Here is an 82,005-nt window from a genome sequence, read left to right on the forward strand (position 1 = left end):
AAACGGTTCGCCATGCGGTTGCCGAGATTCTGTCACAGGGTGAGGTCCACGATCCCGATCTCGAAGGCCACATCATTACCGTGCCCGAGGTGCGTATGTCGCCGGACCTGAAGCTCGCGACGATCTACGTGATGCCGCTCGGCGGCCGCGACACCGACACGGTGATCTCTGCGCTCGATCGCAACAAGAAGTTCCTTCGCGGCGAGATCGCGCACCGCGTCAACCTGAAATTTGCACCCGACATTCGCTTCCGCGTCGACGAGCGGTTCGACGAGGCGGAGCGCATCGAGAAACTACTGCGAACACCTGCGGTGCAGCGAGACCTTGCACCCGATTCGGACGACGAGGAATGACTGTGATGACGACCAACAGCGTTATCGACGCGAAGGATGCCGACGCGCGCGACGCTGAGCGGGATGCTTTTGCCGGGCCGCGCAGCGACGATGCGCGCCGCACCAACAACGACCCGCGCCAGAAGCAGGGCAGGCAGAATCAGCAGCCGCGCCGCGACAAGCGCGACGTCCATGGCTGGGTGGTGCTCGACAAGCCGATCGGCATGACCTCGACGCAGGCGGTTGCCGTGCTCAAGCGCCTGTTCCAGGCCAAGCGCGCCGGCCATGCCGGCACCCTCGATCCGCTCGCCTCCGGCGGCCTGCCGATCGCGCTCGGCGAGGCCACCAAGACGGTGCCGTTCGTGATGGACGGCCGCAAGCGCTACCGTTTCACGGTGTGCTGGGGCGAGGAGCGCGATACCGACGATACCGAAGGCCGGCCGGTCCGGACCAGCGAGAACCGGCCGACCGCCGATTCGATCCGCGAGTTGCTGCCGCGCTTCACCGGGGTAATCGAGCAGATCCCGCCGCAATATTCGGCGATCAAGGTGCAGGGCGAGCGGGCCTATGATCTGGCGCGCGACGGCGAGACCGTGGAACTGAAGCCCCGTCCGGTCGAGATTCACGAATTAACCCTTGTGGAACATGGAGATAACGGACAATCCGTGTTCGAGGCCGAGTGCGGCAAGGGAACCTATGTCAGGGCCCTGGCCCGCGATATGGGCCGGATTCTGGGCTGTTTCGGCCATATCTGCGCCCTGCGGCGGACCCTGGTCGGTCCGTTTACCGAGGCGGACATGATTCCGCTGGAACAGTTGGAGGCTTTATGCAATAGAGCCGCGTCTGGCGAGGGCAGCCTCGCCGACGCGCTTTTGCCCGTTGAGACCGCGCTGGACGACATCCCGGCACTGGCCGTCACACGGGCTGATGCGGCAAGGCTCCATAGGGGCCAGGCCGTTTTATTGCGCGGACGGGATGCGCCCAATACCAGCGGCACAGTCTATGTCACGGTGGCAGGCCGGCTTCTCGCGCTTGCTGAAATTGGCAATGGCGAACTCATCCCCAAGCGCGTGTTCAACCTGAACGGACTGACTGCCGGTCCGGCTCGCAACAACGAAAGTAACTGACGATGTCGATTACCGCCGAACGCAAAGCGGAAGTCATCAAGACGAATGCCAACAAGGCCGGCGACACCGGCTCGCCCGAGGTTCAGGTCGCGATCCTGTCGGAACGCATCAATAACCTCACTGAGCACTTCAAGAGCCATGTGAAGGACAACCATTCACGCCGCGGCCTCCTGAAGCTCGTGTCGACGCGCCGCTCCCTGCTTGACTACATCAAGCGCAAGGACGAGGCGCGCTACAAGGCGCTGCTCGAAAAGCACAACATCCGTCGTTGATTTGAGAAGCACGCGCGCGAGGGTTCGCGCGCGTTTTCGTATGGTCGTCCGTAAACCCGGACTTTCGAATTGTCGAAAGAAGATCATGCGCAGCATGGCAATCGCGCCATGCCAACTAGCGTCCAGCAGCAATCCGGCCGCTGGACCGGGCAAGATGCCCAGATGACCGAAAGGATGGATGCCATCCGAAATCCAGGGACCATGGCAGGATCGCCGGATGCTGATCGCGAGCGCGCATCAGCATCTCGCCGTCTTGGCATGGTCTTTGTGTTTCAGGGCGCCATGTCTTTCGTGAAACCATGAAAGAAACCGAAATGTTCAATTCGCATTCCGTCGAGATCGACTGGGGTGGACGTCCCCTCAAACTTGAAACCGGCAAGATCGCCCGCCAGGCCGACGGCGCCGTGGTGGCGACCTACGGCGAGACCGTGGTGCTTGCCACCGTCGTCGCGGCGAAGGCGCCGCGCGAAGGCGTCGACTTCCTGCCGCTGACGGTCGACTACCAGGAGAAGACCTACGCCGCGGGCCGCATTCCCGGCGGCTATTTCAAGCGCGAGGGCCGTCCGACCGAGAAGGAGACGCTGGTCTCCCGCCTGATCGACCGTCCGATCCGTCCGTTGTTCGTCGATGGCTGGCGCAACGAGACCCAGGTGATCGTCACCGTGCTGTCGCACGACATGGAGAACGATCCCGACATCGTCTCGCTGGTCGCCGCCTCCGCCGCACTGACGCTGTCGGGCGCCCCGTTCAAGGGCCCGATCGGCGCCGCCCGCGTCGGCTTCGCCAATGACGAATTCATCCTCAACCCGACGCTGGACGAGATGACCGAGACCCAGCTCGATCTCGTCGTCGCCGGTACGGCCGACGCCGTGCTGATGGTGGAATCGGAAGCCAAGGAGCTCAACGAAGACGTGATGCTCGGCGCGGTCATGTTCGGCCACCGCCACTTCCAACCGGTCATCAACGCGATCATCGAGCTCGCCGAGAAGGCCGCCAAGGAACCACGCGAAGTCACCACGATCGACAATTCGGAGATCGAGAAGGAAATGCTTGGTCTTGCCGAGCAGGACCTGCGCAAGGCCTATGCGATCCCGGTCAAGCAGGAACGCTATGCCGCGGTCGGCGCCGTCAAGGAGAAGATGCTCGCGCACTTCTTCCCGGAAGGCCAGGAGCCGAAATACGACAAGCTCCGCGTTGCCGCGGTGTTCAAGGAACTGGAAGCCAAGATCGTTCGCTGGAACATCCTCGACACCGGCAAGCGCATCGACGGCCGCGACGTCAAGACCGTGCGCAACATCATCGCCGAAGCCGGCGTGCTGCCGCGCGCCCACGGCTCGGCGCTGTTCACCCGCGGTGAGACCCAGGCGATGGTCGTGACCACGCTCGGCACCGGTGAGGACGAGCAGTATATCGACGCGCTGTCGGGGACGTACAAGGAAACGTTCCTGCTGCACTACAACTTCCCGCCCTACTCGGTCGGTGAAACCGGTCGCCTCGGCGGCACCAAGCGCCGCGAGATCGGCCACGGCAAGCTCGCCTGGCGCGCGATCCATCCGGTGCTGCCGCCGCATCACGAATTCCCGTACACGATCCGCGTGGTCTCCGAGATCACCGAGTCGAACGGCTCGTCCTCGATGGCTTCGGTCTGCGGCGCCTCGCTGTCGCTGATGGACGCCGGCGTGCCGCTGAAGCGGCCGACCGCCGGTATCGCCATGGGCCTGATCCTTGAGGGTCAGCGCTTCGCGGTGCTGTCAGACATCCTCGGCGACGAGGATCATCTCGGCGACATGGACTTCAAGGTCGCCGGCACCGACCAGGGCATCACCTCGCTCCAGATGGACATCAAGATCGAGGGCATCACCGAGGAGATCATGAAGGTTGCGCTTGGCCAGGCCAAGGAAGGGCGCATCCACATCCTCGGCGAGATGGCCAAGGCCCTGACCGCGGCGCGCGCCGAACTCGGCGAATACGCTCCGCGCATCGAGACCTTCAAGATCGCCACCGACAAGATCCGTGAAGTGATCGGCACCGGCGGCAAGGTGATCCGCGAGATCGTCGAGAAGACCGGCGCCAAGGTCAACATCGAGGACGACGGCACTGTGAAGGTCGCTTCCAATGACGGCGAGGCGATGAAGGCTGCGATCAAGTGGATCAAGTCGATCGCCTCCGATCCGGAGGTCGGCCAGATCTACGAGGGCACCGTCGTCAAGGTGATGGAGTTCGGCGCGTTCGTGAACTTCTTCGGCGCCAAGGACGGTCTCGTCCACATCAGCCAGCTTGCGGCCAGCCGCGTGCAGAAGACCTCCGACGTCGTCAAGGAAGGCGACAAGGTCAAGGTCAAGCTGCTCGGCTTCGACGATCGCGGCAAGACCCGCCTGTCGATGAAGGCGGTCGACCAGGAGACCGGCGAGGACCTCGAGGCCAAGCAGAAGAGCGACGCTCCGGCGCCGCGCGAAGCTGCCGGCGAGTAAGCCTGCTTGAAACCAAACGACGAAGGGCGGCCGAAAGGCCGCCCTTTTTGTTTGGTCCGGCGCGCCCGGCGCATCAGCCGGACGGCGAAACTCGCCCGCGGCGTCATCCTCCTGTAGGCTGAGAGCCACGATAACGCGCCGCGTTTTCACGCGAGACGCATCGCAGCCCGAGAGATCGACGATGACGCCCCTGGTGATCCGCACCGCGCGGCCGGACGAATATGACGAGATCGCCCGCGTCTGGATGGAGAGCTGGGTCACGACCGGCCTCGCCGAGGCCAATGATGCCCTGCTCGCCAATCTGCGCGAGCGCGTGCGCCACGAGATCACGCAAGGCTGGAGCCTGTTCGTCGCCGATGACAACGGTACGCTCGCCGGCATGCTCGCGCTGCACATCTCCGGCCACTATCTCGATCAGCTCTTCGTCGCTCCCGACTATCAGGGCAGGAGCATCGGGCGTCACCTGCTTGCCTTCACACGCGAGCAGATGCCCGACGAGATCTGGCTGAAATGCGCGCGCGGCAACGAAAAGGCGTGGCGCTGGTATGAACGCGAGGGCTTCTTGTACGAAGGGGAGAACATCAACCCGCTGAACGGGCTGATGATGAAGTATTACCGGTGGAAGAGAGCAAACCGCACGTCGGAGGTTCACCCATGATCAAGCTGTACTGGTCGCCGCGCTCGCGCTCGTTCTCCGCCATCTGGCTCTTGGAAGAATCCGGCCTGGCTTACGAGCGGGTGCTGACCGACATCACCACCGGCGCGCAGAAGTCGCCGGAGTTCCTCAGGATCAATCCGATGGGCAAGGTGCCGGCGTTGACCGACGGCGATGCAAAGCTCGCCGAGGCGGCGGCGATCTGCGCCTATATCGCCGATCGCTATCCGGAGACGAAGCTCGCGCCGGCGACGACCGACCCCAAACGCGCACGCTATCTGCAATGGCTGTTCTTCTCGCCGAGCTGTGTCGAGCCGGCGCTGATCCAGCTCTTCACCAAGCTCGAGGTGCCGACCAGCACCGCGGCATGGGGCAGCGCGGCGCAGGTGTTCGACGTGCTCGATGCCGAATTGCAGAAGGGACCATGGATCCTCGGCGATCAGTTCTCCGCCGCCGACATCGCGATCGGCGCCGGACTGAACTTTGCGGTGCGCATCTTCAAGATGGTACCGCCGCGGCCGTCATTCGACGCCTATATCGAACGCTGCGTGGCGCGGCCGGCATTCCAGCGCGCGGAGAAGATCGCGGCGGGGTAAATGGGATGTAGCCCGGATGGAGCCAACGGGGCTACGGGCAGTGGATTTCCCGGCGCAGACCTAGCCCGGGACGACGCGCGGATCGACGTCCTGGGTGTAGTCGACGCCGTCGATGCCGAAGCCGAACAGGCGCAGGAACTGGCTCTTGTATTCGCCGAGATCCGCGAGTTCGCCGAGCGTCTCGGTGGTGAGCAGGGGCCAGCGCCGCGACACTTCGGTCTGCACTTCAGGCGAAAGCTCCCAATCGTCGACCCGGATGCGCTGCGCATCGTCGAGCGCGACGTCCTTGCCGAGGCGGGTGCGGAACAGGCGATCGATCTGCTCGATGCAGCCTTCATGCAGCCCGAGCTGCTTCATGACCTTGAACAGCACGGTGCCGTAGAGCGGCACCACCGGGATCGCCGAGCTCGCCTGGGTGACCACCGCCTTCAGCGCCACGACGCGAGCCGCATCCGCACCCAGCCGGCCGCGGATCGCCTCCGCCTTGCTGTCGAGATCGACCTTGGCGCGGCCGAGCGTGCCGTTCCAATAGATCGGCCAGGTCAGCTCGCTGCCGATATAGGTGTAGTTGAGCGTGCGGAAGCCCGGCGCCAGCACGCCGGCATCCGCGAGCTGGTCGATCCAGCGCTTCCAGTCGTCGCCGCCCATCACAGCGACGGTCGCCGCGGTCTGCTCCTCGTTTGCCGGCTCGAGCGTGGTCTGGAACACCTCGCCGGTCTCGGTGTCGAGCGTCTTGATCTCGACCGGGGCGCCGAGCGGCTTGATCACCGAGCGATAGGTCTTGCCGGTGTCGGGATCGGTCCGCACCGGCGCGGCCATGCTGTAGACCAGCAAATCGAGCTGCCCGAATTTCTCGCGCACGCGCTCGATGAAGTCTTTCTTCAGCTCGTCGGAGAAGGCATCGCCCTCCAGCGTGAGCGGCGAGCGTCCGATCTTCGCGGCCTCGATCTCGAAAGCGCGGTTGTTGTACCAGCCGGCGCTGGCGCTTCTCTTTTCCGAAGGCTCGCGCTCCAGCGACACGCCGATCGTATCGGCGCCGCCGGCGAAGGTCGCAACGATGCGGCTCGCGAGGCCATAGCCCGTCGAGCAGCCCAGCACGGCGACGCGCTTCGGGCAGTCGGCGACCGGGCCCTGCTTCAGAACGTAGGCGATCTGTTCGCGGACATTCGTGGCGCAGCCGACGGGATGTGCCGTCGTGCAGATGAAGCCTCGCACGCGCGGTTCAATAATCATTCCCACCCCATTCCGGATCGTTGCAATATCCCATACGCCGGCTGCGGACCTTCCCTCAGCAGGCGAGGAGAGACGAAATCACGCGTCAAGCCGCCTGAACACCAGCGTGGCGTTGGTGCCGCCGAAGCCGAACGAGTTCGACAGCACGGTGGTCAGCTTGGCATTGTCGATCCGCTTGCGCACGATCGGCATGTCGGCGAACACGGGATCGAGCTCGGTGATATGCGCGCTCTCGCAGACGAAGCCGTTGTTCAGCATCAGCAGCGAGTAGATCGCTTCCTGCACGCCGGTGGCGCCGAGCGAGTGGCCGGTCAGCGCCTTGGTCGCCGAGATCGGCGGGCACTTGTCGCCGGTGCCGAACACCTTGCGGATCGCCTCGATTTCCGGCGGATCGCCGGCCGGCGTCGAGGTGGCGTGCGGGTTGATGTAGTCGACCGGCGTGTTCACCGTCGATATCGCCATGCGCATGCAGCGCTCGGCGCCCTCGCCCGACGGCGCCACCATGTCGTATCCGTCGGAGGTCGCGCCGTAGCCGACGACCTCGGCGTAGATCCGCGCGCCGCGCGCCTTGGCATGCTCGAGCTCTTCGAGCACCACGACTCCCGCGCCGCCGGCGATGACGAAGCCGTCGCGATTGAGATCGTAGGGTCGCGAGGCCGTAGCCGGCGTGTCGTTGTATTTCGAGGACATCGCGCCCATGGCGTCGAACAGCACCGACAGCGTCCAGTCGAGTTCCTCGCAGCCGCCGGCGAAGATGATGTCCTGCTTGCCGATCTGGATCGTCTCGTAGGCGTTGCCGATGCAGTGGTTCGACGTCGCGCAGGCCGAGGAGATCGAGTAGTTCACGCCCTTGATCTTGAACCAGGTCGCGAGCGTCGCCGATGCGGTCGACGACATGCCCTTCGGCACCGCGAACGGACCGACGCGCTTCGGGCCCTTGGCGCGCGCGATGTCGGCGGCCTCCACCAGCGTGCGCGTCGACGGTCCGCCGGATCCCATGATGATGCCGGTGCGGATGTTGGAGACTTCCTTCTCCTCGAGGCCGGAGTCGCGGATCGCCTGCTCCATGGCGACGTGATTCCACGCAGCACCTTCGGCAAGGAACCGCATCGCGCGGCGATCGATCACCTCGGCGGGATTGAGCGTCGGCGCACCGTGCACCTGCGAGCGAAAGCCAAGCTCGGCGGCCTTCTCCGCACGTGAAATGCCCGACTTCGCCTCGTAGAGGCTCGCAAGCACTTCCTGGGTGTTGTTACCGATGGACGAGACAATACCCATCCCCGTGATGACAACCCGCCTCATGTTCGCCTCGCCCTGCCTTTATGTTGCCGCATGATGATCCTGCTCAAGACGGCGCCGTGCCCTGCTTGAACAATCCGACCTTCAAGTCCTTGGCGCGATAGATAATCTCGTCGTCCATGGAAAGCCACCCGTCGGCAATTCCAAGCACGAGCTTTGACCGCATCACGCGCTTGATATCGATGTTGTACACAACCTTGCGCGCGTGCGGCAGCACCTGTCCGGAGAACTTGAGCTCGCCGAGGCCGAGCGCGCGGCCACGACCTTCGCCACCGATCCAGCCAAGGTAAAAGCCGACCATTTGCCACATGGCATCGAGGCCGAGACAGCCGGGCATCACCGGATCGTTCTTGAAATGGCAGCCGAAGAACCAGAGATCCGGCTTCACCTCGAGCTCGGCGCGCACCAGCCCCTTGCCGAACTCGCCGCCGTTTTCCGATATTTCGCTGATGCGATCGAACATCAGCATCGGCGGCAGCGGCAACTGGGCGTTGCCGGGACCGAACAGCTCGCCCCGTCCGCAAGCCAGCAAATCCTCGTATTCGTAACCACCGCGCCGATCCAGCATCCTCTTTCCACCTCTGATGTCCCGATGAAGCGCTTTTGCCTGGTCGGACCTTAATCTACCCACGGGAACCGGAATAACCCGTCCCGCATCTCGGCGCTACCTGGGTACGCAACCGGCCTGTTATCTCTGCCGAAAGCGCATATGTGGTCCGCGCGCTCTCTAACATAGGGTTAACTGGGCGGCAAAGCGGCAATCCATTGATAAATTACGGGCTCTCCTTAGGTTTCTACCGCTGCTTGGATTCGTTCTAGTTGCGAAAAACTTGCATCTGGTGAGCATCCTTTTTATATTTATGAGGAATATTGCCTGTGTTGGGTGCATAGAGTGGACATGAACGAGGAACTACCGGCTGTGAATGACGATGCCGTGCACCCGGCTGCCCGGGGCGCTGGGCACCACCCTGCCCTGACCGGCTGCCCGTGGCATGACGTCAACGAGATGCTGCAGTCTGCCGGGCTCCGGCCGACCCGTCAGCGCATGGCGCTGGGTTGGCTGCTGTTCGGCAAGGGCGCTCGCCACCTGACCGCTGAAATGCTGTACGAGGAAGCCACGCTGGCCAAGGTTCCGGTGTCGCTGGCAACCGTCTACAACACGCTCAATCAGCTGACCGACGCCGGCCTGCTGCGCCAGGTTAGCGTCGACGGCACCAAGACCTATTTCGACACCAACGTGTCGGCGCACCACCACTTCTATCTCGAGCATAACCACGAGCTGGTCGACATCCCCGACCCGAACCTCGTGCTGTCGAAGATGCCCGACGTGCCGGATGGCTACGAGATTGCCCGCGTCGACATGGTGGTGCGGCTGCGCAAGAAGCGCTGACCCGATCTATTAGGGATTAAGACGTGATGGCCGGGCTCGTCCCGGCCAATTTCGTTTCAGGACTGCGTCAGTCCACCTTCTCGTCGGCATAGACGCCCCACAGGCGCTGCTGCTCGATCCAGCCGTCGAAGCCGCTGCCGGTGACCCGGCACCAGCTGTTGGCGCATTTCTTGACCTGCGCGACGACGCCGGCCTGCAGGCGCGCCGCGATGGCGCTGGTGGCGTCGGGGCGATCGTACAGCGAGGCCAGATCGTCCTTGTTCTTCATCGTGACGACCGCAGTGCGGCGACCGGACAGCAGGGAATGATAGACCCAGCCTTCGGCGCCTTCGGAATCGCGCACCCGGCGCCAGTTCTCGAATTCGGCGGTGATTTCGACCGGCAGCCCCGAACGCGTGTAGACCCAGGCGACGTCGTTGTCCTTGGTCGGGCCGGCGCGGACGTTCACATGATCGGATTTCAGGCTGACATAGCGCGGGATCGGCAGGCCGCTGGTGGTGGGGCTCAAATCCTTGGCGGAGTGCCCGGGGCTGACCGACGCACTCAGCATGCTCCCGACCAGCGCCACCAATGAACCAAAACGCCAGACCATCAACTCGTCTCCTGCCGAGATGCCAAACCCGCATTCGGCGAGCTGCAACCCAAACCCAAATCCAGACCCACGCCTAAAGTCTCAGGCCGCTGTGCCTGCGCCGTCCACTCCCGCACCACACGTCCGAGGGGTTCTTGTCTTGGCCCGGCCTTCTGCTAGAGAGGACGGAACGCCAAAGAGCCAGAACACCCGAATTTCCCCTGACGAAAGCCGGGGCAAGTATCGGGGAACCCTAGGAAACGCGAAGGAAACGCCGGGACAGCGCGGCTATCAGCAGTGTCGAACAACCGGGTTAATGAGGCCTCAACGGCTCGGTTTTTGGCGAGCCGCGCGCCTCATGAAAGCAGGACATGTCGGTGAAGAAAAAGCCTCTCGTCGTCGTCACCCGCAAGCTGCCGGACTCGATCGAGACCCGGATGCGCGAGCTGTTCGATGCCAGACTGAATCTCGACGACACGCCGATGACGCCGGAACAGATTGCCGAGGCGGTGAAGACCGCCGACGTGCTGGTGCCGACCGTGACCGACATGATCCGCGAGGACGTGATCAACCAGCCCGACTGCAAGCTGAAGATGATCGCCAATTTCGGCAACGGCGTCGACAATATCGACGTTGCCGCAGCGCATGCCCGCGGCATCACGGTGACCAACACGCCGAAGGTGCTGACCGAGGACACCGCCGACATGACGATGGCGCTGATCCTGGCGGTGCCGCGGCGCATGATCGAGGGCGCCTCGATCCTGACCGAGGGCAAGCAGCACTGGGCCGGCTGGTCGCCGACCTGGATGCTCGGCCACCGCATCGGCGGCAAGCGGCTCGGCATCATCGGCATGGGCCGCATCGGCCAGGCCGTGGCGCGCCGCGCCCGCGCCTTCGGCCTACAGATCCACTATCACAACCGCCGTCCGGTGGCGCCCATGATCGCCGACGAGCTCGGCGCGACCTATTGGGAAAGCCTCGACCAGATGCTGGCGCGGATGGACATCATCTCGGTGAACTGCCCGCACACGCCGGCGACCTATCACTTGCTCTCGGCGCGGCGGCTCAAGCTGATCCGCAAAGAGGCCTATATCGTCAACACCGCGCGCGGCGAGGTGATCGACGAGGACACGCTGATCAAGCTGATCGAAGCCGGCGATGTCGGCGGCGCCGGCCTCGACGTCTACGAGCACGAGCCCGCGGTGAACCCGAAGCTGGTGCGGCTTGCCAGGGCCGGCAAGGTGACGCTGCTGCCGCACATGGGCTCGGCCACCATCGAAGGCCGCGTCGAGATGGGCGAGAAGGTGATCATCAACATCCGAACCTTCCTCGACGCCCACAAGCCGCCGGACCGCGTGCTGCCGAGCATGCTCTGAGGTCACACAGTGCCCCTTCACCCTCTCCTGGAGGGGGAGGGAGTAACAGCACTGCCAAAATATCGAAAACAACCCCATGCAAAGGCGCCAGTGCGGCCGGCCAGGCAACTCGGCACGCCCGGCAAAGGTAGCCGGATGAAGTCACGGCGACTGCCGGGCACGCTGTAATCACGCATTCGGTGTCGTCCCGGCCTAGTGCGCGCACTAGGCCGGGACGACGGTGTGGATCTAGCTCGACTTCCTCGTCTTCCGCCGTGCCTGCTTGCGCCAGTCGGCGACGAACGACACGAAGGCGGCGAGCGCGGGCGGCGGCTGGCGGCGGCTCGGATAATAGAGGAACGGGCCGTCGAATGGCGGGCACCAGTCGTCGAGCACGCTGACCAGCGCGCCGGAGTTGACGCCGTAGCGGACATAGCCCTCGAACGTCGCCCAGTAGCCGACGCCGTCATGGACCGCGCGCAGCGCGAGGCCGAGATGGGTCGCGGTCAGCTTGGCCGGCGGCGAAATCTTCACCACGCGGCCGTTCTTCTCGAACTCCCAGTCGAACATCACGCCGTTGCTGAAGCGGCTGCGGATGCAGGCATGCGCCAGCAGATCCTTCGGATGCATCGGCCTGCCATGCTTCGCGACGTAGTCACTCGACGCCACGACCGCGTAGCGCTGCGGCGCGCCGAGCGGGACCGCCACCATGTCCTGCGCCAGATGCTCGCCATAGCGCACACCGGCGTCAAAGCCCTGCGCGACGATGTCGACAAACGCGCTCTCGGAGACGAGGTCGAGATCTACTTGCGGATATCTGGCGAGGAACGGCGCGATCATCGGCGCCAGCACGAGGTCGACCGCGGGCGGCGGCGCGTTGATGCGCAGACGGCCCGATGGCTCGGAGCGCAGGCCGCGCACCTCCGTGATCGCATCCGCGACATTGACCATTGCGGGTGCGACGCGGGCGAGCAGCAGCTCGCCGGCCTCGGTCAGCGCCACGCTGCGGGTGGTGCGGTTCATCAGGCGGACGCCGAGCCGCTCCTCCATGTCGCGCAGGCGCTGGCTGAGGCTCGAAACCGAGACGCGGCTTTCCAGCGCGGCGCGCCGGAAGTTGCGCGTGCGCGCCACCGCCACGAAGGCGTCGAGGTCGCGAAGGTCGAAATCCTGCATTGTTCGATATAGTGAACAACCCATTCTGGATTGTCCAGCTTATCCCGGAAGCCCGGCCGGCCCATATCAGCCGCGTCGTTTGGCGGCGGATCATCCGCTGCAACGCTTCGGGAACTCCATCATGGACACACGCAAGCTCGGTTCCACCGGCCCCACGGTTTCGCAGATCGGCCTCGGCTGCATGGGGATGTCTGAGGTCTATGGCCCGGCCGATCGCGGCGAGAGCATCGCCACGGTGCATGCGGCGCTCGATGCCGGCATCACGCTGCTGGATACCGGCGACTTCTATGCCATGGGCCACAATGAGATGCTGGTGCACGAAGCCCTGAAGGATGTCGCGCGCGACCGGCTCCAGATCAGCGTCAAGTTCGGCGCACTGCGCGGCCCCGCGGGTGAATTCGCCGGAATGGACACGCGGCCGGCCGCGACCAGGAACTTCCTCGCCTATTCGCTGCAACGTCTCGGCACCGACTACATCGACATCTACCGCCCGGCACGTCTTGATCCCAACGTTCCGATCGAGGAGACGATCGGCGGCCTCGCCGATCTGGTGAAGTCAGGCTACATCAGACATATCGGCCTGTCCGAGGTCGGCTCCGACACCATCCGCCGTGCCCATGCCGTGCATCCGATCGTCGATCTCCAGATCGAATACTCGCTGATCGAGCGTGGCATCGAACGCGACATCCTGGCGACCTGCCGCGAGCTTGGCATCGGCATCACAGCCTACGGCGTGCTCGCGCGCGGGCTGATCAGCGGTCACTGGTCGAAGGATTCCGGCAAGACCGGCAGGGACTATCGGCTGATGACGCCGCGCTTCCAGGGCGCCAACCTCGATGCCAATCTCGCACTGGTGGAGCAGTTGCGCACGATTGCGGCCGAGATCGGGGCGACACCGGCGCAGGTCGCAATCGCCTGGGTCGCCGCGCAGGGCAAGGAGATCGTGCCGCTGATCGGCGCCCGCACCCGCAACCGTCTGACCGAAGCGCTCGGCGCGACCAGGCTGGCCTTGACGCAGGCTCATCTCGCAGCGCTGGCAAAAGCGTTTCCGCCGGACATCGCCGCCGGCACGCGCTATGCGGCCGAGCAGATGGCGCATCTCGACAGCGAGAAGCCGGCGACCACCTAGAGCGTTTTCGAGCGAAGTGGATACCGGTTCGCGTGAAGAAAACGCGTCACAACAAGAGTCTAGAGCCCCGTTCCGATTCCATCGGAACGGGAAAGGCTCTAGCGGCGGCAATCAGCTGCGATGCCCGCTGAGGTCGGTGATGTCGGGCGCATCACCATTGAGCGGGTTCTGCGGATCGCGCGCGTAGCGCAGGGTTTCGAACCGCATCGCGCGCGCATCCACCATCAGGAGGCGGCCGACCAGGCCCTCGCCGAAGCCCACGATCTCGCGGATCGCCTCGAGCGCCATCATCGATCCCATCAGCCCGGCCAGCGCCCCCATCACGCCGGCCTCGGCGCAGGCCGGCACGGTGCCCGGCGGCGGCGCCTCCGGGAACAGGCAGCGATAGGTCGGGTTGAAGACGCCTTCGGCATTCTTCTCGTGGGCGCGGATCGTGGTCAGCGAGCCGTCGAACTGCCCCAGCGCTGCTGTTATCAGCGGCCGCTTGGCGAGGAAGCAGGCATCGGCGACGAGATAGCGGGTCTCGAAATTATCGGAGCCGTCGAGCACGAGATCGTAACGCGCGATCAGGTCCATTGCGTTGTCGGCGGTGAGCCGCGTCGGATGCGCCTCGAACGTCACGTGCGGATTGAGTGCGTGGATCTGCGCCGCCGCGCTGTCGACCTTGCGCCTGCCGATGTCGGACGTCGTATGGATAATCTGGCGCTGCAAATTGGAGAGCGAGACAATGTCGTCATCGATCACGCCGAGACGGCCGACACCTGCGGCAGCCAGATACATCAGCACCGGCGCGCCGAGGCCGCCGGCGCCGATCACCAGCACCGACGCCTTTTTCAGCGCATTCTGGCCGGGGCCGCCCACCTCGCGCAGCACGATGTGGCGGGCATAGCGTTCAAGTTCGTCGGCACTCAGCATCTTGATATCCTGCGCGCTGTTCCCTGAACCGGAGCGCGGTTGTTGCCGACCAAGCAGATGTGCTTAATTGCGTCGACGTCAATGGTATCAGTCATTTCCCCCGGATTTGTCATGAGATCGGTGCTTTCGGCAACATTGATGGTCGCAGGGATGGGCATGGCGCACGCCCAGATGACGCCGCCATCGACGGCCGGGGCCAAGCCGAAGACGGTGACGACGGTGCCGGTTCGCCCCGCGCTGCAGAAGCCGGAGGATACCGCAATCGCGATGGCGCAGGCCGAGCGGCTGGCGCTGCAATCCGACCTCGCCTGGGTCGGCGAATATAACGGGGCGATTACCGGCGACGTCAGCGAGCGCATGGTCAATGCTATCAAGGAATTCCAGAAGAACCGCGGCGGCAAGCCGACCGGCGTGCTGAACCCGCAGGAGCGCGGCGCGCTCGCCGACACTGCACGGCGCAAGCAGGAGAGCGTCGGCTGGCGGATCGTCACCGAGCCGGCCACCGGGGCGCGGCTCGGCATTCCCACAAAACTGGTGCCGCAGCTCACCAGCGATGCCTCCGGCGCCAAGTGGACCTCGCCGACCGGCACCGTCCAGGTGCTGCTGACCCGGCGCAAGGAAGCGAGCCCGACCACCGCCAAGCTTGCCGAGCAGGAAAAGAAGGAGCCGGCCGGCCGTACCATCGACTACACCGTGGTGAAGCCGGATTTCTTCGTGCTGTCGGGCATGCAGGGGCTGAAGAAGTTTTATCTGCGCGGCACCTTGAAGGGCGACGAGGTCCGCATCCTCACCATCCTCTATGACCAGGCGATGCAGACCACCGTCGAGCCGGTGGTGATCGCGATGTCGAGCGCCTTCAACGCATTTCCGTCAGGCGTGCAGGCCGGTCCACCGCCGCGCAAGACCGTGGAATACAGCACCGGCGTCGTGGTCAGCGACGACGGTGCCATTGTCGCCGATCGCGTGGCGACCGGCGATTGCATCGCGCTGACGATCCCGGGCTATGGCAGTGCCGACCGGGTGGCCGAAGACAAGGATCACGATCTCGCTCTGCTGCGCATCTACGGCGCGCGTGAGTTGAAGCCGCTCAACATCGCAGGCCGGGCGACGCAGACCGCGCTCGATATCACCGGGATCGCCGATCCGCAGACCCAGGGCGGCGGCGCGGCCGCGAGCAGCGTCAAGGCTGCGGTCGCGCAACTCGGCACCGGCGATCAGGCACTGTCACCGCCACCTGCGCTCGGGTTCTCCGGCGCGGCGGCGCTCGACAGCGGCGGCAAGTTTGCCGGCATTGCATTGCTGAAGCCCGTCATCGTTGCCGGTCCGGCAAACGCGTCGCCACCGGCGCAGGCGACGCTGGTGCCGGCCGACACGGTACGCAATTTCCTGAAGGCGCACGACGTCAACGCGGCGAGCGAATCCGCTGACGCCAAGGCTGCCGTGGTCCGCGTGATCTGCGTCAGGAAGTAACTCAAGCCGTCATCGTCCGCGCGTGCGGGTGATCGGAGAGTCCTGTGATTCAGCCAGCGCTCTTCCCACACGTCGTCCTGGCGAAAGCCAGGACCCATAACCACCGCACTCAGCGATGAAACCGTATCGCGGCCCCAGCGTCGCAAAACAATGAGACTAGGGGTAATGGGTCCTGGCTTTCGCCAGGACGACGTTGTGGATGGTTCAACCTGCCGAACAGCATAGTCGGCGTTACCTCAACGCGAACCGCACGCCTGCGCGGGCGAGACCGCCGGCTATACCGACCGGCGTACCGTCGGCGCGCCAGCAGGCCGCGCCCGACATCGTGCCGTCGGCGTGGAACTGGATTGCGTTCATGCCACCGGCGACCGTCGGCACGACCTGCACGCGGTGGCCTTTCGCAGCGAGTGCCGCCCGGACGTTCTCCGGCACCGCTCGCTCGACTTCCAGCGCATTACCTTCGGTCCAGACCCGCGGCGCTTCGACCGCTTCCTGCAGGTCCATGCCGTGATCGATCAGATTGATCAGCGCCTGCATCGCGCTCGGGAAGATGCGCTTGCCGCCGGGCAGGCCGAGCGCGTAGACGAGCTTGCCATCGCGCAGCGCCATCATCGGCGACATCGAGGTGGTGACGCGCTTGCCGGCGGCCAGCGACAGCGCGTGTCCCGGCCGCGGATCGAACAGGTTCATGTAGTTGTTCGGCACCGTGCCGAGGCCCGGGATCAGGATCTTGGCCCCAAACAGATTGTTGATGGTCTGGGTGGTCGCGACCACATTGCCCATCGCGTCGGCCGCGGTCATGTGCGTGGTGTGCGCGCTTTCCAGTTGCGTGACGCCGGCGCCCCAGGCCTGCGCGCGATTGGGATCGATCGCGCGGCGGCGCTCCTCGGCATAGGGCTTCGAGGTGAGCTGCTCCACCGGCACGTTGATATAGGCGGGATCGCCGCTCGCGGCTTCACGATCGGCAAACGCAATCTTCAGCACTTCGGCGAGGTAGTGAATGGTCTCGGTCGTGCTGAAGCCGAGCCGCGCGATGTCGTAGCCTTCGAGGATGTTGAGCATCTCGGTGATGTGCACGCCCGACGCCGCGGGCGGCGGCGGCCCGAGGATTTCCCAGCCGCGGTAATCGCAGCGGATCGGCGCCCGCTCGACCGTCTTGTAGGTCGCAAGATCCTCCTGCGCGATGAAGCCGCCGTTCTTCTTCATGTACTCGACCAGGATGTCGCCGAGCGGCCCCTGATAAAGCGCGTTGTCGCCGTGGTCGGCGATGTATTTCAGCGTCTCTGCATATTCGGCCTGCACCACGCGCTCGCCCGGCTTCAGCGGCGTGCCATCAGGCAAATAGATCGCCGCGATCGGTTTGTCCTTCAGCATCTCCGCGGCGCCGTCGGTGATGCATTCGTGCAGGTAAGGCGTCGCCGCATAGCCGCGTGCGGCATGCTTGATCGCAGGCTGCATCACGTCGGCAAGGCTCATGGTGCCGAAGCGGCGCAGGGTCTCGCACCAGGCTTTGAGCGAGCCCGGCACTGCGACCGCCTTCGGCCCGTTCAGATTCTCGTTGCCGACGGTGTCGAACACGTCATGCGCCGAACCGGGCTTCGAGGTGTAGGTATCCGGCCGCACCGCCTTCGGCACCGTGCTCTGGCCATCGATGAAGCGATGGCTGCCGTCGGCGAGACGGATGTGCGCCATGCCGCCGCCGATGATGCCGACCATCATCGGCTCGACCACGGTCAGCGCGAACAGAGTGGCGATCGCCGCATCGATCGCATTGCCGCCCGCCGCCAGCATCTCGGCGCCGGCGCTCGATGCCAGCGGGTGATTGCTCACCACCATGCCGCGGCTGCTGGTCGCCGGCTGCTTCTCGCATTGGAAGGTGGTCGCGGCGCGATCGCGCCAATTGCCGTTCATCGCCATCGTGTTCTCGTTCTTGAAGGAGCGATAGCAGCTATGTTCGCCAGCCTCGCACGCGCGGTCAAGCCGCCGCACGCATCATGGCGGCATTCGCAAATGCGGTGTCAGCGCCGGTTACGCAGCCAGCTCTCGCGCGTGACCTTCCATTTCTCCGCGCAGGATTCGCCATTGTGATGCGGAAGCTCGACGAAGCCGACGAATTCGGCGCCGGTCTTCTGCTTGACCCGGCGCGAGCCGACATTGGACGGCGCGTTGCAGACATGGAAGTGATCAAGGCCGAGCGTCAGGAAGGCGAAATCATTCACTGCGGCGATCGCCTCGGTCATGAGGCCCTGATTCCAGTAGGGCTCGGCGAGCCAGAACCCGCGATTGCCCTTGCGGCCGTCGGCGCGCGGCCGGAAATTGATGTTGCCGATCGCCTCGCCATCGCCGGCACGCAGCACCAGCACCCATTGATAGCTCTCCTCGCCGGCGGCGATCTTGTCCAGCTCCCGCTTGATGAAGCTTTCCGCACCATCGTCGGGATAGGGCCACGGCACCACCGTGGCGAGGGTCTTGATCACGTTCCAATTGTTGAAGTGATGCTGGATCGCCGGAGCATCCGACAGCGCGAGCGGCCGCAGGATCAGGCGTTGCGTCTCGATGCGCGGCGTCTCGAACATGTCACTTCTGGCACTTGGGGCACCAGAACGTCGAACGGCCGTTCTGGGTGAAGCGCTTGACGATACCCTCGCAACCCGATGTGCGGCACTTCTCGCCTTCGCGGTCGTAGACCTGGAACGAATGCTGGAAGTAACCGAGATCGCCGTTGGTCAGACGATGGTCGCTGATCGAGGAGCCGCCGGCCTTGATCGCCTGGTTGAGCACCGAATGGATCGCGTCGACCAGCCGTTTGGCGTGGTCGGTGGGCTCGGCCTTCTTGGTCGCAAGGGTGGCGGCCAGACGCCGCGGCGACAGATGCGAGCGAAACAGCGCCTCGCAGACATAGATGTTGCCAAGTCCCGCCACCACGCGCTGATCGAGCAACGCCGCCTTCAGGCTGGTCTTCTTGTTGTGGCAGGAGCGCGCCAGCATCGCCGCGTCGAACTCGTTGCCGAGCGGTTCGGGGCCGAGCCCCTTCAGCAGCGGCTCGTCCTCGATCGCGTTGCGGGCGATGATCTTCATGTAGCCGAAGCGCCTGGGATCGTTGAACACGACGGCCGCGCCTGAAGACATGTGGAACACGACATGATCATGCGTGCGATCATCGCTGCGCGCATGGTGGAATTGCCCCGGCGTCGCACCGCCTTCGTCCTTGAGCACCCGAAACGAGCCCGACATGCCCAGATGCATCAGCAGCACGTCGCCGGAATTCAGGTCCGCCATCAGATATTTGGCGCGACGGCCGAGCCCGGTGATGGTCTGGCCCTCGAGCCGGGCGATAAAGTCTTTTTGAAACGGAAACCGCAAATCCTTGCGGCGGGCCTCGGCCTTGAGGATTTTGGACCCCTCCATGGCCGGTTGCAGGCCGCGGCGGACGGTCTCGACTTCGGGTAATTCCGGCATGGCAGGCATTCACCTTTTGGAAGTGACGTGATAGCGCCATTGCGGCCGCCGCGCTATGGTTTGGCTGGAGCGTTTTCGAGCGAAGCGGGCACCGGTTCGCGTGGAGAAAGCGCGACCAAAGAGGTAAGAGTTCTGAGTGATGGATCGGCCGGATCAAACCACCCATTTCGGCTTCAGGGACGTGCCCCTGGGCGAGAAGCAGACGCTGGTGAACGAAGTATTTCACAGCGTCGCGTCGCGCTATGACTTGATGAACGATCTGATGTCGGGCGGCCTGCACCGGGCCTGGAAGGACGTCATGATCACGACGCTCGACCCGCCGAAGGGCGACCGGCCGTTCGCGCTGCTCGACGTCGCCGGCGGTACCGGCGACATCTCGTTCCGGGCCGCCAAGGCTGCAGGCACCGGCTTCCATGCCACCGTCTGCGACATCAATACCGAGATGCTCGCGGTCGGCCGCGAGCGCGCCGCCAAGCAGCACCTCGACGACCGCGTATCGTTCGTCGAGGGCAACGCCGAGGCATTGGCTTTCGCCGACCGCACGTTCGACGCCTACACCATCGCGTTCGGCATCCGCAACGTGCCGCAGATCGACCTCGCGCTGCGCGAGGCCTATCGGGTGCTCAAGCCGGGCAGCCGCTTCCTGTGCCTGGAATTCTCCACCGTCGACGTGCCCGGCCTCGACAGGATCTACGACCTGTTCTCCTTCAAGGTGATCCCGCCGCTCGGCCGCGCCGTCACCGGCGATGCCGAGTCCTATCAGTATCTCGTCGAGTCGATCCGCAAATTCCCGCGGCCGAACGCGTTCGGCGAGATGATCAGCGCCGCCGGCTTTGCCCGCGTGAAATGGCAGAGCCTCTCCGGCGGCATCGTGGCGCTGCATTCGGGCTGGCGTTTGTGATCTCTGCACTGACCCACATCGCGCGCCTCGCCCGCGCCGGTTTCGTGTTTGCGCGCGAAGGCGTGTTCGGCGTCGTCGATCCCGCGCTGGTGCCGCCGCCCGGACAGCTTGCGCTGAAGATGGCGCGGCTGATCGAGCGCCGCTCCGCCAAGTCGGGCCCGCGGCTATCGCGCGCGCTGACCCGGCTCGGGCCGGCCTATCTCAAGCTCGGCCAGTTCCTCGCCACCCGGCCCGACGTGGTCGGCGTCGCGATGGCGCGCGATCTCGAAAGCCTGCAGGACCGGCTGCCGCCATTCGCGCAGGAAGAGGCCGAAGCCGTCATCACGCAATCGCTGGAGCGGCCGCTGGCGCAGGCCTTCGTGCATCTCGGCCCTGCGGTTGCCGCAGCCTCGATCGCGCAGGTGCATCGCGGCGAGGTCGAGCACGACGGCGTGCGGCAGCAGGTTGCGGTCAAGGTGCTCCGGCCCAACGTCGCGGCGCGCTTCCGTCGCGACCTCAGCGACTTCTTCTTCGTCGCGCACAAGGCCGAGGCGCATTCCGCCGAGGCGCGGCGGCTGCGGCTGATCGAGGTCATCAACACGATGTCGCGTTCGGTCGCGATGGAGATGGACCTGCGGCTGGAAGCAGCCGCGCTGTCCGAGATGGCCGAGAACACCCGCGACGATCCGGACTTCCGCGTGCCCGCGGTGGATTGGGATCGCACCGCGCACAGCGTGCTGACGATGGAGTGGATCGACGGCATCGCGCTGAACGATCACGCGCGCCTGGCACAGGCCCAGGTCGACCTGCCCGATCTCGGTCGCAAGGTGATCCAGAGCTTCCTGCGCCACGCGCTGCGCGATGGCTTCTTCCATGCCGACATGCATCCGGGCAATCTGTTCCTCGACGACGCCGGCCGCCTCGTTGCGGTGGATTTCGGCATCATGGGACGGCTCGGACCGAAGGAGCGACGCTTCCTGGCCGAGATCCTGCTCGGCTTCATCACCCGCGACTATCGCCGCGTCGCCGAGGTGCATTTCGAGGCCGGCTATGTGCCGGGCCACCATTCGGTGGAGAATTTCGCGCAGGCGATCCGCGCCATCGGCGAGCCGATCCACAACCGCACCGCCGAGGAAATCTCGATGGCGAAGCTGCTCACGCTTCTGCTCGAGGTCACCGGCCTGTTCGACATGCAGACGCGGCCCGAACTGATCCTGCTGCAGAAGACCATGGTGGTGGTCGAGGGGGTGGCGCGCGGCTTCGACCCCAAGCTCGACATCTGGAAGATCGCCGATCCCGTGGTGCGCGAATGGATCACGCACAATCTCGGACCGGCCGGACGGATCCAGGGTGCGCTGTCGGGTGCGGGCGAACTCGGCCGCGTGCTCGCCAATCTGCCGTCGATCGCCAGCCGCGCCGTCACCGTGCTGGAGCAGCTGGAGACCATGACGCGGGAGGGTCACATGCTGTCGTCGGACTCGATCGACGAAATGGCCCGCGCCGAGGCCCGCAAGGCGCGGGTGCAGACCGTCGGCCTCTGGGTCATTGCCGCCGCCCTGATCGCAATCTTCTTCGCCATCCGGTCGCATTGATTGCAATGCATGCATGATGTGATAGCATCGCTATCATATTCGAGCATGATGCCTGAGGGCACGCCATGGCCAGCCTGACCATCCGCAAACTCGACGACGCGCTGAAGAGCTATCTGCGGCTGCGCTCCGCCAAGAACGGGCGCTCGGTCGAGGAGGAGGTCCGGGTGATCCTTCGCGAGCTCGCAGAGGGCGGTGCGGAGCCCGCCGGGGCGCCCGGCGTGGGTTCCCTGACGGTTGCAGCCCCGGCTCCATGGGCCGCCAGCGCGGCCGGCGAGCCCAGAGTGACCCTGATCATCGGCGGCGGGATCGCGGCCTACAAGGCGCTGGATCTGATCCGGCGGCTCAAGGAGCGGCACATCCAGGTCCGCTGCGTGCTGACCAAGGCGGCCCAGCAGTTCGTGACCCCGCTGGCCGCCAGCGCGCTGTCGCATGAGCGCGTCTACACCGACCTGTTCGACGCCGAGAGCGAGTTCGACGCCGGCCATATCCGGCTGGCGCGGGACTGCGACCTGATCGTGGTGGCGCCGGCGACCGCCGATTTGATGGCCAAGATGGCGCAGGGCCATGCCGACGACCTCGCCACCGCCACGCTGCTGGCGGCCGACCGGCCGATCTTGCTGGCGCCGGCGATGAACCCGCTGATGTGGAACAACCCCGCCACCCGCCGCAACGTGCTGCAACTCCGCCGCGACGGCGTCCATACCATCGGCCCCAATGCCGGCGAGATGGCGGAAGCCGGCGAGGCCGGGGTCGGGCGGATGGCCGAGCCTGTCGAGATCGCCGCCGCCGCCGACCGCATGCTGCGGCCGCCGCAGCCGCGCCCGCTCGCCGGCAAGCGCGTGCTGATCACCGCCGGCCCGACCCATGAGGCGATCGACCCGGTGCGCTACATCGCCAACCGCTCATCCGGCAAGCAGGGCTTTGCCATTGCCGCCGCCGCGCGCGCCGCCGGCGCCGAGGTCGTGCTGGTGACCGGCCCGGTCGAACTCGGCGACCCCCAGGGCATCTCGGTCATGCGCGTGGAATCCGCGCGCGACATGCTGCACCGGGTGGAAGCCGCGCTGCCAGTCGATGTCGCGATCTTTGCGGCGGCGGTCGCCGACTGGCGGGTCGCCAGCGAGGGCAGCCAGAAGTTGAAGAAGACCGCGGCCGGCATGCCGCCGCTGCAGCTGGTCGAGAACCCCGACATCCTCGCGACGATCTCGAAGCTGAAGGAGAAGCGGCCGCCGCTGGTGATCGGGTTTGCCGCCGAGACCGAGCATCTGATCGAGAACGCCAAGGCGAAATTCGCGCGCAAGGGCTGCGACTGGATCGTCGCCAACGACGTCTCGCCGGCGACCGGCGTGATGGGCGGCGACCGCAACACCGTCCATTTGCTCTCGCGCGAGGGCAAGGAGGTCACCGTCGACTCCTGGCCCGTGATGACCAAGGAAGAAGTCGCGGCCGCGCTGGTGTCGCGGATCGCAAGAGAAGTAGGAACCGGATCGTGAGCGCCACCATCAAGGTCGAAGTCCACCAATTGCCGCATGGCGCAGATCTGCTGCTGCCGATCTACCAGACCGACGGCGCAGCCGGGCTCGACCTCCTGGCCGCGGTGCCGCGGTCGGCGCCGCTGCTGCTGCTGCCGGGCCGTTACGAGATGGTTCCGACCGGGCTGACGATCGCGCTGCCGCCGGGCTACGAGGCGCAGGTCCGGCCGCGCTCCGGCCTGGCCGCCAAATACGGCGTCACGGTGCTGAATTCGCCCGGCACTGTTGACGCCGACTATCGCGGCGAGATCAACGTGCTGCTGATCAATCACGGCAAGGAAGTGTTCTCGATCCGGCGCGGCGAGCGCATCGCGCAGATGGTGATCGCGCCGGTCACGCGGGCTGAACTGGTTCCAGTCGACGTGCTGTCGTCGACCGATCGCGGCAGCGGCGGCTTCGGCTCGACCGGACGCTAGCGCGAACTGTGCGGACGACTCCGGGAGATCACGCTTCGCGTGCGCTCTCCGCGTGATTACGGAGTCAATTCGCGTAAAATCCACACCACCGGACGCATTTTTTCACAGCGGATTCAGCGTTCACGGTCTGGACTCTTACTCGCCGAGTCCCGTTGGGATTATTCTGGATTGATTCGAGCGCGACGGGGGGTCTTCGTCGGGCTGTCGGGTCCTGCTTGGGCATGATCCCCGGACAAACGCGAAACGTTTGCCGTGAGGGAACACCGGTCTCCTCTTTTCCGGATCATGCCTTAAGGTTTGTGCGTTCTGGGGCAACATATGTCGGGCGTAGTCGCGGCAATGCGTCGAACCCTGCTGTCATGCACCTCACTGGCGCGCGACGGCATGATTGGGCTCGCCATTACCGCATTGCTGCCGGCCGGCACCGCGTTCGCGGCCGAGAGCCTGGTCGCCCAGGCGATGTCGGATCATCTCGGCTTCAATCACCAGGAGGTCGCGGTTCTCGCGACCTCGTTCGCGCTGGTCGGCTTCTCCGCCGTCGCCGCGATCCTGTTGATGCGCACCCGGCTGCGCGCGACCCGCAACGAGGAGCAGTTGCAGTCCGAAATATCGGACCTGCAGGCGCAATCGGACCGGCTGCGCGCGCTGCTGTTCGTCGAGCCGCAGGTGCTGATCTCCTGGGCCGCCGGCGACAACCGGCCGCAGATCTCGGGCGATATCTCGCTGGTGATGTCCCAGGAGGGCTCGCCGCAACGCATCCTCGCCTTCGGAACCTGGCTGCCGCCGGAGCCGGCGCTGCAGATGGACCACGCCGTCGACGCGCTGCGCGAGAAGGGTGAGGCGTTCCTGCTCAACCTCTCGACCTCGGCCGGCCGCGCCATCGAGGCGATGGGCCGCGCGATCGGCGGCCAGGCCATCGTGCGGATCCGCGAGCTCGGCGGCCTGCGCCGCGAACTCGCCGAGTCCAACCTGCGCTACAAGACGCTGCAGGAGGAGACCGAGCTGCTGCGCGATTTCGCCGCCGCCGCGCCGTGGCCGATCTGGGCCAAGAGCCTCGAGGGCAATCTGCGCTATGCCAACGCGGCCTATGTCCGCGCCACCGAGGGCAAGAGCGTGTCGGACGCGCTGCAGCGCAATCTCGAACTGCTCGAAAGCGACCAGCGCGGCGAACTGACCCGCGCGCTCAACGACAATGCGAGCTATGCCGCACGGCTGCCGATCGTCGTCAGCGGCGAGCGGCGGATCTACGACGTCCAGGCGCTGAAGCTCAGCGGCGGCAGCGCCGGGATCGCGATCGACGCCAGCGAGGCCGCAGCGCTGCGCGCGGCGATCGCGCGGATGGTCGAAGCGCACCGCCGCACCCTCGACCAATTGTCCTCCGGCGTTGCGGTGTTCGACACCGACCGGCGGCTCACCTTCTACAACGAATCGTACCGGCGGCTGTGGGGCCTCGACCAGGCCTTCCTCGACAGCAACCCCGACGATTCCAGCGTGCTGGACCGGCTGCGCGCCAACCGCAAGCTGCCCGAGCAGCCGGATTTCCGCGCCTGGAAGGCCAAGCTGCACGAGGCCTATCGCGCGGTCGAATCCGAGACCTACACCTGGTTCCTGCCCGACGGCCGCGCCATCAGCGTCGTCACCACGCCGAACCTCGAAGGCGGCGTCACCTATCTGTTCGACAACGTTACCGAGAGCCTCGATCTCGCGCGCCGCTACGACCGCCTGACCCGGGTTCAGCGCGAGACCCTCGACAATCTCGGCGAAGCGGTTGCAGTGTTCGGCAGCAACGGCCGCGCCGAATTGTTCAATCCGCCCTTCGCCAAGATGTGGAAGCTGCCGGCCGACGCGCTGCAGGGCGAGCCGCATATCGAGCAGGTGGAAGCGCTGTGCCGGCCGCTGTTCGACGACGCGCTGACCTGGCGGACGCTGCGCGAATCGATCACCGCGATCGAGAACCGCGCCCAGGTCGCGCTGAAGCTTGAGCGCAAGGATGGCAGCGTGCTGAACTGCATGACCATCCCGCTGCCGGACGGCAAGACCCTGCTCGCCTTCCAGGACATCACCGACACCGAGAATGTCGAGCGGGCGCTGCGCGAGCGCAACGAGGCGCTGGAAGCCGCCGACCAGATGAAGGTGGATTTCGTCCACCACGTCTCCTACGAGCTGCGCGCGCCGCTCACCACCATCATCGGCTTCGCGCATTTCCTCAGCGACCCCTCGACCGGGCCGCTGACGCCAAAGCAGGCCGAATATCTCGACTACGTCACCAAATCGACCAACGCGCTGCTGGCGCTGACCAACAACATTCTCGATCTCGCGACCATCGACGCCGGCGCGATGAAGCTCGAGCTCGGCCTGGTCAATATCGGCCAGGCGATCGAGGCCGCCGCCGAAGGCATCCAGGATCGCCTGGCCACCGACCGCATCGCGCTCAAGGTCGATATCGAGCCCAATATCGGCGCCTTCATCGGCGACGAGCGGCGCGTCGTGCAGGTGCTCTACAATCTGCTCGCCAACGCCGTCGGCTTCTCGCCGCATGACGCCACCGTCACGATCAGCGCGCACCGCACCGAGCACAGCGTGGTGTTTGCGGTGACCGACGCCGGTCCCGGCATTCCGGCCGAGATGCGCGACAAGGTGTTCAACTGGTTCGAGAGCCATTCGCACGGCTCGCGGCATCGCGGCGCGGGCCTCGGCCTGTCGCTGGTCCGCTCCTTCGTCGAGTTGCATGGTGGACGGGTGCGCGTCGATTCGACCGTCGGCCGCGGCACGACCGTGACCTGCGACTTCCCGATCGACCAGACCGCACATCGCAACGCTGCGGAATGACGGCGACCTCGACATTCTCGGTGGCGCTCGCGAACGAAACCGCGACGTCAGAGCTGATGGCCGACCTCGCGCTCCTGATCGGCGCCGGCGACGTCATCACGCTGTCGGGCGACCTCGGCGCCGGCAAGACCGCGGCCGCCCGCGCGCTGATCCGCTACCTCGCCGCCGACGACACGCTGGAAGTGCCGAGCCCGACCTTCACGCTGGCGCAAAGCTACGAGCTGCCGTCGTTTCCACTGGTCCATGCCGATCTCTACCGCATCAACGACGCCAGCGAGCTCGAGGAGATCGGGCTGTCGCCGCTGCCCGACGACATCGTGGCGCTGATCGAGTGGCCGGAACGCGCGCCGGATGCGATGCCTGCCGATCGCATCGACATTGCATTCAGCCACCGCCCGGCGCTCGGATCGGCCGCGCGCGCCGCCGAGATCACCGGCTATGGCCAAGCAGCGGCCAAGGTCGCGCGGCTGCACGAGCTGCGCCGATTCCTCGAGCGCGCGGGCTTCCTCAACGCCCGGCGCGAGCGCATGCCGGGCGACGCCTCGACGCGCTCCTATGCGCGGCTGCGCAATGACGACGGCAGCGTCATCCTGATGAACTCGCCGCGCCGTCCCGACGGTCCGGCGATCTACAACGGCAGGTCCTACAGCGCGGCGGTGCATCTCGCCGAAGACGTCCGGCCGTTCGTCGCGATCGGAAACGGCCTGCGCAAGCACGGCTTCTCCGCGCCGGCGATCCGGCACACCGATCTCGAATCCGGCTTCCTCATCACCGAGGATCTCGGCGCGGAGGGCGTGATCGAAGGCGATCCGCCGCGACCGATTGCCGAGCGCTACGAAGCCGCCGTCGACATGCTGGCCGCGTTGCATCGCGAGGCGCTGCCGGCGCAGCTGCCGGTGACACCGGACGAGAGCTACGACATCCCGGTGTTCGATATCGACGCCTGGCTGATCGAGATCGGGCTGATGCTGGAATGGTACCTGCCCGACCGCGGCGTGCAGCCGAGCGAGGAGCTGCGCACCGAATTCCTCGGAATGTGGCGCGGCCTCCTGGAAAAGCCCGCCGCGGCGCCGCAGACCTGGGTGATCCGCGACTTCCATTCGCCGAACATCATCTGGCTTGCCGAGCGCACCGGCATCCTGCGTGTCGGCATCATCGACTTCCAGGACGCGCTGCTCGGCCCCGCGGCCTATGACGTGGTGTCGCTGCTGCAGGACGCACGGATCGATGTGCCCGAGCAGCTCGAACTGTCGCTGTTGACCCGCTACATCAAGGCGCGGCGCGCCACCGACGAGAGCTTCGACCCGGCCGGCTTCGCCGAGCTGTATGCGATCATGTCGGCGCAGCGCAACACCCGCCTGCTCGGCACCTTCGCGCGGCTCAACCGCCGCGACGGCAAGCCGCAGTATCTCAAGCATCAGCCGCGGATCTGGACCTATCTGGAGCGCTCGCTGGCCCATCCGGTGCTGACGACCTTCCGCATCTGGTACACAGCCAACGTCCCTCCCCCAGTACCTTAGTTTACGGGTTGTTAGCCTTGGGTCCCCTAAGGTTACCGAGGCTGCGCCTCATCCATGGCGCGGCCGAATCGGGAGCGGGACCACACGATGGCGACGGAACGACGCAGGGGCGATCGTGTCACGTTTGAGCGCGGCATAGCCGCGCACATGATGGGCATTGACGGCACCTGGCGGCGCGACTGCACCATGGAAGACGTGTCCGAGACGGGCGCCAAGCTGACCGTCGAGGGTTCGGTCGAGGGCCTCGCCCTGAAGGAGTTTTTTCTGCTGCTGTCGTCCACAGGATTGGCCTATCGCCGCTGCGAGCTGGCATGGGTCAACGGCGACCAGATCGGCGTCAACTTCCTCAAACAAGGCGACAAGAAGAAGAAAACTGCCAGACGCGGCGCGCAAGCCGAGGTCTAGGCCATCGTCGTCATTTTTGCCGTCTTACGGCCGTCATGTCTCATGACTATGGCGTCTGGTTGATGTGCTTGCCGAATCGCCGTGATAGGATCGGCGCATGAGAGATGATGACCGAGAATATCCGGAAAATGCCCGTCACTCCCCATAAGGCCATGGTGCTCGCCGCGGGACTCGGCGTGCGCATGCGCCCCCTGACCCTCACGATGCCGAAGCCGCTGGTCAGCGTTGCCGGTCAGCCGCTGCTCGACCATGTGCTCGACAAGCTCGCCGGCGCCGGCGTCACCGAGGCCGTCGTCAACGTGCATTACCTGCCCGACCAGATCATCGAGCACGTCAAGACCCGCAGCCGTCCGCACGTGATCATCTCCGACGAACGCGACCAGGTGCTCGGCACCGGCGGCGCCGTCGTCAAGGCGCTGCCGCAGCTCGGCGATGCGCCGTTCTTCCATCTCAACGCCGACACGATGTGGATCGACGGTGTACGCTCCAATCTGGCGCGGCTGGCCGAGACCTTCGATCCCGCGCGGATGGATATCCTGCTGCTGATGGCGCCGACCGCCTCGAGCATCGGCTATAGCGGCCGCGGCGACTATTCGATGCTGCCGGACGGCGCGCTGCGCAAGCGGCGGGAAAACCAGGTGGTGCCGTTCGTCTATGCCGGCGCCGCGATCATGTCGCCGGCGCTGTTCGCCGATGCTCCGGCCGGCGAGTTCTCGCTGACAAAGATGTTCGATCGCGCCAACGATCAGGAGCGGCTGTTCGGCCTGCGCCTCGACGGCGTCTGGATGCATGTCGGGACCCCCGACGCGATCCAGGCTGCGGAAGAAGCCTTCCTGGAAAGCGTCGCTTAGAGCATGATCCGGAAAAGTGCGTAGCGGTTTTCCGAAAGATCATGCTCGGACAAGAAACTAAAGCGCGATGACGATCCCCAACCCTGATCTGATCGCGCTTTAAGCACCGCCCTCAGTCTTCCGCGTCAATGGCGAGCACTGCAAAGCTCGCGAGCCAGTGTTCGCCCATATAGTCGCCGGCGATATGCGGCAGGCCGGCATCGAGATGGCGTCGCGCAGCATCCAGCAGGATCGGGCGACGTGCATCGCCCTCCGCCAACGCGCCGGCCAGCGCACGCCAGCACCACGCCCGGCTGAGATTGAGTCCATCGAGATGCGCAAGCTTGCCGTCGGTGCGATCGGTCACCGTGGCGGGCCGGAACAGGGTTGCCGGCTCGCGCTGCGCGAGGTGCGGCAGGAAGCGGTCGAACCAGGACAGGAAATCGCCAGGCGACAGCAGCCGGCGCATGCACTCGGCCTCGATCAGCGCGGACGACTGGAAATCGTCGCCGCTCGGCTCACCCCAGGCGGGACAATCCTGATCGACGCCGTACCAGCGCAGCGCCGTGTCGCGTAGCAGCGCACTGAGCGCATCGTCGTTCGTCGCCACCGCGTAGTCGGCGGCCATGCGCAGCCCGAACGCAGTGTTGAAATGCGTGCCGACCCGCACCGGATAGGTGGCGAGCGGCAGGAAATCGCGAAAGCGCTGCGCGAAGATCCCGGCAAGCGGAGCAATTCGTTCGCGCCACCGCGTATCGTCGAGCCGCGAGAGTTCAGCCGCGAGCTTCAACAGCCAGCCCCAGCCGTAGGGCCGCTTGAAGCCGCGCGCGGTCGGGGCCGCGAGATAGGCGCACTCGGCCGCGATCTTCTCCGCAACGAACTGCGCGTCGAACAAGGCGCGGATATCTTTCGCCGCATCGGAGGTCGGATAACGGCGCAGCAGCCGGGCGAGCATCCAGTAGCTATGGACACAGGAATGCCAGTCATAGCTGCCGAAGAACACCGGATGCAGTTCGCGCGGCGTGCGCGCGTCCTGCGGCCCCGCCAGCACATGATCCGGCTTGTTCGGATATTCGCGGCCGACATGGCCGAGCGCGATGCGCGCGAAGCGGACGGCAAGATCTTCGGTCAGGGTCGTCTCGCTCATGGTGCGGCCTTCTCCTTTCGCGTGCGGCGAACCAACATCTCGATCAGGCGCGGCGTCATGTAGATCGGAAACTGTGTCGCCGCGAAGAACAGCGCCGTCATCGGCGATACCGCGGCGCCCATCGCCGACCAGACCAGTCCGACATTGCGGTTGCCGAGAACGAGGCCCGTGGTCAACCGCTCGGCGAGCGGCCCCGGCGTGAGCAGCGCGCCCAGCCCCTGCAAGGCAAGATTGCAGGCGAAGGCAAGGCCGACGCAAGTCGCGGCAGCGATCGGCTGCGCCTCGATCTGCGCGCGCACCCCGGCCATGGTCGCGATTGCGAACAGCAGCAACGAGGCGAGCACGAGGGCGTCGATGAGACGCCCATGCCGCACCAACTGCGCAGCCGCCTGACGGCGCAGCAGCAACGCCAGCGCGCCGGCGCCGCCGACCAGCAGCGCCAGTCGTGCAGCGAGCGCCAGCGGATCGAGCGCGAGACCGGCAAATCCCGCCGCGATCAGCGGCACGGTGACCGGGGCCAGCGCCATCGACAGCAACGTCACGGCGAGCGGAACGGTGGCGTCGAAGCCGAGCATGCGCGCGACCGCCGCGGTGCCGCTCGACGGCGGCGCGCAGACCGACAGCACCAGCGCGACGATCAGCTCCGGCGCAAATCCGGCGCCGCGCGCCGCGAAACCGACCGCAAGCGGACAGGCCAGCATCGCGAGCGCCGGCAGCAGCAGCCAGACCAGCGGACGCCGCAACGCACGCTGGAACGCCGCGCCGTCGACCTGGAGGAAGGTGCCGAGCACCAGCAGGAAGATCGCGGCCGCCATCAACGGGCGCACGCCGTCCGCCAGGGCCGGCAAGGCCAGCCCCGCCAGCACGCCGATGATCAGCAAGGTCGGCCCGCGCGGCATCAGTCTGGCGAATGAGTGTCCCAAATCTTCCGGCCTCGTCGTCATGCCTGCGACGTCCCTAGGCCTATCCAGATCATTGTTGAAATCGATTATTATTATCGCCATTATTGCTGTAATGAATTTATCTGCCGTCGATCTCAACCTGCTGGTCGCCTTCGAGGCGCTGATGGAGGAGCGCCACGTCACCCGCGCGGCCGAGCGCATCGGCCTCGCCCAGCCGTCGATGAGCAGCGCGTTGCGGAGGCTGCGCGCGCTGTTTGCGGACGAATTGTTCCTGCGCGCCGGCGCCGGCATGCAGCCGACCGAAAGGGCACTGGCGCTGGCAGGGCCGATCGGCGAGGCGTTGCAGCAGATCCGGGGCGCGCTGGCGCCCGACCGGCGCTTCGATCCGGCGACCGCGCGACGGCGCGTCACCATCGCCGCAACCGACTATGGCGATCTCGTCCTGGTGCCGGAGCTGACCCGCTTGCTGCGCGCGGAAGCGCCGGGGATCGACCTTGCCGTGCGTCCGCTGACCGATGCGACGGTGGCGCTGGCAAAGCTGGAGCGCGGCGAGCTCGATGCGCTGATCGGCGGCCATCTGCCGGAGACGCCGCGCTGCGTCCGGCACCGCCTGTTCGAGGAACGCTTCGTCTGCATCCGCGACGCCGCGCGCGCGAAGCCAACCGAGCGCCTGAGCCTTGACGACTACGCGACCCTGCCGCACGCGCTGTTCTCGGCGGCCGGCGGCGATGGCCTGCCGAGCGTGATCGACGCGCTGCTGGCACGCCATGGATTGAAGCGGCGCCTGGCCCTGACGCTCGCGCATGTGGTGGCCGTTCCGTTCGCCGTGGCCGGCACCGATCTCGTCGCCACGCTGTCCGAGCGCGTCGCCCGCCGCTTCACGCATCTCGCCGAAATTGCCGTCGTGATGCCGCCGATCGAGATCCCGGCCTTCGCCATCGACCTGATCCATACCAGCCGCGCCGCGCAGGATCCGGCACTGCGCTGGTTCCTGGATGCCGTCGATCGCTGCGCTGGCCACCTGAGACATTGAGCAGTCATGGCTGACCGGCAGGGGTGGCTAACGACCGCCGCCGCTTCCTATATTGGCGCCTGATTCGAACAAGGCAGTCCATGCGCGTCTTCAGCGTTCCCGTTTCCGCGCCGTTCCTGCGCACCGTCATTGCGGCGCTGGTGGACGGCCGCCTGGTGGCGGGATTCGAGGCGCGCAACGATCCGGCAAAGCTCGCCAACGCCACGCTGTACCTGCCGACCCGCCGCGCCGGCCGGCTGGCGCGCGAAATCTTCCTCGACGTGCTCGATTCCGACGCCGCCGTGCTGCCGCGCATCGTAGCCCTCGGCGAGATCGATGAGGACGAGCTCGCCTTCGCCGACCAGGGCGACGATGTCGGCGGCGCCGCGCCGCTGGAAATCCCGCCACGCCTCGGCGAGCTGGAGCGCCGGCTGACGCTGGCGCATCTGGTCGCGGCCTGGGCGAAGACGCCGGTGTCGGCGCCGCTGGTGGTCGGCGGCCCGGCCTCGACCCTGCAACTCGCCGGCGACCTGGCGCGGCTGATGGACGACATGGTGACGCGCGGCGTCGACTGGCGCGCGCTCGACCGCCTGGTGCCGGATCAGCTCGACAAATACTGGCAGCACTCGCTCGAATTCCTGCGCATCGCGCGCGACGCCTGGCCGAATTACCTCAAGGAGATCGGCCGGATCGAGCCCGCGGCGCGCCGCGACCTCCTGATCGAGGCGGAAGCGGCGCGGTTGACCGCGCACCCCACGGGCCCGGTGATCGCCGCCGGTTCGACCGGCTCGATGCCGGCCACCGCCAAATTCCTGCACGCGGTGGCGAAGCTTCCGAACGGCGCCGTGGTGCTGCCCGGGCTCGACACTGATCTGGACGAAGACTCCTGGGACTCGATCGGCGGCGAGCGCGGCGACGATGGCCGCTTCACGCTGCCGCCGTCGTCGAACCATCCGCAATTCGCGATGCACGCGCTGCTCGATCGCTTCGGCATCAAGCGTCGCGACGTCGAGAGCCTGGCCGCTCCTGCGCCGCTCGGCCGCGAGGTGCTGGTGTCGGAGACGATGCGTCCGTCGACCGCCACGGCACAATGGCACGACCGGCTCGAGCGGCCCGAGATCGCGGCGCGGATTTCCGCGGGGATGACCAACCTCGCCGTGGTCGAGGCGCCCAACCCGGAGATGGAAGCGCTGGCGATCGCGGTCGCGATGCGCGAAGCCCGGCATCTCGGCAAGTCGGCTGCGCTGGTGACGCCGGATCGCGCGCTGGCGCGCCGTGTGATGGCTTCGCTAACCCGCTGGAAGCTGGAGTTCGACGATTCCGGCGGCGACGCGCTGATGGAAACGCCGGCCGGCGTGTTCGCCCGCCTCACTGCGGAGGCCGCCGCCAAAGGACTCGAACCACCGACGCTGCTCGCGCTGCTCAAGCATCCGCTGTTCCGGCTCGGCGGCGCGCATAACGCACTGAAGCGCGCGATCGAGGTGCTGGAGATCGCGCTGCTGCGCGGCACGCGACCACAACCGGGGACCGGCGGACTTGCGCGCGACTTCGCACGCTTCCGCGCCGAACTGGTCAAGCTGCATGGCGGCGAGACCTCGTCGCTGCACGCCATGGAGCCGCGTGCGCGGCTGCGCGACAACGAGCTCAACCAGGCCCAGGACCTGATCACCAGATTGCAGGCCGCGCTGGCGCCGCTCGAACGCATGGCGTCGTCAAAACCGCATGATTTCGCCGAGCTGGCGGCGCGCCATCGCGAGGCGCTGATTGCGCTGTCGGCCGACCAGAACGGCGTCGCCATCGTGTTCGAGGAGCGCGCTGGCGCGTCGCTGGCCTCCGCATTCGACGAGCTGCTCGCCAAGCAGCAGCCGAGTGGGCTGATGACGCCCCTGTCAGATTATCCCGAGGTGTTCCAGACCGCGTTCGCCGACCGCATGGTGCGGCGGCCGGAATCGGCGCGGGCGCAGCTCAATATCTTCGGCCATCTCGAGGCGCGTCTGACTGAATCCGATCGCGTAATCCTCGGCGGCCTGGTCGAGGGCGTCTGGCCGCCGGCGCCACGGATCGATCCGTGGCTGAGCCGGCCGATGCGACACGAGCTCGGGCTCGATCTTCCCGAGCGGCGCATCGGCCTGTCCGCGCACGACTTCGCGCAACTGCTCGGCCATGACGAGGTGATCCTCACCCATGCCGCCAAGGTCGGCGGCGCGCCGGCGGTCGCCTCGCGCTTGCTGCACCGCCTCGAAGCGGTCGCGGGCGAAGCGCGCTGGAAGGCGGCGACATCGGCTGGCGAAATCTACGTGAAATATGCCGCCGAGCTCGACCAGCCCGACAAGGTCGAGCCGATGCCGCAGCCGGAGCCGCGGCCACCGCGCGAGGCACGGCCGCTGAAGATGTCGGTCACCGCGATCGAGGACTGGCTGCGCGATCCCTACACGATCTATGCGCGCTACATCCTCAAGCTCGATCCGCTCGACCCGGTCGACATGCCGCTGTCGGCGGCCGATCGCGGCTCCGCGATCCACGAATCGCTCGGCGAATTCACGCAAACCTATGCCGACGCGTTGCCTGACGACATCAAGGGCGCGCTGCGCGATATCGGGGCCAGGCATTTTGCGCCGCTGATGGAGCGACCGGAGGCGCGTGCGCTGTGGTGGCCGCGCTTCCAGCGCATCGCGGCGTGGTTTGCCGAATGGGAGCAGGCACGGCGCGGCAGCATCGACGCAATCCAGGCCGAGATCCGCGGCGAGATCGGCATTCCGCTCGACGATGCCAGGACATTCGTGCTCTCTGCGCGCGCCGATCGCATCGAGCGGCGCGACGACGGCAGCTTCGCGATCCTCGACTACAAGACCGGCCAGCCGCCGACCGGCAAGCAGGTGCGCATGGGGCTGTCGCCGCAGCTGACGCTGGAAGCGGCGATCCTGCGCGAGGGCGGCTTCGCCGACATTCCGGCCGGACGCTCGGTCGGCGACCTCGTCTATGTCAGGCTGAGCGGCAACAACCCGCCGGGCGAGCAGCGTTCGCTGGAACTGAAGATCAAGACCAGCGACACGCCGCAGCCACCCGATGAAGCCGCCGACAGCGCGCGGCGCAAGCTCGAAGCGCTGATCCGCGCCTTCGACGACGAGCAGCAGCCCTACACCTCGCTGAACCTCTCGATGTGGGCGAACCGCTACGGTGCCTATGACGACCTCGCGCGGATCAAGGAATGGTCCGCGGCCGGCGGATTGGGGATCGAGGAATGGTGAAAGCGCCCCGTCCGATCCCGCCGGCGGTACGCGACGCGCAGGCACGCGCGTCCGATCCAAAGGCGTCGACCTTCGTGTCGGCCAATGCCGGCTCGGGCAAGACGCATGTGCTGGTGCAGCGCGTGATCCGCCTTTTGCTGTCAGGCGTGCCGCCGGAGAAGATCCTCTGCATCACCTTCACCAAGGCCGCCGCGGCCAACATGGCCGAGCGCGTGTTCACGACGCTCGGCCATTGGGTGACGCTCGACGATGCCGGGCTCGATGCCGCGATCCGCGAGGCCGGCATCGCGCATCCCAGCGCCACGCTGCGGCGCGAGGCACGAAAGCTGTTTGCCTGCGCGCTGGAAACGCCCGGCGGATTGAAGGTGCAGACCATCCACGCGCTGTGCACCCGCCTGCTGCAGCAGTTCCCGTTCGAGGCCAATGTGCTGGCGCGCTTTGCCGTGCTCGACGACCGCGACCAGAACGAGATGATGGAGCGCGCCAATCTCGCCGTGTTCCTCGAAGCGTCGCGGATTCCCGACAGTCCGATCGGCCGCGCGCTACGGACCGCGATGGCAAATGCCGCCGACGTCACCTTCAAGGAGGTGGTCCGCGAGGCCTGCCTCAGCCGCGATCACTTCATGGCTTGGACCGATGCCGCCGGCAACGCCACGGCCGCCGCCGCGCAGATGTCGGCCGCGCTCGGCGTCTCCACTGAGGATCGCATCGAGGACGTCGAACGCGAGATCGTCGACGGGCCGAACCTGCCGCGGTCGAGCTGGAAGGAGATGGCGACGTTGCTCGACACCAGCAGCAAGGCGGATCAGAAGCAGGCCGAGCGGCTGCGGGCGGCGCTGACCTTCACCGACGCGGCCCAGGTCGACGAATATCTCGGCGTGTTCCTGACCGACGACCGCGCGCCGCGCGCGTCCGTCATCACCAACAACTTCATCAAGAAGAATTCGGTCGCGGGCAACAGGTTCGATGCCGAGATCGACCGGCTCGGTCCGCTGATCGAACGGCGCCGCGCCGTGGTCGCGCGCGACCGCACCGAGGCGCTGATCCACATCGCGACCGCAGCGGCTGCGCATTACCGGCGCGAGAAGCTGGAACGCGGCCTGCTCGACTATGACGATCTGATCGACAAGACGCTTGATATGCTCGACCGCGTCTCCTCCGGCTGGGTGCATTACAAGCTCGACCGCGGCGTCGATCACGTGCTGATCGACGAGGCGCAGGACACCAGCCCGCGGCAATGGGACATCGTCGCCCACATCATCTCGGAATTCACCTCCGGTGCCGGCGCGCGCGATGGCCTGGTGCGTACGGTGTTCGCGGTCGGCGACGAGAAGCAATCGATCTTCTCGTTCCAGGGCGCGGCGCCGCGTGAGTTCGACCTGCGCCGGCGCGAGCTGAAACGGCGGTTCGAGGAGGCCGGGCTGAAATTCGATCCGGTGTCGTTCACCTATTCGTTCCGCTCGGGGCCTGTGATCCTGCATTCGGTCGACCACGTGTTCCGCGAGCAGGAGATCTTCCGCAGCATCCATGCGGTCGAGAACGGCTATCCGATTCACAATGCGATGGCCGATGCCGGCCCCAGCCAGATCGAGCTGTGGGATCTCGCTGTTGCCGACGACCGCCAGGACATCGAAGGCTGGCGCGCGCCGTTCGACGGCGTCGCGATGACCAGCCCCGAGGTGAAGCTGGCGCGGCGTATCCAGGCCGAGATCAAGCGCCTGGTCAGCAGCGGCACCATGACCGGCAGCGCCGGAGGGCGGCGGCCACTGCGTTACGGCGACATGCTGATCCTGGTGCGGCGGCGCGGCAACGCCTTCGACGCGGTGATCCAGGCGCTGAAGCACGCGGGAATTCCGGTCGCCGGTGCCGACCGGCTGAAGCTGACCGAGCACATCGCGATCATCGACCTGATGAACCTCGCCGACGCGCTGCTGCTTCCGCAGGACGATCTCGCGCTCGCGGTGGTGCTGAAGAGCCCGCTGTTCGGCCTCGACGACGACGATCTGTTCAAGCTAGCGCACGAGCGCCGCGGCTCGTTGCGCGAGGCACTGACCGCGCAGGCGCCGACCGACGAACGTTTTTCGGCGGCGCTGCGGCGCCTGGAAGCCTGCGAGCGCCGCTTCACCCAGGAGACGCCGTTCGCGTTCTATGCCTGGCTGCTCGGCGGCGACGGCGGGCGGGCGCGAATCCTACGCCGGCTCGGACATGAAGCCAACGACGCGCTCGACGAATTCCTCGAGCTCGCGCTGAGCTATGAGCGCAAGGCGCCGGCCTCGCTGCAGGGCTTCGTCGCCTGGCTGCGCGCCGCCGACACCGAGGTGAAGCGCGACATGGAGATTTCGCGCGACGAGGTGCGCGTGATGACCGTGCACGGCGCCAAGGGCCTCGAGGCGTCGGTGGTGTTCCTGGTCGACACCACGACCTCGCCGTCGGACACCCAGCGGCTGCGGCTGATCCATCTGCCACAGGGCAATGCCGCGCCGAACGCGCCCGGCGTCGTGGTATGGGCCGGCAAGAAGGCCGACGATCCGCCCGCCGTCGCCGACGCGCGCAAGGCGATGCTCGGCGACACCGAGGACGAATATCGCCGCCTGCTCTATGTCGCGATGACCCGCGCCGCCGACCGGCTGATCGTCGGCGGCTGCATGCCCGGCAACATGAACACGGTGCGGAAATCCTCCTGGTACGATCTGATCACCAGGGGGCTCGCCAATGCCGGGCTCAAGCTCGAAGAGCAGGAGACGCCGGCCGGCAAGGTGATGCGCTATTCGCGGCCGGATGACGTCGCCGATCTCACCGGCGCGGCCGCGTCAACGGCCGCGGCACCGGTCGCGCTGCCGTCCTGGCTGCGTGAGGCGGCCGCCCCCGAGGCGGCCGCCGCGGGCGTGCTGCGTCCCTCCGATCCGGCTGACGGCGACAGCCATCCGATACGATCAGGCGAATCAGTGCAGCTGCGCGCCCGCGCCCTGCAACGCGGCACGCTGGTGCATCGCCTGCTGCAATCGCTGCCCGACGTCGCGCTGGAACGACGGCTCGGCGCGGCGCTCGGCTATCTCGCGCGTAACGCCGATGGCTGGAGCGAGGAAGAGCGCGCGGCGCTGGCCCGGCAGGTGGTCGCCCTGACCGTCGATCTGCGCTTCGCGCCGGTGTTTGCCCCCGGCAGCCGTGCCGAGGTTTCGATCGTCGGCCGGCTGGAGCGGCCGGGCCAGCCGAAGGCGCTGGTCTCGGGCCAGATCGACCGGCTGGTGGTCACGCCGAACGAGGTCCTGATCGTCGATTTCAAGACCAACCACGCCCCGCCGAGGACTGCCGCCGAGGCTCCCAGGGGTTATATCCGGCAGCTCGCGCTGTACCGCGCGGTGCTGGCAAAACTTTATCCCCAGAGGATCATCCACGCCGCTCTGCTCTGGACCGAAACCCCTGAAATGATGGAGATTTCCGCCTCCGCGCTGGACGCCGGGCTGGCATAAGTTCATGTCGGCGTGAGCAAGCTTGACCCGGCAAGGGGGCGTTCATACGTTTGCCGCATGCTCCCGGGCGCGATTCTCCACCGCGCCCTTTTGTCTCAACTGAACGAGGTACTCACATGGCCGTTGGCAAGGTTTCTGACGCCGATTTCGAAGCCGAAGTGCTCAAGGCGACCGGGCCGGTGGTCGTCGACTTCTGGGCCGAATGGTGCGGCCCCTGCCGCATGATCGCGCCCGCTCTCGATGAGATTTCCGGCGCGATGGGCGACAAGGTCAAGATCGTGAAGCTCAACGTCGACGAGAGCCCGAAGACCGCGTCGAAGTATGGCGTGATGTCGATCCCGACCCTGATGATCTTCAAGGGCGGCGAGATGGCGTCCCGTCAGGTCGGCGCCGCGCCGAAGGCCAAGCTGCAGCAGTGGATCACCGCTGCGGTCTGATCCGCTTTGAATTAGCTGATTTGCGACACGGCCGGCGAAAGCCGGCCGTTTTGCTTTACCTGATCCATCCCGTCGCCAGCGCGGAGGCGAGCTCGGCCTCGCCGTTATGTCGTGCCAGCGCGGCCATCGCCGCGTGATCGTAGGGGATGTGGCGGAAGGTGACGTCCCAGTCGCCATCGACCTGTTCGAGGATCGCGTAGCGCGCGTCGGGTGAGCCGGCTTCCACGACATGCGGATGCGGCTTGCCGGCGCGATAGCCGGGCGAGCCGACGCTGCCGGGATTGACGATCAGTCGGCCGTCACCGAGCCGCACCGCGCGGGCGAGGTGAGTGTGCGCGCACAGGATCAGCGATTGCGCGACGCCAGCCGCTTTCGCCTCGATCGCTTCCAGCGGGGACATCAGGACCTCGCCGCCCGGCAGCACCGTGTCGAGCCAATAGGTCTCGTCATCCTGCGGCGTTGCGTGACAGAGGAAGACCTCGTCGCGATAGACCGCGTTCGCCGGCAGCGTGCGCAGCCAATCGAAATGCTTGGGTTCGAGCTGGGTAAAGGTTCGCCGCTCCCAGGAGCCCATTTTCTCGTGCGGACGGTCGATCAGATAGCGGTCGTGATTGCCGAGCAGATGGACCGCATCGAGCGCCATCAGCATGTCGATGGTCGGCCGCGCATCGAGCGGCCCGCTCACCATGTCGCCGAGATCGACGATGTCGGAAATACCCTGCGCGCGAATGTCCGCGAGCACCGCTTCGAGCCCGAGATGATTGCCGTGGATGTCGGCGATCGCAGCAAAACGCATGATGTCTCGTCCTCCCACATGCGCACCGCATCCGGGACGCGCGACCACTTATGCAGGAGGCGTGCCGTTGGCCGCAAGCACCGGGCCGGCGAGGTACAGCGAGCCGGTGATCAGGATGCGCGGCGGCACCTCGTAGGCCAGCGTGGCGAGCCGCTGCAGCGCGGTGTCGACGCCGGTCGCGATCTCGACACGCATGCCGAGCGCACGCGCGGCATCGGCGAGCTTGTCCGGTGCCATGCCGTTGTCGCGGCCGGGCACCGGGACCGCGATGATGTGGCGCGTCAGTCCGGCGAAATTGGCGAGGAAAGCGCCGGCATCCTTGTTGGCCATCATGCCTGCGATCACCACCAGCGGCCGCGACACCCGTTCCTCGAGATCGCCGAGCGCGGCGGCCGCGACACGGCCGCCCTCGGCATTGTGGCCGCCATCGAGCCAGACCTCGGAGCCCTGCGGCCCTTGGCAGACCAGGCTGCCTGAGACCAGCCGCTGCATCCGCGCCGGCCATTCCGCATTGACGATGCCGGCCTCGAAGGCAGCGATGTTGAGCTTGAACGTCTCGATCGCGCGCAATGTCGCGATCGCAAGGCCGGCATTGTCGAACTGGTGGCGGCCGAACAGTTTTGGCGCGGCGAGATCCATCAGGCCGCGCTCGTCCTGATAGACCAGCCGGCCGCGCTCGACGCCGACATGCCATTGCTGGCCGGCGGCATGCAGCGGCGCGCGCATGCGGTGCGCCTCCGCCTCGATCACCGCCATCGCGTCCGGCGCCTGCTCGGCACACACCACTGGCACCTTGCGCTTGATGATCGCAGCCTTCTCGCCGGCGATCAGGGCCAGCGTGTCGCCGAGGAATTCCATGTGGTCCATGCTGACCGGCGTGATCACCGAAGCCAGCGGCGTCTCGACCACATTGGTGGAGTCCAGCCGGCCGCCGAGGCCGACCTCGAGCAGCGCGACGTCGGCCGGATGCTTCGCGAACAGGCAGAACGCGACCGCCGTTTCCATCTCGAAGATAGTGATGGGGTTGCCGGCGTTGATGCGCTCGCAATCTTCGAACGTCGCGCGCAGCTCGTCGTCACCGACGAGCTTGCCGCCGCCGACGGCGCCGAGCCGGTAACATTCGTTGAGCCGCACCAGATAGGGCGAGGTGAAGACGTGCACCCGCAGGCCCGACGCTTCCAGAATCGCGCGCAGATAGGCGACCGTCGAGCCCTTGCCGTTGGTGCCGGCGACATGGATCACCGGCGGCAGCTTGCGCTCGGGATGATCGAGCCGCTCCATCAGGCCGCGCATGCGATCGAGGCTGAGATCGATGCGCTTGGGATGCAGCGCCGATATCCGCGCGATCAGCGCCTCGAACGCGGTCTGAGATGGGGCGGCGCTTGCGGTCACGCGTGCGGCGCGGCCGGCACCGTCTCCGGGGCCGTCACGATCTGGGCCGGTTCGGTGACGGGAGTTGCGGGCTTCGATGCGGTTTCGAGCGCCGGCGATTTGGTGAACAGGCGGCACAGCCGCGCCAGCGTCGCCTTCATGTCATGGCGATGCACGACCATGTCGACCATGCCGTGCTCGCGCAGATATTCGGCGCGCTGAAAGCCTTCCGGCAGCTTCTCGCGGATGGTCTGCTCGATCACGCGTGCGCCGGCAAAGCCGATCAGCGCGCCGGGCTCGGCGATCTGGACGTCGCCGAGCATCGCGTAGGAGGCGGTGACGCCGCCGGTGGTCGGGTTGGTCAGCACCACGATGTAGGGCTGCCGCGCCTCGCGCAGCATCTGCACACCGACGGTGGTGCGCGGCATCTGCATCAGCGACAGGATGCCTTCCTGCATCCGCGCGCCGCCGGAAGCAGCGAACACGATGAACGGGGACTTCTTCTCGACCGCGAGCTCGAGCCCGCGCACCATCGCTTCACCGGCGGCCATGCCGAGCGAGCCACCCATGAAATCGAAATCCTGCACCGCGACCACGACGCCGGCGCCCTCGAGCTTGCCGTAGCCGACCTTGACCGCGTCGTTCAGCCCGGTCTTGGCGCGGGCGTCCTTGATGCGGTCGACATATTTGCGCTCGTCGCGGAACTTGAGCGGATCGGCTGCGACATCGGGCAACGCGACATCGAACCAGGTCTCGTTGTCGAAGATCGACTTCAGCCGCGCCACCGCGCCCATACGCATGTGGTAGTTCGAGCCGGGGATCACGAACTGGTTGGCCTCGACGTCCTTGTAGAACACGAGCTGTCCGGAATCCGGGCACTTGATCCAGAGATTCTCCGGCGTCTCGCGCCGCAGGATATTGCGGATCTTCGGCCGGACAACGTTGGTGAGCCAGTTCATGGTTCGCTCCGAAATGCGGGTCGGTCCCGCACCAGCTGGATATATGGCGGGCCGGGCGAACCCGGCAAGCCGCCGTCTGCGGCCTTGTTGCCGCAAAATGTGGCTTATTCAGCGGCCTGCTTGGCGCCCCGAACCCCCTGCGCCAGCGCCGACACCAGGTCCGCCACCGCGCTCACGGTCTTCGGCGTGGCGCGGCCCTCGGCGTCGAGGCTGCCCTTCAGGGCATCGACCAGCGCGGTGCCGACCACCGAGCCATCGGCGTTCTCGGCGATCGCACGCGCCGCTTCCGGAGTTCGGATGCCGAAGCCGACACAGACCGGCAGCGCGGTGTGCCGCTTGATGCGCGCCACGGCCGCTCCAACGACCTTCGAATCGGCCGCGGCACTGCCGGTGATTCCGGTGACCGCGACGTAGTAGACAAAGCCCGAGGTATTCGCGAGCACCGCCGGCAGGCGCTTGTCGTCGGTGGTCGGCGTCGCCAGGCGGATGAAGTTCAGCCCGGCCTTGATCGCGGGGATGCAGAGCTCGGTGTCTTCCTCCGGCGGCAGGTCGACGATGATCAGGCCATCGACCCCGGCGATCTTGGCATCGGCCAGGAAGCTGTCGACGCCGTAGATGTAGATCGGATTGTAATAGCCCATCAGCACGATCGGCGTGGCGTTGTCCTCCTTGCGGAAGTCGCGGACCATCGCCAGCGTCTTGCGCAAGGTCATCCCGCCCTTGAGCGCACGCAGACCGGCGGCCTGGATCGACGGGCCGTCGGCCATCGGATCGGTGAAGGGCATGCCGATCTCGATGACGTCGGCGCCGGCCTTCGGCAGCGCCTTGAGGATGTCGAGCGAAGTTTTCGGGTCGGGGTCGCCGGCCATCACGAAGGTGACGAAAGCGGAGCGACCCTGCTGCTTCAGCTCGGCGAAACGTGCGTCGATACGGGTGCTCACTTCTGCCTCGCCTTCAAGATGTCGCCGACCTGCGGAACGTCCTTGTCGCCACGGCCCGAGAGATTGACCACCATCAAATGATCCTTCGGCCGCTGCGGCGCGAGTTCGGACAATTTCGCGATCGCATGCGCGGATTCCAGCGCCGGGATGATGCCTTCGAGCCGCGACAGCAGCTGGAATGCGGCCAGCGCCTCCTCGTCGGTCGCCGAGAGATATTTCACGCGGCCGGTCTCGTGCAGCCAGGCGTGCTCGGGGCCGATGCCGGGATAGTCGAGGCCGGCCGAGATCGAATGCGCCTCCTCGATCTGGCCGTCGGCGTCCATCAACAGATAGGTGCGGTTGCCGTGCAGCACGCCGGGACGCCCGCCGGCAAGCGAGGCCGCATGCAGCTGCGTCAGCCCGTGACCGGCCGCCTCGACGCCGAAGATCTCGACCGAGGGATCGTCGAGGAATGGATGGAACAGGCCCATCGCGTTGGAGCCACCGCCGATGCAGGCGATCAGCGAATCCGGCAGGCGACCCTCGGCCTCCTGCATCTGCTTGCGCGTCTCGTGACCGATGATCGACTGGAAGTCGCGCACCATCATCGGATAGGGGTGCGGGCCGGCCACCGTGCCGATGCAATAGAAGGTGTTGTGCACGTTGGTGACCCAATCGCGCAGCGCGTCGTTCATGGCATCCTTCAGCGTGCGCGCGCCGGACTGCACCGGGACCACCTTGGCGCCGAGCATCTCCATCCGGATCACGTTCGGCTGCTGCCGCTCGACGTCGACCGCGCCCATATAGACCACGCATTCGAGCCCGAACCGCGCGCACAAGGTCGCCGTCGCCACGCCATGCTGGCCGGCACCGGTCTCGGCGATGATGCGCTTCTTGCCCATCCGGCGCGCGACCATGATCTGGCCGAGCACGTTGTTGACCTTGTGCGAACCGGTGTGGTTGAGCTCCTCGCGCTTCAGATAGATCTTCGCGCCGCCGAGATGCTCGGTCAGCCGTTCGGCGAAATAGAGCGGCGAAGGCCGGCCGACATAGTCCTTCAGATAAACATTCATCTCGGCCTGGAACGCCGGATCGGCCTTGGCGTCGGCATAGGCCTTTTCGAGATCGAGGATCAACGGCATCAGCGTTTCCGCGACGAAGCGTCCGCCGAAAATGCCGAAATGCCCGCGCTCGTCGGGGCCGCTGCGGAAGGAGTTGGGCAGGTTTTGATTCATCGAACCATCAGTTCTTGGGTTGCGCGTGCGGCGCGGATAAAGGCGCGGATCAGCTCGGGATCCTTGACGCCGGGTGCGCGCTCGACGCCCGACGAGACGTCGACGCCGCCGGCGCGCGTGACGCGGACCGCCTCAGCGACGTTCTCGGCGTTGAGCCCGCCGGAGACCATGTAGGGCAGCGCGAGATCGAGATTTTCCAGCACGTGCCAATCGAACGGGGCGCCGAGACCGCCCGGCCGCGTGGCATCCTTCGGCGCGCGGGCATCGAACAGGATGCGGTCGGCGACGCCGGCATAACCCGGCAGCGGCGCGAGGTCGGCCACGGTTTCGACCGGCAGCGCCTTCATCAGCGGCAGGCCGAATTTCTGCTTGAGATCACGCAGCCGCGCGGTGGTTTCCTTGCCGTGCAGTTGCAGGATATCCGGCCGCAGCGTCTCGATGATGTTCTCGATGGTGGTGTCGTCGGCATCGACGGTCAGCGCGACCTTCACGGCGCGGCCCTTGGCCTGCTTGCCGAGCTCACGCGCGGTCTCGAGGCTGATATGGCGCGGCGACGGCGGAAAGAACACGAACCCCACCATGTCGGCGCCGCCATCGAGCGCGACGTCGAGCGTCTCGCGCGTGGACAGGCCGCAGATTTTGACGAGCAGGGGCATGGTCTCGAAACGGGTCTCAAAACAGGTTTTCGGGCGGCCGGAACCGGGGTGAACCCTGGTCCGACGGGGCGGGTTCTACAACGTCGCGCCCTGCTTGTCTCGCCCATTAGGCCCGTAAAAGCCGAGCTGGGCCGCGGCCGGGCGGCGCTGCGCGTCGTCCCGGGAGGCTGCCGCCCTGAGGTCGGCGAGCTCGGCGCGGACGTGGCGGGCATCGGCCTCGTGCTGCCGCGCGGCGCGGCGCCAGCGCCCCTGCTTGAACCAGGTCGCCATGCCCCCCGCGATCACACCCAGGATCGCGGAAGCGATGATGACCACGAACAGCGGCAGTGTGACCGCAACCGTCGGCGTCACAGAATTGAAGGGATCAAACGACACCGTCACCCAGTGACGGTTGGCGACGGCGAAGATGATGAAGATCAGTCCGAGCGGAATGACGACCACTGCCGTGAAGAACTTTCGCATGACCATCTCTCGCAGCGATGGAGAAGGTGCGGGCCCATCGCCCGCAGCACGGCAACGCCGGAGGCGGCGCTCAGGCCTCAGCCCTAAGCGTCGGCCTTGGGCGCGTCGATCTTGGAGGCTCCCGCCTCGGCCTCGTCGCGATTGAGGCGCTCGCGCATTTCCTTGCCGGTCTTGAAGAACGGCACGCTCTTCTGGTCGACCGGCACGTGCTCGCCGGTACGCGGATTGCGACCGGCGCGCGCCGGGCGATGCTTCACCGAGAATGCGCCGAAACCGCGCAGCTCGACACGGTCGCCACGCGCCAGCGCCGCGACGATTTCATCGAGAATCGCATTCACAATGTTCTCGACGTCCCGCTGATAGAGGTGCGGGTTGTGCTCGGCGATACGCTGAACAAGTTCGGATTTGATCATCGAAAATGGGATCCGGGCTCTTGCGGAAACCCATTTCCGTGAAAATGCCGTGCACTGTCAAGACGCTAAATCGATTTAGGACGCCGTGAAATCGCGTGACAAATAGCCCAATTGGGGCATGTCGCGATTCCCGCAGAGCGGGAATACCTTGATCGCCACGCGCACCCGACTAGTCGGTTCCTCCCGGCGCCCACAGCGCCAGCATGCCGTCGAGCCCGAACCGGTCGACGGCCTGGGCCACGCCACCCTGCTCGATCCGCCGCGCGATGGCGCCAAGGCCGAACGCATCGAGCGTCATCGACGCCGCGGTGCGCAGGAAGGTCAGGTCGCTGAATCGCGGATTGAGCGTGTAATTGCGCACCGGCAGGTCGCTTTTGACCTTCTTCTCCGCAACCAGCCAGGCGATTGCGGTCTTTTCATCTCCCAGCTGATCGACCAGCTTGAGATCGACCGCCTGTCGGCCGGTGAAGACGCGTCCGTCAGCGACCTTCTCCAGCAAGGCGTCATCCATGCCGCGCCGCTCCTTCACCAATCCACGGAACCAGGCATAGGAGTCCTTGACCAGACCCTCGATCGCGGCGCGGGCCTCGGGGCTGGTCGGCTCCATGCCGTTGGGCGCTGCTTTCAGCGGTGAGGATTTGATCTCCTCCATCTTCACGCCGACGGTCTTGAGCAATTCGGAAACGTTGGGGAACTGGAAAAGCACGCCGATCGAACCGACCAGCGAGGTCTGCTGGGCGACGATATGATCGGAGGCGATCGCGGTGATGTAGCCGCCCGAGGCGGCCAATCCCTCGACCACGACGACAAGCGGCTTCTTCGCCTTCAACTGCATCAGCGAGTCGTAGAGCTGCTCGGAGCCCGCGGTGGTGCCGCCGGGCGAATTGATGTGCACGACAACCGCCGCATAGCTCGACTTGCCGAGCCGCTCCAGCGCCTCGACGCGCTGCTGGTCGCTGCGGATCAATCCATCGATATTGATCCGCGCGATCGCGTTCGACGTCGACAAGCCACCGCGTCCGCCGGCGGCGATCACGCCCACGCCGACGATGGCCGCGATCGCAATGACCGCAGCGGCGACGCGCCAGAACGTCAGCTTGCGCCTGATACGGCGACGGTCGACGATCACGTCCGAATCCAGCGACATCGGTCTCTCCAGAAATGGTCAGCGCGAAGTCCGCGCGTTTTGCAGTCGCAGCGTCACTATCAGCTTAGCCAAATACATCAATTGCGACGCAATATGAAGAAAACAAGGCCCGTCGCAGGCGCGAAAAGGTAGCCCGGAGGAGCGCGCTGCCCCCAAACAAAAGGGCCCCGGCTTGCGCCGGGGCCCCTCTTGTTCGCGTGAACGGTGCAAACGCTTACTTGTCGGTGCCGCGGTTCTTCAGCGCGGTGCCGAGGATGTCGCCAAGCGTCGCTCCCGAATCGGAGGAGCCGTACTGCGCGATGGCTTCCTTCTCTTCGGCGACTTCCAGCGCCTTGATCGAGACCTGCACCTTGCGGGCCTTCTTGTCGAACTGGATGACGCGGGCATCGACCTTCTCGCCGACGGCAAAGCGCTCGGCGCGCTGGTCGTTGCGATCGCGGGCCAGCTCGGACCGCTTGATGAAGGTGGTGAACTCGGTGCCCGAGATCCGGACCTCGATGCCGCTTTCCTTCACTTCGAGCACTTCGCAGGTCACGACCGCGCCCTTCTTGACGTCGCCCGGCTCGGCGAAGGGGTCGCCTTCGAGCTGCTTGACGCCGAGCGAGATACGCTCCTTCTCGACATCGACATCGAGCACCACGGCCTTGACCATGTCGCCCTTCTTGAAGTTGTCGATGACCTGCTCGCCCGGAAGCTTCCAGTCGAGGTCGGAGAGATGGACCATGCCGTCGACGTCGCCCTCGAGACCCAGGAACAGACCGAACTCGGTCTTGTTCTTGACCTCGCCTTCGACCACCGAACCGACCGGGAACTTCTCGACGAACACTTCCCAGGGATTGCGCATGGTCTGCTTGAGACCGAGCGAGATGCGGCGCTTGACCGAATCCACTTCGAGCACCTGCACTTCGACTTCCTGCGAGGTCGAAACGATCTTGCCGGGGTGCATGTTCTTCTTGGTCCACGACATCTCGGAGACGTGGATCAGGCCTTCGATGCCCGGCTCGAGCTCGACGAACGCGCCGTAGTCGGTGATGTTGGTGACGCGGCCGGTGAAGCGGGCACCCAGCGGGTACTTGGCTTCGATGCCCTGCCACGGATCATCCAGCAGCTGCTTCATGCCGAGCGAGATACGGTGCGTCTCGTGGTTGATCTTGATGATCTTGACCTTCACGGTCTGGCCGATGGTCAGCACCTCGGTCGGGTGGTTGACGCGGCGCCAGGCGATATCGGTCACGTGCAGCAGGCCGTCGATGCCGCCGAGATCAACGAACGCACCGTAATCGGTGATGTTCTTGACCACGCCGTCGATCACCTGCCCCTCTTCGAGGTTCTGCACCAGCTCCTGGCGCTGCTCGGCGCGGGTCTCTTCGAGAACCGTGCGGCGCGACACCACGATGTTGCCGCGGCGGCGGTCCATCTTGAGGATCTGGAACGGCTGCGAGTTGTTCATCAGCGGCGCGACGTCGCGGATCGGACGAATGTCGACCTGCGAGCGCGGCAGGAAGGCCACCGCACCGTCGAGGTCGACCGTGAAGCCGCCCTTAACCTGGTTGAAGATGACGCCGTTGACCTTTTCGTTGTTCTGGAACGCCTTCTCGAGCTTGCCCCAGCTTTCCTCGCGGCGCGCCTTGTCGCGCGACAGCACGGCTTCGCCGAGCGCATTCTCGATACGGTCGAGGAACACCTCGACTTCGTCGCCGACCTTCAGGTCGCTTTCACGGCCGGGGCCGGCGAATTCGCGCAGCGCGACGCGGCCTTCGGTCTTCAGGCCGACGTCGATGACGGCCATGTCCTTCTCAATTGCAACCACCTTGCCCTTGATGACCGAGCTTTCCTGCAGGTTGCCGCCGGCAAAGGACTCATCAAGCATCGCCGCGAAATCGTCGCGGGTCGGGGTGTAAGAAGACGCAGAATTCGAAACCATTTGTTCTCCAGATGCGGGATCTCGCCGGCCATTCGGGTTGATGGGCGCACCGCGCGTGAAGTGTCAGGGTTCCGCAAACCCTGACGACCGCTCATTGCAGGAGGTGCAACAGCGGGCCGGCAGCAAGACTGCACGTTCGGTACGTTCTGATGATCCGGAGCGTGATTGCAAAAATATCGACTTCAAGGCCTGGGAGCGGGCGTTCCTCCAGATGCGGCGTCAGTTTTGCTTGAGGATGGCTCAAACCCGGCGCCGGCCCGCCCGGACACGGCCTCGACAGGGTCGATGGTGCTCCGAACGGCGCTGATATAGCCCCCGCGGCCATTTTGGGCAAGCCGGAAACGCCTGATTTACGGGCGCTTAAGGCTGATCGCGCCGCTTGGCGCTGCAACGCCTTGTTGACCGCATCGCGCGAAATGCGGCGCGGATGGGCATGGCTGGAACCCGCCTTTAAGCCGTCTGCCCCTTACGATGGCACCGTTAGAAACAGGGGGATTACCAATGAAAAGCTTTGTGGTGCTGGCGGCTTTTGCCGTCCTGACGTTTGGAAATGCCGTCGCCGCGATACCCGGCACCGTATCGGCCGGGCCTGCCGCGGCCGCCCAGGCGGCGCAGCCGCCGCTGACCATGGCCGAACAGGAACTGCCGTTCGACCGCTACTGGTCGAAGGACTGATCCAGCCGCCGCTCGCGGGCTAGGGGCGCGATGACCTCGGTCATCGCGCTTTTTGTTGATCAGCGCCGGGCGCGGGCTGCCTCGACGATGGCGATGGCGGCGCGCACGCCGGCCTCGATGTCGAGATTGGAATTGTCCAGCGTGTGGGCGTCGGCGGCCGGCCGCAACGGCGCAACGGCGCGGTTCTTGTCCCGCTCGTCGCGCTTGAGGATGTCGGCGAGCACCGCTTCCTCGTCGGCGTCCTCGCCGCGCGCACGGGCTTCCAAGGTGCGCCGCCGCGCCCGCACGCGGGGATCGGCGACCACGAAGATCTTCACGTCGGCATCGGGGCAGATCACGGTGCCGATGTCGCGCCCATCCAGCACCGCACCGGGCGGATCGGCGGCGAACTGGCGCTGGAAACTGACCAGCGCCTCACGCACCTTGGGGAAGGCCGAGACGACCGAGGCGCCCTCACCGACCTTCTGGGTCTTCAGGACCGGATTGCCGAATTTCTCGGGATCGAGTTCGAGCGCGACCGCCACTGCGAGCGCCTCATCATTGAGGTCGGCGCCCTGTGCCATCATCGCATAGGCCACCGCGCGGTAGATCACGCCGGTGTCGAGGTGGCGATAGCCATAGTGGTGGGCAAGCCGCTTGCCGAGCGTGCCCTTGCCGGAGGCGGCGGGTCCGTCGATGGCGATGATCATGCGAAGTCAGCTCCGAGCGCGCGCATCATCGGAATGAAATCCGGGAAACTTGTGGCGATGAAGGCGGTGTCGTCGACCTTCACCGGCCGATCCGACGCACAGCCCATCACCAGCGCCGACATCGCGATACGATGATCCATATGCGTGGCGACGAGGCCGCCGCCCGGCACGTGGCCGCGGCCCTCGACGATCAGATCGTCGCCGGAGACCTCGACCTTGACGCCATTGACGCGCAGCATGTCCGCGGTGGCTTCGAGACGATCGGACTCCTTGACCCGCAGCTCCTGCAAGCCGCGCATGATCGTGGCGCCCTCGGCAAAGGCAGCCGCAACCGCCAGCACCAGGTATTCGTCGATCATCGACGGCGCGCGTTCCGGCGGCACCTCGACGCCCTTCAATTTCGAGGCGCGCACGCGCAGTTGCGCCATCGGCTCGCCGGCATCGCCGCGCACCTCGCTCTCCTCGATGGAGGCGCCCATTTCGCGCAGCGTGGTGAACAGGCCGGTGCGCAGCGGATTGGTCATCACGTCGGAGAACACCACATCGGAGCCCTCGACGATCAGCGCGGCGACGATCGGGAACGATGCCGAGGACGGATCGGCGGGCACCACGACCTCGGCACCGTGCAGCTCCGGCTCGCCGTTCAACGAGATCCTGCGGCCGTGGCTGCCTTCCCTCTCCGTGGTGATCTCGGCGCCGAAATGCTTCAGCATCAGCTCGGTGTGGTCGCGGCTCGCCTCCTGCTCGATCACCGTGGTGATGCCGGGCGCGGAGAGGCCCGCCAGCAGCACCGCGGACTTGATCTGGGCCGAGGCGACCGGCGTCTTGTAGACGATCGGCACCGGATAGCGGGCGCCGTGCAGGGTGAGCGGCAGCCTGCCGCCCTCTTTGATGTCGCTGGTCCGGGCGCCCATCAGCTCCAGCGGGTCGAGAATCCGGCGCATCGGGCGCGACCGCAGCGAGGCATCGCCGTCGAAGATGGCCGCGATCGGGCAGCCGGCCACCGCGCCCATCACCAGCCGGCAGCCGGTGCCGGAATTGCCGAAATCGAGCGGGGCTGCGGGCTGGGCGAAACCGCCGACCCCAACGCCGGACACCGACCAGGCAAACGGCGCCGTCCGCTCCACCCTGGCGCCCAGCGCGCGCATGGATTTGGCGGTATTGAGGACGTCTTCGCCCTCCAGCAGGCCGGAAATCCGGGTTTCGCCGACCGAAAGCGCTCCCAGGATCAGGGCACGGTGGGAAATCGACTTGTCGCCGGGAACGCGGACCTTGCCGGCCAGGGGGCCGCAGGCGCGGGATTCCAGCGGGGTTTGGGTGTCAGAATGGGCCAAGATTGTGTCCTCTCGCGCCGCGGCAGGTATCACATAGGCAACACCGCGTCACGCGCCCGTCACTTGCGCGCAAACCGCTATTGACAGCGGCTGCTCAACTAGCCAAGTGAAGCACCGTTTTTCAGCAAAATTCTGGGATGACCACGTTGGCCAAGTCCGAGCTCGGAACCAAGCGCATTTGCCCGACCACGGGCAAGAAGTTCTACGACCTCAACAAGAATCCGGTGATTTCGCCCTACACCGGCGAGGTCGTGCCGATTGCGCCCGTCGCCCCCGCGCGGGGCCGTGGCGCCACCGTGAATTCGCCTGCGACCGCCGCCGACATGCCGGAGCCCGCCGAGGCCGAAGAGATGGTCTCGCTCGAGGAAGCCGATGCCGAGGAGAACACCGGCAAGGTCAAGGCCCAGGTTCCCGAATCCGAGGACGATATCGAGGTCGATGAAACCATCGACGACGATGACGACGACGATTCGACCTTCATTGCCGACGAGGAAGAGGGCGATGAGGACGTCACCGACATCATCGGTGACGTCGGCGGCGACGAAGAGACTTGATAGAAGAGACTTGAGATCGGCGCCGATCTATGATCAACGGTGCTGCCGCGCGAGTCTAAGCCGTGCGGACCGGGATCGATCCCCCAGGATCATCCCACTGGATAAGGGGCCATAGCTCAGCTGGGAGAGCGCTTGCATGGCATGCAAGAGGTCGGCGGTTCGATCCCGCCTGGCTCCACCACGCTTCGCCCTTCGGGCTACGCGTGGCGCAGCCACGAGTTGCCTGAAGGGCGAGGCGTGGTGTCCGGCGTAGCCCGAAGGGCGAAGACGGACTGGTCGGTACTCCGGCTATTCGTGGATGCGAATGTGGTACGTCTACATCATCCGCAGCATCAACTTCCCTGATCAGGAATACGTTGGCGCCACCGAGGATCTGAAACGACGGATTCCCGAGCACAACGCCGGCAAGTCCGCCCACACCTCAAAATTCAAGCCTTGGCAACTCGTCTGGTACTGCGCATTTCCGGACAAATACAAAGCCCTGGCATTCGAGAAGTATCTCAAATCCCATAGCGGCCGCGCCTTCGCCAGGAAGCGCCTCTAGCCGCCGCACATCCGGCCGCTACTCCCCAAGCACCGCATTCAAGCGGTCGCGAAGCGCGACGATCTCGTCCTTCATCGCCAGCAACTCCCCGACCGTGCAGTCCGACGCCGCGAGGATCGATTGCGGAACGGCTTTGGCCTTTTCGCGTAACGCGTGGCCCTGCTGCGTCAGCGCAATCAGCACCACGCGCTCGTCCTCGGTGCTGCGGGTCCGCCTGACGAACTCCGCCGCTTCCAGCCGTTTCAGCAGCGGCGTCAGCGTGCCGGAATCCAGGAACAGCCGCTCGCCGAGGTCCTTGACCGGCACGTCGTCGCGCTCCCACAGCGCCAGCATCACGAGATACTGCGGATAGGTCAGCCCGAGCCGGTCGAGCAGCGGCTTGTAGACGCGGTTGAAGGCATGTGCGGTCGAATAGACCGCAAAGCAGATCTGGTTATCGAGCCGCAGCGCCTGATCCGCCGCCGTCTGTTTCCTGACCATGATTCCCATCGAATCCATCTCGTTTGCGGGTCATTTTGGGCTCACATGACCGCGGATTCAATTGCGAACAATTAAATGTGAGGCCTCGGAATTTATATTGTGCACAATTCAATTGGATGCAATACGTAGGGCCGTCGATTTCAAAACCCACACCAAACCAGCAAGTCCAAACCCGAGGGAGACCACGATGTCTGTGAACGTGCTCTACAAGACCAGCGCCAAGGCAACCGGCGGCCGCGACGGCCATGCGGCAACGCTCGATGGCGCGCTCGACGTCAAGCTCACCACCCCGAAGGAGCTCGGTGGCGGCGGCGGCGCCGGCAACAATCCGGAGCAGCTGTTCGCGGCCGGCTACGCCGCCTGCTTTATCGGCGCGATGAAGTTCGTGGCCTCGCAGGGCGGCCCCAAGGTTCCCGCCGACGCCGCGGTGACCTCGACGGTCGGCATTGGTCCGCGCTCGGAAGGCGGCTTCGGCCTCGCCGTCGAACTCGCCGTCTCGCTGCCCGGCCTGTCCCGCGCTGACGCCGAAGCGCTGGTCGAGAAGGCGCACCAGGTGTGCCCGTATTCCAACGCGACCCGCGGCAATGTCGACGTCAAGCTGAGCGTCGTCTAATTCTGCTCCCGCCAATGGTCCGTCACGCCTTGCCGCGTGGCGGACTATTTTGTTTGCATTCGAGATGCCAGCGCGCTCCCTTCAGTTCGCTTGGCGAACGCACGCGCCGCCTGCTGCATGGGCCTGCGCCGACGGAAGCATTGCTGCCTCGCCCGAAGACCGTTAGCTCTGGGACCCTCGTTTTCGATCCCAACTGAGCGAAGGTTGCTTCCATGAATACCCCAGCGGCTACGGGCGCGATGACCGGACTGCGCGTGATCGATCTGACGCGCGTGCTCGGCGGCCCGTATTGCACCCAGATCCTCGCCGACCACGGCGCCGACGTGATCAAGGTCGAGCCGCCCGCCGGCGACGAGGTGCGCGACTGGGGCCCTCCCTTCCACGACGAGGACGCGGCCTATTTCGTCGGCATCAACCGCAACAAGCGCTCGATCGGCCTCGACCTCGCCTCCGAAGGCGGACGCGTGGTGCTGATGAAGATGCTCGAGACCGCCGACGTGCTGATCGAGAACTTCAAGCCGGGCACGCTCGACAAATGGGGCATCGGCAACGACGTGCTGCGCGCGAAATTTCCGCGCCTCGTGCATTGCCGGATCTCCGGCTTCGGTGCCGACGGCCCGCGCGGCGGCAATCCCGGCTATGACGCGATCATCCAGGCGATGACCGGCATGATCGCGGCGACCGGCTCCCCGGAGAGCGGGCCGATGCGCATCGGCGTGCCGCTGGTCGACATCACCACCGGGCTCTATGCCACGATCGGCATCCTGATGGCATTGTCGGAGCGGCAGCGCTCGGGGCTCGGCCAGTTCCTCGAGACCACGCTGTACGAGACCGGGCTTGCGATCATGCATCCGCACACCGCGAACTATTTCATGCATGGCAAGCCGCCGTCGCTCACCGGCAACGAGCATCCCAACCTCGTGCCGTACGCGATCTTCCCGACCAAGACCGACAACATCTTCATCGGCGTCGGCAATGACGGCACCTTCCGCAAGCTCGCCAAGGAGATCGGCAAGCCCGAGCTCGGCACCGATCCGCGCTTTGCCCGCAACAAGGACCGGATCGCCAACCGCGATGCGCTGCGGGCCGAGCTGGCCGCGGTGTTCAGCCAGCACGAGGCCGAGCCGCTGTGCAACCGGCTGCTCGCCGCCGGCCTGCCTGCCGGCCCGGTGCAGAAGATCGACCAGGCGCTGACCAACCCGCACACCATCCATCGCGGCGACGTCATCGAGAAGGATTGGTACAAGGGCGTCGCCTCGCCGATCCGCCTCGAACGCACCAAGCCGAACCTGCGCCGCACGCCGCCGAAGTTCAGCCAGCACGCTGCGGAAGTGCTGGGCGAGTTCGGGTACTCCCGGGACGAGATCAACGGCCTGGTCGACAAGGGCGTGGTCTGCGGTCCGCAGCGCAAGCGCTGACACGACCATCCGTCAGCCCTGCGGTGCAGCGTCGCGTCCGGCGCTGCACCGCACGGCGCCGGCGGCGGCGATCTTCGCCTTTTTTACCGCTTCCCTTTGTCGCGGCTTCCCCCCTACGATGACTTTCGTTTATACGGTCATTTGAACGTCATCCGGCGCTGATAACGCGCGCAACGAAAGATGGTGTTCCAACCGGGAGGGGCTTTGATGATTTTTCGACGATTAGGCGCTGCTGCTGTCGCCGCTGCTACGCTTGCATTCGCGTCACCTGCGTTTGCGGTGACCGAGATCCAGTGGTGGCACGCGATGACCGGCGCCAACAATGACGTCATCGTCAAGCTGGCCAACGACTTCAACGCCTCGCAGTCCGACTACAAGGTGATCCCGACCTACAAGGGCGGCTACGCCGACACCATGAACGCCGGCATCGCCGCCTTCCGTGCCGGCAACGCGCCGCACATCATGCAGGTGTTCGAGGTCGGCACCGCGACCATGATGGCCGCCACCGGCGCCGTCAAACCGGTCTACAAGCTGATGGCCGATGCTGGCGAGAAATTCGATCCGAGCGTCTATCTGCCCGCGATCACCGGCTACTACTCGACCTCGAAGGGCGAGATGCTGTCGTTCCCCTTCAATTCGTCGTCGACGGTGATGTGGGTCAATCTCGACGCGCTGAAGAAGGCCAACATCGCCGAGATCCCGAAGACCTGGCCGCAGGTGTTCGAGGATGCCAAGAAGCTGAAGGCGGCCGGCTACACCACCTGCGGCTTCTCCGGCTCGTGGGTCACCTGGGTCAATCTCGAGCAGCTTTCGGCCTGGCACAACGTGCCGCTCGCCAGCAAGGCCAACGGCCTCGACGGCTTCGACACCGTGCTCGAATTCAACGGCCCGCTGCAGGTCAAGCATCTCGAGAACCTGGTCGAGCTGCAGAAGGACAAGACCTACGACTATGCCGGCCGCACCAACACCGGCGAAGGCCGCTTCACCTCCGGCGAATGCCCGATCTACCTGACCTCGTCGGCGTTCTTCGGCAACGTCAAGGCGCAGGCCAAGTTCAACTTCACCGCCGCCCCGATGCCGTATTATCCCGACGTCAAGGGCGCACCGCAGAACTCGATCATCGGCGGCGCTTCGCTCTGGGTGATGGGCGGCAAGTCGGCCGAGGAATACAAGGGCGTTGCCAAGTTCCTGACCTTCCTCTCGGACACCGACCGCCAGGTCTGGATCCACAAGGCCTCGGGCTATCTGCCGATCACCAAGGCGGCCTACGCCAAGGCCAAGGAAGAGGGCTTCTACAAGGACCAGCCCTATCTCGAGACCCCGCTGCTCGAGCTCACCAACAAGGAGCCGACCGAGAATTCGCGCGGTCTGCGCCTCGGCAACATGGTGCAGCTGCGCGACATGTGGTCGGAAGAGATCGAGCAGGCGCTGGCCGGCAAGAAGACCGCCAAGCAGGCGCTGGACTCCGCCGTCGAGCGCGGCAACCAGATGCTGCGGCAGTTTGAAAAGACCGCCGTCCGCTGACATGATGGTTTGAGGCCATCAACGGCAGGCCGCGACGAGCGGCCTGCCATTTCTTCAGAGATCATGCAAAAGCAAGCGATTTTCCAATCAAAGCTGTTGCCGTACGCGCTGGTTGCCCCGCAACTCGCGATCGTCCTGGTCTTTTTCTACTGGCCGGCCGCACAGGCGGTGATCCAGTCCTTCCTGCTGCAGGACGCCTTCGGCCTGTCCACCAGCTTCGTCTGGTTCGAGAACTATCTCGAACTGTTCAAGGATCCGGCCTATTTCGCCGCCATCATCAGGACCTTCGCGTTCTCGTTCGCGATCGCGGTGTCCTCGCTGTCATTCGCGCTGCTGCTCGCCGTCATGGCCGACAAGCCGCTGCGCGGCTCGACGCTCTACCGCACGCTCTTGATCTGGCCCTACGCCGTGGCCCCGCCCGTGGTCGGCGTGCTCTGGGTGTTCATGCTGCATCCCTCGCTCGGCGTGCTGTCGCGCTATCTGCGCGCCATGGGCGTTGACTGGAATCCGCTGCTCGACGGCGACCAGGCCGCGGCCCTGATCATCCTCGCAGCGGCCTGGAAGCAGATCTCCTACAATTTCCTGTTCTTCCTCGCCGGCCTGCAGAGCATCCCGAAGAGCGTGATCGAAGCCGCCGCGATCGACGGCGCGCGTCCGATGCGGCGGTTCTGGACCGTGATCTTCCCGCTGCTGTCGCCGACCATCTTCTTCCTGCTGGTCATCAACATCGTCTACGCCTTCTTCGACACTTTCGGCATCATCGACACGATGACCCGTGGCGGCCCCGGCAAGGCGACCGAGACGCTGGTCTACAAGGTCTATACCGACGGCCTGCTCGGCGGAAATCTCGGCTCCTCGGCGGCGCAGTCGGTGATCCTGATGGTCATCGTCGTCGTGCTGACGGGAATCCAGTTCCGCTTCGTCGAGCGCAAGGTGACCTACTGATGGTCGAGGAAGAGGGCTTCCAGCGCTATCTGGCTCACATCATCCTGTGGATCGGGATCGCGATCGTCGCCTTCCCGGTGTATCTGGCGATCGTCGCTTCGACCCAGGACAACGCCGTCATCGCCAACGGCCAGATGTCGCTGCTGCCCGGCGGCCATTTCCTCGAGACCTACTACCAGACACTGTTCGTCGGCACGAGCGGCTCGACCCGCGAGCCCGTCCTCAACATGATGCTGAACTCGCTGGTCATGGCGCTCCTGATCGCGGTCGGCAAGATCGCGATCTCGATCATCTCGGCCTATGCGATCGTCTATTTTCGCTTTCCGTTCCGGATGGCGATCTTCTGGATCATCTTCATCACCTTGATGCTGCCGGTCGAGGTGCGCATCTATCCGACCTACAAGATCGTCGCCGACCTGCATCTGCTCGACAGCTATGCCGGCCTGTCGCTGCCGCTGATCGCCTCGGCCACCGCGACGCTCTTGTTCCGGCAGTTCTTCATGACCGTGCCGGATGAATTGCTGGAGGCCTCGCGCATCGACGGCGCCGGCCCGTTCCGCTTCTTCTGGGATACGCTGCTGCCGCTCTCGCGCACCAACATGGCCGCGCTGTTCGTGATCCTCTTCATCCTCGGCTGGAATCAATATCTCTGGCCGCTGTTGATCACGACGCGCGACGACATGCAGACAATCCAGGTCGGCATCCGCAAGATGATCACCACGACCGACGCGCTGACCGAATGGCCGGTGGTGATGGCGACCGCGCTGCTGGCGATGCTGCCGCCGGTGTTCGTCGTCGTTGTGATGCAGAAACTGTTCGTGCGCGGATTGGTGGAGACGGAAAAATAATGGCCAACGTCACGCTGCGCAGCGTCCGCAAGACCTATCCCGGCGGCTTCGAGGCCATCAAGGGCGTCGATGTCGACGTCGGCGACGGCCAGTTCTGCGTGCTGGTCGGCCCCTCCGGCTGCGGCAAGTCCACGTTACTGCGCATGGTCGCCGGGCTCGAGACCATCACCGGCGGCGAGATCGACATCGGCGGCCGCGTCGTCAACCAGGTCGAGCCCGCCGACCGTGACATCGCGATGGTGTTCCAAAACTACGCGCTCTATCCGCATATGAGCGTTTACAACAACATGGCCTATGGTCTGCGCAACCGCGGCATGGCGGAGGCCGAGATCAAGACCCGCGTCGAGGAAGCCGCGCGCGTGCTCGAGCTCTCGCCGATGCTGGAGCGCAAGCCGCGCCAGCTCTCCGGCGGCCAGCGCCAGCGCGTGGCGATGGGCCGCGCCATCGTGCGCCAGCCGAAGGTGTTCCTGTTCGATGAGCCGCTGTCGAACCTCGACGCCAAGCTGCGCATCGCGATGCGGGTCGAGATCCGCAAGCTGCAGCGCCGGCTCAACACCACCTCGATCTACGTCACCCACGACCAGCTCGAGGCGATGACGCTGGCCGATATCCTCGTCGTCATGAATGGCGGCCAGGTCGAGCAGATCGGCAATCCGCTGGACATCTACCAGCGGCCTGCGACCACCTTCGTTGCCTCTTTCATCGGCGCCCCGCCGATGAATTTGATGCCGCTGCGCTCGGACGAGCTGACGTCCCAGATCGCGGGCGCGGACGGCGCCGGCATCGTCGGAATCCGGCCGGAGGATTTCGTGATCTCCAGCGAGACGGTATCCGGCGGCGTCGCGCTCGGTCTGACCGTCGAGGCGATCGAGCATGTCGGTGCCGAAACTTTCGTCTATGGCAGCCGCCAGCGCGAGGAGCAGGGGGTTGCCGCCAATCCGGGCGAGCTGCCGCCGGGCGAGGTCATCGTCCGGGTTCCCGGCGCCACCGGCCCCGCGATCGGCGAGCGGATCCGGGCCGTTGCCCCGCGCGACAAACTGCATCTTTTTACCGCTGACGGACGGAAGCGGGTCGCAGGGTAACCGATCGAGAAGAATTTGCCCTCATGTTGCGGGCGTTTAGGCTGGTTTCGGGGCTGCTTGAACGCTATCCAGATCGCCCCCATATCCATCACTGACCGGAGGCCAGACGGCCCGCCGGTTGCATGGGGCGCCGCAAGGGCCCCTCAAAGTCGCTTCGAGAGGACTTTGTAATGTCTCGTGTTCCATCGTTGTCCAGTCCGTTCCTTCTGGGATTCGACGAGATCGAGCGTGCGCTCGACCGCGTCGTGAAGGGCGCTGACGGCTATCCTCCGTACAACATCGAGCGGTGCGACCGTACCAACGGGCAGCCTGAACGGCTTCGCATCACGCTAGCGGTGGCGGGCTTCACCCGTGACCAACTCGATGTGACTATTGAGGAAAATCAGCTCGTCATCCGCGGCCGCCAGCAGGACGACAAGGCTCGGCAATACATCCATCGCGGCATTGCCGCGCGCCACTTCCAGCGCACCTTCGTGCTGGCGGAGGGGATGCAGGTGCTGGGCGCGGATCTGAAGAACGGATTGTTGTCGATTGACCTGGCCAGGCCGGAACCTGAACGGGTCATTAAGACAATCGCTATCAATGAGCACGAATAATAGAAACAACGAGCGGACTCGACCGCTTATCTGACTGAGGAGTCGAGACCATGAGTGAAGCGAGTATCATCTTCCAATCCGACAGCGTCACGCCGGAAGCACTGGCTCATCTGGGCGAAGGCCACATCGCCTATGTGAAGCAGGTCCGTTCCGAGGACGTGCCCGATCTCTTTCCGCAGGCGCCGAAGATCGCGCCCGGCCTCAAGCTGTTCGCACTGCATGCCGCCGACGGCACGCCGATCATGCTGACCGACAGCCGCGAAGCCGCGATCGCAAACGCCTGGAGCAATGAGCTGCAAGCCGTCAGCGTCCACTGACGTATTGTTAGCTTTAGCATCCGCTGATACGCGCGGGCTGCCTCGACACCGAGGCGGCCCGCGCATTTTTTATGGTGATGTATTTGATGTGGTGAGCATCGGCCCCATGCTGAGCTGCACCTCGCCGGGCACGTTATAGTCCCGCATCAGCATGCGGTTGTTGCGCAGCCCGCACGCCTCTCGCTGCACCACGAACATCCAGAGCGCATGGCCGGCTTCCCGCACCAGGATGCGCCGTGCCTGATGCGCGGGCGCCGTGGCTTCAGCGTGCGGATGCGCGGCATCGAACTCGCGCAGCTTGGCAAGTGCTCGTTCGAGGGCGCGCCCCATCCGACCGAGCGCACTCGCCCGCTCTTCGGCGAGCTCGTAGGCGAGAACGTCGACGGGAACACGATCAAGGCGAAAATCGCGGGACATCAGTGATCCCTGGTTCGCATGCGCAATGTTGCGCACGTCCGTCTTCCGGCGTCACCGCCGGGTTGTCAATGGGCGCGCGTATGCTCGATCACGCCAGGCCAAGGCTCGGTCAATGTGAGCAGCTCTTGTGCGCAGCCCTGGGCAGCGGGCCACGGTCGCGACTCCATTTCGCTCCGCGCAGTTCCGTGTTGTAATTGGTTCTCGTGAAACGGAATGCGACAGGGGAATTTCCAGCAACAATTATGCACCACCAAAATCGATCAAAGGAGGGATGCGACCATGCAGAAGAGCTGGCTGATCAATCTCGTTGCTTCGGTGTCGATTTCCGTCCTGGCGACTGGTGTCGCAATTTCCGCGCAAGACAAGTACAGCCTGCAAGTGCCGAATGGGCTCGCGTTCTCCGAGTTCAGGGGATACGAGGACTGGTCGGTGATCGCGATCAGCGAGAACGAAGGCGTAATCGCCGTGATCCTGGGCAACCCCGCGATGATCGGTGCCTACCGGGAGGGCGTACCCGGCAATGGCAAGCCGTTCCCCGATGGCGCCAAGATGGCGAAGATTCACTGGGTCCCGAAGAAGCAAGAGGCATATCCCGGCCAACCAACCGTGCCAGGCGCGCAGCACGACGTCGATTTCATGTTGAAGGACAGCAAGAGGTTCGCCGATAGCGGCGGCTGGGGATACGGCGCATTCGAGTACGACGCGGCGACAGATGTGTTCAGGCCTGCCAACACGACGGATAATCCGCCGCAGGAAAACGACGCAAAATGCGGTTATGCCTGCCACACGGTGGTGCAGAACCGCGACTATGTGTTCACCGAGTACGGCAAGAGATAGATGCCCGGATCGCGCGGGCTAGCGTTGCACCAGCCGCGCGCGGATGTCCGGCTTCAGCACCTTGCCGACCTTGGAGCGCGGAAGATCGTCCCAGACCTCGATCTGCTTCGGCGTCTTGATGCTGCCGATCTGCTGCTTGACGAACGCCGCCAGCGCCGTCGCATCGACGGTGTGACCGGCGCGCTGCTGCACCACGGCGACGATGCGCTCGCCCCATTTGTCGTCGGGCATTCCGATCACGGCGCAATCCTGCACCGCCTCATGGGCCCGCAACGCGTTCTCGACCTCGATCGAATAGACGTTGAAGCCGCCGGTGATGATCATGTCCTTGGCGCGGTCGACGATATAGAGATAGCCGTCGCCGTCGATGTAGCCGATGTCGCCGGTATGGTGCCAGCCATGCACTGACGCTTCGCGCGTGGCCTCCGGGTTCTTGTAGTAGCCGTCCATGACGAGCGAGCCGCGCACCACGATCTCGCCACGGGATCCCGCAGGCAACAGCTTGCCGTCGCCATCCATGATGCCGGCCTGCACCAGCGGGCCGATCCGCCCGGCCGAGGACAGCCGCTCCATCGCGATCGTGCCGTCTGCATGATAGTGATCGGCTGGCGGCATCATCGAGATCATCATCGGCGCCTCGGTCTGGCCGAACAGTTGCGCCATCGGCCCGATCCGGCGCAACGCCTCCGCAAGCCGCGTCGCCGAGATCGGCGCCGCGCCATACCAGAAGCATTGCAGCGAGCTGCGATCGGCCGCGTCGAGCCCGGGATGGTCGAGCAGCATGTAGATCACGGTCGGCGGCAGGAAGGTGTGGGTGACGCGATAGCGCGCGATCAGCGCCAAGAACTCGCCGATATCAGGGTGGTGCATGATCACGACGCGGCCGCCCAGCGTCATGATCGGAAAACACAGCACCCCCGCGGCGTGCGTCAGCGGCGCCAGCGCGAGATAGACCGGACGGCCCTTGAACGGATAGCCCATCAGGGTCAGCGCGGTCATCGCCTCGATGTTGCGGCCCGACAGCATCACGCCCTTGGGCTTGCCGGTGGTGCCGCCGGTGCCGGGGATCATCGCGAGATCGTCGACGGTTTCGCGCTGATGGTGATCGTCCGCAAGCCCGGACAGCCAGCGGTCGAACGACGGCGCGAACGGCATTTCCTGATCGAGGCAGATCAGCGCGCGCAGCTTCGGCAGGTCCTGCCTCACGGCCTCGACCATCGGCGCAAAGCTCGAATGAAACAGCAGCAGATTGCAATCGAACTGGTCGAGGATGAACTTGTTCTCGGCCGCCTCGTTGCGTGGATTGATCGGGCACCACACCGCGGCAGCGCGCGAGATGCCGAACACGCAGGCGAAGGGAAGCGGATCGTTGCCGGACAGGATCGCGACCTTCTCGCCGGGCGCGATGCCGGATCGCTCGAGCCCGCGCGCGATCCGGTAGCTCAAGCGCTGCACCTCGCCATAGCTGAGGTCGCGGCCATCCATGGTGAGGCACGGCGCGTCGGCGCCGAGCGAGGCACCCTTGTCGAGATAATCGATGAAGCGCATGGCGGGCCTCGCGAGAGGGCGCGGGTGACGCGCGACGGCGTCACCCGCGGATAGACGTCTTCGAGCAAGGCGGATACCGGTGCGCCTGACGAAAACGCTTCAGGGAACGGAGTGTCGAGCCCCGATCCGATCGGGGCCCAAGCTCAATCGTGCACGGTCAGGACCGGCTTGCCGACCAGGCCGAAGCTGCGCAATTGCCCGAGCAGCTCGTGATGGCCGAAGGCCTGGCAGCCGGAGGCGAAGCCGACGCGCTTGGGCGGCTGCTGCAGCAGGTACGCCGCGGCAAAGGCCTGCAACATGCCGGTCTGCTTGTAGTTGCTGTTGCCGTAGATGACGCAGTGCGCGCGCCCCAGCGGGCCGGAGGCGTACACCGAATCCAGCGACTTGTTGACGCGCGGGTTCTCGCGCGGCGGCATGGTGTTCATCACGCCGGCCGCGGTCTGCGCCAACGCGGCGTAGCGCTCGTCGGGCTTCATGTCCTTGGTCGCGTCCAGCGCCGCGGCGACGATCTGCGGCACGCCCAGCATCAGCGCACGGTTGAACACGCCGCCCAGCACCTTCACGTTGGCGACGCGCGGATCGCGCTTGAACCACACCGGGTGCGAGGTGCCGCCCCAGGGCAGCGCCAGCGCCAGTTCGTGCTGGCCGGGGATGGCGAGGTTGTAGAGACCGGCATCGGGCTGATGCTCGACGTATTTGTTCTGCTCGAGGTAGTAGGCCTTGGCCATCGCGGCGTTGACCAGAATGGTCTGCGTCGAAGCGATGGTCGGGCTGCCGCCCCAGAACACGGCGATATCGAGCGTGTCGAGGCCGGGCGTCTCCAGGCACAGCTGCGCGGCGATCTCGCCCGTCGTGTACATCTGCGCGATGCCCGGCGCCAGCAGCAAGCCGGCATTCGCGAACTTTGTGCCGAACTCCTGCTCGAGCGTGATCAGCCAGTCCTGCTCGCCGGTCGTGTCGGTGTAGTGGCACTTGGCAGCGAGGCAAGCCTGCACCACCTCGACGCCGAACTTGGCGAACGGGCCCACGGTGTTGAGCACCACCGAGGCGCCCTTGAACAACTCAGTCAGCGCCGAGGCGGTGTGCGGCACCGTCACGACCTCGTAGTCGGCGGTCTCGATGCCGGCCACGTTCGACTTCATCGCGGCGTTGAGCTTGTCGGCGCTGCGGCCGGCGGCGATGAAGGGGATGTTGTACTCGCGCAGATATTCGCAGACCAGCCGGCCGGTGTAGCCGGACGCGCCATAGACGATGACGGGCTTCTTCTCGCTCATTGCGATCCTCCGAAATGCTTGTTGTCGGCTTCGTTGCTACATGCCCATGCCGCCGTCGACCGGCAGGCCGATGCCGGTGATGAAGCGGGCATCGTTCGAGCACAGGAACACCGCGGCGTCGGCGATGTCGGTGACCTCCGCAAGCTTGCCGAGCGGCGTCTGCTCCACCACCGAGCCGACCGCGGCGTTGACGTCGGGCGCAAGGCCGATCTTCACGATGTCATTGGCGAGCTGCAGGCCCATGTCGGTCGGGATCAGGCCGGGATAGATGCAGTTGACGCGCACGCCATAGCCGAGCTTGCCGGCTTCCATCGCACCGACGCGGGTCATGCGGTCGACCGCGGATTTGGTGCCGGAGTAGACGGCGATGCTCGGGAAGGCGATCGTCGCCGCGACGGACGCGATATTGACCACCGCACCGCCCTTGCCCGCCGCGCCGCCCGGCCGCATCGCGCGGAAGGCGTGCTTCATGCCGAGCACGGTGCCGACGATGTTGACGTCGCACATCCGACGTGCGTCCTCGGCCTTGATGTCGGCGACGAGCGAGGTGATCTCGATGCCGGCATTGTTGATCAGGATGTCGAAGCCGCCGAGGGTTTCTACCGTCGCTGCGGCGGCCCGCTCCCACTGCGCGTCGTCGGTGACGTCGAGCTTGACGAAGCCGCTCTTCACCCCGGCCTTGGCGATCTCGGCGGCGCTGGTCTTGCCGGCGTCGTCGAGAATGTCGCCGATCATGACCGCGGCACCGGACCGCGCCAGCGCCTGCGCGATCGCCGCGCCAATCCCCCGGGCGCCGCCGGTGACCAGGGCTTTCCTGCCTTCAAGGCTCTTCCCACTCATGACGTAGTCCTCCCTTTGCTTTGATGATCTTGATCGGTGCCGTGGACTGGGGGCTGCGCGGGCCGGGCGTTGCGCATTTGGAGCACAGCAGTGATCGCGGCCGACGTCGGCGGGGCGCAGCATGGGCGCGCCCCGGGCGGTGCATTTCCTCCTGTTTCGTCGATTGGTCAGCCGTCTTGACGGTTGTCCAAATTATTGGGCCAACCCTCGTCCAGGAACTTGACACTTGTCAAGTCTGAATTTGACAAGTGTCAAAGAGGATGATTGTGAAGGGATGGAGCACGCCGCGATCGCCGCGGTATAGTTGCTCGAGCGAAGCAACAGAAGAAAGGCACCGGATGGCGCGGCAGGCGACAGGAGCGGCCCAGCGCGTGGCCGTGGCGAGCGAGGCGCTGCGCGACGAGAAGTTCAACGCACGGCGCGTCGAGCTTGCGGAAGCTGCGCTGGAGACGCTCGGTGAGCTCGGCTTCGCGCGTACCAGCCTGCGCGAGATCGCGCAGAACTCCGCATTCACGCACGGGGTGTTTCACTACTACTTCAGCGACAAGCTCGATCTGATCTGCTGCTGCGTCCGCCACTACAAGGCGAAATGTGTGACGCGCTATGACGAGGTGGTGACGACCGCACGCAGCCGCGACGAACTGACCGAAGGCTTCCTCGCCAAGCTCGCGGCGACGCTGCGGGACGAAGCCCGCATGCACCGGCTCTGGTACGACCTGCGCTCGCAGGCGATGTTCGAGCCCGCGTTTCGCAAGGACGTGCTCGAGATCGACAAGAGCCTGGAAGCAATGATCTGGCGCATCGCCACACGCTACGCCGAGCTCGGCAACAAGAAGCCGGCATCGTCACCGGCCGCGCTCTACGCGCTGTTCGACGGCCTGTTCCAGAGCGCACTGCTCAGGCATCTTGCTGACGACGAGAAGGCCGTTCCGGATCTGCTCGACGAAGTTCGCCGACTGCTGCCGACGATCTGCTGAGGCGTCCACAACGCATCAGCGCGCGCGAACGCGCGACCAACAACTATTCCTGAAGACAGTTGCGCGAACGAATCCGCTGACGCGGGTGATTACGCCGCGCTCGCCGGCGGCAGCGCGAGCACCGAATAGATCGCCTGTGCGTCGCGCGAGGCGCGTAGCTTCTTGGCGACGTCCTGGTCGCGCAGCAGGCGGGCGATGCGCGCCAGCGCCTTGAGGTGGTCGGCGCCGGCGCCTTCGGGCGCCAGCAGCAGGAATATCAGGTCGACCGGCTGGCCGTCCATCGCCTCGAAATCGATCGGGCGCTCGAGGCGGGCGAAGAAACCGAACAGCTTCTCCAGCTTGGGCAGCTTGCCGTGCGGGATGGCGACGCCATAGCCGACCGCCGTGGTGCCGAGCCTCTCGCGCTGCAGCAGCACTTCGAAGATCGCGCGCTCGTTCTGCCCGGTCAAAGCCGAGGCACGCGCCGCAAGTTCCTGCAGCGCCTGCTTCTTGCTGATGACCTTCAAAGCAGGGAGTATCGCCTCGGGTGCGACCAGATCGGTAATCGGCATTGGGACGTTCCGAGGTGAATGACCGTCAGGTTGCGAAATAGGCTTTACAGCGGCGGCGTCAAGAAGATGAGGTGGGATGCGGGCTTAGCCCGGGTCCATTTGGCAGGGCTTCTACTCCAACGTATCGGCGGTGCCAACACCTGCGAACCCTGTTCCGCCCCCCTTATTCCTGGAGGCGGCGGACCATAAGCAGGGCTGGCTTCGAACGTCAATGCCATCTGCCAACTATCCTCAGGGGCTCACCGCGGGCGGGTCGACCCAGCCGACATTGCCGTCCGTACGGCGGTATATGATGTTCAACCGGCCACTGCCGCCATGCTGGAACACCAGGCAGGAGGCGCCGGTCAGATCGAGCTCCATCACCGCCTCGCTGACCGAAAGCCGCTTCAGCGCGGTGGTTGCCTCGGCAATGATGACCGGGCTGTATTCGGTGACCTCGTCCTCGTTCTCGGGCGCCTCGATGACGTAGCTCGGCGCGTCGAGCCCGACGCCGTTCAATTCGGCAAGGGCGGCGGTCGCGGCGTAGGCCTTGCGGGCGGAGCGGTCCTTGAGCCGGCTCTTGTAGCGGCGCAGACGCTTCTCGATCATCAACAGCGCGGCGTCGGCGCTGGCATAGGCGTCGGCGGCGTTGGATTCGGCTTCCAGCGTGATGCCGGAATCCAGATGTATCGCGCAGTCGGTTCGGAAGCCGAAGCCATCCTTGCTCAGGGTGATGTGACCGGAATAGTTGCCATCAAAATACTTTCGCAGGACCTCGTCGGTGCGGTCGCTGACGCGCGCACGAAGCGCCTCGCCGATGCTGATGCTCTTTCCCGAGATTCGAAGGGTCATTTGATGCCTCAATTGCTGGGATGCCTCGGTCTGTCTTGCAGGAGCATGATGGTCGCTGGATTCCGGTTGCCTTCCTTTCTGACGATGCTCGGCCTGGAAAGGTCGAGACTATCGCGATTTGACGCGAACGCAACGAGCGCATGGACCTGTCCGTACTTGGACGGGGCCATCCTCAGGAAGTAACCTAAACGGGGGCTGTATCGCGCGAGCGGTCGGGCGAGGAGGCAGGAGCCGAAAGGGCATTACCGAGCATGCTCTGTTTGTCACGGCGGCGCTGCACCGAGGATGGTATCCGCATCGCCTCGCGGTACTTCGCGACGGTGCGGCGGGCGATATCAATGCCCGAGGCGCGCAAACGTTCCACGATCGTGTCGTCGGACAGGATCGCCGACGGCGCTTCGCCGTCGATCAACTGCTTGATGTGGTGACGCACCGCTTCGGCCGAATGCGCCTCGCCGCCGTCGGCGGACGCGATCGACGCGGTGAAAAAATACTTCAATTCAAAACTGCCGCGATTGGTCGCCATGTATTTGTTGGCGGTGACGCGCGACACTGTCGATTCATGCATCTGGATCGCGTCCGCGACTGCCTTCAGATTCAGCGGCCGCAGATGCGCGACGCCATAGGTGAAGAAGCCGTCCTGCTGGCGGACGATTTCGGTCGCGACCTTCAGGATGGTGCGGGCGCGCTGATCGAGCGCGCGCACCAACCAGGTCGCGTTCTGCAGGCAGTCGGTGAAGTACGACTTGTCACCGTCCTTGCGGATCGTCTTCGACAGCTCAGAGTAATAGGTCTGGTTGACCAGCACGCGCGGCAGAGTGTCGCTGTTGAGCTCGACGTGCCAGCCGCCGTCGGGACCCGGACGGACATAGACGTCGGGCACCATAGTCTGCGTCCGCGAAGTGCCGAACTTCAGTCCAGGCTTCGGATCGAGCCGCCGGATCTCGGCGATCATGTCGGTGATGTCTTCGTCGTCGACGCCGCACAGCTTGCGCAGGCCTGCGATGTCGCGCTTGGCGAGCAGATCGAGATGCTCGACCAGCGCCTGCATCGCCGGGTCGTAGCGATCGAGCTCGCGCAGCTGGATCGCAAGACACTCGCTCAGGTTTCGGGCGCAGACGCCCGGCGGATCGAATTTCTGCAACACGGCGACGACCTCGTCGACCGCCTGCTGCGACGCACCGAGCCGCTCGGCAGCCTGGCCGAGATCGGCCGGCAGGTAGCCGGCGTCGTCGACTAGGTCGATCAGATACTGCCCGATCATGCGCTGCGCCGGCGCCGAGAAGGCCACCGCGAGTTGCTCGGCGAGATGGTCGGCGAGCGTCAGCTCGGCGGCCACGAAGGCTTCGAGATTGTATTCGTCGTCGCTGGAGGCGCCGCCGCCCCATTCGGTATAGACGGAAGGCGGCGCATCCTGTGCGGCGCGCGCAGCCGCTTCCGCCGGCTCTTCGGAAAACACATTCTCAAGACCGGAATCGAGCGTCTGTTCGATCTCGGCGCGGGTGCCGAGGTCGCGGTTCAGCCACTCCTCCTGGCCGGGCTCGAAGGCGGCTTCGCCACTGGCGCCCGCAGCCATGTCGGAGCCGTCGCCATCGTCGCCGTAGCTCGAGGAACCGTCGGAATCGCCGTAGTCCTGCCGTTCCATCGCAGGCTCGCCGGCCACCGGCGGTTCCGGCCCGTCGGCTGCCCGCTCCAGCAGCGGGTTGCGCTCCAGCTCTTCCTCGACAAAGGTCGACAGATCCAGGTTCGACAGTTGCAGCAGCTTGATCGCCTGCATCAGCTGCGGCGTCATCACCAGCGACTGCGACTGGCGGAACTCTAGTCTTTGCGTCAGCGCCATGGAGGCAAGATCGACCTTAAAAGTTGGCTCGATTCTTGCTTATCTTAGTCCGTGAAGCTTGTACACGGCTTGACGGATGCAATTTTTGGGCTAGAGCCGGAATTCCTCGCCAAGGTAAAGCCGACGTACATCCGGATCATTAACGATCTCCTCCGGGCTTCCCTCAGTCAAGATCTCACCGGCATAGACGATGTAGGCACGGTCGGTCAGGCCGAGTGTCTCACGGACGTTATGGTCGGTGATGAGCACGCCGATGCCGCGGTTGGTGAGGTGGCGGACGAGGTCCTGGATGTCACCGACCGCGATCGGGTCGATGCCGGCGAACGGCTCGTCGAGCAGCATATAGTTCGGTCGCGTCGCCAGCGCGCGCGCAATCTCGACGCGGCGGCGCTCGCCGCCGGACAGCGCGATCGACGGGCTCTTGCGCAGCCGCGTGATGTTGAACTCGTCGAGCAGCGAATCCAGTTCGTGCTCGCGCTTCTTCTTCGAGGGCTCGACGACCTCGAGCACGGCGCGGATGTTCTGCTCGACCGACAGGCCGCGGAAGATCGAGGCTTCCTGCGGCAGATAGCCGATGCCGAGGCGCGCACGCTGATACATCGGCAGCTTGGTGACGTCATGGCCGTCGAGCTCGATCGCACCGCGATCGGCCTTGATCAGGCCCGTGATCATGTAGAACACGGTGGTCTTGCCGGCGCCGTTCGGCCCGAGCAGGCCGACCGCCTCGCCGCGGCGCACATAGATGCTGACGCCGCGCACGACCTGGCGGCTGCCAAAACTCTTTTCCACGCTATGCACAGCCAGATAGCCCGGCCGCTTGATGAGCTGCGGCGCCGCCGGGGCACTGTTTCTGGCCGGCCTCGCGCGCGCCGGAGCCGCCGCGGGTTGCGATCGCGGCAGCTCGACGGCGGGAACCGGAGCGGCGCGCGCCATCGGCGGCGCGTCACGCACCGGCGACGTCAGCATCTCGCCGAACTGGTCGCCGAGCGCCGTGATGTCGTCGTGCGCACGCGCAAATCCGGTGCTGCGTTTCGCAGAGCGCCGCCGGAACATGCCGAGAAAATCCACCATCCCCGCTTCGCTTCAACCTTTCACGGTGATCCCGCGACCTTGCCTGCGGACCAATCGATTCGCACGCCAACCTGCGAACATGAAAACCGGATGCCGGCCTTCCCGCGCGACAAGCGCGGACGCGTTTGCGCGGATCATGCTCGAATAATACGGCAAAGCGCGGTGACCCGCGCCTTGGATGAGTGGATGCCCCTGCCCGGCCAGCGAGATTCCCCCTCGAGGCGGATCTTCGGCCGAACCGCAGCAGTAGATACAGTCTCGCCCCTCGCGCTTCAACCTCGCGGCCGCAAAATATTATCTAACTAGTTGATTCTGCTCAACCTTACGCGAAGCTTACTTGGCGCCCTATTTCGACTTGCCGCCCGGCAGGAGCTGAAGCGGCGAGGGCGCCGGAGCGGTGCCGGGGGCGGCCGGCGTTCCGCAGCCACCCTTGCCGCTTTGTCCGCCCTGCGACTGGATGAACAGCCCCTGCACCTTGCCGCTGTCGGATTCCACCCGCGAGACGCCGGTGGTCATGTCGACCAGCAGACGGTCGCCGCGCAGCACGTTCTGGCACTGGGTCAGCACCACCTGGCCACCACCGCCGCCGAGCATGGTGATCAGATTGGTCTTGGTGTCGAAGATCGCGGTCTCCCCGGTGACGACCTGGTCCTTCTGGGTGACGACGACATTGCCCTTCGCTTCCAACCGCTTGATCGAGGACGCCCCGCCGGGGCCAGGGGTCGCCGACTGCATCGGCGCAGTACCCTTGGCGGCGGCACCCTTGGTGCCCGCAGGCGCAGGCGCCGGCGTCTGGGTCGATTTGTCCTCGTAGAACACCACCAGGATCTTCGAGGTCATGGTGGTGTCGCCCTGCACGACCTTCACATTGCCGGAGAAGGTCGCCTCCTTCTTCTTGTCGCGCATTTCGAGCGCGGCGGCCTCGATCTGGATCGGCTGGTCACGGTTCTGCGAAAAGCCCTGCATGGCGTTGGGGACGCCGCTCATCGAGCCCTGCGCGGACACAGAATTCACTGCGAACAGCGCGAGCAGGAAGGCCGCAATTGCGATGCCGTGCGGAAAGCGTCTGATCATCAAAATCATTTCGTGTTGGCGGATTTGCGCGCCTTCGGCGGCGCTGGAGGAGGAGGTGGTGGTGGCGACGCGGCCTCGGCGGGCGCGCTTGCATTGTTGTCGCCGAGCTTGTCGAGGTACATCACGACATTGCCTTCGAACCGCACGAGCTCGCCACTGTTGTAGATTCTGAGTCGGTCTGACGTCAGCGTGCCCTGCAGCAGCTTGACGTCGACATGCTCGTCCGACGACACGTTGCCCTTGTTGATGTCGACGAAGGCTTGCGTCAGCTTGGCCTCATAGCCGGTGGACGATTGCAGGAAGATATCCTGGCGCAGGTCGAGCAGCTGCTTCTTGTTGTCGAAGAAGCCGGTGCGCGCATCCATCGTCACGGTCGACTCATCCTGCTGCGCGACCTTGGCGCGGATCGTCTTCAGCTCGACATGGTCCGGATCGGTGACGTCCTGGATCGCCGCCTTGGCCCACATCTCATAGGGCCGGCCATCGGCGGAGAAGCCGGCGATGTGCGGGGATTCCATCGTGATCTTGGTGCCGGAGACCACGAGGTTGTCCATCTCGACCGGCAGCTTGGGGATCATTTCGCGGAAGGGATTGTAGACCGAGACGAAGATGATCGAAGCCATCGCCACTCCCACCACCGCGGGCACGGCGACGCGCAGGATCCGCACCATGCGGCTGTGCCGCGCGGCAGCGGCAAAGCGCGCCTCGAGGCCCGTCACATAGGCTGGATTCTGAACCGAATTCACCTGAGCTCCAGAGGCGCGAAATGCCCCTATTCTAGCCGGAGCCGCCCGAATATGCAGCCCGGACCTCGCGTCGCGCCCCCGCGAGGGACAACGCGTGAACAGTTTGGCCGAAACGGGGCGGAACAGGCCCTGCTGCGACGAATTCGGCGCCCATCATTAACGGGCGAATTCACGAATGGGCGAAGATGTCCTCGGCCTCCCAGCCGTCGAGATCGAGCCTGGCGCGGTTCGGCAGGAAGTCGAAGCAGGCCTGCGCGAGCTCGCTGCGTCCCTCGCGCGCCAGCATGACGTTCAACTTGTCGCGCAGCGCATGCAGGTGCAGCACGTCGGAGGCGGCGTAGGCGAGCTGGGCCTCGCTCAGGCTTTGCGCGCCCCAGTCGCTCGACTGCTGCTGCTTCGACAGTTCGACGTTCAGCACCTCGCGCACCAGATCCTTCAGGCCATGGCGGTCGGTATAGGTGCGCGACAGCCGCGAGGCGATCTTGGTGCAATAGACCGGCGCCGGCATCACGCCGAACGTGTTGTAGAGCACCGCGACGTCGAACCGCGCGAAATGAAAGATCTTGGTGATCTTGGGATTGGCCAGCAGCGCCTTCAGGTTCGGCGCATCGGTGTGCCCCTTCGGAATCTGGATCACGTCGGCAGTACCGTCGCCGTTCGACATCTGCACTACGCAGAGCCGGTCACGATGCGGATGCAGCCCCATGGTCTCGGTGTCGATCGCAACGGAATCGGTGTAGCGCGTGAGATCGGGCAGGTCGCCGCGATGCAGGCGGATGGTCATGCTGTCAAAAACCTCGTCGAATCGCTCTCGGGACAAGCTATCGTTCAATTCCCCGGCAGGCGAGCGGGCATCAAAAGGGGAGGGACGCCCTCCCTCATTCCGCTGGCACGGGGTGTAGCGCCATTGCGCAACGGAGACAATGGCTTGGCTGGCCGATCGCGACCAGGACCACTCTATTGCCAGCTGACGCGGAGGCCGAACCGGCCGGTGATGTCCTCACGATGCAGGCTGTCCACCGACGTCGTGTAGCCCGCGCTCGCATAGGCACTGATCGTGCGATTGAGCTGCGCGGAGACGCCGGCGCCGATCTCGACGGCGGTGCCGCGGCTTTGCACGCCGATCAAGTCGGTCGTGGCGAAGGCGATGCTGCGGTCATTCGCAGCCGTGTGCCAGAGATTGGCCTCGAGATAGGGACGCAGTTCGGTGGTGCCGACGATGACAGTAGCGGGTATGCGGACGCCGAGCCGCCCGGTCAGCGTATCGGCACTGCCGGGCGCGACGCTGGAGAAGAGGTCGTTGAAGCTGTCGAACGACTGGCGCTGCCAGATCAGTTGCGCCTGCGGCTCGATCGCGATGAATCGATTCACCGGGATCGGCACGCCGGTTTCCAGCGACGCCGCGACGCCCGTGCCCGACACCCGCGCGCCGACCTGGCGGTCCGACTGCGGACTTGCGCCGTAGAAGCTGCCCATCAGCACGGCGTCGACGTACCAGCCCGAGGGACCGATATGGGTCCAGTAGCCGCCGATGTTCTGGCTGTCGATCGAGAGCGTGCCGGTGCGGACGCCGTCGATCCCGACCGCGAAGCCGTTGATGGTGCCGCTGGCCCAGCCATAGGCGTAGAAGAAGCCGGCGCGATCGTGGTGCTCGGGCGCGGACTGGAAGCGCAGGATGTCGACGCCGACCTGCACGCCGGCCATGGTGCCGTCGAAGGATGGGCTGACCGTGCCGGCCCAGCTCTGCGAACTGTGCGAACCATACGCGCGCGCCCACGCCGCCGGCTGCTCGCCGCCGCTGGTCAGCAAGGCCTGATCGCCCTGGCGCTGGTGGAAGGTGCCGAGCGTCGCGAGCCCGAGCTTCTGCGCCACCTGCGGCAACGCCGAATAGACCGAGACTTCCTCACGGTAGAGTTCGACCGGCGCAGCGCCCGCCGGCGGCGGCGTCAGCGACGACAGATCTTCTGCGGGCAGCCCTGATGGCGACATGCCCCCGCCGGACACGACCGGAGGGGCAGGTGACGCCGTCCCCGGCAGCAGCGTCGAGCGCAGATACCAGTTGTCGGCGCTGCCGGCCGAGACACCGCCGCGGAACAGCAGATATTCGTGCGCGCCGGCAACGACCGCACTGGAGAGACCGAATGCACCCGGCGCCGTGGTGCCGCCGTTGACGGCCTGCACCACCATGATTCCATCCGCGGTGGTCTCCGCGCCCGCGCCGCCTGCATTGCTGACGGCTACCGCAGTCGAGCCCGACGCGTTGCCGCCGGAGATGACGAGTCGATCCGACGGCGAACCGTCACTACCTAGCACGCTGCGCAGAAAAAGGCTGCCGCCATTGCCGACATAGTTGCCGGCAATCGTCAGGCTGTTCGCGGCCGTTGCGCCGCCATTGGTCAGGTTGATCACGCCGGCATTGGTGACGGTGACCGGCGGCCCGCCGGCAAACGACGTGATCGACGGATTGGCGCCGTTGCCGGCCAGCAGGCTGGTGCCGGCCGCGATCGAGACATTGCCGGTCAGCGATGTCTGCAGGGTCAGCGAACCGCTGTTGATGAAGGTGTTGGCGAAGGTGCCGGTGCCGGCCCAGGTCCAGTCGCTGCCTTCCATCGTCAGCGTCTGGAAGCGCGTGAACGGATTGGTCACCGTGCCGCTGCCTTGCAGCCGCACCTGGTTGTTGCCGGCGCCGCCATCGGCAAGGCCTGATATCTGCGAGCCGGTCTGCAGGATGAAGGTCACATTGCCCGTGCCGCCGGCGAGCGCCGTGCCGCTGTTGCCGGCGATCAGGCCGGCATTGACGATGGTGGTGACGCCGTTGAGCGTGCGGATCGCGGGCCCGGCCTGGCTGATGATCTGGCCGCCGGCGAGATTCTGGATCGTTGCGGTGAAGGATGATCCCGCGGTGTTGGAGAACACGGCATCGGAACCGGCGCCGCGCGCTTCGATGATGCCGCTATTGGTCAGCACATTGGCGTTGCCCTGCATAAAGACGGTGTTGTTCGCCACCCCTCCCAGCGCGCTGCCGGTCGTCAGCAAGGTGCCGGTATTGGTGATTGAGGCGAACTGCCCGGCGGAGAAGATCGCGCGCGCCTGCGCGCCGGAGGTCGTGATCGTCCCGCTGTTCATGAACTTGTTGTTGTCGCCGGTCTGGACGTACAGGCCATAGGATTGCGGTCCCTGGGTCGTGATCGTCCCGGTATTGATGAGCGTGTTGTTGCCGTTCTGGGTCAGCCCGACGATAGCGAGGCCGCGCGAAGTGCCGTTCTGCGTCGTGATGGTGCCGTTGTTGATCAGCGTGTTGCCGCTGCTGCTGGCGGCGATCGCATTGCTGCCCGCGCCCGTGGTCGTGATCAGGCCGGACGTCCCATTGGTGAAGACGTTGCCATTGCCGCTGCCGAAGATTCCGGTGCCGCCGCCGCTGATGGTCAGCGTGCCGTTGTTGGTCGCGGTGCTGCCGGAGATGAGACCGATCGCGGTTGCGCCGGCGCCCGGCGTGATGCCCGCGCCCTGCAACACGTTCACCGTGACGTTCGAGCTGCCGGCAGCGGCCTGCACGCCTGCGAGCGAGGGATTCGGAGCCGTAGTCGAGCAGGTCACCGTCTGACCGCTCACCGGCGCGAGATTGTCGCAAGCGGCAAACGCCTGCGAGACCGACAGAAGATAGCCGCCACCCAGAGTGCACGACAGGATCGCCGCGAGCCGCGATGAAACCATGCCCATCTCCACCATCGGCGCGAAGCCGAGCCCCCGGCCTGCGCTTCCTGCTCCCCCTGCCCCGCTCTCAGCGTCGGCTGATCAGCTCCATTCAAGCTTGAGACGATTTGCAGCGATCTGTTGCGGGATCGCCACAGACGGAACCTTTAGATGCATAGATTCGATTCACATCCTTTGCGTGCATACCCTTTCAGGGTTGTGAAGTACACCACTCACCCGTTGCGGACATTGCGCGACACAACCCGAAACAATCGTCTTTGCGTGTCAGACGCGCGGTGCGCGCGACCGAACATCGCGATATGCAATTGATTTTGATGGAACTGTTGCCTTGGCGCCTCATGAAATCCCGTTGCGCCCACCCCATCTGTTGCCAGCCCGCACTTACCCTTGAAATGAGCCTCATGTCGGAACAGACCATCGCCGCGCCGATCGACGACGAGCCGCAGGAACGCGGCTTCACGCGCTATCAATCGTTCCTGATCGCGCTGCTTGCCTTCACACAATTCAATTTGATCCTCGACTTCATCATCATGTCGCCGCTCGGCGCCATCCTGATGCCCTCGCTCAACATCACGGCCGGGCAGTTCGGCGTCGCGGTGTCGGCCTATGCCTTCGCCGCCGGCATTTCCGGCATCCTCGCCGCCGGCTTTGCCGATCGCTTCGACCGCAAGAAGCTGCTGCTGTTCTTCTATGTCGGCTTCATGCTCGGCACCGTGCTGTGCGCGCTGGCGCAGAATTTCCAAGTGCTGCTGCTCGGCCGCATCGTCACCGGCCTGTTCGGCGGCGTGATCGGCTCCGTCGTGCTCGCGATCGTGACCGACCTGTTCCCGCTGCAACTGCGCGGCCGCGCGATGGGTGTGCTGCAGACCGCATTCGCCGCGAGCCAGGTGCTCGGCGTCCCGGCCGGGCTTTTCCTGGCCAATCACTGGAACTGGCACATCTGCTTCGTCGCCATCGTCGGCCTGTCGATCGTGGCGATCGCCGCCATTGCGCTGTTCATGGAGCCCGTCGACGGGCACCTCAAGCTGCAGCACGACAGCAATCCGTTCCGCCATCTGATCGCGACCGTGGGGCAGCCGCGCTACACGCTCGCCTTTTTGGTGACGACGCTGCTGGCGACCGGCGGCTTCATGCTGATGCCGTTCGGCAGCGCCTTCACCGTGCACAATCTCGGCATCGATATCGTGCACCTGCCGACGATCTACCTGGTTTCCGGCCTGTTCAGCATCATCATGGGACCACTGGTCGGCCGCGCCAGCGATGCGTTCGGCAAGTATCCGGTCTTTGCGTTCGGCTGCGTGGTCACCGTGATCATGGTGCTGACCTATACCAATCTCGGCCACGTCTCGCTGCTGACCGCAATCATCGTCAATGTGCTGATGTTCGTCGGCATCTTCTCGCGCATGATCCCGTCGCAGGCGCTGATGTCGGCGATCCCCGACGCCAGCCAGCGCGGATCGTTCAGCGCGGTCTCGGCCTCGGTGCAGCAGCTGTCGGGCGGGCTGGGCTCGGTGGTCGCAGCCGCGATCGTCGCCGAGAACCCGGACGGCTCGCTGCTGCATTTCGACCGGATCGGCTACGTCGTCGTGGCGAGCTCGATGATCTCGATGATCGCGATGTATTTCGTGCAGCGGCCGATCGCCCGCCGCACGGGGCGGCGGGTTGTGTGAGGCGCGCTCCGCGCAGGCGGATTGAAGAGCAATCCGCTGCCTCGCCCATCCTCAAAAACGAGATTTCATTATGGGCGAGGCCAAAGCAAAACTGCTATTTCGGACAGAGATTTTGAACGAGCATCGATGTTGCTGAACTTGAAGTTCGATAGCTTCACCAGATCCTGTGTGAGCTTGATGGCGGAATCCTTATAGGCGCTCTTCTTTCGTCCGAACGGGTTGTTAGATGCTCCAATATTGAGAGGCCCAGCAAAGAGTGTGAGATTTCCTATCCTGTCAACATACCGTGAATGCGCGGATTCAGAGTTAGTGCCGAGATAGGAGACCCAATCGCCGAATTCGTCTTTCGCTTTCTTCGTCTTGATTTTCTGCGGCATGATGTGTTCGACGTGAACGTCGTCAGATCCTAGCACCTGTAGTTCGTCGTGTGCTCCATGCTTCGACATTTCAATTTTCTCCAAGCAATACCGTGCCCGATCAATAAGGTTTGCCGAAAAATGAGCATCCGCAAAATCGCTACGAAATTTTTCGTCCGTTGGACAAAGTTCACGATAGGCGGCCTCGGTGGGCTTGACTGGGCTCTTTGGAGAATTGGCACAGAGCCTTGCGAAGAGCGCCTCTGTATCATTTGATCGTTCTCGACATACGTGGCGCCGGAGAACGAAGCTTTCCGTTAGCTTGAGTATCTCGCGAAAGTCCTTATCACTGCACCCATTAGACCGCAGATGCATCAGAAAGCCGTATGTCTGAACTGCCTTAATCATCTGCAGATTTCGAAGATGACGATCGATGCGCTTGTCCTTGGTTCGAGCGAAGACCAAGTCACCATAGACCTCAGCGCACAAGGTCAGACGCGAAACAAAATCGTTAAAGCCTATTTTCTGTAACGCTATGGTTGGGGTGGCATCGACTTCAGCTATTTCGGGTGTAGCGGATTCCTCGTCCTGGTCATCATCGGGATCGCTATAGTGGCCATGCTCTGGAAGCGACTCGGCTTCTTTAACCTGCGTCATGAAGAGGCCCTTGAACTCAGCGATCACTTCCGACGTCATTATTCTGCGCTGAAGGGTAGGCGAGCACGCGCCTCAGAATTTGTACGCTTCAATGTTTCTTGCAGCGTCTCGACCGCTAGAAGTTTGGCATTCGTGCCGTTAGCCATGGCAGCCCCCCAGGATCACCATTTATGGTTGTCCTAGTTGTCCAGTAAAGCCCTCGCCTGCGGTCCAAGCGCGGTTCACTGAGCGGCCCGGTAGATCACGGGTTCGACACCTCAGATTGGCCTCGTCGCCAGCGACCTGGATTCGGCCGCGGTTCGAGTTTCTGGGTGACGAAAGAATGCGGCCAGCGCTCTGCAGCCGCACGCACCTCGCGGATGCTGAGCGATTTCAATCGCTTATGAAAATGGGTGGTGCCCAGGAAAGGATTGGAGCTCCGCCCGACAAACTGTAGCGAAAACAGCGGCTTACATCCGCATCAAGTCCGACGCTTGTACCACTGGACTGTGCTCGTGTCGATCCTCGCTCTGATCGCCAAACACACGGCATTTCAGGGGCAGGGAGAGGCTTGGGATAGTCTGGCATGACGACGCTCGGCTCGCTTCGTCCGAACGGCCCTCACGCCCTGCGTTCAGGGTCTCGGCGATCCTTTGCGAATCCTGGCCATGGAAGTCGACCGACACCCTGAGCCCTCAAACTTTCTCACATTCCTCCGGCTCCGTCTCGGTCTTGGCCTCGGTGCCCGCAGGACGCGAACCTGCCGAGTTCGGGCCGCCGGCAGACTGAACGAAGACGTCACTTCGCGGCACGCAACCCTCCTCGGCGACGCATTCGCGGCCTCGATTTGCTGTGATGTATCGATGCATTTCCGTCATTGGCGATGCGATCCGTATTTGCTCCTGGCCAGCAGGAAAGGCAGGATTCCCGGGCCTGGCCAACGCGTGCCAGCAGCCTGTCGCACAACTACAATTGACTAGCGTCACATCTGTCAGATCGAAGAAGCCGCCGTCGCTGACGGCCCGGCAAGCCTGGGCCACCTGAATGGCGGCAACGACCGCCATCCACGGCACGCCGAGACTGCGGCCACCAATGCTCAACGCGCCGCTGAGATCGACGCGCAGCATCTACGCGTTCCTGAAGCGATGCGTCGAGCGACCCCCCGCGGTGTACGTCCGGTTCGGGCGAGGCCTGCTCCGGCAAGCGTGTACCGGGAAAGCCGTGGATTCGGATGTCGAAGATCTCCGGTGAGCGTGCCCGCCGAGCCCGGCATCAAGCACGAGGTCCAAGGGTCCCAGCGAGACGTCCAATGCCCGCTTGTGGCTGCCATACATTCTCTCTGCCTGCTGCGTCCGCTTAGTCCTGGGAAGATGGAATCTGTAATCCGTCACAGCGAACGCGAACAATTCGCCAACAGGCAGAAATGTGAATTAATGCCGATCCTGTCGTGACTCTTTGCACGTTGCAGTTGCACGTATGTCCTTGTATGGTTTCGATATTCGTGTTCGCGGTATTGTACTTTGAACTAACTTTCAGCAGGTGTTTCGATGACACTCGGGACGCAAAATACCTTCACCGATGCACTTGACGTCGAGACGCTATTGTCAGAATGGCGCTCTGAACAAGCCCGTAGCCGCGACCTTGCGATACCTATTCGACTAGTCGTTGAGATCGATTACCCCGCTGATGATGACGCAATTGCTCGCCGAATTATGGACGCACTCTCAATTCAGGTGGAGTTGGGGCCGCTTTTTCCGGAGAGTACCGGTCTGGTCAAATTCCGACTGTTGACTGTTCCTGGCGTCCCTAGGCCAGACCGCGCCGACCTGTTCGAAATTGCCAACGTAATTCGGAATCTTATCCAGGCTGAGACGGTGCAGCCGGATCTCGGAACATCTTACTTCGAGTGCGAGCGCTTGCCGCCGCCTGCTGGTACCCCGGAAAGTGCCGACTGGACGGTCTGGTGCTGGGCACCGGACAACGAAAAGCCTTCTAATGCGGATTGGGCACTCGCAAAATCCAACGTTCCTGCGGCTTGGGAATATGCAAGCTCATTCGGAAGGGCGAGCCAAGGTAAAGGCATCTCTATCTTCCAACCGGATACCGGGGTAGTGCCGGCACACTCCCAAATGCCGCCTGACGTCGCCAGGGATCCGCGATCTCTGAACCTAATCGAACCAGGTAGTCCTCCTATTGATCCGATGGAGAATGGATCAAATCCAGGGCACGGCACAGGGACTGGAAGTGTCGTCGCAAGTCCGAGAACAGCTAACATGACCGGCGCGGCTCCGTTGGCCACGCTCGTGCCGATACGTTGCATCGAAAGTGTTGCGGTTTTCGATCAAAGTCCGGTGGCGAGAGCAATCGCTCATGCAACAACTCAAGGAGCCCATGTTATTACTTTGAGCCTCGGCGGAGTGCTGAGCAGCGCACTCCACGCCGCAGTAAAGCACGCGG

76 protein-coding genes and 1 tRNA gene (1 of these 77 only partly in view) are annotated in these 82,005 nt (G+C 65.1%); 39 read left to right on the plus strand and 38 right to left on the minus strand.

Annotated elements, in window-relative coordinates:
- The 7 genes from rbfA to CK489_RS07830 form a co-directional block, all read left to right on the plus strand.
- Positions 1-353, plus strand: partial view of a 30S ribosome-binding factor RbfA gene (gene rbfA / locus CK489_RS07805; RefSeq protein WP_095731833.1) — the 3' portion only. 61 nt of this gene lie to the left of the window's left edge; the window shows 353 of its 414 coding nt (coding positions 62-414); its start codon lies beyond the left edge, outside the window; the stop codon is at positions 351-353.
- On the plus strand, positions 350-1,459 hold the full coding sequence (gene truB, locus CK489_RS07810; RefSeq protein ID WP_095731834.1) for a tRNA pseudouridine(55) synthase TruB: 1,110 nt from the start codon (positions 350-352) through the stop codon (positions 1,457-1,459). The genes rbfA and truB overlap by 4 nt, the downstream gene beginning before the upstream one ends.
- A gap of 2 nt (positions 1,460-1,461) precedes the next feature.
- The gene (rpsO, locus tag CK489_RS07815) at positions 1,462-1,731 is read left to right on the plus strand and encodes a 30S ribosomal protein S15 (protein ID WP_016844725.1); all 270 of its coding nucleotides are present in this window, start codon (positions 1,462-1,464) and stop codon (positions 1,729-1,731) included.
- Positions 1,732-1,800: 69 nt separating this feature from the next.
- The gene (locus CK489_RS40645; RefSeq protein WP_128089553.1) at positions 1,801-2,034 is read left to right on the plus strand and encodes a hypothetical protein; all 234 of its coding nucleotides are present in this window, start codon (positions 1,801-1,803) and stop codon (positions 2,032-2,034) included.
- An 11-nt stretch (positions 2,035-2,045) separates the two neighbouring features.
- Entirely contained in the window at positions 2,046-4,202 is a 2,157-nt protein-coding gene (gene pnp / locus CK489_RS07820; protein ID WP_095731948.1) for a polyribonucleotide nucleotidyltransferase, read from the plus strand.
- A gap of 181 nt (positions 4,203-4,383) precedes the next feature.
- Entirely contained in the window at positions 4,384-4,860 is a 477-nt protein-coding gene (locus tag CK489_RS07825; protein WP_050629047.1) for a GNAT family N-acetyltransferase, read from the plus strand.
- On the plus strand, positions 4,857-5,453 hold the full coding sequence (locus CK489_RS07830) for a glutathione S-transferase family protein (protein ID WP_050629046.1): 597 nt from the start codon (positions 4,857-4,859) through the stop codon (positions 5,451-5,453). Before CK489_RS07825 ends, CK489_RS07830 begins: the two co-directional genes overlap by 4 nt.
- A 60-nt stretch (positions 5,454-5,513) precedes the next feature.
- On the opposite strand, the gene fabV is transcribed toward CK489_RS07830, so the two are convergent.
- From fabV to fabA, 3 genes are all read right to left on the minus strand, one after another.
- Positions 5,514-6,686 (minus strand): enoyl-ACP reductase FabV, encoded by a 1,173-nt coding sequence (fabV, locus tag CK489_RS07835; RefSeq protein WP_095731835.1) that lies wholly within the window; start codon positions 6,684-6,686, stop codon positions 5,514-5,516.
- A gap of 78 nt (positions 6,687-6,764) precedes the next feature.
- The gene (fabB, locus tag CK489_RS07840) at positions 6,765-7,988 is read right to left on the minus strand and encodes a beta-ketoacyl-ACP synthase I (RefSeq protein ID WP_050629045.1); all 1,224 of its coding nucleotides are present in this window, start codon (positions 7,986-7,988) and stop codon (positions 6,765-6,767) included.
- 43 nt (positions 7,989-8,031) lie between these two features.
- The gene (gene fabA, locus CK489_RS07845) at positions 8,032-8,553 is read right to left on the minus strand and encodes a 3-hydroxyacyl-[acyl-carrier-protein] dehydratase FabA (RefSeq protein ID WP_016844716.1); all 522 of its coding nucleotides are present in this window, start codon (positions 8,551-8,553) and stop codon (positions 8,032-8,034) included.
- Positions 8,554-8,883: 330 nt separating this feature from the next.
- Here fabA and irrA point away from each other — a divergent pair, with 330 nt between their 5' ends.
- Positions 8,884-9,375 carry an iron response transcriptional regulator IrrA gene (gene irrA, locus CK489_RS07850; RefSeq protein WP_050629044.1) on the plus strand — a complete coding sequence of 164 codons (492 nt, stop codon included), beginning with the start codon at positions 8,884-8,886 and terminating at the stop codon, positions 9,373-9,375.
- 67 nt (positions 9,376-9,442) lie between these two features.
- Here the strand turns inward: irrA and CK489_RS07855 are convergent, their stop codons facing one another.
- Positions 9,443-9,967 carry an SH3 domain-containing protein gene (locus tag CK489_RS07855; RefSeq protein ID WP_430649185.1) on the minus strand — a complete coding sequence of 175 codons (525 nt, stop codon included), beginning with the start codon at positions 9,965-9,967 and terminating at the stop codon, positions 9,443-9,445.
- Between the two features lie 350 nt (positions 9,968-10,317).
- Between CK489_RS07855 and CK489_RS07860 the strand changes: the two genes are divergently transcribed.
- Positions 10,318-11,322 (plus strand): 2-hydroxyacid dehydrogenase, encoded by a 1,005-nt coding sequence (locus CK489_RS07860; protein WP_050629043.1) that lies wholly within the window; start codon positions 10,318-10,320, stop codon positions 11,320-11,322.
- A gap of 228 nt (positions 11,323-11,550) precedes the next feature.
- Here the strand turns inward: CK489_RS07860 and CK489_RS07865 are convergent, their stop codons facing one another.
- Entirely contained in the window at positions 11,551-12,474 is a 924-nt protein-coding gene (locus CK489_RS07865) for a LysR family transcriptional regulator (protein ID WP_095731836.1), read from the minus strand.
- Positions 12,475-12,595: 121 nt separating this feature from the next.
- Between CK489_RS07865 and CK489_RS07870 the strand changes: the two genes are divergently transcribed.
- Positions 12,596-13,603: an aldo/keto reductase gene (locus CK489_RS07870; protein ID WP_095731949.1), complete on the plus strand. Its 1,008-nt coding sequence runs from the start codon at positions 12,596-12,598 to the stop codon at positions 13,601-13,603.
- A gap of 111 nt (positions 13,604-13,714) precedes the next feature.
- On the opposite strand, the gene CK489_RS07880 is transcribed toward CK489_RS07870, so the two are convergent.
- Positions 13,715-14,518 (minus strand): HesA/MoeB/ThiF family protein, encoded by an 804-nt coding sequence (locus tag CK489_RS07880; protein WP_095731838.1) that lies wholly within the window; start codon positions 14,516-14,518, stop codon positions 13,715-13,717.
- 111 nt (positions 14,519-14,629) lie between these two features.
- Here CK489_RS07880 and CK489_RS07885 point away from each other — a divergent pair, with 111 nt between their 5' ends.
- Positions 14,630-15,988 (plus strand): peptidoglycan-binding protein, encoded by a 1,359-nt coding sequence (locus tag CK489_RS07885; RefSeq protein ID WP_198960857.1) that lies wholly within the window; start codon positions 14,630-14,632, stop codon positions 15,986-15,988.
- 231 nt (positions 15,989-16,219) lie between these two features.
- Here the strand turns inward: CK489_RS07885 and ggt are convergent, their stop codons facing one another.
- From ggt to mutM, 3 genes are all read right to left on the minus strand, one after another.
- Positions 16,220-17,899, minus strand: coding sequence for a gamma-glutamyltransferase (ggt, locus tag CK489_RS07890; RefSeq protein WP_095731950.1), 1,680 nt, complete (start codon positions 17,897-17,899; stop codon positions 16,220-16,222).
- Positions 17,900-18,006: 107 nt separating this feature from the next.
- The gene (locus CK489_RS07895) at positions 18,007-18,564 is read right to left on the minus strand and encodes a GNAT family N-acetyltransferase (RefSeq protein WP_095731840.1); all 558 of its coding nucleotides are present in this window, start codon (positions 18,562-18,564) and stop codon (positions 18,007-18,009) included.
- Between the two features lies 1 nt (position 18,565).
- Complete coding sequence (gene mutM / locus CK489_RS07900) at positions 18,566-19,447, minus strand: bifunctional DNA-formamidopyrimidine glycosylase/DNA-(apurinic or apyrimidinic site) lyase (RefSeq protein ID WP_095731841.1); 882 nt, start codon at positions 19,445-19,447, stop codon at positions 18,566-18,568.
- Between the two features lie 139 nt (positions 19,448-19,586).
- On the opposite strand from mutM, the gene ubiE reads away from it, so the two are divergent.
- From ubiE to CK489_RS07940, 8 genes are all read left to right on the plus strand, one after another.
- On the plus strand, positions 19,587-20,348 hold the full coding sequence (gene ubiE / locus CK489_RS07905; protein ID WP_095731842.1) for a bifunctional demethylmenaquinone methyltransferase/2-methoxy-6-polyprenyl-1,4-benzoquinol methylase UbiE: 762 nt from the start codon (positions 19,587-19,589) through the stop codon (positions 20,346-20,348).
- Positions 20,345-21,919, plus strand: a complete 1,575-nt coding sequence (gene ubiB, locus CK489_RS07910; protein WP_050629037.1) for a 2-polyprenylphenol 6-hydroxylase — start codon at positions 20,345-20,347, stop codon at positions 21,917-21,919. Before ubiE ends, ubiB begins: the two co-directional genes overlap by 4 nt.
- A 65-nt stretch (positions 21,920-21,984) precedes the next feature.
- Entirely contained in the window at positions 21,985-23,409 is a 1,425-nt protein-coding gene (gene coaBC / locus CK489_RS07915) for a bifunctional phosphopantothenoylcysteine decarboxylase/phosphopantothenate--cysteine ligase CoaBC (RefSeq protein ID WP_095731843.1), read from the plus strand.
- Positions 23,406-23,864, plus strand: a complete 459-nt coding sequence (gene dut / locus CK489_RS07920) for a dUTP diphosphatase (protein ID WP_095731844.1) — start codon at positions 23,406-23,408, stop codon at positions 23,862-23,864. The genes coaBC and dut overlap by 4 nt, the downstream gene beginning before the upstream one ends.
- Positions 23,865-24,182: 318 nt before the next feature.
- Positions 24,183-26,693, plus strand: a complete 2,511-nt coding sequence (locus CK489_RS07925) for a sensor histidine kinase (RefSeq protein WP_095731845.1) — start codon at positions 24,183-24,185, stop codon at positions 26,691-26,693.
- Complete coding sequence (gene tsaE, locus CK489_RS07930) at positions 26,690-28,213, plus strand: tRNA (adenosine(37)-N6)-threonylcarbamoyltransferase complex ATPase subunit type 1 TsaE (protein WP_095731846.1); 1,524 nt, start codon at positions 26,690-26,692, stop codon at positions 28,211-28,213. Before CK489_RS07925 ends, tsaE begins: the two co-directional genes overlap by 4 nt.
- Positions 28,214-28,300: 87 nt before the next feature.
- Positions 28,301-28,618, plus strand: a complete 318-nt coding sequence (locus CK489_RS07935; protein ID WP_050629034.1) for a PilZ domain-containing protein — start codon at positions 28,301-28,303, stop codon at positions 28,616-28,618.
- Positions 28,619-28,746: 128 nt separating this feature from the next.
- Positions 28,747-29,469 (plus strand): nucleotidyltransferase family protein, encoded by a 723-nt coding sequence (locus tag CK489_RS07940; RefSeq protein WP_050629114.1) that lies wholly within the window; start codon positions 28,747-28,749, stop codon positions 29,467-29,469.
- A 112-nt stretch (positions 29,470-29,581) separates the two neighbouring features.
- Here the strand turns inward: CK489_RS07940 and CK489_RS07945 are convergent, their stop codons facing one another.
- Both CK489_RS07945 and CK489_RS07950 read right to left on the minus strand, forming a co-directional pair.
- Positions 29,582-30,595 carry a DUF2891 domain-containing protein gene (locus tag CK489_RS07945; RefSeq protein ID WP_095731847.1) on the minus strand — a complete coding sequence of 338 codons (1,014 nt, stop codon included), beginning with the start codon at positions 30,593-30,595 and terminating at the stop codon, positions 29,582-29,584.
- Positions 30,592-31,539: a hypothetical protein gene (locus CK489_RS07950; RefSeq protein ID WP_245350278.1), complete on the minus strand. Its 948-nt coding sequence runs from the start codon at positions 31,537-31,539 to the stop codon at positions 30,592-30,594. Before CK489_RS07950 ends, CK489_RS07945 begins: the two co-directional genes overlap by 4 nt.
- A gap of 70 nt (positions 31,540-31,609) precedes the next feature.
- Here CK489_RS07950 and CK489_RS07955 point away from each other — a divergent pair, with 70 nt between their 5' ends.
- From CK489_RS07955 to trxA, 4 genes are all read left to right on the plus strand, one after another.
- On the plus strand, positions 31,610-32,530 hold the full coding sequence (locus CK489_RS07955; protein ID WP_095731849.1) for a LysR family transcriptional regulator: 921 nt from the start codon (positions 31,610-31,612) through the stop codon (positions 32,528-32,530).
- Between the two features lie 80 nt (positions 32,531-32,610).
- Positions 32,611-35,757 carry a double-strand break repair protein AddB gene (gene addB, locus CK489_RS07960; protein ID WP_095731850.1) on the plus strand — a complete coding sequence of 1,049 codons (3,147 nt, stop codon included), beginning with the start codon at positions 32,611-32,613 and terminating at the stop codon, positions 35,755-35,757.
- Positions 35,751-39,227, plus strand: a complete 3,477-nt coding sequence (gene addA, locus CK489_RS07965) for a double-strand break repair helicase AddA (protein ID WP_198960858.1) — start codon at positions 35,751-35,753, stop codon at positions 39,225-39,227. Before addB ends, addA begins: the two co-directional genes overlap by 7 nt.
- Positions 39,228-39,343: 116 nt before the next feature.
- Positions 39,344-39,664 carry a thioredoxin gene (gene trxA / locus CK489_RS07970; protein WP_016847387.1) on the plus strand — a complete coding sequence of 107 codons (321 nt, stop codon included), beginning with the start codon at positions 39,344-39,346 and terminating at the stop codon, positions 39,662-39,664.
- 55 nt (positions 39,665-39,719) lie between these two features.
- On the opposite strand, the gene CK489_RS07975 is transcribed toward trxA, so the two are convergent.
- The 10 genes from CK489_RS07975 to rpsA form a co-directional block, all read right to left on the minus strand.
- Complete coding sequence (locus CK489_RS07975; RefSeq protein WP_095731852.1) at positions 39,720-40,460, minus strand: metallophosphoesterase family protein; 741 nt, start codon at positions 40,458-40,460, stop codon at positions 39,720-39,722.
- A 48-nt stretch (positions 40,461-40,508) separates the two neighbouring features.
- Positions 40,509-41,753: a bifunctional folylpolyglutamate synthase/dihydrofolate synthase gene (locus CK489_RS07980; protein ID WP_245350289.1), complete on the minus strand. Its 1,245-nt coding sequence runs from the start codon at positions 41,751-41,753 to the stop codon at positions 40,509-40,511.
- Between the two features lie 95 nt (positions 41,754-41,848).
- Positions 41,849-42,790 (minus strand): acetyl-CoA carboxylase, carboxyltransferase subunit beta, encoded by a 942-nt coding sequence (accD, locus tag CK489_RS07985; RefSeq protein WP_050629029.1) that lies wholly within the window; start codon positions 42,788-42,790, stop codon positions 41,849-41,851.
- A 104-nt stretch (positions 42,791-42,894) separates the two neighbouring features.
- On the minus strand, positions 42,895-43,731 hold the full coding sequence (trpA, locus tag CK489_RS07990) for a tryptophan synthase subunit alpha (protein ID WP_050629028.1): 837 nt from the start codon (positions 43,729-43,731) through the stop codon (positions 42,895-42,897).
- Positions 43,728-44,945, minus strand: coding sequence for a tryptophan synthase subunit beta (gene trpB / locus CK489_RS07995; protein WP_095731854.1), 1,218 nt, complete (start codon positions 44,943-44,945; stop codon positions 43,728-43,730). The genes trpA and trpB overlap by 4 nt, the downstream gene beginning before the upstream one ends.
- A complete protein-coding gene (locus CK489_RS08000) occupies positions 44,942-45,601 on the minus strand; it encodes a phosphoribosylanthranilate isomerase (RefSeq protein WP_095731855.1) in 660 nt (219 codons plus the stop codon). Before CK489_RS08000 ends, trpB begins: the two co-directional genes overlap by 4 nt.
- A 75-nt stretch (positions 45,602-45,676) precedes the next feature.
- The gene (locus CK489_RS08005; RefSeq protein WP_050629113.1) at positions 45,677-46,063 is read right to left on the minus strand and encodes a LapA family protein; all 387 of its coding nucleotides are present in this window, start codon (positions 46,061-46,063) and stop codon (positions 45,677-45,679) included.
- An 83-nt stretch (positions 46,064-46,146) separates the two neighbouring features.
- Positions 46,147-46,476, minus strand: coding sequence for an integration host factor subunit beta (locus tag CK489_RS08010; protein WP_050426527.1), 330 nt, complete (start codon positions 46,474-46,476; stop codon positions 46,147-46,149).
- Between the two features lie 169 nt (positions 46,477-46,645).
- A complete protein-coding gene (sppA, locus tag CK489_RS08015; protein WP_050629025.1) occupies positions 46,646-47,623 on the minus strand; it encodes a signal peptide peptidase SppA in 978 nt (325 codons plus the stop codon).
- A 214-nt stretch (positions 47,624-47,837) separates the two neighbouring features.
- Positions 47,838-49,547, minus strand: a complete 1,710-nt coding sequence (rpsA, locus tag CK489_RS08020) for a 30S ribosomal protein S1 (protein WP_018269280.1) — start codon at positions 49,545-49,547, stop codon at positions 47,838-47,840.
- Positions 49,548-50,048: 501 nt separating this feature from the next.
- On the opposite strand from rpsA, the gene CK489_RS41265 reads away from it, so the two are divergent.
- The gene (locus CK489_RS41265) at positions 50,049-50,222 is read left to right on the plus strand and encodes a hypothetical protein (protein WP_158226418.1); all 174 of its coding nucleotides are present in this window, start codon (positions 50,049-50,051) and stop codon (positions 50,220-50,222) included.
- Positions 50,223-50,281: 59 nt separating this feature from the next.
- On the opposite strand, the gene cmk is transcribed toward CK489_RS41265, so the two are convergent.
- The gene (gene cmk, locus CK489_RS08025; protein ID WP_095731856.1) at positions 50,282-50,911 is read right to left on the minus strand and encodes a (d)CMP kinase; all 630 of its coding nucleotides are present in this window, start codon (positions 50,909-50,911) and stop codon (positions 50,282-50,284) included.
- Positions 50,908-52,245 (minus strand): 3-phosphoshikimate 1-carboxyvinyltransferase, encoded by a 1,338-nt coding sequence (gene aroA, locus CK489_RS08030; protein ID WP_198960859.1) that lies wholly within the window; start codon positions 52,243-52,245, stop codon positions 50,908-50,910. The genes cmk and aroA overlap by 4 nt, the downstream gene beginning before the upstream one ends.
- Positions 52,246-52,391: 146 nt before the next feature.
- Here aroA and CK489_RS08035 point away from each other — a divergent pair, with 146 nt between their 5' ends.
- The 3 genes from CK489_RS08035 (at position 52,392) to CK489_RS08045 (ending at position 53,343) form a co-directional block, all read left to right on the plus strand.
- Complete coding sequence (locus tag CK489_RS08035; protein ID WP_050426529.1) at positions 52,392-52,799, plus strand: TIGR02300 family protein; 408 nt, start codon at positions 52,392-52,394, stop codon at positions 52,797-52,799.
- Positions 52,800-52,904: 105 nt separating this feature from the next.
- Positions 52,905-52,980 (plus strand) — tRNA-Ala (locus CK489_RS08040).
- A gap of 123 nt (positions 52,981-53,103) precedes the next feature.
- Positions 53,104-53,343, plus strand: a complete 240-nt coding sequence (locus CK489_RS08045) for a GIY-YIG nuclease family protein (protein WP_095731858.1) — start codon at positions 53,104-53,106, stop codon at positions 53,341-53,343.
- Between the two features lie 18 nt (positions 53,344-53,361).
- Here the strand turns inward: CK489_RS08045 and CK489_RS08050 are convergent, their stop codons facing one another.
- On the minus strand, positions 53,362-53,823 hold the full coding sequence (locus CK489_RS08050) for a MarR family winged helix-turn-helix transcriptional regulator (protein ID WP_095731951.1): 462 nt from the start codon (positions 53,821-53,823) through the stop codon (positions 53,362-53,364).
- A 187-nt stretch (positions 53,824-54,010) separates the two neighbouring features.
- Between CK489_RS08050 and CK489_RS08055 the strand changes: the two genes are divergently transcribed.
- From CK489_RS08055 to CK489_RS08090, 8 genes are all read left to right on the plus strand, one after another.
- Positions 54,011-54,436, plus strand: a complete 426-nt coding sequence (locus tag CK489_RS08055) for an organic hydroperoxide resistance protein (RefSeq protein ID WP_095731859.1) — start codon at positions 54,011-54,013, stop codon at positions 54,434-54,436.
- Between the two features lie 212 nt (positions 54,437-54,648).
- The gene (locus CK489_RS08060; protein WP_095731860.1) at positions 54,649-55,854 is read left to right on the plus strand and encodes a CaiB/BaiF CoA transferase family protein; all 1,206 of its coding nucleotides are present in this window, start codon (positions 54,649-54,651) and stop codon (positions 55,852-55,854) included.
- Between the two features lie 207 nt (positions 55,855-56,061).
- Positions 56,062-57,378 (plus strand): sn-glycerol-3-phosphate ABC transporter substrate-binding protein UgpB, encoded by a 1,317-nt coding sequence (ugpB, locus tag CK489_RS08065; RefSeq protein WP_095731861.1) that lies wholly within the window; start codon positions 56,062-56,064, stop codon positions 57,376-57,378.
- Positions 57,379-57,441: 63 nt separating this feature from the next.
- Positions 57,442-58,323, plus strand: coding sequence for a sn-glycerol-3-phosphate ABC transporter permease UgpA (gene ugpA / locus CK489_RS08070; protein WP_050628064.1), 882 nt, complete (start codon positions 57,442-57,444; stop codon positions 58,321-58,323).
- The gene (ugpE, locus tag CK489_RS08075) at positions 58,323-59,171 is read left to right on the plus strand and encodes a sn-glycerol-3-phosphate ABC transporter permease UgpE (RefSeq protein WP_050628063.1); all 849 of its coding nucleotides are present in this window, start codon (positions 58,323-58,325) and stop codon (positions 59,169-59,171) included. Before ugpA ends, ugpE begins: the two co-directional genes overlap by 1 nt.
- Positions 59,171-60,253 carry a sn-glycerol-3-phosphate import ATP-binding protein UgpC gene (locus CK489_RS08080; RefSeq protein WP_095731862.1) on the plus strand — a complete coding sequence of 361 codons (1,083 nt, stop codon included), beginning with the start codon at positions 59,171-59,173 and terminating at the stop codon, positions 60,251-60,253. The genes ugpE and CK489_RS08080 overlap by 1 nt, the downstream gene beginning before the upstream one ends.
- Before the next feature lie 170 nt (positions 60,254-60,423).
- Positions 60,424-60,849 carry an Hsp20 family protein gene (locus CK489_RS08085; RefSeq protein WP_021082592.1) on the plus strand — a complete coding sequence of 142 codons (426 nt, stop codon included), beginning with the start codon at positions 60,424-60,426 and terminating at the stop codon, positions 60,847-60,849.
- A 50-nt stretch (positions 60,850-60,899) separates the two neighbouring features.
- On the plus strand, positions 60,900-61,166 hold the full coding sequence (locus CK489_RS08090; protein ID WP_021082591.1) for a BQ00720 family protein: 267 nt from the start codon (positions 60,900-60,902) through the stop codon (positions 61,164-61,166).
- A 69-nt stretch (positions 61,167-61,235) separates the two neighbouring features.
- On the opposite strand, the gene CK489_RS08095 is transcribed toward CK489_RS08090, so the two are convergent.
- Positions 61,236-61,583, minus strand: a complete 348-nt coding sequence (locus CK489_RS08095) for a DUF6665 family protein (RefSeq protein WP_095731952.1) — start codon at positions 61,581-61,583, stop codon at positions 61,236-61,238.
- A 279-nt stretch (positions 61,584-61,862) separates the two neighbouring features.
- Here CK489_RS08095 and CK489_RS08100 point away from each other — a divergent pair, with 279 nt between their 5' ends.
- Positions 61,863-62,420 carry a cytochrome P460 family protein gene (locus CK489_RS08100; RefSeq protein WP_050628061.1) on the plus strand — a complete coding sequence of 186 codons (558 nt, stop codon included), beginning with the start codon at positions 61,863-61,865 and terminating at the stop codon, positions 62,418-62,420.
- Between the two features lie 18 nt (positions 62,421-62,438).
- Here CK489_RS08100 and CK489_RS08105 read toward each other — a convergent pair whose 3' ends face one another.
- From CK489_RS08105 to CK489_RS08115, 3 genes are all read right to left on the minus strand, one after another.
- Positions 62,439-63,968 (minus strand): AMP-binding protein, encoded by a 1,530-nt coding sequence (locus CK489_RS08105; RefSeq protein WP_095731863.1) that lies wholly within the window; start codon positions 63,966-63,968, stop codon positions 62,439-62,441.
- A 143-nt stretch (positions 63,969-64,111) separates the two neighbouring features.
- Positions 64,112-65,242, minus strand: coding sequence for a DUF5938 domain-containing protein (locus tag CK489_RS08110; RefSeq protein WP_095731864.1), 1,131 nt, complete (start codon positions 65,240-65,242; stop codon positions 64,112-64,114).
- A gap of 36 nt (positions 65,243-65,278) precedes the next feature.
- Entirely contained in the window at positions 65,279-66,082 is an 804-nt protein-coding gene (locus tag CK489_RS08115) for an SDR family NAD(P)-dependent oxidoreductase (protein WP_050628059.1), read from the minus strand.
- Between the two features lie 371 nt (positions 66,083-66,453).
- Between CK489_RS08115 and CK489_RS08120 the strand changes: the two genes are divergently transcribed.
- Positions 66,454-67,059: a TetR/AcrR family transcriptional regulator gene (locus tag CK489_RS08120; RefSeq protein ID WP_245350279.1), complete on the plus strand. Its 606-nt coding sequence runs from the start codon at positions 66,454-66,456 to the stop codon at positions 67,057-67,059.
- Between the two features lie 89 nt (positions 67,060-67,148).
- Here the strand turns inward: CK489_RS08120 and ptsN are convergent, their stop codons facing one another.
- From ptsN to CK489_RS08160, 8 genes are all read right to left on the minus strand, one after another.
- The gene (ptsN, locus tag CK489_RS08125) at positions 67,149-67,610 is read right to left on the minus strand and encodes a PTS IIA-like nitrogen regulatory protein PtsN (protein WP_095731866.1); all 462 of its coding nucleotides are present in this window, start codon (positions 67,608-67,610) and stop codon (positions 67,149-67,151) included.
- A 231-nt stretch (positions 67,611-67,841) separates the two neighbouring features.
- On the minus strand, positions 67,842-68,441 hold the full coding sequence (hpf, locus tag CK489_RS08130) for a ribosome hibernation-promoting factor, HPF/YfiA family (RefSeq protein WP_050628058.1): 600 nt from the start codon (positions 68,439-68,441) through the stop codon (positions 67,842-67,844).
- A 184-nt stretch (positions 68,442-68,625) separates the two neighbouring features.
- Positions 68,626-70,281, minus strand: coding sequence for an RNA polymerase factor sigma-54 (rpoN, locus tag CK489_RS08135; RefSeq protein WP_050628057.1), 1,656 nt, complete (start codon positions 70,279-70,281; stop codon positions 68,626-68,628).
- A gap of 90 nt (positions 70,282-70,371) precedes the next feature.
- The gene (gene lptB / locus CK489_RS08140; RefSeq protein WP_095731867.1) at positions 70,372-71,352 is read right to left on the minus strand and encodes an LPS export ABC transporter ATP-binding protein; all 981 of its coding nucleotides are present in this window, start codon (positions 71,350-71,352) and stop codon (positions 70,372-70,374) included.
- A 345-nt stretch (positions 71,353-71,697) separates the two neighbouring features.
- Positions 71,698-72,435, minus strand: coding sequence for an LptA/OstA family protein (locus CK489_RS08145; RefSeq protein ID WP_502694105.1), 738 nt, complete (start codon positions 72,433-72,435; stop codon positions 71,698-71,700).
- Positions 72,432-73,172, minus strand: coding sequence for an LPS export ABC transporter periplasmic protein LptC (gene lptC / locus CK489_RS08150; protein ID WP_095731868.1), 741 nt, complete (start codon positions 73,170-73,172; stop codon positions 72,432-72,434). Before lptC ends, CK489_RS08145 begins: the two co-directional genes overlap by 4 nt.
- Positions 73,173-73,341: 169 nt before the next feature.
- Positions 73,342-73,956 (minus strand): ribonuclease H-like domain-containing protein, encoded by a 615-nt coding sequence (locus CK489_RS08155; protein ID WP_095731869.1) that lies wholly within the window; start codon positions 73,954-73,956, stop codon positions 73,342-73,344.
- 173 nt (positions 73,957-74,129) lie between these two features.
- Positions 74,130-76,886 carry an autotransporter family protein gene (locus CK489_RS08160; RefSeq protein ID WP_158226419.1) on the minus strand — a complete coding sequence of 919 codons (2,757 nt, stop codon included), beginning with the start codon at positions 76,884-76,886 and terminating at the stop codon, positions 74,130-74,132.
- A 401-nt stretch (positions 76,887-77,287) separates the two neighbouring features.
- Here CK489_RS08160 and CK489_RS08165 point away from each other — a divergent pair, with 401 nt between their 5' ends.
- Positions 77,288-78,556 carry an MFS transporter gene (locus CK489_RS08165; RefSeq protein WP_095731953.1) on the plus strand — a complete coding sequence of 423 codons (1,269 nt, stop codon included), beginning with the start codon at positions 77,288-77,290 and terminating at the stop codon, positions 78,554-78,556.
- 68 nt (positions 78,557-78,624) lie between these two features.
- Here CK489_RS08165 and CK489_RS08170 read toward each other — a convergent pair whose 3' ends face one another.
- Complete coding sequence (locus CK489_RS08170; protein WP_158226420.1) at positions 78,625-79,596, minus strand: HNH endonuclease family protein; 972 nt, start codon at positions 79,594-79,596, stop codon at positions 78,625-78,627.
- A 647-nt stretch (positions 79,597-80,243) separates the two neighbouring features.
- Positions 80,244-80,675 (minus strand): hypothetical protein, encoded by a 432-nt coding sequence (locus tag CK489_RS08175; RefSeq protein WP_095731872.1) that lies wholly within the window; start codon positions 80,673-80,675, stop codon positions 80,244-80,246.
- Positions 80,676-81,095: 420 nt separating this feature from the next.
- On the opposite strand from CK489_RS08175, the gene CK489_RS40650 reads away from it, so the two are divergent.
- Positions 81,096-82,005: S8 family serine peptidase (locus tag CK489_RS40650; RefSeq protein WP_245350280.1), on the plus strand; the 910-nt coding region annotated here is incomplete at its 3' end.

It is taken from the genome of Bradyrhizobium sp. UFLA03-84 (assembly GCF_002289535.1).
Classification (GTDB): domain Bacteria; phylum Pseudomonadota; class Alphaproteobacteria; order Rhizobiales; family Xanthobacteraceae; genus Bradyrhizobium; species Bradyrhizobium viridifuturi.

Excerpts from the sequence above, each read along its gene's own strand:
- CK489_RS07935 (WP_050629034.1), top strand. The coding sequence starts at position 28,301 with ATGGCGACGGAACGACGCAGGGGCGATCGTGTCACGTTTGAGCGCGGC.
- CK489_RS08165 (WP_095731953.1), top strand. The coding sequence starts at position 77,288 with ATGTCGGAACAGACCATCGCCGCGCCGATCGACGACGAGCCGCAGGAA.
- sppA (WP_050629025.1), bottom strand. The coding sequence starts at position 47,623 with ATGTCGCTGGATTCGGACGTGATCGTCGACCGTCGCCGTATCAGGCGC.
- CK489_RS07860 (WP_050629043.1), top strand. The coding sequence starts at position 10,318 with ATGTCGGTGAAGAAAAAGCCTCTCGTCGTCGTCACCCGCAAGCTGCCG.
- CK489_RS07950 (WP_245350278.1), bottom strand. The coding sequence starts at position 31,539 with ATGACGACGAGGCCGGAAGATTTGGGACACTCATTCGCCAGACTGATG.
- CK489_RS07870 (WP_095731949.1), top strand. The coding sequence starts at position 12,596 with ATGGACACACGCAAGCTCGGTTCCACCGGCCCCACGGTTTCGCAGATC.
- CK489_RS08175 (WP_095731872.1), bottom strand. The coding sequence starts at position 80,675 with ATGCTGCGCGTCGATCTCAGCGGCGCGTTGAGCATTGGTGGCCGCAGT.
- CK489_RS07865 (WP_095731836.1), bottom strand. The coding sequence starts at position 12,474 with ATGCAGGATTTCGACCTTCGCGACCTCGACGCCTTCGTGGCGGTGGCG.
- CK489_RS08085 (WP_021082592.1), top strand. The coding sequence starts at position 60,424 with ATGTCTCGTGTTCCATCGTTGTCCAGTCCGTTCCTTCTGGGATTCGAC.
- coaBC (WP_095731843.1), top strand. The coding sequence starts at position 21,985 with ATGGCCAGCCTGACCATCCGCAAACTCGACGACGCGCTGAAGAGCTAT.
- CK489_RS07955 (WP_095731849.1), top strand. The coding sequence starts at position 31,610 with ATGAATTTATCTGCCGTCGATCTCAACCTGCTGGTCGCCTTCGAGGCG.
- truB (WP_095731834.1), top strand. The coding sequence starts at position 350 with ATGACTGTGATGACGACCAACAGCGTTATCGACGCGAAGGATGCCGAC.
- CK489_RS07885 (WP_198960857.1), top strand. The coding sequence starts at position 14,630 with ATGAGATCGGTGCTTTCGGCAACATTGATGGTCGCAGGGATGGGCATG.
- rpsA (WP_018269280.1), bottom strand. The coding sequence starts at position 49,547 with ATGGTTTCGAATTCTGCGTCTTCTTACACCCCGACCCGCGACGATTTC.
- lptB (WP_095731867.1), bottom strand. The coding sequence starts at position 71,352 with ATGGTGGATTTTCTCGGCATGTTCCGGCGGCGCTCTGCGAAACGCAGC.
- cmk (WP_095731856.1), bottom strand. The coding sequence starts at position 50,911 with ATGATCATCGCCATCGACGGACCCGCCGCCTCCGGCAAGGGCACGCTC.
- hpf (WP_050628058.1), bottom strand. The coding sequence starts at position 68,441 with ATGACCCTTCGAATCTCGGGAAAGAGCATCAGCATCGGCGAGGCGCTT.
- ugpB (WP_095731861.1), top strand. The coding sequence starts at position 56,062 with ATGATTTTTCGACGATTAGGCGCTGCTGCTGTCGCCGCTGCTACGCTT.
- trxA (WP_016847387.1), top strand. The coding sequence starts at position 39,344 with ATGGCCGTTGGCAAGGTTTCTGACGCCGATTTCGAAGCCGAAGTGCTC.
- rpsO (WP_016844725.1), top strand. The coding sequence starts at position 1,462 with ATGTCGATTACCGCCGAACGCAAAGCGGAAGTCATCAAGACGAATGCC.
- ugpE (WP_050628063.1), top strand. The coding sequence starts at position 58,323 with ATGGTCGAGGAAGAGGGCTTCCAGCGCTATCTGGCTCACATCATCCTG.
- irrA (WP_050629044.1), top strand. The coding sequence starts at position 8,884 with ATGAACGAGGAACTACCGGCTGTGAATGACGATGCCGTGCACCCGGCT.
- trpB (WP_095731854.1), bottom strand. The coding sequence starts at position 44,945 with ATGAATCAAAACCTGCCCAACTCCTTCCGCAGCGGCCCCGACGAGCGC.
- CK489_RS08155 (WP_095731869.1), bottom strand. The coding sequence starts at position 73,956 with ATGACCATCCGCCTGCATCGCGGCGACCTGCCCGATCTCACGCGCTAC.
- tsaE (WP_095731846.1), top strand. The coding sequence starts at position 26,690 with ATGACGGCGACCTCGACATTCTCGGTGGCGCTCGCGAACGAAACCGCG.
- CK489_RS07975 (WP_095731852.1), bottom strand. The coding sequence starts at position 40,460 with ATGCGTTTTGCTGCGATCGCCGACATCCACGGCAATCATCTCGGGCTC.
- CK489_RS07830 (WP_050629046.1), top strand. The coding sequence starts at position 4,857 with ATGATCAAGCTGTACTGGTCGCCGCGCTCGCGCTCGTTCTCCGCCATC.
- fabV (WP_095731835.1), bottom strand. The coding sequence starts at position 6,686 with ATGATTATTGAACCGCGCGTGCGAGGCTTCATCTGCACGACGGCACAT.
- CK489_RS08110 (WP_095731864.1), bottom strand. The coding sequence starts at position 65,242 with ATGAGCGAGAAGAAGCCCGTCATCGTCTATGGCGCGTCCGGCTACACC.
- CK489_RS08045 (WP_095731858.1), top strand. The coding sequence starts at position 53,104 with ATGTGGTACGTCTACATCATCCGCAGCATCAACTTCCCTGATCAGGAA.
- CK489_RS08005 (WP_050629113.1), bottom strand. The coding sequence starts at position 46,063 with ATGCGAAAGTTCTTCACGGCAGTGGTCGTCATTCCGCTCGGACTGATC.
- ubiE (WP_095731842.1), top strand. The coding sequence starts at position 19,587 with ATGGATCGGCCGGATCAAACCACCCATTTCGGCTTCAGGGACGTGCCC.
- ggt (WP_095731950.1), bottom strand. The coding sequence starts at position 17,899 with ATGAACGGCAATTGGCGCGATCGCGCCGCGACCACCTTCCAATGCGAG.
- CK489_RS08100 (WP_050628061.1), top strand. The coding sequence starts at position 61,863 with ATGCAGAAGAGCTGGCTGATCAATCTCGTTGCTTCGGTGTCGATTTCC.
- CK489_RS07880 (WP_095731838.1), bottom strand. The coding sequence starts at position 14,518 with ATGCTGAGTGCCGACGAACTTGAACGCTATGCCCGCCACATCGTGCTG.
- fabB (WP_050629045.1), bottom strand. The coding sequence starts at position 7,988 with ATGAGGCGGGTTGTCATCACGGGGATGGGTATTGTCTCGTCCATCGGT.
- CK489_RS07855 (WP_430649185.1), bottom strand. The coding sequence starts at position 9,967 with ATGGTCTGGCGTTTTGGTTCATTGGTGGCGCTGGTCGGGAGCATGCTG.
- CK489_RS08080 (WP_095731862.1), top strand. The coding sequence starts at position 59,171 with ATGGCCAACGTCACGCTGCGCAGCGTCCGCAAGACCTATCCCGGCGGC.
- CK489_RS07940 (WP_050629114.1), top strand. The coding sequence starts at position 28,747 with ATGCCCGTCACTCCCCATAAGGCCATGGTGCTCGCCGCGGGACTCGGC.
- CK489_RS07945 (WP_095731847.1), bottom strand. The coding sequence starts at position 30,595 with ATGAGCGAGACGACCCTGACCGAAGATCTTGCCGTCCGCTTCGCGCGC.
- ptsN (WP_095731866.1), bottom strand. The coding sequence starts at position 67,610 with ATGCCGATTACCGATCTGGTCGCACCCGAGGCGATACTCCCTGCTTTG.
- CK489_RS07925 (WP_095731845.1), top strand. The coding sequence starts at position 24,183 with ATGTCGGGCGTAGTCGCGGCAATGCGTCGAACCCTGCTGTCATGCACC.
- accD (WP_050629029.1), bottom strand. The coding sequence starts at position 42,790 with ATGAACTGGCTCACCAACGTTGTCCGGCCGAAGATCCGCAATATCCTG.
- CK489_RS07895 (WP_095731840.1), bottom strand. The coding sequence starts at position 18,564 with ATGTTCGAGACGCCGCGCATCGAGACGCAACGCCTGATCCTGCGGCCG.
- CK489_RS08060 (WP_095731860.1), top strand. The coding sequence starts at position 54,649 with ATGAATACCCCAGCGGCTACGGGCGCGATGACCGGACTGCGCGTGATC.
- addB (WP_095731850.1), top strand. The coding sequence starts at position 32,611 with ATGCGCGTCTTCAGCGTTCCCGTTTCCGCGCCGTTCCTGCGCACCGTC.
- CK489_RS41265 (WP_158226418.1), top strand. The coding sequence starts at position 50,049 with ATGAAAAGCTTTGTGGTGCTGGCGGCTTTTGCCGTCCTGACGTTTGGA.
- CK489_RS08010 (WP_050426527.1), bottom strand. The coding sequence starts at position 46,476 with ATGATCAAATCCGAACTTGTTCAGCGTATCGCCGAGCACAACCCGCAC.
- CK489_RS08000 (WP_095731855.1), bottom strand. The coding sequence starts at position 45,601 with ATGCCCCTGCTCGTCAAAATCTGCGGCCTGTCCACGCGCGAGACGCTC.
- pnp (WP_095731948.1), top strand. The coding sequence starts at position 2,046 with ATGTTCAATTCGCATTCCGTCGAGATCGACTGGGGTGGACGTCCCCTC.
- CK489_RS07825 (WP_050629047.1), top strand. The coding sequence starts at position 4,384 with ATGACGCCCCTGGTGATCCGCACCGCGCGGCCGGACGAATATGACGAG.
- addA (WP_198960858.1), top strand. The coding sequence starts at position 35,751 with ATGGTGAAAGCGCCCCGTCCGATCCCGCCGGCGGTACGCGACGCGCAG.
- CK489_RS08115 (WP_050628059.1), bottom strand. The coding sequence starts at position 66,082 with ATGAGTGGGAAGAGCCTTGAAGGCAGGAAAGCCCTGGTCACCGGCGGC.
- CK489_RS08050 (WP_095731951.1), bottom strand. The coding sequence starts at position 53,823 with ATGGTCAGGAAACAGACGGCGGCGGATCAGGCGCTGCGGCTCGATAAC.
- CK489_RS07980 (WP_245350289.1), bottom strand. The coding sequence starts at position 41,753 with ATGCGCGGCCTGATGGAGCGGCTCGATCATCCCGAGCGCAAGCTGCCG.
- fabA (WP_016844716.1), bottom strand. The coding sequence starts at position 8,553 with ATGCTGGATCGGCGCGGTGGTTACGAATACGAGGATTTGCTGGCTTGC.
- CK489_RS08090 (WP_021082591.1), top strand. The coding sequence starts at position 60,900 with ATGAGTGAAGCGAGTATCATCTTCCAATCCGACAGCGTCACGCCGGAA.
- CK489_RS08145 (WP_502694105.1), bottom strand. The coding sequence starts at position 72,435 with ATGATTTTGATGATCAGACGCTTTCCGCACGGCATCGCAATTGCGGCC.
- CK489_RS08105 (WP_095731863.1), bottom strand. The coding sequence starts at position 63,968 with ATGCGCTTCATCGATTATCTCGACAAGGGTGCCTCGCTCGGCGCCGAC.
- rpoN (WP_050628057.1), bottom strand. The coding sequence starts at position 70,281 with ATGGCGCTGACGCAAAGACTAGAGTTCCGCCAGTCGCAGTCGCTGGTG.
- CK489_RS08095 (WP_095731952.1), bottom strand. The coding sequence starts at position 61,583 with ATGTCCCGCGATTTTCGCCTTGATCGTGTTCCCGTCGACGTTCTCGCC.
- ugpA (WP_050628064.1), top strand. The coding sequence starts at position 57,442 with ATGCAAAAGCAAGCGATTTTCCAATCAAAGCTGTTGCCGTACGCGCTG.
- mutM (WP_095731841.1), bottom strand. The coding sequence starts at position 19,447 with ATGCCGGAATTACCCGAAGTCGAGACCGTCCGCCGCGGCCTGCAACCG.
- CK489_RS08055 (WP_095731859.1), top strand. The coding sequence starts at position 54,011 with ATGTCTGTGAACGTGCTCTACAAGACCAGCGCCAAGGCAACCGGCGGC.
- CK489_RS08160 (WP_158226419.1), bottom strand. The coding sequence starts at position 76,886 with ATGGTTTCATCGCGGCTCGCGGCGATCCTGTCGTGCACTCTGGGTGGC.